This window comes from Nonomuraea sp. H19, assembly GCF_052068215.1.
Taxonomy (GTDB): Bacteria; Actinomycetota; Actinomycetes; order Streptosporangiales; family Streptosporangiaceae; genus Nonomuraea.
Genome location: NZ_JBQHCV010000017.1, coordinates 1 through 114797, shown reverse-complemented (window position 1 = coordinate 114797; position 114797 = coordinate 1). Strand labels below are relative to the sequence as shown.

Genomic DNA, 114797 nt, shown 5'->3' with positions numbered 1-114797 from the left:
GACGAAGGCCGTGGCCGTCACCCGGGCGCTCGTCTGCCGGCGATCCAGAGTCAACGTGGCCTCGTGGCGGGAGTCGTCGTCCTCCAGCCCGGTGTAGGCCAGCAGGCCCATCACCTCGAAGCGGCCCTCCCTGAACCAGATCGCGCGCACCTCGGCCACCGGCTCGGCGTCGGAGATCTTCAGCGCCAGGAAGCCGTTGCGCGTGCGGTAGGAGCGGTAGGCGAGGGTGCGCTTGCACAGGGCGTACGCGTCGAGGTGGTCGAGGGAGAAGCCCGGATCGACGCTGCGCAGCCTGCTGCGCTTGCCGTCTCGGCGCAGGTATGCGTCCCAGCGCCCGGCGGTGAGATCCAGCGGCGCCAGCGAGACCGCCAGCGTCGCCTCGCGCGCCCGCGCGCCCGGCGTGCCGAGCCGTACACCACGCTCGACCCCCGTGGTGCGATGCCTGAGCAGGAGCTCGGTGCCGGCTTCCAGTGGTTCGTCGATGGCCAGTCGAAGGGAGAGCACGTCCGCGAGGGTGACCTCGGCGTCCGTGACAACGACGCCCATCCCTAGCCCCCTCCCCGTCGAATAGAGCCATGCGACGTTGAGGTTACCGTGATTTTCCCGTTATGTGGATGGCAGATTTCCTGCAGCCACCCCTCTTTACGTGCGGAACTCCTCCACATGACCTGTGGAGGAGTCCGACTTTCAGCGGTCAGGAAGCGCCCTTCACCGATTTGATCAAGAGCTGGGCCACGTCCACCACTTCGAGCGACTCCTTGGCCTCGCCGTTGTTCTTCTTCTCGTTGATCGCGTCGCCGAGCATCACCATGCAGAACGGGCAGGCCGTGGAAACGGTGTCCGGGTTGGTGGTCAGCGCCTCGTCCACGCGCTCGGTGTTGATCCGCTTGCCGATGCGCTCTTCCATCCACATGCGCGCACCACCGGCGCCGCAGCAGAAGCCCCGGTCCTTGTGCCGGTGCATCTCCTGGGTCTGCACGCCCGGCACCTTCGACATGATGTCGCGGGGCTGGGAGTAGACCTTGTTGTGGCGGCCGAGGAAGCACGGGTCGTGGTAGGTGATCTTCTCCTCGATCGGCGTGATCGGGGTGAGCAGGCCCTCGTCGACCAGCTTCGACAGCAGCTGCGTGTGGTGCACGACCTCATACGTGCCGCCGAGCTGCGGATATTCGTTGGCGAGGGTGTTGAAGCAGTGCGGGCAGGTGGCGACGATCTTCTTGACGCCCGCCTCGTCGAGGGTCTCGATGTTCTGCTTGGCCAGCATGTTGAACAGGTATTCCATGCCCAGGCGGCGGGCCGGGTCACCGGTGCACGCCTCCATCGGGCCGAGCACCGCGAACTTCACGCCCGCGATGTGCAGCAGCTCCGCGACGGCCTTGGTGGTCTTCTTGGCCCGGTCTTCGAGCGCGCCGGCGCAGCCCACCCAGAACAGGTATTCGGCGTCCTCGGGCATCTTCTCGTCGACGACCTCGACCTCGAAGTCGAGCTCGGCGATCCAGTCGGCCCGCTTCATCTCGGACATGCCCCACGGGTTGCCCTTGTTCTCCAGGTTCTTGACCATCACCCCCGCCTCGGACGGGAACGCCGACTCCACCATCACCTGGTAGCGGCGCATGTCGAGGATGTGGTCGATGTGCTCGATGTCCACCGGGCACTGCTCGACGCAGGCGCCGCAGTTGGTGCACGACCAGAGCACGTCGGGGTGGATCACGCCGTCCTCGCCGACCAGCGGCTTGTCCAGCAGCGCCAGCACGTCCGTGTCCTTGTGCTCGACGCCCTGCTGGGCCGCCATCAGGTACGGGGCCGCCTTGAAGGCGTGGTCACGCTGGTCGAGGATGAGCATCTTCGGCGACAGCGGCTTGTCGGTGTTCCACGCCGGGCACTGCGACTGGCAGCGGCCGCACTCCGTACACGAGTAGAAGTCCAGGAAGCCCTTCCACGTGGTGTCGGCGATCTTGCCGCGCCCGAGCCGCTCCGGGTCGAGATCCTCGTCCTCGAAGTCGACCGGCTTGCCGTCCACGCGCATCTCCGGCGCGCCGCCCATGCCGTCGGGGCGGCGCGAGAAGAGCACGTTGAGCGGGGCGGTGAAGATGTGCAGGTGCTTGGAGTTCACCACGATGACCAGGAACACCAGCATGAAGCCGATGTGCAGGAGCAGCGCGATCTCCTCCAGCAGCGTGCTCTGAGGCAGCGCGTCGCCGAGCGCGAGCGAGACGAACGCGCCCGAGGAGTAGGGGAAGTTGCCGTTGGCGGCCGCCGCGCCGCGGGCCAGGAAGAGCGTCCAGATGATGTTGAAGATCATGAACAGGACGAGCCACGCGCCGCCGAGGTGGGAGCCGGAGAAGCGGGAGCCGCGGCCGAGCGACTTGGGCGAGTTCTTGATCCGGATGCCCGCGAAGACCGCGAGGCCGGCCAGACACGCGACCGCGATGAAGTCCTGCAGGAAGCCCAGCACGGCCCAGGTCCCGATGAGCGGGATGTGGAAGTCGGGCGTACCGGTGATCGCGCCCTGGATGATCGCGCCGTACGCCTCGATGTAGACGGTCAGCAGGATGAAGAACGCCCACATGACGAAGAAGTGCGCCAGGCCCGACGGCGTCCACTTGAGCAGCTTCTTCTGCCCGAACACCTCGACGAGCTGGGCCTTGAGCTCATCGGCCGCATGCGACTTGGCGTACTCGATCCGCTCGGGCGCGGGCGGTCCCACGGTCGCGAGGCGGTATAGGAACAGCGCCCGGCGGCCGGCCACGGCCACCGCCGCGACGGTCATGACGAGCCCGATGATGGCTACCCAGAGCACGGGGTCCTCCCACAGACGACGTTGGCTGTCAGCGTACGGTCACCCGATTCGCCGGCCTCACCCCGAATCCTACCCATGGGTAACTTTTCCGGGGTAACGGGACATACCCTATGGTCACCGGTCTGCGCAGAACAATGCTCTAGCCTGTGAAGTACCTCTGGATGGTGGGCGCCAGCAGCTCCACCAGCTCGTCTATGCCGGCGCTCGCCAGTGGCTCCAGCTTGATCACGTAACGCGCCATGACCACGCCGTACATCTGCCCGAAGGCCGCCTCGATACGCAGATGCGGCACCCCGAGCCGGTCGGCCACCTGGAACAGCAGCGCGTTGGAGATGAACTCCCGGAACATCGCGGCCGCCTGGTCGTTGGTCAGCGCCGAGCGGATCAGCGCCACCAGCGGCTCACGGGTCTCCGGCTCCGCGGTGACGGTCAGGATCATGCGGACGAGCCGCTCCCCGATCTCTTCGCGCGGACCTTCGATCAGCAGCGGGATGATCTCGTCGGGGGTGATCGGCAGTCGCATGGCCGCCGCGAACATGCCTTCCTTCGTCGCGAAATAGTGGTGCACCAGGGCGGGGTCGACCTCGGCCTCCCTGGCGATGCCGCGCACGGTGGCCTTGTCGAAGCCCTTCTCCGCGAACACCTTCCTGGCCGCCGCCAGGATCTCCCCGCGGGTGTCGGCGGAGCCAGGCCGGCGCCCGGGGCGTCGCTTCGAGCTCGTGGCCTCTCCCGTCACCTGCCCACCGCCAGGTAGACCCGCATCGGCACGGACAGGACGCCCTCGGGGAACTCCTGGCGCAGCTCCTGCCGCCGCCGCTCGACCAACTCGTCGGCCTCCTCCGGCGACAGCGCCGCCATGTAAGAGCGCGAGCGCAGGTTGAGCAGGAAGTCCTCGATGCCGACCAGCCTGGTCCACGGGATCCAGCGCTCCTCGATCATCTCGAAGGCCGAGGCGATCGGCGGCACCGACCACTGCTCGACCGCCGGACCCCAGTAAGCGGGCACCTCCGCCGCCAGACGGGCTTCGTAGGCGGCCAGCCAGTCGGCCTGCGCGGCGTGGTTGAGGTTCCAGCAGCCCACGATCGCTCCCTCGGGCCGCAGCACCCGTCTGGCCTCGGCGATCGAGGCCACCGGGTCCAGCCAGTGCCACGACTGCGCGTACGTCACCAGGTCGGCCACCCCGTCGGCCAGCGGCAAGGCGTTGCCGTCCCCCAGCACCGCCGCGACGGCGGGCGTGCCCTCCTGGGATCGGGATCTGAGCCGGGCCAGCATCTCCGCGCCCGGGTCGACCGCGATGACCTGGGAGCCGCGCGCCCTGAGCGCGCGCGTCAGAATGCCCGTGCCCGCCCCGACGTCCACCGTGGTGGCGCCGTCGAGGTCGATGCCGGACAGGTCGCTCACGGCGCGATACATCTCGTCCGGGTAGGCGGGCCGGCCCGCGTCATAGGCGTCGGCGACGCGGTCGAACACCCTGCCCAGGTCCCTGATCGGCCCTTTGCTCATCTGGATGCCGCCAGGTGCAGCCTGGCGAACGCGAGCGCCTCCGCCAGATCGTCGATCCGTTCGGTACGGCTGGCCGCCTTGCGCGTGTTGATCTCGAGGACGACCAGGCCGGAGTAGCCGCTGCCGGCCAGGCGCTCCAGTATCTGGGCGCACGGCTGGTTGCCCCTGCCGGGGACCAGGTGCTCGTCCTTGTTGGTCACGCCGATGCCGTCGGCCAGGTGCAGGTGGGCGAGCCGGTCGCCGAGCTTGCCCGCCATCTCCATGGCGTCGGAGCCGGACACGGCCGTGTGCGACAGGTCGAGGGTGACCTGTGGGAAGTCGTAGTCGATCGGGTTCCAGCCGGGCGAGTAGGGCACCACGTCATTGCCCCTGGCCCGCAGCGGGAACATGTTCTCGACCGCGAACGTGACATCCGTCTCATCGCGCATTCTGGCCAGCCCGGCCTCGAAATCGCGCGCGTAGTCGCGCTGCCAGCGGAACGGCGGGTGGACCACGACGGTCGAGGCGCCCAGGCGCTCCGCCGCCTTCTGCGCCTTGACCAGCTTGGCCCAGGGATCGCGGCCCCAGACCCGCTGCGTCACCAGCAGGCAGGGCGCGTGAATGGCGAGGACGGGCACCTCGTAGTGCTCGGAGAGCCGCTCGATGACGTCGATGTCCTGGCTCACCGGGTCGGCGCCGACCATGATCTCGACGCCGTCATAGCCCAGGCGGGCAGCCAGCTCGAACGCGTCAGGAGTGCGTTCCGGATATACCGAAGCAGTGGACAATGCGATCTTCGCATTGGGCACGCGGATGACATCAGCCACGCTGCCAGCCTAAGCCGGGGAAGCGGATCTGGCGCGCTGGCCCTCTGGTGAGCCGCGCCCAGCGGCTCACCGAGGCAGCGATGCGCCTATGGCGGGCTACGTCCAGCGGCTCGCCACAGGTAGCAGAAACTGCACCTAACGTTGGGGCATGCCACGGATCGCGAGAGGCGCCATCCCCAGCCCGAACATCTGGAACACGCCACAGGTCTACGAGCTGGAGAACCGCGCCGTCGACCCCGAGGGCGCGGCCGACGCGGCGATGCGCGCGCTGCGCCCCTGGACCGGCGCCACCGTGCTCGACATCGGCTGCGGCACGGGCTACCACTTGCCCGTCCTCGCTGCCGGGGCCGCGCAGGTGATCGGCGTCGAGCCGCACAGCGACCTGGCCACGCTGGCCCGCCGCCGCTGCGCCGACCTGGCCAACGTGAGCGTGCACGCGGCCGCGGCCCAGGACCTGCCGCTGCCGGACGCGAGCGTGGACGTGGCGATCGCGCGGTGGGCGTACTTCTTCGGCCCGGGTTGCGAGCCGGGGCTGCGCGAGCTGTCCAGGGTCGTACGCCGCGGCGGCGCGGCCTTCGTCATCGACCTGGACGCCACACGGGGCTCGTTCGGGCGGTGGTTCTCGCATACCGTGCCGTCCTACTCCGTACGGGACGTCGAGGCGTTCTGGGACCGCCACGGCTGGCAGCGGCGCCCGCTCGACCTGCGGATGGCCTTCGAGCGGCGAGCGGACCTGGAAGCGGTGCTGCGCATCGAGTTCGCGCCCGAGGTGGCCGAGCAGGCCATCGCCGAGACGCCGGGTCTGGAACTGGCCTACCCCAACGTGCTGCGCTGGCGCTACTTCTGAGTTCATGGCCGCACTCCGTTCGGCAGCAGGCGACGGCACTCCCTCGCGGGCTTGACCTTGACGTCGGTGTCAACGTTTACGGTGGTGGTATGCGCATCGGAGAGCTGGCGGAACGCACCGGAGTGAGCACCCGCTCGCTCCGCTACTACGAGCAACACGGCCTCCTCAGTGCCCGTCGCGGATCCAACGGCTACCGGCATTACACCGAGGCGGACGTCAAGCTGGTCTCCGAGATCCGCGCGCTGCTGGCGGTGGGGTTCACGCTCGAGGACACCCGGCCGTTCGTGGACTGCCTGCGCCGCGGGCACAGCACGGGCGGCTCGTGCGCCGAATCCGTGGAGGTCTACGAGCGCAAGCTCAATCAGATCGACGAGGAGATCCGCGTCCTGCTCGCCCGCCGCGCCGAGGTCGCCGCCCAGCTCGCCCAGTCCTGCCCAGGTTGCTTTGTAAGGGGATGAAATGATCACGTTGACGACTGAGAACTTCGAAGAGCAGGTGCTCAAGAGCGACAAGCCGGTGCTGGTGGACTTCTGGGCCGAGTGGTGCGGTCCGTGCCGGATGGTGGCGCCCGTGCTGGAGCAGATCGAGTCCGAGCACGGCCTGACGATCGGCAAGCTCAACACCGACGAGAACCCGGAGATCATGGCCCGTTACGGCGTGATGGGCATCCCCACGCTGCTGCTGTTCGAGAACGGCGAGCCGGTCAAGCAGGTCGTCGGCGCCAAGCCCAAGCGCATGCTCGTCTCGGAATTGGGCCTGGCGTAACTCGAGGATTGTCGGTCCGTACCGCTAGCCTGCTCCGCATGGCCAAGTCAGCCCAGAAGCCCGGATACCGCTGTGCCGAATGCGGCTGGCGCACCACCAAATGGGTGGGCCGGTGCGGTGAGTGCCAGGCGTGGGGCACGGTCGACGAGGAGGGCGCGCGCGCCGGCGTCAGCGTCGTCCAGGCAGGCGCCACCACCGCACCCGCCCTGCCGATCGGCCAGGTCAAGGCCGAGGTGGCGGCCGCGCGCACGACCGGCGTCGGCGAGCTCGACCGGGTGCTGGGCGGCGGCATGGTGCCCGGCGCGGTCGTGCTGCTGGCGGGCGAGCCCGGCATCGGCAAGTCCACCCTCCTGCTGGAGGCCGCCGCCCGCATGGCCGAGCGGGAGACGGTCCTCTATGTGACGGGTGAGGAGTCGGCCGCCCAGGTGCGCATGCGCGCCGACCGCATCGGCGCGATCCAGGACAACCTCTACCTCGCCGCGGAGACCGAGCTGTCGGCCCTGGTCACCCATGTGGAGAAGGTCCAGCCCAAGCTGCTCGTGGTCGACTCGGTGCAGACGGTCGGCTCGGCCCAGACCACGGGCGTGCCCGGCGGGGTGACGCAGGTCCGCGAGGTGGCCGCCAACCTCGTGCGCCTGGCCAAGGAGCGCAACATGGCCACCGTGCTCGTCGGCCACGTCACCAAGGAGGGCTCGATCGCCGGCCCCCGCACACTGGAGCACCTGGTCGACGTCGTGCTCAACTTCGAGGGCGACCGCCACTCCAGGCTCCGCATGGTGCGCGCGATCAAAAACCGGTTCGGCCCCACCGACGAGGTCGGCTGTTTCGACCTGCACGAGCGCGGCATCGAGGGCATCACCGACCCGAGCGGCCTGTTCGTCTCCCGGCGCAGCGAGCCGGTGCCGGGCACCTGCGTGACCGTCACGGTCGAGGGCACCCGCCCGCTCCCCGCCGAGGTCCAGGCCCTGGTCGCGCGCACCGAGGCGCAACAGCCCAGGCGCACCTCCTCCGGGCTCGACACCTACCGCGTGCAGATGATCCTCGCGGTCCTGGAGCGCCGGCTCAACGCCCGCCTCGGCGGCTGCGACGTGTTCACCGCGACCGTGGGCGGCATCAAGCTGTCCGACCCGGCCGTGGACCTGTCGGTCATGCTGGCGGTGGCCAGCGCCGCCGGTGACAAGCCGCTGCCCGCCGGGTTGGTGGCGCTCGGCGAAGTGGGTCTGGCCGGCGAGTTGCGGCCGGTCAAGGACGTACGCAGGCGCCTGACGGAGGCGGCCAGACTGGGCTTCAAACGTGCACTCGTGCCTGCTGGATCCCTCGAGGACGGCACTCGCCGGCGCAACGGACAGCGGGCTCTGGTGCCTGTGGGGCCAGTGGCGTTCGCGCCCGGGTTTGAGGTGGTTCAGGCCGAGAACGTCTGGGACGCACTCACACACGTCACATAGCACGGCTAAGCTGAGCTTGACCGATCGACACGGGGGTCAGGTGGATAGGAGTCTGGACGACCGCCGTCGCGAAGCCCTGGCGGCTGTGGCCCCGGGCACACCTCTACGCGACGGCCTCGAGCGGATCCTGCGCGGGCAGACCGGCGGATTGATCGTGCTCGGCTACAACGAGGACGTCGAAGCGGTCTGCAGCGGCGGTTTCGAGCTCGACGTCGACTTCTCCGCCACCAGGCTGCGCGAGCTGGCCAAGATGGACGGCGCCATCGTGCTGAGCGGCGACCACAAGATCGTGCGGGCGGCCGTGCACCTCGTGCCCGATCCGTCCATCCCCACCGACGAGTCCGGCACCCGCCACCGCACCGCCCAGCGCGTGGCCAGGCAGACCGGCCTGCCGATCATCGCCATCAGCAAGTCGATGCGGATCATCGCCCTCTACCTCGACGGCATCCGCTACGTCCTGGAGGAGTCCGCCGCCATCCTGTCCAAGGCCAACCAGGCCCTGGCCACCCTAGAGCGCTACAAGCACCGCCTCGACGAGGTCTCCGGCACGCTGTCGGCCCTGGAGATCGAGGACCTGGTCACCGTACGCGACGTGGCCGCCGTCGCCCAGCGCCTGGAGATGGTCCGCCGCATCTCCGAGGAGATCAAGGGCTACGTGGTGGAGCTGGGCACGGACGGCCGCCTGCTGTCCCTGCAGCTCGACGAGCTGGTGGCGGGCGTGGACTCCGAGCGCGAGCTGGTCATCCGCGACTACCTCCCCGCCCCGTCGAGCCGCCGCCAGAAGCGCCTGGCCGAGGCCATTCACGACCTCGACCAGCTGTCGGGCAGCGATCTCCTCGACCTGTCCGCCGTCGCCCACGTCCTGGGCCACAGCGGCGCCGACAAGCTCGACAGCCCGGTCAGCCCCCGGGGCTTCCGCCTCCTGGCCAAGGTTCCCCGCCTGCCCGCCACGGTCGTGGACCGCCTGGTCAACCACTTCGGCGGCCTGCAGAAACTGCTGGCGGCCAGCATCGACGACCTGCAGGCGGTCGGGGGCGTCGGAGAGTCCCGCGCCCGCAGCGTCCGCGAGGGCCTCTCCCGCCTCGCCGAATCCTCCATCCTCGAACGCTACGTGTAGGTCCCGTTTCGCGAACGGAGGCGCCTTCGCGATAGCGCGGAGACGGATCCGGACATGCCAAAGACGACCCGCGCCTCCGCCCGGGTCTCGCAGCCGCGACGCGCGTCGTGAGGATGCGCCATGGCCGCGCCGGATGCCGTCAGCGGAGGTGGAAGACGCCCTTGCCGCTGCGGAGCTTGCCCATGCGCACCGCGGCCACGTATGTACCCGGCAGGGCCATCGGCGGGGTGGCGCGGCAGTCGGCGCTGGAGCGGCGCCGGTCCCAGTTCAGTGTCCGCACGTACGGGACGCCGCGCTGGAGCTCCTTGACCTCCGTGCCCGCACCGCTGACGCAGTCGGCGGTGGACCAGATACGGTCGGCTCCCGAGGTGATGCGGACCTCCATGGCCCGCGGTCCCACGTCGGCCGTGCACATGACGGGGCCGGTGTTCACCAGCGTGACGATGAAGCTGGGCTGGGCGGCGCCCGCGTAGATCTCGTCCTTGCCGCCCTGGAGGCTGAGCACCAGGTCCTCCTCCGCGCAGGGCTGACCGGGCCGCTTGGAGTGGGCGACGGGGGACGGAGTGGTGGGGCTGGGGGTGGGAGAAGGGCTGGCCGTGCCCATGGCCAGCGTGCGCAGACCCGCCAGCAGCGGATCAGTGCTGGGCGTGACGCTCGGCGATGACTCGGCCGACGAACGTTTCGGTCCGCTGCCCCCGCTGGAACACGCCCACGCCACAACGGCCACCACGACGAGCACCGCCACCAGCACGCTCATCCGCCGCCGCCAATAGACGTCACCGCCGTCGCCACGCATCGTATCCGGATCCATACGCTCAGCATGGTAATTGGATCAAGTACCGCCAGCGCCGACACGCCGAGGCCATCCAGCTAGACGTACCCTTGACCGCGTGGTTGAGCCTAATCTCCTGCACGTTTCCGTTCTGGAGTGGTACGAGGACAACGCGCGCGACCTGCCATGGCGGGCCGGCGACGCGACACCGTGGGGCGTGCTGGTCAGCGAGATCATGCTGCAGCAGACCCCGGTCGTACGCGTCCTGCCCGTGTGGCACGACTGGATGGCCCGCTGGCCCACCCCCAAAGCGCTGGCCGCCGAGCAGCCGGGCGAGGCCGTCCGCCACTGGGGCCGGCTCGGCTACCCGCGCCGGGCGCTGCGCCTGCACGCCTGCGCCAGGGCGATCACCGACGAGCACGGCGGCGAGGTGCCCGCCGACCACGCGACCCTGCTGGCCCTTCCCGGCATCGGCGAATACACCGCCGCCGCGGTCGCCAGCTTCGCGTACGGCGGCCGGCACGCCGTGCTGGACACGAACGTCCGCCGGGTGTTCGCCAGGGCCGTACGCGCCGAGGAATACCCTCCGACGGCCACTTCGGCGGCCGAGCGGCGGCTGGCGGAGAGCCTCCTGCCCGAGCTGGGCGCCGCCCGCTGGGGCGTGGCCGTGATGGAGCTGGGTGCCCTCGTCTGTACGGCCCGCGCCCCGCGCTGCGCCGACTGCCCGATCGCGCACCTGTGCGCCTGGCGGCTGGCCGGCAAGCCGCCGCACGCCGGCCCCGCGCGCAAGGGCCAGACGTACGCAGGCACGGACCGCCAGTGCCGCGGCCGGCTGCTGGAGGTGCTGCGGTCGGCCCACGGGCCGGTCCCGAAGGCGGCGCTCGACGTCGTGTGGGACGACGCGGCGCAGCGCGAGCGCGCCCTGGACGGTCTGATCGCCGACGGCCTGGCCGAGGCCCTGGACGACGGCACGTACCGGCTCCCCCACGGCTGAGCAGCCACCGGACACTCGGTCGTGTCCCCCGCGGCGGCCTCGTGCGGATCCCCGCCCGGCTCGACGACGGTGCTCCCGTCGCGCCACGTCCGCGCGGGGAGGCGAGCGTGGTCATGACGCCGTTGGGGGTCTCGGTCCGTGGGCCTCGGCGGATACCGCTACAGCGGACATCTCACGCGATCCACGGCGGGACCCCGTAGTCGGCCCCATCCGCGGACCGGGCTCTGGCGCCGGCCGGAGCCGTGACGACGGCGGTGTATCCGGTGTCCGGGTCGGCCAGCACCTGTCGCAGCGTGCGCGCCGGCATGACGACGGTGTCGCCGGCGGCCACGGCGAACGTGTCACCGCCCAGTTCGACGGTCGCCGCCCCGGCGAGCCAGCTCCACACCTGCTCGACGTCGAAGTCGTGCACCGGCCCGACCGCACCGGGATGGGCCTCGACCCGCCAGAGGGACCGCGAGGCCCCGCCCTGCGTCGGCGAGGCGTACGTCGTCATGACCCCGTTCGGCGTCTCTGATCGCCGCGCGTCGGCGGCGCGAATGACAGTCATGCCTGGAACCCCCTAAAGTAGGCAACCACGTTGTCCATATAGTTAACCAGGTTGTCTATCGTGTCAAGCGACGCCCCCGGCTTCGAACTACCGCTCCGCCTGCTGCTCGCGTTCAGGGTGCTCATCGACGAGCTGCACGCCGAACTGGCCCAGCAGGGCCATCCGGACATAAGACCCATGCATGGATTCGTCATGCAGGCGATCGGCCCGCAGGGCACCACGGCCGTCGAGCTGGGGCGTACGCTGGGCGTCTCCAAACAGGCCGCCGGCAAGACCATCGACACGCTGGAGCGCGTCGGCTACGTGGAACGCACCGCCGATCCCCACGACACGCGGCGCAAGCTCGTCCGCCTCACTCCGTACGGACTGGACGCGCTCAACCGCTCGGCCCGCATCTTCGACACCCTGCGTGCCCGCTGGGCGAGCGAGCTGGGCGAGGACCGCCTGCGGGCGCTGGAGTCGGACCTGCGCAAGATGACCCCGGCCAACCTCTGGCGTCTGGACACGCCGGGCTGGTTCGGCTCCCTCTGAGAGGGCTCAGGCGAGGGTGGACGCCGATGAGCGCCCGGACGGGCCGGGCGGCTCAGGCGGCCAGCTGGAGGCCCAGCCCGGTCAGGCTGGTACGGGCCCAGGCCAGCTCCTCGGCCAGCATCGACACGAGCGCCCCCGGCCCCTTCGCGCGTCCGGGGACAGTGAGGTTGTGCGTCTCGACCTCGATGTGCGCAGTGCCGCTCACCGCACCCGACAGCATGGCCGTCAGCGTGTCGTGCAGCACCGCCCCGGTGTTCGTGGTCCCGCCCGTGTGGCTGTGCACGTGGCCCAGCTTGACGACGGGCGCCCCGGCCTTGGCCAGCCCCTTCAGCGCCGCCCCTGCCTCCTCGGCCCCGCAGGCGAGGTGGCAGGCGTCCAGGCACACGCCCAGGTGCTCGGAGTCGATCCCGCACACCCGCTCCAGGGCCTGCTCCGTCGTCTCAAGCACACAGCCGGGCCACGGCTCGAACCCGACCCTGATCGTCTTGCCCGTGACGCTGTAGATGCCGCGCAGCTCGCGGGCGAGGCGCTCGAGCCGGCGGGTGGCGATGGTGTGCAGGTCGGCGGGCCAGTCGCGGCGCCAGCCGATCGGGATCGTCGAGATGCTGCCGAACCGCACGTCTTCGGGCAGCAGGAACGCCAGGATCCTGGCCAGCGCCATGGTGTAGCGGTAGCGCTCCGGCTTGGCCCAGTCGGGGCCCGGAACCTCCTGGTTGCGGCCGCCGGTGCCGTTGAGGCTCACGACCTCCAAGCCGCGCTCCTCCAGGGAGCGGCGCAGCCGTACGAGCTCGATGCGGTCGGCCGTGAGATGGTCGGCGACGGTCGGCGAGAGCCACAGCCCGATGCCCATCCGCTCCACGCCCAGCCGCTTGCGCACCGGGACCGCGTACCGCGTCAGATGAGCGATCAGGTTCTCCAGGTCCTCAGCGGGGTGGACACCTGCGTTGTAGGCGAGGTGAACGAGCGTTCCGTCATCGTGACGCAGGCGCATCGGTTTCCTCCAGGGCTTGCTCGTGTGTTCCCGTCGCCCGCCTCGGCGCACGAACCTGTCGAGCATGCCTGCTCGCTGGTGACGTACGCGTCCGCCCTGAGTTGATTTCTCACTACTCCCCAGGGAGCAGCACTCAGCCTAGGAACACGCTCTTGTGGCTGACTTGGATGAGACTTGGCGAAGCTCTACGCAGTGTAGTACTACTCGCGGTGGCGGGATACCCGTCCAATGAACAATTAGGCAACGACCGCATTCCCCCATTTCGCCCCGTATTGCGACCGCGAGTGGTCCCATGCTCGAAACGCGGCCGGTGACCACGGAGCACGTCCACGAACCCCGCCCCATCACGCACCGGCCTCCGATGCCCGGACCTGTCACACCGGCAGGCGAGGACTCCGCGCTGGGCCTAGGGGGAATACCTGCAGGTCAGCGATGGATGTACACCACATCATCCCAGACCCGTCACACCTCCGGAGACCTGCGCCAAGATCGCAACGTAAGCATTCCCTACGCGCCAAGGCCCCGGACGCGCGAAAGCCCCTGTGTGAGATTCCTCACACAGGGGCTTTCGCCGCGAAGATGGGCCGTCAGTGCTGGATCGGGGCCGCGATCGCCGCCGCCGAGTCCGGGACCTTCGAGGCCGTCTCGCCCTTGAAGATGAACTTGGCGTTGTCGCCCTCACCCTCGATCGTCACCTTCACGACCTGCCCCGGCCGGAGCTCGCCGTAAAGGATCTTCTCCGACAGGGAGTCCTCCAGCTCGCGCTGGATCGTCCGCCGCAGCGGCCGCGCGCCCATGACGGGGTCGTAGCCCCGGTCGGCGAGCAGCTGCTTCGCGTCGGGCGAGACGTCGAGCCCCATGTCGCGGTCCTTCAGCCTGGCCTCGACCTGGGCGAGCATCAGATCCACGATCTTGATGATCTCGTTCGGCGTGAGCTGGTGGAAGACCACGATGTCGTCGACGCGGTTGAGGAACTCGGGCCGGAAGTGCTGCTTGAGCTCCTCCTGGACCTTGGCCTTCATCCGCTCGTAGTTGGACTCGGTGTCGTTGGACTTCGCGAACCCGACCCCGATGCCCTTGGAGATGTCCCGGGTGCCGAGGTTGGTCGTCATGATGATGACGGTGTTCTTGAAGTCCACCACGCGACCCTGGGCGTCGGTCAGGCGACCGTCCTCCAGGATCTGCAGCAGCGAGTTGAAGATGTCCGGGTGGGCCTTCTCGATCTCGTCGAACAGGACCACGGAGAACGGCTTGCGCCGCACCTTCTCGGTGAGCTGGCCGCCCTCCTCGTAGCCGACGTAGCCGGGAGGCGAGCCGAACAGCCTGGAGACGGTGTGCTTCTCCATGAACTCCGACATGTCCAGGCTGATCAGAGCGTCTTCGTCACCGAAGAGGAACTCCGCCAGAGCCTTGGACAGCTCGGTCTTACCGACGCCGGAGGGACCCGCGAAGATGAACGAGCCACCGGGACGGCGCGGGTCCTTCAGACCGGCGCGGGTGCGCCGGATGGACCGCGACAGGCCCTTGATGGCGTCGTCCTGGCCGATGATCCGCTTGTGGAGCTCGTCCTCCATGCGGAGCAGGCGCTGCGACTCCTCCTCGGTCAGCTTGAAGACCGGGATGCCGGTGGCGGTCGCCAGGACCTCGGCGATGAGCTCCTGAGTGACCTCGGCCACGACGTCCATGTCGCCGGCCTTCCACTCCTTCTCCCGCCGCTCGCGCTTGAGCTGGAGCTGCTTCTCCTGGTCACGGAGGGCAGCCGCCTTCTCGAAGTCCTGCGCGTCGATCGCGGACTCCTTGTCGCGACGGACGTTGGCGATCTTCTCGTCGTATTCGCGCAGGTCCGGCGGAGCGGTCATCCTGCGGATGCGCATCCGGGAACCGGCCTCGTCGATGAGGTCGATCGCCTTGTCGGGCAGGTAGCGGTCGCTGATGTAGCGGTCGGCCAGCTGCGCGGCGGCGACCAGCGCGTCGTCGGTGATGGACACGCGGTGGTGAGCCTCGTAGCGGTCGCGCAGACCCTTGAGGATTTCGATCGTGTGGCTGAGCGAGGGCTCGGCCACCTGGATCGGCTGGAAGCGGCGCTCAAGCGCGGCGTCCTTCTCAAGGTATTTGCGGTATTCATCGAGCGTCGTCGCGCCGATCGTCTGCAGCTCGCCGCGGGCCAGCATCGGCTTGAGGATGCTGGCGGCGTCGATCGCGCCCTCGGCGGCGCCCGCACCCACGAGGGTGTGCAGCTCGTCGATGAACAGGATGATGTCGCCGCGCGTGCGGATCTCCTTGAGCACCTTCTTCAGGCGCTCTTCGAAGTCGCCGCGGTAGCGGGAGCCGGCCACCAGGGCGCCGAGGTCAAGCGTGTAGAGCTGCTTGTCCTTCAGCGTCTCGGGCACCTCGCCCCTGACGATCTTCTGCGACAGGCCCTCGACGACGGCGGTCTTGCCGACGCCGGGCTCGCCGATGAGAACGGGGTTGTTCTTGGTCCTCCGGGAGAGGACCTGCATGACCCGCTCGATCTCCTTCTCACGGCCGATGACCGGATCCAGCTTGCCCTCGCGGGCGGCCTGGGTCAGGTTGCGGCCGAACTGGTCGAGCACCAGGGAGGTCGACGGCGCCGACTCCTGGGGGCCGCCCGCCGCGGCCGGCTCCTTGCCCTGGTAACCGTGGAGCAACTGGATGACTTGCTGCCTGACACGGTTGAGATCAGCTCCAAGCTTGACCAGCACCTGGGCCGCCACACCTTCACCCTCGCGGATGAGCCCGAGCAGGATGTGCTCGGTGCCGATGTAGTTGTGACCCAGCTGCAAAGCCTCACGGAGCGACAGCTCGAGGACCTTCTTGGCCCGCGGGGTGAACGGAATGTGCCCCGACGGAGCCGACTGGCCCTGGCCGATGATCTCCTCGACCTGCTGGCGCACACCCTCAAGGCTGATGCCCAGGCTCTCCAGAGCCTTGGCGGCAACGCCCTCACCTTCGTGGATCAAACCAAGAAGAATGTGCTCAGTGCCGATGTAGTTGTGGTTGAGCATCCTGGCCTCTTCTTGGGCCAAGACGACAACACGCCTCGCTCGGTCGGTGAACCTCTCGAACATCTCGTCGCTCCTCACAGAGCGGTCAGTCAGGCCGGTAAATCCGGTCCCGTCATCCCGCATGCTAGCCCTGGCTCGGCGAACCGTGCCCACTGCCGCTGACACGCTCTATAGCAGAGACGTTCCCCGAGAGCAGGGCGTTCACCCTCCATCCAACTACTGTTCGGGGGTGACGTGTTCCCGATACGCCGCAAGCGAACGATGTTTAGGCCTCTTCTGGAAGGCGGCGCTAAATTGACGCCCGCGGCGTACGCAGATCACACGGATCGGCCATCGGACGCTCCCGGGCAGAGGCGCTGTTGGGGCAGACCTTCGCCCACGCATCTTCGATGCCGCGTCCGTATCTGTTACGCAATCATCCTATGTCCCCACGCAATGCTTGGCCAAGTGAGCGCACTCCGCCGTGAGCACAACGCGGTACGCGCCGCACTCCAAGCTTATCCGGCATCTGGTCAGCCGGGTTACCGACCTCATCCGGTTCTCATCCAGTTCTCACCGGTCGCGACTGTCCGGGGAGTCACGGGAATCGCGCCCGTACGCACATCCGGTGAGCGGCATTGTGCGTAGGTGCTCGAAGAGCTCTAGTTTTGCCCACTGCCGCACGGGTCGGAGACGAGATCGCGGATTTTCGCCACTCTCAGTGGCGATCCGGGCTTTAGGCGGCACTCCAGACGGCCCGCATGCCTCATTCAACGTATGGTGCCCCGCGTTCAGCGGCCTGCAGAAGTAGCGGGTCTTGCACTTACGTTCCGGCGCGCCGATCCGGACATTGCCTGCCATGCCTCCGGCATCGGCCCTCCGCCATCCGAAGCATCGTGCCCTTGGAACGGGCCAGCGCGGTAAAACGCCATTCGGGCAGGCCGAGCTCGGTACTCTCGCATATGCGGGCGCCCGCCGGTGAAACGGCACCGGGTGCGGACCGGAACCACGCGGCCAAAACGCCCGCATATGGACGCTCAGAGATCATGCTCCGAGCCTTCCGGCATTCGGAAAGGCCTGGAGACGATCATGCGCTTATGGCGGCCGCCGGGGTCCAAGGCGAACGGCATAAGCGCATGGTCGCGGACGACTCTCTAGTGAGCCGCCTCGTACTTCTCGACGACGGTGGAGGCGATACGGCCGCGCTCGCTGACCGGCAGCCCGTGGGCCTTGGCCCACTGCCGGATCTCGGAGCTCTTCTCCCGGCTCATCGCACGGCTGCCGCCACGGCCACGACGACGCGTGGTCACGGCGCCCGCCCGACGCGCGTTCTGCACGAAAGGCGTGAGTGCGTCCCTCAGCTTCTTGGCGTTAAGGTCGCTGAGGTCAATCTCATAGGACGAGCCGTCAATAGCGAAGCTGACCGTCTCATTGGCCTCGCCCCCATCGAGGTCATCGATGAGAATCTCCTGGATCTGCTTGGCCATGTACGCAATCCTTTCGCGGGCATTGTTTCATTCGCCGTGCCAAACATATACCCGGAAAGGCGCTGAGACAATTCAGCGCTGCGAGGATTCGGCTGACTTGCCGATCAGGTTCGGCTTCTCGACCGGCGCCTGCCGGTTAGGACGGCGCCCGGCGGCCTCGGATCGCACCAACTTCACTACGCCAAAGATGAAGGCGCCGCCGACCACGGCCGGGGGGATGAGCGCTGACAATACGTCCGTAAGGGCTTCCATTCGTCCTCGCCTCCACGGCTAGCGGGGTTTCGGGGGCGCTATAAGCGCATGGGAGCGCGACCATGAGGGGCGCGGCGCCCTCATCGCGCGCGTGGCGGCAACCGCCCGCACCTGACCATCGCGGCACGCAGATGCCCTGTACGTCCCAGGGGCACCAACATCCGGCAACCCGGACGCCCATAGCCTAATGCCAGTCTCTCCAGGCTCCTTACCGGATCAAGCAGAAAATTTTGCGAAAAGGTATCCGCCCAGGTACGGATGGTTCAGCGAAGATCTTTAACCACGCGCGTTCCGGCAACCCTGTCGTGCGGCCCGCGCTCCAGCGGCTTGTCGATCAGGATGAGCAAGCCGACGCCGAACAGCAACATTCCAGCCAGCAGATTGACGACCGGAATGCCCATCAGCATGACCGGCGCCGGATAGACCAGGGCCCGTTTCAGCGCCGCTCCCGGCGGAAGGTCTCGCGGCGCCAGGCGAATCTTCATGATCGCCTTGCCGAACGTCCTGCCATGCCTGGAATGGGCCCGCCAGTCGTAGGCCGCATAACCCAGCCCGGCCACCAGCCAGGCGCACACGCCGGGCAGCCGCCCATCGAGCACGTCCAACATCCCGACAGTTCGGAAGATGCCCCAGAGCGCGATGAACAGGATGTAATAGAAGACCCCGAAGACGAGCGCTTCAATCAGCCGGGCGGCGAGCCGTTCCCACCATTCCGCCGGCAGCGCGTCCGCCCACGGCGGCGTCGCGGCCATAACCTCCACCTCGCGTCTCGGCGGCCAATCGGGGAGTGCGGGCGTCTCCATTTTGGTACGGCCGGGGGGACAAAACATAGGGGCCGGCGGGAAGCCGGCCCCTAGTTTTACGCGCAGGGAAGACTACTTGATCTTCACTACCACGGTGCCCGCGAACTTGTCCGCGAACGTCTGCTGCAGCGGCTTGTCCCACAACTGGGAGGCGCCGTTGACGGCGCACGCAAGGCCGGCGAGCACGGGCCCGAAGGGCAGCCAGTAGAGGATGTAGCCGCCCCACGTCCCGCCCGCACGCTTGAGTGCCACGTCGGTGGGGATGCCGCCCGGTGTCACCGAGCCGCCGACCTGGACGACCTTGATCCCCATGATCATCTTGCCGACGGTCTGACCCTTCGCCTTGTGCAGGAAGAAGTCATAGCCGACGTAGGCAAGGGTCAGGATGACCGCTACCACGATGCCGAGGAGGAACGAACCGAACAGGCCCGTGGTCACCCCGGTGGTCGAGTCGTAGCTCGATGCCAGGAGAAGCGTGAAAACGATGGTCACCACGGTCATCACGATGCCGAAGATCACACCGTCGACGATCCTCGCCACCAGCCGCTGCCACCACTCCGCGAGCGGGGCCGGCGCGCCCGGGGGCTGGACGCCGACCGGCTGTCCGTACTGCTGCCCGTAGCCGGGCTGGCCGTAGGCGGCCTGCTGCGGCTGCCCGTAGGCCTGGCCGTACTGCTGGTCGCCGTACTGCTGCTGGCCATATTGCGGCTGGGCGTAACCGGGCTGCGACTGGGGCTGCTGGCCATACTGCTGCTGGCCGTAGCCCGGCTGGGACTGGGGCTGCTGCCCGTAGCCCGGCTGGGACTGCGGCTGCTGGCCGTACTGCTGGCCGTAGTCAGGCTGGGACTGCGCTTGCTGTCCGTAGCCCTGCTGCCCGTAATCCGGCTGGGACTGCTGTCCGTAGCCCTGCTGCTGCCCATAGTCGGGCTGGGACTGCTGCTGCTGTCCGTAGCCCTGCTGGCCATAGTCCGGCTGGGACTGCTGCTGCTGTCCGTACTGCTGACCGGACGGCTGCTGCTGCCCGTAGCCCTGCTGCTGGCCGTACTGGCCGGAGGAAGGCTGCTGGCCGTAGCCGGGCTGCGACTGCTGGCCGTAACCCGGCTGGGACTGGGGCTGCTGCCCGTAGCCCTGCTGCTGGCCCTGACCATATTGCTGGCCGTAGCCCTGCTGACCATAGTCGGGCTGCGACTGGGGTTGCTGTCCTTGCTGGGGGTAGCCCTGCTGGCCGTACTGCTGTTGCTGACCATATTGGGGCTGCTGTCCGTACTGCGGCTGCTGGGCATAGCCCTGCTGGCCGTATTGGGGCTGCTGCCCGTAGGCATCGTCCGCCCGGTAGCCGACCACAGTTGCGTCCGGGTCGGGCTCGCCGTGGCGGCGGCCCGTGTTCTGCTGCCCGTAGTCCGGGGTGCCAGGCGCAGAAGTCTCGCCGGATTCGTCCTGTGGATACGGCGGCTGTCCGGTGCTCACCGTGTCACCTCGCTTCGCGTGCGCATGTGGCACGTGTCAGGACACATGCCTGTACCGCCCAACGTATCGACATAGGTATCAACAATCACCTTTCCATCTAGTCAAGGTCCGCGTCACCCGATGTCAGATGGAGCAGCATGCGGGTGTTGCCCAGGGTGTTCGGCTTCACGTGTTCCAGGTCGAGGAACTCCGCCACACCCTCGTCGTACGAGGCCAGCAGCTCGGCGTAGACCTCTGGCGAGACCGGCGTGCCCTGGATCGGGCGGAAGCCGTGCCGCGCGAAGAAGTCGACCTCAAAAGTCAGACAGAATACACGCCGCAGCCCCAGATCCGTCGCCTGCCGTATGAGCGCGGAGACGATCCGATGGCCGATGCCCATGCCCCGGCACTGCGGATCGACGGCGACCGTGCGGACCTCGGCGAGATCCTCCCACAGCACGTGCAGCGCGCCGCAGCCGACGACCTGCCCGTCCAGCTCGGCCACCCAGAACTCCTGTACGTCCTCGTACAGCGTCACCGTGGTCTTCTCCAGGAGCCGCGGTCCCGCGCCCGCGTAGGTGTCGACCAGGCGCCTGATCGTCCGCACGTCGGGCGTGCGGGCACGGCGGACCACCGCCGCGGTCTCGGGCGTCGTCGGTTGTTCGGCCACCTGCTCCATGGCTCTCCAGAGTACAGATGTCATTACGGCTCAGCCCTAAATCCCACGTCTGGCCCAAGACTGTGACATGTCGCGGCCAGACGACTACAGGCGCGACCTCCCACAAAACCAGGGATGAAGAGGACATAAGGTCTGTTCTGCACGAGCGTCCACGAGATCACCTTGTGACCCTTCGGTTGTGAAACCTCTACAGATCCAGCAGTTCTGGTTGAGCACGAACCCGGAGTGCATTAGTGTCCAGCGACGACGTTTCCCCGCGTGTCGCGGGGTGACACGCCCAATTCCCGCGAGGGAAGCCGGGGACCCGCCGGTGGCGACCTCCGCACGCCACCACTGGGGTGAATCCGAGTCTCTCGGTAGGGCTGCTCCGGCCCGAACCCGTCAGCTAACCCGGTCGGCGTCGATGAGAGGAGCTGGTTGGTGAAGCGCACGCTCAGCCGTGAGGGGAAGTCGGCGGGCAAGAACGCCCGCCCTCCGGAACGGGCTCGGCGCCGGCGCCTTCTCGGTGTGGCAGGCGTCATAGTCGCCGCACTCCTATTCGCCGTCCCCACCGGTCCGGCCTCCGCTGATCCGAAGCCCTCGCTCAAGGAGCTCTCCGACCAGGTCGAGAAGCTGCACGTGGAGATCGAGACACTGAGCGAGCAGTACAACGGCCAGCGGGAGAAGTACAAAGTCGCCAAGAAGGCCGCCGACGCCGCGCAGAAGACGCTGACGGGCAGCGAGGCCGACTTCGCAGCCAAGCGCGCCAAGGCCGTCCTGCTCGCCCAGAACGCCTACATAACGGGCGGCCTGAACAGGGCGATGGCGTTCACCTCGTCCCAGGACCCGGAGAAGTTCCTCGACATCGTGGCGACGACCTACGCGATGGAGCAGGAGCAGGGCGAGGAGGTCAACCAACTGGCCAAGGCCATGGACGCCGCCGACCGCGCCCGAGCCGACGCCAAGACGCGCATGGACGAGCTCCAGAAGATCGTCTCAGACCTCGAATCGAAGCGCGACAAGATCACCAAGCTGGTGAAGAACGTGGAGAGCGACCTGTTCAGGCGGGCTCTGGGCGAGGCCGGCCGCCCCGGCACCCGCGCCGTCCGGGTCAACCTGCCGATCCCGGGCAACGGCAAAGCGGCCCAGGCCGCGAGGTGGGCGCTCACGCAGCAGCTCAAGCCGTACGTCTGGGGCGCCGAGGGCCCCAACTCCTACGACTGCTCCGGCCTGGTGATGGCGGCCTTCCAGCGGGTGGGCATCTCGCTGCCGCACTACACCGGGAACCAGTGGACCGCGGGCCGGCACATCTCGAAATCCGAGCTGCGCCCAGGCGACCTGGTGTTCTTCTACAACGACCTGCACCACGTCGGCATCTATCTGGGCGGCGGCATGATGGTGCACGCCCCCCAGACGGGTGATGTCGTACGTGTCGCCTCGATCGAGCGCCGGCCCTTCGCCGGCGCGGTGCGCATCGCGGACTGAACGCCCCTAGATCAACTGTCGGCGGGCTGCCCAGGCCACGGCTTCGATCGCCGTGGCCACGCCGATGCGGTCACATATGCCCCGTAACCGTCGGCGTACGGTGCGTCCACTGATGTCCAAACGTCTGCCCACCCGATCGACCGTGACCCCCTTGGCCAGCTCCGCCAGCAACGCCAAATCCGCATGGCTAAGCTCAACCCCTTCGGTGAGCACACCCATCGGGAGCCCTCCCCCCCAACAGCAACTCGGACGGGCTAAAAGCCGCTCGTCTCGCAGACGGTAAACGCATCCTGGAAAGGTCGTCAAGCACGACAATCGCCACTCTTGACGGGCGCTATTGACATGATCGGATATATGTGACGCACTCGCGTTATGAAGGTCGGGCGATGTGTCGTCTCATTGACCCATCCGGCAGCGCCGGACCCGACGCCGATACGCCTCGCCGGTGTCTTGGATTTCGCTCCGTACGATGCCGATTTTCTCGCTGACCATATGCCTGCTATCGCGAAATGAGCACGTGTCGCGCGATCGTCCGTAACGCGTGGGGCGCTGCTCGCCCCCCACCGCCCATGAGCCCTGCGCGGCGACTCCGCTTCGGCCACGGAGCCCACCCGCCGCCAGGTCAGCGGGTCGATCCGGTCTTGCGGGCGGGGCCCGCCCGGCCACGCAGGGCCGCGGGCTCCGGCCGGCAAGGCGTTCACGCCGTGCATGCTCGAACACCTCCCCCGCGCCTCGATACGCTCACCGGCGCGCTGCCGGAGGAAACGAACCCGATTTCCGGCTTCGCTCATCCGTCAGCGGTCAGGGTCATTACCGAATGCCGAGAGCGTCGCCGGAGAGTCATCAATACTTCCGCGGCCGGAGCGAAATAGTCGACCGCGGCCTTGACCTGATGCTTACAGACGAGCACATATCGGAAACCGGGCAGGCCAGAAGGAGCCTCGCGACTCCGTCCGGTACGGCTCAAACGGTGGCGTCGTAACGCTCCCTGGCCGCCTCGACGTCCTCGATGTGCACCTCGGCCCAACTCTTGATCGCGGCCACCAGCGGCATCAGGCTCTCGCCCAGCGGGGTGAGCTCATAGTCCACCCGCACCGGCACCGCAGGCGTGAGCGTACGCGAGACCAGGCCGTCGCGTTCCAGCCCGCGCAGGGTCTGGGTGAGCATCTTCTGGCTGACGCCCGCGATGCGCCTGGCCAGGTCGCTGTAGCGGCACGGCCCCGCCTCCAGCGCGGTGAGCACCAGCGTGACCCATTTGTCGCTGAGGCGGTCGAGCAGCTTCCGGGAGGGGCACTCGGCGAAGTACGCGTCGAACGCCTCCTTGGCCTGCTCGCGCCGCTCCGCCGCCGTCTTGGTGGCCATGCGTCTCCTCCCGGTTGGTTACGCACTTCTGGGTGCCTACTTACCAGAAGAGAGTAACTCTTCCTAGGGTCGTCGGCATGACGAACATGCGTGCACTCATTGGCGGTTCCGGCGCTCCTCGACTGGTGGAGCTGCCGGTGCCGGAGGCAGGACCACAGCAGGTACGGATCAAGGTCGCGGCGGCTGCGGTGAACCCGTTCGACCTCGCCGTGGCGGCGGGGACGCTCGCCGACTACGGCGTGGCCCGGCCGCTGGACTCCTACGGGATCGGGTTCGACGTCGCGGGAACCGTGGACCAGGTGGGCGACGGAGCGGCCTTCCAAGTGGGAGAGGAGGTCGTCGGGCTCATGGCCCGCCTGGAGCTGCCGGTCAAGGCGCAGGCCGAGTACGCGGTGCTCGACGCCTCGGCAGTGGCGCGGGCGCCGCGTGGGTTCACGGCCGTCGAGGCGGCGACGATCCCGCTCAATTCGCTGACCGCCTGGCAGGCACTGGACCGGGCAGGAGTGGGGCCGGGCCGGACCCTGCTCGTGACGGGAGCGGCGGGTGCCGTCGGCGGCTACCTGGTCGAGCTGGCGACGCTGCGCGGGGCACGAGTGGTGGCGGCAGCGGGCGCCGAGGACGAGGAACTGGTGCGAGGTCTGGGGGCGGAGTGGTTCGTGCCCCGGGGCGACGACCTCGCTTCCGCCGTACGAGCCCGGGTGCCCGGCGGTGTGGACGCCGTCGTGGACGCGGCGGTGCTGGGGCTGGCTGCGCTCGACGCGGTCCGGGACGGCGGGGCGTTCGTGGCGCTCTCGGCCGGGGTGGCGCCTGTCGGGCTGCGGGGCATCGACGTCGCCACGGTCTTCTTCCGCGCCGACGCCGCCCAGCTCGGTGAGGTGGTGCGGCTGGTGGAGGCCGGCCGGGTGACGTTGCGGGTGGCGGGCACGTACCCGTTGGAGAAGGTGGCCGACGCGCATGCCCGGCTGGTGGCGGGGGGCGTCCGCGGCCGCCTCGTCCTGGTCCCCTGAGCCCGCGGCCGACCCGGCCCGCTCGCCCGGCGCGGGCGGCGGGCCGGCCGGTGGCCTCAATGGGTGGGCTTGACCAGGGGGAACAGGATCGTTTCGCGGATGTTCTTGCCGGTGAAGGCCATGATCATCCGGTCGATGCCGGCCCCCATGCCACCCGTCGGCGGCATCGCGTACTCCAGGGACTGCAGGAAGTCCTCGTCGAGCTGCATGGCCTCCGGGTCGCCCCCGGCCGCGAGCAGGGACTGCTCCACAAGACGCTGCCGCTGGTCGATCGGGTCATTCAGCTCTGAATAGCCCGTGCCGAGCTCGGTGCCGAAGCCGATCAGGTCCCACTTCTCCGTCAGCAGCGGGTTGTCCCGGTGCAGGCGGGCCAGCGGCGAGGTCTCCAGCGGATAGTCCATGACGAACGTGGGCTGGACCAGCGTGTGCTCCACGAGGGCCTCGAAGAGCTCCTGGACGAGCTTGCCCGCGCCCCACTTCGGGTCCCAGTGGATCTCGCGCTGGTCGGCGATCTTACGGAGCTCCTCCAGGGTGGTGGAGGTCGTGATCTCCTCGCCCACCGCCTCCGACACCAACGTGTACAGCGGGATCCGCGGCCAGGAGGCGAGGCCCAGGTCGACCTCCACACCGTCGTGCACGACCACCGAGGTGCCCAGCGCGGCCAGGACGGCCTTCTGGTACATGCGCTGCGTCAGGTCCGCGATGTCGTTGTAGTCGAGGTAGGTGCCGTACGCCTCGACCATGGTGAACTCGGGGTTGTGCGTGGAGTCCGCGCCCTCGTTGCGGAAGTTGCGGTTGATCTCGAAGACTTTCTCGATGCCGCCGACCACGAGGCGCTTGAGGTAGAGCTCGATCGCGATGCGGAGGTAGAGCTCCATGTCGTAGGCGTTGATGTGGGTCTTGAACGGCCGGGCCGTGGCGCCGCCGTGGATCGGCTGCAGCATCGGCGTCTCGACCTCGAGGTAGCCCTCCTCGTGCCAGAAGTCACGCACCGCGCGCACGGTGGCGCTGCGGATGCGGGCCATCTTCCTGGCTTCGTCGTTGACGATCAGGTCGACGTAGCGCTGGCGGACGCGGGCCTCGGGGTCGGTGAGGCCGACGTGCTTCTCCGGCAGCGGGCGCAGGCACTTGGCGGTGATCTGCCAGCTCTCGGCCAGGATCGACAGCTCACCCCGGCGCGAGGTGATGACCTCGCCGATCACGCCCACGTGGTCGCCCAGGTCGACGTCGCGCTTCCAGCGGGCGAGCGACTCCTCGCCGACCTTGTCGAGCGAGATCATGACCTGCAGGTCTGCGCTGCCGTCGCGGAGCGTGGCGAAGCAGAGCTTGCCGCCCACGCGGCTGAGCATGACGCGGCCCGTGACCGCGACCGTGTCGCCGGTGGCGGTGTCGGGCTCCAGGCCCTGGTATTTCTCCTTGACCTCGGCATTGGTCGCCGTGCGGGGGAAATTCACCGGGTAAGGGTCGACGCCTTCGCTGCGAAGGCGGTCGAGCTTCTCCCTCCGGATGCGCATCTGCTCGGGAAGTTCGTCGCTCACAGCATCAAAGAGTAGGGGATATGGCGACCTGCAAGGGCTCGTCGGTCCTCTGCAGGGGCCGTGCAAGAGGACGCCCGTATCAATATCTCACGAGCTCAGGGGGGAGCCGGCAGGGAGCCGGTCCAGGGGAGCTCAAGGAGAGAACATGTTGAAGAAGATCGCGACGGGCTTCCTCGCCGCAGCCGCCACCACCGCTCTGGCCCTGTCGCTTCCTTCCGCCGCCTCGGCCAGCTCGCCCGACTACGACGACTACTCCGACTACTGGGGCTCGGTCTACTCCAAGCACCACCAGGCCAAGGCCAACGGCTGGGTGGGCGTGAACTGGGACCACGACGGGGAGTCCAACGAGGTCCACGTCAAGGGCAAGCTGTACGACCTGGACAACCGCAGCTACGACGAAGGCGGCAAGTGCGCGTACGTGAAGTTCGAGGCCAGCGACTTCGACCACGACTGGTCGCCCGTCTACTCGAAGAAGTACTGCGGCTACCCCGGCTACAAGAAGTTCCACTTCCAGGAGCACGACGTCTTCGCCCTGCGGGCGAAGGTGTGCCAGATCGGCCTGCACAGCAACTACCCGAAGAAGTGCGGCTCCTGGGAGTACATCTACACCGCCGAGAGCGAGTAGTCCTCCTGCGGTCATATGCGCAAGCGGCCCCCTTACCCGAGGGGGCCGCTTTCCTATGTGGTGTTCCTGTTGTAGATCAGGCGCAGGCCGATGAGGGTCAGCCACGGCTCGTGTACGTCGATCGAGCGCGACTCGCCCACCACCAGCGCCGCGTGCCCGCCGGTGGCCACCACGGTCACCTCGTCGGGGTCGTCGGCCAGCTCCGCGGTCATGCGCTCGACGATTCCGTCCACCTGGCCGGCGAATCCGTAGATGATGCCGGCCTGCAGGGCCTCCACCGTGTTCTTGGCGATCACCGAGCGCGGCCTGACGAGCTCCACCTTGTGCAGCTGCGCCCCTGCCGCGGCCAGTGCGTCGACCGAGATCTCGATGCCGGGGGCGGTGACCGCGCCGACGTATTCGCCCTTGGCGGAGACCGCGTCGAACGACGTCGCGGTGCCGAAGTCGACGATGACGCAGGGGCCGCCGTACTGGTCGATGGCGGCCAGCGCGTTCACGATCCGGTCGCTGCCGACCTCTTTGGGGTTGTCCATGCGGACGGGCACGCCGGTGCGGATGCCCGGCTCCACGATCACCGCGGTCACGTCGCCGTAGTAGCGGCGGGTCATCTCACGCATCTCGTTGAGCACGCTCGGGACCGTGGAGCAAATGGCGATGCCGTCGATGTCGGTCCCCTTGAGCAGCGGCGACTGCGCCAGCAAGCCTTGGAGCACGACCGCGATCTCGTCGGCGGTGCGGCGGGCGTCGGTGGCCAGCCGCCAATGCTCGATGACGTCCTCGCCCTCGAACAGTCCCAGCACCGTGTGCGTGTTGCCGACATCGATCGTGAGCAGCATCAATTACCCCCGCAGATCCAGTGCGATGTCCAGGGCCGGCGCCGAGTGCGTCAGCGCCCCCACCGCCAGGTAGTCAACGCCAGTTTCGGCCACAGCGCGGGCCGATTCCAAGGTCAATCCCCCGCTGGCTTCGACCGCAATCCTATTTTTCGTCCGATTTTTCACGACTTGCACGGCGCGTGCGGTGTCCTCAATCGTGAAGTTGTCCAGCAGGATTTCCCGGGCCCCTTCGTCGAGCACGGCCTCCAGTTGGTCCAGCCGGTCGATCTCCACCTCGATGGGAAGGTCCGGGTAACGATCCCTGACCGCGCGGAAGGCCTCGGCCACGCCTCCGGCCGCCACCACGTGGTTGTCCTTGATCAGGGCGGCGTCCGACAGCGACATCCGGTGGTTGACGCCGCCGCCGCAGCGCACCGCGTACTTCTCCAGAGCCCGCAACCCCGGCAGCGTCTTGCGGCTGTCGCGCACGCGCGCCGCGGTGCCGCTGATCGCCTCGACCCACCGGCCGGTCAGCGTGGCCACCCCGGACAGGTGCGTGAGCAGGTTGAGCGCGGTGCGCTCAGCGGTCAGCAGGGCCCGCGTCGGACCCTCGACGGTCATCAGCACGTCGCCCGCCCGGACGCGCTCGCCGTCCTTGGCCCTCCGCTCGGTACGCCCCGCGCCCAGCCGTACGAACACCGCCTCCGCCACGGCCAGACCGGCCACGACGCCGTCCTTGCGCGCCACCACGTCGCCCTCCGAGCGCTGGCCCGCCGGGATGGTGGCCAGGCTGGTCACGTCGCCCGCCTCCTGCAGGTCCTCGTCGAGCGCCCGGTCGATCAGCGCGTCCACCTCGGCCGGATCCAGCCCGGCGGCGGTGAGTTCCTGCGCCAGGCGCGGCGGCATCGCGTCGCCGTGCGGCGTGTACGTCATCAGCGGGCCCTCCTCGGTCAGGGTCACGTCCAGGTGGCCCAGCCATTCGTTGTCGTCGCGCGTGTCGTGGTCCTCGCGCCAGTGCGAGCCACGCGTCTCCAGCCGGGCCGCCGCCGCGCCGGCGAGCACGGTGGCGACGGTGAGCAGGTTCGTGGTCTCCCAGGACTCGGTGCAGGCCGGCACCTCTACAGGCGTCCAGCGGGCGTCGAGCAGCGCCCTGGCGGTGGCCCGCAGCGACTCGCGGCTGCGCAGCACGCTCGCCCCGGTGCTCATGTGGGCCTGGATCCTGGACCTGATCCGCGGGTCGGCCAGCCCGGGCGCGGCCTGGCTCGCGACCGGGTCGCCGGGCTCAGGGCGTACCCGGTGGATGTCCTCGGCGATACGCTCGGCGAAGACGAGCCCTTCGAGCAGGGAGTTGGAGGCCAGCCGGTTGGCGCCGTGCACACCGGTGCAGGCGACCTCGCCGCAGGCGTACAGGCCGTCGATGGAGGTACGCCCGCGCAGATCGGTACGGACGCCGCCGCTGGCGTAGTGGGCGGCGGGCGCCACGGGAATGAGCTCGGCCGCCGGATCGATGCCGTGCTCGCGGCAGATGGCGTAGATCGTGGGGAACCGGGTCTCCCACTTCTCCCTGCCGAAGTGGCGGCCGTCGAGGTAGACGTGGTCGCGGCCGGTCGCGCGCATGGTCCGCATGATCGCCTTGGCCACGACGTCGCGCGGCGCCAGGTCGGCCAGCTCGTGCACGTCCGTCATGAATCTGTTGCCGTCGTGGCCGATCAGGTACGCGCCCTCGCCCCGGACCGCCTCGGAGATCAGCGGCTGCTGGCCCGTCGAGCCCTCGCCCAGCCACAGCACGGTCGGGTGGAACTGGACGAACTCGATGTCGCGCACCACGGCCCCGGCCCGCAGTGCGAGCGCGACCCCGTCGCCGGTGGAGACCACGGGGTTGGTGGTGGCGGCGTACACCTGGCCCATGCCGCCGGTGGCCAGCACCACCGCCCTGGCCCGGACCGCGCCGACGCCGTCCCGTGCCCCCTCCCCCATGACGTGCAGCGTCACGCCCCGGGCCCGGCCCTTGCCGTCCTTGAGCAGGTCGAGCACCAGCGCGTGCTCGATCACCTCGATGGAGGCGGCGCGCACCGCCTCGACGAGCGCCCGCTGCACCTCCGCGCCCGTGGCGTCGCCGCCGGCGTGCACGATCCTGCGCCTCCGGTGCCCGCCCTCACGGGTGAGCTGGAGCTCCCCTTCGGGGGTCCGGTCGAAGCGGGCGCCGCGCGCCATCAGCCGCCGCAGCGCGCCGGGGCCCTCGGTCACCAGCGTCCGCACGGCCCGCACGTCGCACAGGCCGACCCCGGCGAGCAACGTGTCGCTCAGGTGCTCCTCGGGCGTGTCACGGGGGTCGAGCACAGCGGCGATGCCGCCCTGGGCCCACCGCGTCGAACCGGACGACAGCACGTCCTTGGTGACGACCAGGACCTTGGCGGCCGGGTCCAGCTCGGCGTAGCGCAGGGCCACGGTCAGGCCCGCGATGCCGGAGCCCACGACGACCACGTCGGCCGCGGCGGTCCAGCCGGGCGCGGGCGCGGTCAGCCGCAGGGGAATCGCCGGTGCGCTCATGGGGCTCTCCTCACTGAGGCAATTTCGTCAACATGACGATAACGCGCGGCGCCGCGTGTTCATGCCCCGGGGTGTCAGAGTCCCTCGGTCTTCCTGATGAACGCCGCGTACTCGGCGAACGGCTCCAGCCCCACGGCCGCGCGGCGCTCGTCGAGGAGGCCGGGTTCTTCGATCGGCATGGGTTCCAGGCCGTCGCCGCCGTCGTGGAACTGCGTGCCGTACAGCTGGGGGCGGCCGGAGCGCACGCGTACCCGGTCCTCCAGGTACGCCAGGTCGCGCGGCGAGGCCTCGTCGCTCTCCACGGCCTCGGCCATCAACGCGCGGAAGAGGCGCTGCGCCTCCAGCGAGGTGGCGTGCTGCGCCAGCAGCCAGGCTCCCCGCGCGGCCCGCGCCCCGACCTGCGAGACCCGCGGCCAGCCGCGGTTGGCGACCACCGAATAGAGCCAGGCGGTGTTGCCCTCGTCCAATCTCTGGAGCCGGGCCAGCCGCCGGTCGCCGGGAAAGCCTTTGGCCGGGTCACGCATGGCCTGGTCGACCTTCATCCGCCGGAGCAGTTCGTCCCGTAACTCCTCGTCGGTCATGATTCCGACGATAATCCGCCTCGGGCGCGATTCAAGGTGAGGGTGACGTTGTCGATCAGCCGCGTGTTACCGGCTTTCGCGGCCACCGCGAGAATCGCCGGACCCGCGTACGACTCGCTCACCTCGGTGAACGTGGCCGGATCCACCAGCACCAGATAGTCCACGGCGAGCTCGGGCTGGGCCGCGTCGAGCACCGCCTGGGCCGCCGCGCGGATCCTCGACGGAGCAGCCTCGGCCGCGCCGGCCCGCAGGGCGCGGGAGAGCGCCAGCGCCCCCTGGCGGTCGCTCGCGGACAGGTAGCGGTTGCGGCTGGACAGGGCCAGGCCATCGGGCTCGCGTACGGTGGGCGCGCCGACGATCTCGACCGGCACGTCGAGGTCGGCGACCATGCGGCGGATCAGCGCGAGCTGCTGGGCGTCCTTCTGCCCGAAGACCGCCACGTGCGGCTGGACCAGGTTGAACAGCTTGAGCACGACCGTCAGCACGCCGTCGAAGTGCCCCGGCCTGGAGGCACCCTCGACGATCGTGCCCATCTCGCCGGAGGACACGCTGACCTGGCGCTCTGGGCGGTAGATGTCCTCGGCGGCCGGATGGAACACCACGTCCACGCCCTCGGCCCGGCAGATCTCAAGGTCCGCGTCGAATGTACGGGGATAGCGTGAAAAATCCTCGTTTGGACCGAATTGCAAAGGGTTGACGAAGATGCTGACCACGACCTGATCAGCCCTGGCACGGGCGAGCCGCATCAGCGACCGGTGCCCCTCGTGCAGCGCGCCCATGGTCGGCACCAGGGCCACCTCACCACCGGCACGCGCCTTGACCAGATCTTCCCGGTTTCTGGCGACGATCAGATCCATAGCTGCCCTCCGCCCGCGACTGTCAGGTCCATATATTGCCCCCCAGCGCGTCGAGCAGCCGCTCCGCCTCCTCCGGTTTGAGCAACCCCGCCGCCAGCGCCCGGTCGGCCGTCAGCCGGGCCAGCGCGATGTAGGCGTCGGCGGCTTCCGGGGCCGCGAGGATCAGCGCGTCCACGTGCTTGCGCACGGTCCCCGCGTCACCGCGGACGACCGGGCCCGTCAGACCCGCGATGCCCAGCCGCAGCACGTTGTCGAGCGCGGCGCCGAGCAGCGGGCCGAGCATCCGGCCCGGGTGATCGACGCCGATGCGGCGGAGCAGGTCTGACGACTCCGCGATGAGCGTGACCATGTGGTTGGCCGCCCCGGCCAGCGCCGCGTGGTAGAGCGCGCGGTCGGCGTCGGCGATCCAGACCGGCTCGCCGCCCATCTCGATCACCAGCGCCTCGGCGATGGGCCGCAGCACGTCGGGCGCGGTCACGCCGTACGAGATGCCGGTGAGCTTGTTGAGGTCGTCGTCCCTGCCCGTGAACGTCATCACCGGGTGCAGCGCGAGCGGCAGCGCGCCGGCCTTGGCCGCCGGGTCCAGCACGGACAGCCCGTAAGCCCCGCTGGTGTGCACCAGCAGCTTGCCCCGGAGGTCGGCCCCGGTGGTGGCCAGCCCGTTGACGAGATCGGGCAACGCGTCGTCGGGCACGGTGAGCAGGATCAACTGGGCAGCCGCCACCACCTCGTCGGGTCGCGACAGCGTCACGCCGAGCCGCTCGGCGGCCCAACGCTGGGAGTTGTCCGAGACACCGCTCGCGGCCACGACGCGATGCCCTGCCTGCGCCAGCGCGGCACCGAGAGCCGAGCCGACCTTGCCCGCCCCGAGCACGCCGACAGTCAGCCGGGCCGGGCGATCACCTGCGTCCATGACGTCACACCCCTGTCGACTGGTGGCACTGCCGACCAGCGTAACGGCCTCTCAGGTGTGCATATGTGACCACGGTTTTGCCGCATGTTGAGTTAACGGCAAAACGGACAAGGGCATACAAAACGGTGCACCCCCTGTCGGAAGAGATGAGGAAAGGGGTTCATCTCAACAGGCGCGGGCGCCGAGTCCTTCACCCGGACGCGACGCCCGCACAGAGTGTGAGCCTCTTGGAGGTGCGCCGGCCGGTTCATCCGCCGACTTGATCGGCCGGGACAGAGCCCGGATCGGACCGCGCCGGTCCGGGCTCCCCCTTGCTCAGCAGTACCGACAACACCGGGTAGCCATCTGCTGACCCTCTGTGCCACCTTGGTCTCGTGACAGGGGCGGCGGAGGACTTCGGCTCGCAGGCGAGGGCGGAGCGTTTGCGTGGCGGAGGAGGTCAGGAGATAGTCCAGGACATGTGGCTCACGTGGCGCGCCGCAACAGAGCGAGCGCTGTACGGCGAGAAGGGCTTCTACCTCCGCGAACGGCCGTCGGGCCACTTCCGCACCTCCGTCAGCGCCTCGGCCGCGTTCGCCGAGGCGGTCCTGGCGCTGCTGAGGGAGGTGGACGCCGAGCTCGGCGAGCCCGACGCGCTCGACCTGGTGGACGTCGGCGCGGGCGAGGGCATGCTCGTCGCCCAGGTGCTGGCCGCGGCCGAGCCCGCGCTGCGCGCCCGGTTGCGCGTCACCGCCGTCGATCTGTCCCCCAGGCCGGAGGGCCTGCCCGAGCGGATCGACTGGAGCAGCGAGCTGCCGGCGAGCATCACCGGCCTGGCCATCGCCAACGAGTGGCTCGACAACATCCCGCTCGACGTGGCGGAGCAGACGCCGGAGGGTCCCCGGCTGGTCATGGTCAACGTCTGTACGGGCGACGAGCGCTTGGACGGACCTCCGGCCCCGGCCGACCGTGAGTGGCTGGACCGGTGGTGGCCGCTGTGCCGCGTGGGCGCGCGCGCGGAGATCGGCAGGCCCCGTGACGAGGCGTGGGCGTCGGTCGTGACCCGCCTCACCAGGGGCCGGGCCATCGCCATCGATTATGCACACCCTGTGGATAACCGACCCCTGTGCGGCACGCTCACCGGTTACCGCGACGGCGCGGTGGTAGCCCCTATCCCCGACGCGACCTGCGATATCACGGCCCATGTCGCGCTCGACGCGTGCGCGGAGGCCGGTCGGCGAGCCGGTGCGATATCCACAGCCTTGTCCACACAGCGTGCCGCGTTGCGGGCATTGGGGATAACCGGCGCACGGCCCCCCATCGACCTGGCCCGCACCGATCCGCGGGCCTACCTCCGCGCCCTGGCGAGGGCCTCGGAGGAGGCGGAGCTGATCGACCCGTCGGGGCTCGGCGGCTTCGGCTGGCTCATCCAGCGACGCTGAGTTCCAGGGCGTGCAGGCCGCGGATGATGTAGCCGGGCTTCCAGACAGGCTCCTGCCGCAGCTCCAGCTTGGCCGCCCGGTCCAGCAGCGCGCCGAACGACTCCATGAGCTCGATGCGGGCCAGCGGCGCCCCGAGGCAGAAGTGGATCCCGGCCCCGAAGGAGATGTGCGGGTTGTCGGCCCGGCCCACGTCGAGCCGGTCCGCGTCCTCGAACACGGCCGGATCGCGGTTGGCCGCGCCGAACAGCAGCGCCACCTCCGAGCCGCGCGGGATCGTCACGCCGTGGACCTCGATGTCCTCCAGCACCCACCGCTCGAACATCTGCAGCGGCGTGTCCCAGCGCATCAGCTCCTCGACGGCCGTGGGCAGCAGCGAGCGGTCCGCGCGCAGCCGTACCAGCTCGTCCGGGTTTCTGAACAGGGACCACCAGCCGTTGCCGGTCACGTTCACGGTGGCCTCGTGACCGGCGTTGAGCAGCAGGACGCAGGTGCCGACCAGCTCGTCCTCGGTCAGCTCGGGAATCTGGGTGAGCGCGCTGATCAGGTCGTCGCCGGGCTTCTCGCGGCGCTCGCCGGCCAGAGACTTGAGGTAGCCGGCGAACTCCGCCGCCGCGCGTACCGCGGTGTGCTGAGCCTCGATGCCGGGGTTGAGCTCGTACATGCCGCAGATGCCGGCCGACCAGGGGCGCAGCAGCTCGCGGTCGCTCTCGGGGATGCCGAGCATCTCCGCGATCACCGTCACCGGCAACGGCTCGGCGACCTCGGCGATCACATCCCCGCCGCCCTTTTCCACGTACGCGTCCACCAGGTCCTCGGCCATGGCCCGCACGCGGGGCCGCAGGGACTCGACCATGCGCGGCGTGAACGCCTTGGAGACCAGCCGGCGCAGCCTGGTGTGCACCGGCGGCTCCACGTCGAGCATGCCTGCCCTGATCACCCGCCAGAACGGCTCCTGGAACTCCGGCTCGGGCTGCTTGCCGAACTCTTCGTGGGAGGCGACGTGAAGGTAGGACCGGCCCAGGCGGCGGTCCCTGAGCAGGGTGTTCACGTCGGCGTGGCGCGAGATCAGCCACTGGTTCGTCGGCTCGAAGTAGCAGACGGGCGCCTCGCGCCTCAGCTCGTCATAGACCCGGTACGGGTAGGCCACGAAATCCGGATTCCAGGGGTCAAAGCGCACTACTTCATCTTAGGCTTGATCACGAGTCTCCTCCGGCTCCAGCTCCTTGGCGTGCCTGCTGCGCATCCGGATGTTCAGCAGCTCCACGATGACCGAGAAGGCCATCGCGAAGTAGATGTAGCCCTTGGGAATGTGCTGGCCCATGCCCTCGGCGACGAGCACCACGCCGATCAGCACCAGGAACGCCAGCGCCAGCATCTTGATGCTCGGGTGCTTGTCCACGAAGCGGCTGATCGGCCCGGAGGCGAACAGCATCACCAGCACCGCGACCACGACCGCCGCGATCATCACGCCGAGCTCGTCCACCATGCCGACCGCGGTGATGACCGAGTCGAGCGAGAACACGATGTCGAGGACCATGATCTGCATGATCACCGAGGCGAAGGACGCGGCGGCGGCCTTCTTGCCGTCCTTGTCGCCGGGGGCGTCCATGCTGTGGCTGATCTCCGTGACGCTCTTGGCCAGCAAGAACAGGCCGCCGAGCAGCAGGATCAGATCGCGCCCCGAGATGTCATGGCCGAAGACGGCGAACAACGGCTCGGTGAGCTGCACGACCCACGACAGCCCGAGCAGCAGGAGCAGGCGGCTGATCAGGGCCGCGGCCAGACCCAGCACACGGGCTCTGTCCCGCTGCTCCGGCGGTAGCTTCCCGGCCAGGATGGAGATGAAGATGATGTTGTCGATCCCTAGCACGATCTCCAGGGCCACCAGAGTGAAGAAGCCGATCCATATCTGTGGGTCCGTCACCCAGGCCAACATCTGTGCACCTCCATGCCACGCGATTGACGACTTCCGGTACCAACGAGTCAGGACCCGCAGAAGTTCGCGGCTTGCAAAACAAGGCGGTGGTTGGGTTATAGTGCGGCACATAGGTCATGAGTGCCAGCGACAAGCCCCGGCTAGCTGGCCGGCAACCCTCGCGTCCGCGGCGGGGTGCCCCGGGTGAAGACCTGGTCCGCCACGAGGGGTGGCGGGCAAGCGCGGGCTCCGTGGCTGCTTCCAGGGGTCCGATGACCCTTGAGGAGATGTGCCGTGTCCACGCTGACGATCTTCAACTCCGTCCCCGCCCAGGCTCCCACGGGCGTTGCCGGCACCGGCCACCGGCCGATTCCGGCGGTGCTGGGGGCCGACCTCGAGGTGCCGGTCAAGGGCGGCAGGCTGGTCGGGTACGCCAATCTCGACTACGCGGCCAGCGCCCCCTGTCTGGAGCCCGTCAGCGCCGCCGTCACTGCCGCGCTCCCGGCCTACTCCAGCGTCCACCGCGGCGCCGGCTACGCCTCCCAGCTCACCACCGCCAGGTACGAGCAGGCCCGCCAGACGGTCAGGGCGTTCGTCGGCGCCCGCCCCGACGACGCCGTGATCTTCACCCGCAACACCACCGACGCCACGAATCTCCTGGCCGGTTGCCTGCCCGCCGGGACCACCACCGTGGTCTTCGACACCGAGCACCACGCCTCACTCCTGCCGTGGAAGCAGTCCGTACGGCTGGCGCCGCCCGCCTTCCCCGGCGATGCCGTACGCGCCGCCGACGAGGCTCTGGCCGCGATCGACGGGCCGAAGCTGCTCGTCGTCACCGCCGCGTCCAACGTCACCGGCGAACTGTGGCCCGTCGCCGCCCTGGCCCACATCGCGCATCGGCACGGCGCCCGCATCCTGGTGGACGCGGCGCAGCTCGTACCGCACCGGCAGGTCAACCTGACCGCGCTCGACCTGGACTACGTGGCGTTCTCGGGCCACAAGCTGTACGCGCCGTTCGGCACCGGAGTGCTGGTCGGGCGGCGGGACTGGCTGGCCGAGGGGGAGCCGTACCTCAAGGGCGGGGGCGCGGTGCGCTCGGTGGGAGAGACCGTCGAGTGGCACGACGACCCCGAGGCGCGCCACGAGGCGGGCACCCCGAACGTGCTGGGCGCCATCGCGCTGGCCGCCGCGTGCGACGCGCTCAGCGCCACCGGCTGGACGGCGCTGGTACGGGAGGAGGAGCGGCTGATCGCGCGGCTGCGGTCCGGGCTGGCCTCGATCGAGGGCGTACGAGAGCTGTCGCTGTGGGGGAACGACCACCCGCGGGTGGGCATCGTGTCGTTCACCGTCGACGGCTACTCGGCTCGTGAGGTGGCCGAGGTGCTGTCCAGCGAGTACGGCATCGGCGTGCGCGACGGCAAGTTCTGCGCGCACCCGTTCCTGCAGCACCTGCTCGGTACGCCCGAGCGCGACGACCAGGAGCGCGTCGAAGGCTGCGAGGACGGAACGGTCGCCGCGGTACGGGCCTCGATCGGCATCGGCTCCACACAGGAGCACGTGGACCGGCTGATCGCGGCGCTGAGGGACCTCGTCGCCCGCTGACGCTCAGCGGTTCGGCGGCTTCGGCGGCTTCGGGTGCTGCTGCTGGTCGTCGGTGACCAGGGAGTCGATGTCCCTCATGCCGTCGTCGTGGGTCGGCTGCCGGGGCACCCTCGGCGGCTCGGCCGGCGTCGCGGACTCCGCGGGCGTCCTCGGGCCTCCCGTCCGCTGGGAGGCCGCTCCAGGCCCTCCCATGGCGGTGTCGCCGCGACCGTGCGCCGCCAGTTCATCCTTCGCCGCGCGGCGTTCGGAGCGCTTGCGGGTGATCGAGCCGATCAGGCCGTCGATCCCGATCCGGCCGCCGCCGAGCGCCAGGAACAGCAGGCTGAGCGCGCCCAGCGCGCCGGCCAGTTCCCAGCCGCCGGTGGTCACCATGACCCCCTTCGTCCCGTGCACGAAGAGGATGGCGCCGAGCATGTTGATCAGCAGGAGCAGCGCCACAGGCCGCACCAGCAGGCCGAGGATCAGGAAGATGCCGCCGACGGCCTCGACGACGGTGGCGTAACCGGCGGCGAGCCCGGGCATGGGGATCCCCATCTGCCTGAACCCCTGCGTCGTTGCGCCCATTCCGCTCTGCCACTTCTCCCAGCCGTGGGCCACGAAGATCACGCCGGTCGCCACCCGTGCGATCAGAGCCGCGACATCGAACACAACTCTCTTCATGGTGATTTCTCCCCCCATTCCATCCCCTCCTCCCCAAGCAGGGACTAGCGATGCATTTCCATACAATTCCTTGACCATCCCCCGCACTGGATCACCACCAGGGACGGTGGCAGCATGGGCCGTATGACGGAACGTGTGGTCGGAATCGGCGCGGGCGCGAAAGAGCTGGCCACCGAGGACATGATCCTCAACATCGGCCCGCAGCACCCGTCCACGCACGGCGTGCTCAGGCTCCGGCTGACGCTCGACGGCGAGCGCATCGCCACCGCCGAGCCGATCATCGGCTATATGCACCGGGGCGCGGAGAAGCTGTTCGAGGTCCGCGACTACCGTCAGATCATCATGCTCGCCAACCGGCACGACTGGCTGTCCGGCTTCGCGAACGAGCTGGGCGTGGTGCTGGCCGCCGAGCGCCTGCTCGGCATGGAGCCGCCGGTCAGGGCCGTGTGGGCGCGGACCTTGCTGGCCGAGCTCAACCGGGTGCTCAACCACCTGATGTTCCTCGGCTCCTACCCGCTGGAGCTGGGCGCGATCACGCCGCTGTTCTACTCCTTCAACGAGCGCGAGCGCATCCAGGCCGTCATGGAGGAGATCTCCGGCGGGCGCATGCACTATATGTTCAACCGGGTCGGCGGGCTGAAGGAGGATCTGCCGCTCGGCTGGCTGGACCGGGTGTCGGAGGCGGTCGCGGAGACCCGCCGCCGGGTGCCGGACATCGAGAACCTCATCCTGCACAACGACATCTTCATCGCCCGCACCAAGGGCGTCGGGGTGCTCACACGCGAGCAGATCATGCAGTACGGCGTCAGCGGCCCCATCGCCCGTGCCTCCGGTGTGGACTTCGACCTGCGGCGCGACGACCCGTACCTGGCCTATTCCGAGTTGCCGGTGAAGGTCGTCACCCGGAGCGCGGGCGACTGCCGAGCCCGCTTCGAGGTGCTGTTCGAGCAGCTCAAGATCTCGCTCGACCTCGCCGAGGCGTGCGTCGACCGGCTGCGCTCGCTGCCTCCGGGGCCGATCAACCAGCGGCTGCCGAAGGTGCTCAAGGTGCCGGAGGGGCACACGTACGCGTGGACGGAGAACCCGCTCGGCATCAACGGCTACTACCTGGTCTCCAAGGGCGACAAGGTCCCGTGGCGGCTCAAGCTGCGCTCGGCCTCCTACAGCAACATCCAGGTGCTGCGCGAGATGCTGCCCGGGCACCTGGTGGCCGACATGGTGGCCATTCTCGGGTCGATGTTCTTCGTCGTGGGTGACATCGACAAGTGAAGACCCACGAGCGCGACCGATATGTGGACTGGCTCCGCGCTCTGAGCCTGGTCGTGGTGGTGGTCTGGCACTGGGCGTTCACGATCCTGGAGTGGAAACCGCACGGCCCCGAGCCCACCAGCCCTCTGGGCTTCACCTCGGGCCTGTGGATCCTCACCTGGCTGCTGCAGGTGCTGCCACTGTTCTTCTACGTCGGCGGCCACGTGCACCTGCTCTCCTGGAACCGGGCCCAGGCACGCGGCGTCGGCATCGGCGCGTTCGTGCTGCGGCGGCTCCGTGCGCTGGCTTTACCGGCGCTGTTCCTGTCCGGGGTGTGGATCATCGTCGGCGCGGTGGTCACGTACACGTTCGGGGTCGACTGGATGTGGCGGGTGGTGCTGCTGGTGCTCAGCCCGCTGTGGTTCCTCGGCGTCTACCTGGTGCTGATCGCGCTGCTGCCGGTGGCGCTCTGGCTGCACCGCCGCTACGACGTGCTGACCCTGATCTGGCTCGGCGGGGCGGCGCTCGTGGTGGACGTGGTGCGCTTCCGGTACGGGATCGACGCGGTGGGCTGGCTCAACATGGTCATCGTGTGGGGCCTGGCCCACCAGGCCGGCTTCTTCTACGACCGGATCGTGACCCTGCCCAGGCGCTACGACATCGCCCTGCTCTGGACCGGCATGTTCGCGCTCTTCGGGCTGGTCTACTCGGGCATCTACCCGGGCTCGATGGTGGGCGTGCCCGGCGACAAGTGGTCCAACATGGCGCCGCCGACCTTCGTGATCGTGGCCCTGCTGCTGTTCCAGATCGGGCTGGTCGAGGTGTTGCGGCCGTCAATGGAGAGCGTGCTGCGGCGGCCGCGCTGGAGCCGGGCCAACGCCTTCATCAACCGGTACGCGCTGCCGCTGTTCCTGTTCCACACCACCGGGATGGCGATCGCGCTGGGGCTGTCGTGGTGGCTGTTCGGCACTCTCGGCACCGAGATCCCGCCGGACCTGAAATGGTGGCTGGAGCGCCCGATCGCCGTCATCGGGCCGCTGATCTGCACCGCTCCCGTCATCTACCTCTTTGGCCGCCGTCGCCCGCCGGTCAAGCAAACGCAGGACGAGGAGGTCGGCGGCTCCGTAGGCTCGGACCATGGCTGAGATCGGCTTCCGAGCCAATGCCGAGGACGAGCGGATCATCCGCGCCGCCATGCGAGAAGGCGAGCGGCCGAGCGACGTGATCCGGCGCGCGCTGCGCGTGCTGCACTGCGAGATGTGGCAGGAGGGGCTGCGTCGCGAGGCCCGGCGGCAGAACGGCGAGGACCTGTCCGGCGAGCAGGACGGATGGCGCTATTTCGGCTTCTGATCCTCCGGGCCCTTCGGAATGCGACAGGCGTACTCCAGATAGAGAGCCGCGCAGATCAGCGCCACGCAGGACACGAACGAGCCCATCGCGATGAAGAACTCCTCGCGCGGTGTCTCCCGGTCCAGGATCTGCACCGTGTAGAGCGCGAACCCGGCGAACAACCCCCCGAACGCCGCCCCCGCGTACGCCGACGCCTTCGCCAGCGCGGCCAGCCGGGCCACCGCCAGCGGCTCCACGGGCTTGGTCCCCGGCTTCCTGGCGATCCTGGCCTTGGTGGCCCACGCGCTGTATCCCTCGCCGATGGCCACCAGCAGCACCGTCGGGATCGCAGTCCACGGCATGAGCGGCAGCTCGGAGTAGAACTGCCGGACCAACGCCCACGACAGCAGGGCGACGATGACGAGGATGCCGACCAGCCGGCCGGGGTGTGTGGGCTTCAATCCGGCCTCTGCAGGTTCAGATCGGCGCGCAGGCGTACACCCTGCGTGTCGAGCCCCTCCAGCAGGTCCGCCACCCGGCCGCGGCCGGGCACCGCGCCTTCGGGATCGGCTTGCGACCACGGGACGAGCACGAACGCGCGCTCGTGTGCGAGCGGATGCGGCAGCGTCAGCTCGACGTCGTCGCAGACGGTGTCACCCACGACGATCAGATCGACGTCGAGCGTGCGCGGCCCCCAGCGCTCCGAGCGGACCCGCCCGAAGGCGTTTTCCACGCTCTGCGCCCGTTCCAAGAGCGTGCGCGGCGGCAGCGTGGTCTCGGCGATCACGATGGCGTTGAGGTAGGCGTCCTGACCGGGAGGCCCGCCGACCGGGTCGGTCTCGTAGACCGGCGACGCCTTGACGAACTCCAGCCCCGGGGCGTCGAACAGGGCGTCCACGGCGCCCTGCAGGATCTGGAACCTGTTGCCCAGATTGCTGCCGAGGGCGAGAACGGCCTTCATGCGCGGCTCCGCTCGATCGTCACGACCACATCGTCGAACGGCAGCGGGATCGGCGCCGCCGGCTTGTGCACGCTCACCTCGACCTTGTGCACCAGCTCGCGGGCCAGGCACACGTCCGCCAGGCGCTGCGCGAGCGTCTCGATCAGCTCCACCGGCTCGCCCTGCACCACCTCGACCAGGTCCTCGGCCAGCTCACCGTAGTGCACGGTCTTGGTCAGATCGTCGTCGGCCGCAGCCGGCGCGGTGTCGAGGAACAGCGTCGCGTCGACCACGAACTCCTGCCCGAGCTCCCGCTCGGCAGCGAGCACGCCGTGCCGCCCCCGCGCGCGCAGGCCCTTGAGAGCGATGCGATCAGCGCTCAAGCTCGCCTTCCTCCTCCTCGTCGTCGTCGCCCTGGAGCACCGGCGAGCCATGATGCATCCACAGCCGCCAGCCCTGCGGGGTGCGGATGTAGACGTTGCTGGCCACCACCTTGCCCGCGGCGAAGCTCGACTCACCCTCCTCGCCTGCGGTGAGGATGTTCTCCACGCAGGTGAGCACGGCCACGTCGCCCAGCACGGTGGTGTTGACGTCGGTCAGCACGAACTGGATGTAGGTGGTGTTGGCCATGATCAGCGCCCATGACCGGAGCACCTCCGACCGGCCCGCAAGCAGGGTCCAGCCGGGATGCACACAGCTCACCTGGTCGTCGGCCGTGTCCTCCGCCCAGATGTCCGTCATCTTGTCGAGATCGCCGCTCTCGATGGCGGTGTAGAACTCCTGATTGACCGTCTCGATGGCGGCCGTGTCGACGCTCATGTGTTGGCTCCGGCTCTCTTCCATGCGGCGGCCACGCGTACGGCATCGGCGTTGGGGCCCACGCTGTGCACACGTACGCACCAGGCGCCCGCACGCGCGGCCAGCGCGGTCACCGCCAGCGTGGCATCGTCGCTGCGGCTGAACGTCCTGGGCGTGCCGTCGGGCCCGGCCAGCAGCCGCCCCAGGAACCGCTTGCGCGATGCCCCGATGAGCAGCGGATAGCCCAGCTCGGCCAATTGGGGGATCCCGGCGAGCAGCGCCCAGTTGTGCTCGGCGTTCTTGGCGAAACCGAGGCCGGGGTCGAGCACGATCTGCTCCTCCGACACGCCCTCGGCCAGCACCAGATCGACCCGCTTGCTCAGCTCCTCGCGCACCTCCGTGACCACGTCCGCGTAAACGGCGCGGCTGTCCATGTCATGACTGTGGCCGCGCCAGTGCATCACCACGTAGGGGACGCCGGTCGCGGCCACCACGCGCGGCATCTCGGGATCGGCCAGCCCGCCGCTCACGTCGTTGACCAGCCGCGCACCTGCCTCGACCGCGGCCTTGGCGACCTCCGCGCGCATCGTGTCGACGCTGACGGTCACCCCCTCGGCGGTCAGCGCCCTGATCACCGGGACGACCCTGGCCAGCTCTTCCTCCAGCGACACCCTCGCCGCGCCGGGACGGGTGGACTCGCCGCCCACGTCGACCAGGTCGGCGCCCTCCTCGACCAGCTCGAGGCCGTGCCGGATGGCGGCCTCCTCGTCGAACCACAAGCCCCCGTCCGAGAACGAGTCAGGCGTCACATTGACCACACCCATGACGAGGCACCGCTGCGTACCTCCCGGCACGTTGATGGGCACGCTAGTCATGGGCCAAGCCTAGGCGTTCCCTCACACATGCCGACATCGTGGGTACCCAGTCAGCGGCCGAGAATGAGCGCCATGGCCTCTGAGCGGGTCTTGTCGCTGGTGCGGAAGTCGCCGCGGACGGCCGAGGTGACGGTCCTGGCACCCGGCTTGCGTACGCCGCGCATCGTCATGCACAGATGCTCGGCCTCGACCACCACGATCACCCCGCGCGGCTCCAGCACCCGCATGAGCGCGTCGGCGATCTGGGACGTCATGCGCTCCTGGACCTGGGGGCGGCGGGCGAACACGTCCACCAGGCGGGCCAGCTTGGAAAGACCCGTGACCTGCCCGTTCTCGTTGGGGATGTAGCCGACGTGGGCCAGGCCGTGGAACGGGACCAGATGGTGCTCACACGTCGAATAGACCTCGATGTCCTTGACGAGGATCATCTCGTCGTGATCGACGTCGAAGACCTTGGTCAGCACGTCTTCCGGCGTCTGGCCGAGCCCTGAATACTGCTCGGCCATGGCCCTGGCGACCCTGGCGGGCGTCTCGAGAAGGCCGTTACGGTCGGGATCCTCGCCGATGGCGTAGAGGATCTCGCGGACGGCCTTCTCGATCCGCCCCAGGTCTACGTCGTGCTGTGTCACGCAATATCTCCGTGCTGGGTCACACAATGTCTCCGCGCAGAGTTACGCGGAGTCCCCGGACGGGAGGGCGCCCTGGTGGCCCGAGGTGAGCGAGCCGTTGGCCGACTGCTCCTTCGGGGTCAGGATCGGCGGGCGGTCCGAGGGAAGCCGCTTGCCGTAGCCCGCGTAGGACGGACGGTGCTCCTTGACGACCACCGGAGCGAAGATCTGCAGCACCTGCTCGCGGGAGAGGGTCTCCTTCTCCATGAGCTCGAGCACCAGGTTGTCGAGCACGTCGCGGTATTCGACCAGGATGTCCCACGCCTGGTCGTGCGCCGTCTCGATCATCCGGCGGACCTCCTCGTCGATCGTGGATGCGATCTTCTCGGAGTAGTCGCGCTCGTGGCCCATCTCCCGGCCGAGGAAGACCTCGGCCTGGCCGGAGCCGAACTTACGGGCGCCGAGCTGCTCGCTCATGCCGTATTCGGTCACCATGCGGCGGGCGACCGCCGTGGCCTTCTCGATGTCGTTGGAGGCGCCGGTGGTGGGCTCGTGGAAGACGAGCTCCTCCGCCGCGCGGCCGCCGAGCAGCATCGCGAGCTGGTCCATCATCTCCGACCTGGTGGCCAGGAACTTGTCCTCCATCGGCAGCGTCATCGTGTAACCGAGTGCGCGGCCGCGGGACAGGATCGTGATCTTGTGGACCGGGTCGGAGTTGGGTAGCGCGTGCGCCACCAGCGCGTGACCGCCCTCGTGATAGGCGATCATCTTCTTTTCCTTGTCGGACATGACCCGCGACTTGCGCTCGGGCCCTGCCATGACACGGTCGATCGACTCCTCGAGGAGGTCCATCGTGATCAGCTTCTCGTCGGCCCGCGCGGTGAGCAGGGCGGCCTCGTTGATCACGTTGGCCAGGTCGGCGCCGGTGAACCCGGGGGTGCGGCGCGCGATGACGTCGAGGTCGACGTTGGGCGCGAACGGCTTGCCGCGGCCGTGGACCTTGAGGATGCCCTTGCGGCCCTCCAGGTCGGGACGGTCGACGGTGACCTGCCGGTCGAAACGGCCCGGGCGCAGCAGCGCCGGGTCGAGGATGTCGGGCCGGTTGGTCGCGGCGATGAGGATCACGCCGCCCTTGACGTCGAAGCCGTCCATCTCGACGAGCAGCTGGTTGAGGGTCTGCTCGCGCTCGTCGTGACCGCCGCCCAGGCCGGCGCCGCGGTGGCGGCCGACGGCGTCGATCTCGTCGATGAAGATGATCGCCGGGGCGTTGGCCTTCGCCTGCTCGAACAGGTCACGGACACGCGAGGCGCCGACACCGACGAACATCTCGACGAAGTCGGAACCGGAGATCGAGTAGAACGGCACGCCGGCCTCACCCGCGACGGCGCGGGCCAGCAGCGTCTTACCGGTGCCGGGCGGGCCGTAGAGCAGCACGCCCTTGGGAATCTTGGCGCCGATCGCCTGGAACTTCGCCGGGGCCTGCAGGAACTCCTTGATCTCCTGGAGCTCCTCGATGGCCTCGTCGGCACCCGCGACGTCGGCGAACGTGGTCTTGGGGGTGTCTTTGGTGATGAGCTTGGCCTTGGACTTGCCGAAGTTCATCACCCGCGAGCCGCCGCCCTGCATCTGGTTCATGATGAACAGGAAGAGCAGCACGATGATGACGATCGGCAGGAAGCTCACCAGGAGGCTGACCAGGAAGTTCTCCTGCGGCACCTCGGTGGTGAAGCTCTTGGTCTTGCCCGCCTGGACCTGAGCCTGGAGCTCATCGGTCAGCTTGCTGCCGTAACCGGTGACCCAGTCGGACTGGATCAGCTTCGTCGGCTGGTCACCGGGCCTGACGACGACCGGGTTGGTCAGCGTCACCTCGATGCGGTTGTCCTTGTCAACGATCTTGGCGTTGCTGACGTTTCCGGAGCGAATCTGCTGGAGAACCAAGGACGTGTCGGCCTGCTTGTAATTACCGCCGCCACTCCACAGCTGGGTGACGAGCAGGAGCAGCACGACGATGCCCAGGATCCACAGCAGTGGCCCACGTGTAAATCGCTTGAGATCCATCCGATGCGGAACCCCTTGCGGGCCCGTCCCTTCCTGACCATGGCCTGGAACCCCGGGCTGGCCCGGGGCCGCGGCATCCGACACCGCGACTTCTGACTACCCGAAGGGGACAAGCCCCCCCGGAGTCTGAAGGTACACCGGCAGAGCGCACGGAGGGACCGCACGCTGAACCGGTCTTGCCCTATCAACGTACGTCACGTTGCGCGATGTTCCCGGCCATGGCAAGAGTTGCTACTTATAAACGTGCGGCGCGAGCGTCCCGATGAACGGCAGGTTCCGGTATCGCTCGGCGTAGTCCAGCCCATAACCGATGACGAACTCGTTGGGAATGTCAAACCCGACGTATTTCACCCCGATGGGCACCTTCACCGCATCCGGCTTGCGCAGCGCGGCACAGATCTCCAGCGAGGCCGGATTGCGCGATTTCAGGTTTTCCAGCAGCCAGTGCAGCGTCAGGCCGGAGTCGATGATGTCCTCGACGATCAGCACGTGGCGGTTCATGATGTCGGTGTCGAGGTCTTTCAGCACCCGTACGACGCCGGACGACTTGGTGCCCGCGCCGTACGACGACACCGCCATCCAGTCCATCTGCACGGGCACGTGCAACGCCCTGGCCAGGTCGGCCATCACCATGACGGCGCCCTTCAGCACGCCGACGAGCAGCAAGTCCTTACCCGCGTAGTCCGCGTCGATCCGCCCGGCAAGCTCTTTGATCTTGCCCTGGAGCTCGTCCTCGGGAATGAGGACCTTTTCCAGGTCATTGCCCATGTCGGCAGCGTCCACCTGTGGTTCCTTACGCGATGGGACTGATGGCGAATATCAGGGTGCCATACCGCCGGACGGCGGACAGACTCCCGGGGAGGTCCACCGCCTTCTGCCCGTGCCAGCGCGTGACAAGCCGGTCCACGGCCAGCACGTGAGTGGCCGACAAAGCGCCGGACGGAGCGCCCGCGGCGATGGCCGCCCGCCGCAGCACCCGCCGCCTGACGGCGTCGGGAAGCTTTTCCAGCTCTGGTACGGCCAGTGTCACCGAACCAGGGATATCGCTAAGAGCGCAAACCTGGTACGCCGATTCGGCCCACTGGTCTAGGGCGTCGGCGTCCTCGCGCGCCATCCTCGCGGTCCTGGCGAGCGCCTCGGCCACTCCTGGGCCGAGCTCGTCCTCCAGGACGGGGAGGATCTTCCTGCGTACGCGGACCCTCGTGTAGCGGGGGTCCGCGTTGTGCGGGTCGTCCCAGGGGGTGAGGTTCATGGCACGGCAGGCGGCCACGGTGGAGGCTCTGGGGAGGTGGAGGAAGGGTCTGCGGTAGCGGCCGGCTTGCGGGGCCATGCCGGAGAGCGAGCGTACGCCGCTGCCCCTGGCCAGGCCCAGGAGGACCGTTTCCGCCTGGTCGTCGCGCGTGTGGCCGAGGAGCACCGCGGCGGCCCGCAGCCTGTCGGCCGCTTGGGCCAGGGCGGCGTAGCGCGCCTCCCTGGCCGCAGCCTCGGGGCCGCCCTCCTTGCCCACGGTGACGGTGAGGATCTCCGCGGGGGTCAGGCCGAGGACCTCTCCCTGAGCGGCGACCTGCCGGGCTCGTTCGGCCGATCCCGGCTGGAGCTGATGATCGACGGTGAGCAGGCCGCCCCGCAGGCCCCTCCGCGGTGCCACGAAGGCCAGGGCGGCGGCCAGGGCCAGTGAGTCGGCGCCGCCGCTGCACGCCGCCAGGACCAGCGCGCCGGGGGGCAGGTCGGCCAGTGCTTCACGCACCGCCCTGCGGACGTCGGCTACGGCTGGATGTGGGCCCACGCGTGCCATTGTCCCGGGTCCCCCGCCCTGGAACGGCCACCCCGACCGCGGGTGCGGCGGCACCTGCCGAGTCGGCCGCGCACCCTCACCGCATCACCTGGCGCCGGAGCCAAGCCGAGAGCAACCGACCCAGGATGACGACGGCGGCCCGTGTGCTGGATGGCGACGGGGTTCGAGCCGACAGGGTCCGGACCGGTGGTGGCGGTCCGGACCGGAAGGAGGAGTCAGGCGGGGAGGGCTGACGTGCCGATGACGCGGTTGATCCAGAGGTCCGGGTCGGCGATCTCCGCGGTCGTGGGCAGGGTCTCCGGCGACGTCCAGACCTTGTTGAATCCGTCCATCCCCACCCGGCCCACCACCGTGCGCACGAACGCGGACCCCTCCGCGTACTGCTTCATCTTGACCTCGATCCCCAGCAGCCGCCGCACCGTGCGGTCGAGCCGGGAGCCGCCCTCTCTGCGCTGGGCGAACTTGGCGCGGATCTCGGCCACCGACGGCACCACGGACGGCCCCACCGCGTCCATGACGTAGTCCCCGTGGCCCTCCACCAGCGTCATCACGGCGGTCAGCCGGGCCAGGATCTCCTTCTGGCCGGGCGACTGGATGGCGTCGATCAGGTTGCCCTCGCCGCCGCGCACCACGTCGGCCACCGTGTCGGCGGCGTTGCGCAGGCGTTCGAGCAGCGTGGGCAGGTCGAGGTCGGAGGCGAGCAGGAACTCGGTCATCTGCGAGCGGACGTATTCGCGCAGCCACGTGACGCCCGTGAACTGGACGCGGTGGGTCTCCTCGTGGAGGCAGACCCACAGACGGAAGTCGTGGGGGTCGACGCCCAGCTCGCGTTCGGCGTGCACGATGTTGGGGGCGACCAGCGTGAGGCGGCCCGCCGGCTCCTGGCCCGTGGGGTCGGGCGGGAGGAACAGCTCATATTGGCCCAGCACCCGCGAGGCGAGGAAGGCCAGGACGGCGCCGACCTCCACGCCCGTGATGCGCGAGCCCACGGCGGTGACGATGGCCGGGGGCGGGCTGGCGCTGTTGCCCATGCGCTGCGTCAGCGGTTCGAGCACGACGCGGAAGCCCTCGACGTTCGCCTTGATCCAGCCGGGCCGGTCGACGATGGTCGCGGGCTGCGGCGCGGTCTCTGTATGTATCTTCGTGAACTCGCGCACGTGGCCCTCGGCCTCACGTGACAGGGTGCGGAGCTCGGTGACGGCCTGCCTGGCCTCCTCCCGGCTCACTTGAGGACCGGGGCGCACCAGGCGCGTACCGGTCGTGACGGCCAGATCCCAGTCGATCACCTGCATAATGTCCACCGTACGTGGTCAGCGGTCATGCCGCGAAGGGACGTCGTCAAGACCTCGCGACGATGGCGGCCAGCCGGTCGAGCACAGGCTCGGCATTGACGGGTACGCGGTCGGCCATGAACGCGAACGTCACCAGCCGCCCGTCCTTCGTCGTGGCCATCCCGGCCAGCGTGTTGATGTGGTTGAGCGTGCCGGTCTTGGCGCGTACGAGACCCACCTCCCCCTTGCTGTCACTGTTGACGAACCGCCTGCCGTTGCCCAGCGTGCCGGAGAATCCGGCGATCGGCATGCCGGAGGCGATGGCGTGCAGGTCGGGGTGGCTCGCGGAGCCCGCCATGGCGATGAGCTTGGCCAGGGCGCTGGGGCTGATGCGGTTGCGGGTGGACAGCCCGCTGCCGTCGGAGACCGCGACCCCCTGCCCGGCCCCGATCCGCTGCAGCACCGCGATCACCGCCTTGGTGCCCCCCTCGAACGACGCGGGCTGCCCTTCCTTGAGGGCGACGTGCCTGATCAGGGCCTCGGCGAGGTCGTTGTCGCTCCTGGTCAGCGTGTGCTCGACCAGGGCGTAGATGGGCGCGGAGTCGACCTTGCCGAGCTCGGGGGCGCCCGCAGCGGCCTTGCCGGGGCGTACGGACTTCGACACGTCGATGCCCTGCTTGGTGAGCAGCCTGGCGAAGGCCGCGGCGGCGTAGGCCGGGGGGTTGGTGACGCGGGGGTTGTTGTAGCGCGGGTTCTGGCGGCCCTCGTCCATGGTCAGGGCGTAGACGGGGGCCACCTCGCCGTCGGGGATGTAGTTGGGCTTCCAGCCGGGCGCGCTGGGGGAGCCGACGAACAGCGAGGTGTCGTACGAGAGGGTGACCTTCTTGATGTTCTGTGACTTGAGGGTGGCCGCGGTGCGGGCGGCCAGGGTGGCGAGGGTGGCCTGCTTCGGGTACGCCGGCTTCGCCGAGGGGCCCGCGAGCAGCGGGTCACCGCCCCCGACCAGGACCGCCGTGCCGGGTTTGGCTCCCTGGACGACCCTGGTGGACAGCCGGGTGTCCGGGCCCAGGGAGGCCAGCGCGGCGGCAGAGGTGACGATCTTCGTGGTGGAGGCGGGCACGATGGGGGTGTCGGCGTTGGCGGCGAAGATCCGCTCGCCGGTGGTCGCGTCGAGCACCACGGCGCCGACCCGGTCGCCCACCGCTTTGTCACCCAGGGCGTCGGTGAGCTGCCGCGTCAAAGTACCCTTAGTCGGGAGAGGTCCGTCTCCTGACTTCGCCGAAAGCTGGGCCAGCACCGGCCCCGCGGTGACCACGGGGACGGAGGAAGGCCCTTCCGGCGGTGACGCCGTCGGCTTGGTCGGTGGGGACTGCCTCGCCAACGCGCCCAGGCTGAAGTCGGTGGTCATCGCGTAAACGCCGATGACGATCGTCAGGGCTTGGAGCACGGCGAGGGTGGTCAGCATCACCCACCGGTCGTGCCGCGCCACGTCGCCTGCCCTCTCTCCTGTGTTCGCCTACGAGACATTAACGCCCGACCGGGGGTGCCCGGGGGCTTGAGCGCTGGAGAGGAAGCCGAGCCGGACGTCTGGAGGACGTGAAACGCACTCCGGAGCGCCGGGCGAGGCGGACTCCAGCCATGAGGAAAGGACCACGGTGGAGTTCGACGTCGTCGTTGAGATTCCCAAGGGGCAACGCAACAAGTACGAAGTGGACCACGAGACCGGCAAGATCAGGCTTGACCGGCTGCTGTTCACCTCCACTCAGTACCCCGCAGACTACGGCTTCATCGAGAACACCCTTGGTGAGGACGGCGACCCGCTCGACGCGCTGGTGCTGTTGCAGGAGCCGACGTTCCCGGGCTGCTACATCACGTGCCGGGCGGTGGGGATGTTCCGGATGACGGACGAGAAGGGCGGCGACGACAAGGTCCTGTGCGTCCCCTCGACCGACCCGCGGATGCACCACATCCAGGACATCCACCACGTGTCGGAGTTCGACCGGCTGGAGATCCAGCACTTCTTCGAGGTCTACAAGGACCTGGAGCCCGGCAAGTCCGTCGAGGGCGCCAACTGGGTCGGCCGCACCGAGGCCGAGGCCGAGATCGAGCGCTCGTTCCAGCGGGCCAAGGACGCGGGGCATCACCAGCACTGATCCTTCAGCGGGGCCTGGTGGCGCCCACCAGGTCCCCGCGGTAGATCGAGGCCACCCGCACCACGTCGCCGGTCTGCGGCGCGTGCACCATCTGGCCGCGGCCCACGTAGATCCCGACGTGGTGGATCGTCGCGGGGTCGGCGGTGTTGTAGGCGAAGAACAGCAGGTCACCGCGGCGCAGCTGGTCCAGCGGCACGTGGGGGCCCGCCGTCCACTGGGTGCCCGTCCAGTGGTCGAGCCGGACGCCGCCCCGCTCCCAGGCCCGCATCGTCAGCCCTGAGCAGTCGTAGGTCTCTGGGCCGTCAGCGGCCCACACGTACGGCTTGCCGAGCTGGGTGAGCGCCCAGTTGGCGGCCACGTCGCCCGTCGTGGCGCCGCCGGCGACCAGCCTGGCCCGTGACCTGGCCGCGGCCCGCCTCCTGGCCAGCAGCTCGGCACGGCTGCGGGCGGCTTCCACCCGCCGCTGCATGGTCTGCGCGCGGACTCGCAACGCCTTCGTCGTCCGCCGCTGCCCGGCCACGGCCGCCTCAGCGGCGATCTTGGCCTGCTGGGCGCGTCCGGCGGCGGCCTGCCGGGCGGCGTAGGCGTTCGCGGCCTGGATCCGCAGGATGGTGGCCACCTCTTGGGCATCGCGCATCCTGGCGAGCGTGGCGGACCGCTCGCCGCTCAGCTGCCCGAGTATGCCTGCCCGGTGCAGCCGGCCCTCGGTGCCGCCCTGGTCCACGATCAGGCCGACGACCGGCTCCAGCGTCCCCATCCCGCCGTACATCTGCGCTGCCAGCAGCGCGACGCCCTGCCGGGTCCGCTCGACCTCGGCGTCGGCCGCCGCGAGACGCAGTCTGGCCTGCTCATGGGCCTGCTCGGCCTGCCGCAGCACCACCATTGCGCCGTTGTACGCCTCCACCAGGCGCTCTACCTGGGCCGCGAGCCGGTCCAGCCGCGACTGCGCAGTGGCCAGCCTCGCTCGCGTCACCGCCAGCTCCTTGGACCGGTCGCGGACGGTCTCCCGCGCCTTTTTCACCTCGCGCGGCGAGGGGCCGCGGTCGGACTGGACCGGCGGGCACAGGGCGACGAGCAGGCAGCTCACCAGCACTCCTGCCGGGAACGCGAGCATAGGTCTCCCAGAGAACACATGGTCACTCTATGCACAGGGTTCCCGACAGTTCGGTTACGTACCGCGACTAGCTGGGCGTGTCCTTCGTCGGCGTCGCCGTGGGCTCCCCGGTGGCAGTGGGAGTGGTCGTCGCCGGCGGCGAGCCGGTCGGCGTGGCAGTCTGCGTCTGCGTTGGGGTCTGGGTCCGCGTCGGGGTCGCGGTCGGAGTGGGCGTCGGCGTGGGGCATGGGGTCGGGGTGCCGGGGCGCGGCTTCCCTGGCGGCCGGCCGGGCGGCCGCCAGGGTCGCGGATCCGGCGGGGCGACGAGCGAGGGCTGCTCCGGTGGGGCGCCGGACGAGGGCTGCCGCGGTGGCCGGGTCGGAACCGGAATCCCGGACGGCGGGCCGCTCTGGAGCGTGGGCCGCACGGACATGCCGGCCGGTACGGCGGAGGGCGCGGTCGCCACGCCCATGGGGTGCGTCCCCGTGCTGTCCAGGCTGGGCTCCGCGGTCCGCGGCGTAGCGCGGGGATCGTCCTGCCAGGGCAGCTCGATGTGCGGCTCTCCTGTCGCGGGGAACGCGGCCGTCGCCCCGCCCGGCACGCCGCCGACCTCGCCGCCCAACTGGTCGAAGATCACCGCTATCGCCACCACGGCCGCGACCGCCGCCAGCGCGCTCGCCAGAGCCTGAGGCCACTTCCGAGGGTTCTTTTCCGCGGGAACGGGAAACCCCCCGGCCCCCAGCAGGCCCGTACGCCTGGCGACGTAGCGCCGATAGGGCAGCAGCTCGGGGTCGCTGAAGCAGCTCAGCACCCTGACCCGGAGCGTGCCCTGCGGCGGCGGGCTCGGCAGCAGCGCGAAGACCTTGGTGGCGGAGACCTGGCGGGTGCGATGCGGCGCGCAGATCTCGCACTCCGGGAGGTGCAGGACCAGGTCCTCGCGCATGATCCGGGTCAGCTCGCCGGAGAAGCCGGTCAGGATGGCGGCCCGGCGCGGGCAGTCGTACGGGCCCTTCCTGGCGAGGATCTCGGCGGTGATCGCGTCGCGCAGGTGGTCGCGGGCCGCTTCCTGGGCCAGTTCGACCTCGCGTACCGGGATGGCGAGCACCTGGGCCAGCTCGGCGTCGGGCAACCCGTGCCGGACCGAGAGCTCCAGGATCTCGCGGTCGGCCGCGGGCAGACTGTGGACCGCGTTCCAGGCCATGACCCGCAGGTCGGCGTCGGCGGGGTCGTCCAGCGGTGGTGCCTCCGCGAGCGCCTCGGCGGCGCCCGGCGGCGCGGCGGCCCTGCGGCGCAGGCATTCGGCGCGGGCCAGCGCGTACAGCCAGGTGCGGAGCCTGTCGGGTGCGGTCAGCGCGTCCGCGTGCGCCTCGGCGGCGAGCAGCGTGTCGCGCAGCGCCACCTGGGCGCTGTCGGCGCTGAGGAGGAGGGACCAGCAGTAGCGGTAGACGCCCTCCGCGTACGCGTCGTAGAGCGCGGCGGGGGCGCCGGGATCGCGGGCGCGGAGTGCTTCGACCAGGACGCGGTCATTCATGTGCCGAATGTAATCGATTGGTAACTAAAAGTTCTACCGATTCGGCGCCGATGGCATCGCTTGCCGGGAGACCCCTTATTGATTTCGTACGAGTAATGCCCTACGGGCAGATTTTTCGGCTTTAGTGATGAATTACGGCTTCAGTTCTGACACGATCTGCGTGCTGCGGTCCTCCGCGAACGGCTCGGTCGTCGGCTTGACCGTGTGTACGGGGACGGCGCCGGCGAGCGCCAGATCCTCGTAAGGACGACCGGTGGAACCCCAGGTCCTGGCCGTGATATCGGTCTTGGCGACCTTCGCGCCGTCCGGCAGTCCCGACACGGTGAGAATGAACCTGGGCGGACTGCCCGCCTTCACATCGTCCACGAACGTGCTGCCGCCGCCGAGTAGTTTGCCCGCCTTGTCGCGCAGCATCGCGTTGACGACGAGGCTGCCGGCCGCCAACTTATAGGGATTTCCTACATATCCCGTAATAAGGTACGAGCCATCTTTCTGAGGCAACGTCTGGGTGCGTGAGATGGGAAACCGCTGGTAAGCGGACGGGATTCGGGAGGCGCGCCGCCATTGTGCGGGACGGTACTGGATCGTCACCTTGGCGGGTTTCTCCACGGCGCTGGCCTGACCGGTGAAGGCCAGCGACCCGCCCGGCGGTACGGCGTCGAGCGGCTGGTCCAGCCGGACCACCTCGGTGCCCTTGGCGTCGTGGCCCACGATCGTGGCCACCACGTGCTCGCCGAAGTGCCACGGATTGGCGTTTCTGAGCACGCCGGCCCAGGTGACGGCGTACCCGTCCGCGGACTTGACGGTGTTCGAGACCTGTTCTTGCAGAGCGAGGGGCTTGGGCTCTTGCTGTCCTGGCTTGTCCTCGCTCGCACACCCTGCGAGGCAGATCGCCCAGAGTGCGAGCAGGCTGACGGTTCGGCTGCGCGGGATCACTTTGCCGTGATAACCCGTGCATGCGCACGGCTGGCAGGTGACACGCGCCAGCCGTACCAACTCTTTAACGATCAAGCCCCTTAACGGGCCCGGACCACCCGCGCCTCGTCCCAAACCGGCTCGGGCGACTCGTAGACCGCGCCGTCGGAACCGAAGATCAGGAAACGGTCGAAGTCGGCGGCGAACCAGCGGTCGTGGGTGACCGCCATGACGGTCCCGTCGAACGCGTCCAGGCCCGCCTGGAGCGCTTCGGCGCTGGCCAGGTCCAGGTTGTCGGTCGGCTCGTCGAGCAGCAGCAGCGTGGCTCCGGACAGCTCGAGCAGCAGGATCTGCAGCCGCGCCTGCTGTCCGCCGGACAGCGTCTCGAACCGCTGCTCGGCCACCCGGCCCGCCAGCTCGTAGCGGGCCAGCGTCTTCATGGCCTCGTTCTTGAGCCTGGCGTGCTCGGTCATGACGATCTCGACCGGCGTGCGGCCGATCAGCTCAGGCCTGGCGTGGGTCTGGGCGAAGTGACCCGGCACCACGCGGGCGCCCAGCCTGGCCACGCCCTGGTGGTTGACCGGCTCCCCCGCCAGCAGGCGCAGGAAGTGGGACTTGCCCGAGCCGTTGGAGCCGAGCACCGCGACCCGCTCGGCGTACCAGATCTCCAGGTCGAACGGCTGCATGAGGCCGGTGAGCTCCAGCCGCTCGCAGATCACCGCGCGCTTGCCGGTGCGCCCGCCTTTGAGGCGCATCTTGATGTTCTGCTCGCTCGGGGCCACCTCCGGCGGGCCCGCCTCCTCGAACTTGCGCAGCCGCGTCTGGGCGGCGTGGTAGGCGGCGGCCATGCCGTCGTTGTATCTGGCTTTGTTCTTGAGCATGTTGACCAGGGCCTTGAGCTTGGCGTGCTCCTCGTCCCAGCGCCTGCGCAGCTCGTCCAGCCGCTCGTTGCGGGCCTTGCGCGCCTCGGCGTAGGTGGCGAACCCGCCGCCGTGGATCCAGATGTTGCCGGACTCGACGGTGACGATCCGGTCGGCGGCGTTGGCCAGCAGCTGGCGGTCGTGGCTGACCAGCAGCACGGTCTTGGGCGTCTCCCTGAGCTGCTGCTCCAGCCACTCCTTGCCGGGCACGTCGAGGTAGTTGTCCGGCTCGTCGAGCAGCAGGGTCTGGTCGGGGCCACGGAGCAGCGCCTCGAGGACGAGCCGTTTCTGCTCGCCGCCCGACAGCGTGGACACGTCCCGATATTTCACTCTTTCGTACGGCACGCCGAGCGCGGCCACCGTACACGTGTCCCACAGCACCTCGATGTCGTAGCCGCCGGCGTCGGTGTAGTCGCTGATGGCCTGCGCGTAGCGCATCTGCGTCTTCTCGTCGTCGCGCTCCATCATCACCAGCTCGGCCGCGTCGAGCCGCTCGGCCGCCTGCCGCACGGCCGGCGGCGCGACGCCCAGCAGCAGGTCGCGGACGTTGCTGCCGTCCCGCACGCTGCCGATGAACTGCCGCATGACGCCCAGCCCGCCCGAGCTCGCCACGCTGCCGTCGACCGGCTGGAGGTCGCCGGCGATCAGCCGCATGAGCGTGGTCTTGCCCGCGCCGTTGGGCCCGACGAGCGCCGCCTTGACGCCTTCACCGATCCGGAAGGAAACGTCGTTGAGCAGGGGCCGCCCGTCGGGCAGCACGTATGTCAAATGTCCTACTTCGACGTGGCCCATCCCGGCAGGCTATCCAGGCCGGGGCAACAGCGCATCCGGATATTCAGCCCCTGCCGCCCGGCCGCGTTCCGGTGCCGTGGGTCGTACAGCGCCCACCGATTGATCGAGAAGACTGTGAGGCTATGGTTCGGAGGCCCTAGACAGTAAGTGATCTGATGACTAGAACTGTAGGGAATCACGCCCCTCCCCCTTAGGAAGCCAGTGATGACGCGATTCCGCTCTGCCCTCGCCCCCCTGGCCATCGCGTTGATCGGTCTCACGGCCGTGCCGCAGCACGCCTGGGCCGCCCCGCCCAAACCGGTGCCGAGCGCCGCACAGCAACAGCAACAGCAACCCGCCGCGACCGTCTCCGCCTGTGCCCCGACCGTCCGGGGCACGACCACGAACGCCCGCCTGACCAGCCTGTTCACGAACTACGGAAACGACAACAGCCGCTTAGACGACTGGACGGGCGCCGACGGCACCTACTCGCTCAAGCTGCCGAGCGGGAAGGAACTGTGGGTGTTCTCCGACACCTTCCTCGGCCGGGTCAACTCCGACGGCTCGCGCCCGCCCGTGGTCGAGGAGGGCGGCACGACCACCTTCCTGAACAACACCTTCGCCGTCGAGCGCGACGGCAAGCTGTCCACGATCTACGGCGGCACCGCCGCGAAGCCCGCCGCCGTGATGCCGCCGCGCGACAAGAACCACTGGTACTGGGCCGGCGACGCGACGCTGGCCGGCGGGATCGTGGAGGTCACCTACCAGGAGTACGAGCGGTACGGCTCCGGTATGTGGGACTGGCGCTGGCACCGGAACGTGGTGGCCAGGTTCGCGCCGGGCCGGCTCAACCAGCCGATCAGCGTGCACGACCTGCCGTCCGCGCACGGCGTGGCCTGGGCCTCCGCGACCCTCAAGGACGGCGGCTACACCTACATCTACGGCGTCGAGGACCACGGCTCGCCCAAGTACATGCACATCGCCCGGGTCAAGGGCCAGAGCCTGCTGGGCAGTTGGGAGTTCCTCAAGAGCGACGGCACGTGGTCGCCGAACGAGGCCGACTCGGCGCAGATCATGAGCGGCGTCGCGAACGAGTACAGCGTCAGCCGGGTCGGGTCCGGATATGTCCTGATCACGCATGACACGACCGAGGTGCTGAGCCCGAACATCGTGGCCTACTCCTCGTGCTCCCCGTTCGGCCCGTTCACCGGCAAGCAGCATGTCTACACGACCCCCGAGACCAAGGGGAACATCTTCACCTACAACGCCCACGCGCATCCCGAGGTCGCCGGAAACGGGCTCGTGGTGTCGTACAACGTCAACAGCTTCGTCAACACCGACCACTACCGCGACGTGTCCATCTACCGGCCGAGATTCCTGGACGTGACCTTCAAGTGAGGCGTAACTGGGCGGCCCGCCTGCGGCACGTCACGATCGACGGGCTGCGGGCGGTCGTGCTGGAGAACGAGCGGCTGCGCGTGACCGTCGTGCCGGACAAAGGCGGCGACGTGGTGGAATTTCTGCACAAGCCCACCGACACGGACTTCGTCTGGCTCTCCCCGCAGGGCCTGCGCAACCCGCACGACCATCTCCAGGGTGCGGCCGACGACGTCGCCCAGTTCATCGACCACTACGAGGGCGGCTGGCAGGAGATCTTCCCCAACGGCGGCGCGCCCAGCGAGTATCAGGGCGCGCGGCTGGCGCAGCACGGCGAGGTGTCCGGGTTGCCGTGGGAGTGCGAGGTGCTGGCCGACGAAGAGCACGAAGTCGCGGTACGGCTCCGCGTGCGCACCCGGCGGCTGCCGTACCGGATGGAGAAGGTCTTCAGGCTCAGGTCGGGTACGGCGGCGCTGGAGATCGAGGGGCGGGCGACCAACGACTCCCCCGTCCGGTTGCCCGCCATGTGGGGCCAGCACATCGTGTACGGGCGGCCGTTCCTGCGCCCGGGAGCCGGCATCAGGCTGCCGCAGGGCGTCACCGTGATCCCGCACGAGAGCGCGATCAATCCGGCCGGGCGCAGGGTCCAGGCCGGCGGGCCGTGGGAGTGGCCGAACGTGCCCGCCGATCAGGGCGGCACGACCGATCTGAGCGTGGTTCAGGAGCCGGGGTCGCCGAGCGACATCGTCTATCTGACCGGCTTCACCGAGGGTTGGTATGAGATTTCGGGGGATATCGGTATGCGGGTGGAGTGGGATGCGGCTCTCCTGCCGTACCTGTGGATGTGGCAGGAGCTGGGCGGGTCCACCGGTTACCCCTGGTGGGGACGGGCGTACACGCTCGGGCTCGAGCCGTTCTCCAGCATGCCGACCGACGGCCTGGCCGCCGCCGTGGCCAACGGGACGGCCCTCATCCTGGACCCGTACGAGACGAAGGTGCTGAGGATGCGCGCGGAGGTGTTGGCGTGAGTGAGTTCGGCGGCAAGGTGGCGCTGGTCACGGGCGGGTCGATGGGCATCGGGCGGGCGGTGGTCGACCGCTTGGCCGACGGCGGCGCGTCCGTGGTGTTCTGCGGGGTGGACAAGGCCGCCGAACTCGATACCGAGCACGTCGTCGGCAGGATCGCCGACGTGCGCCGGGCCGGCGAGATGCGCGACCTGGTGGACCTGGCCGTGGCCCGGTTCGGCGGCCTCGACATCGTCGTGACCTGCGCCGGCGTGCAGCGCTACGGCACCGTCGAGGACACGCCGGAGGAGGTCTGGGACGAGGTGCTGGACATCAACCTCAAAGGCGTCTACCTCGCCTGCAAGGCGGCCGTCCCCAGGCTCAGGGCCCGCGGCGGCGGCTCGATCGTGATCATGTCATCGGTGCAGGCGTTCTCCTCGCAGGCCCAGGTGGCCGCCTACACGGCGAGCAAGGCCGCGCTCAACGGCCTGACCAGGGCCATGGCGCTGGACCACGCCTCCGACGGCATCAGGGTGAACGTGGTGTGCCCGGGGTCGGTGGACACGCCGATGCTGCGCTGGGCGGCGGACCTGTGGAAGGGCGACCTGTCACAGGAGGAGCAGATCCGGCAGTGGGGCCGCTCCCACCCGCTGGGCCGGGTGGGGCGGCCTGAGGAGGTGGCGGAGCTGGTGGCGTTCCTGGCGGGGCCGCGCTCGTCGTTCATCACCGGGGCCGAGCACCGCGTGGACGGCGGCCTGCTGGCGCAGAACCCGGCCGCACTTCCCGAATAAGTCGACAAGCACTTCTTGAATAGGTAGAGCCAGCCCACAAATTCTCCCGGTGGCTCGCCAAAGCCGGCAACAGTTGCGTCAATGCGACGAATTCACAGGTCACGTCCCTGATACGAGTGAGGGCGGCGTGCTGGGCCCGCGACCGCACTCCGGCGCGCAGCCGCGCAGTCGAGTCATCACGATTCGCATGTGATCGAGCACGCCACGTTACGAGGTCGAAATGACTCACCGATCGAGGAGAGACCTGTGAGGCTATCCAAAAAGGCCGTCGGCTTCGTCGCCGCGGCCGCGATGTTCACCGCGGTCGTCCCCGCCGCCGCCGCGGTGGCCAGCCCCCGCTCGACCTGCTACGGCGGTCGCGTCTGCCTGTACGCCGGCTTCGACTACAACCGCGGACAGGCCGACCACTGGCGCGACTTCATCGCCGACGACTCCAACCTGGCCGACAACAACTGGCTGAACTGGGACTTCAGCAATTCCTGGCAGACCATGAACAACGGGATCAGCTCGGTCAGGAACCGGATCGGCTGCAGCGCCACCCTCTGGCAGCACCCGGGCTACACGGGCGCCCACAGCACGTTCGCGAACAACTCGAACGACGGTTACCTGTCGAACAACGCCATCGGCAACGACCGCGCCAGCGCGCTCGACATCTGGTGCCGCTGAGTAAGAACGGGAGTGCCGGTTTCCGGGCTTGGCCGCCGGAAACCGGCTGTCGCGGGCTTCTCGCAGGCGCGCTGCTGCTGTCCCTGGCAGCCTGCGCCACCGACGAGCCCAGGCCGGTGGAGCAGCCGGACATCACCTCGGTGTCCCACCTGGTGCTGCCCTTCGACGCCTACAAGACCACTCCCAAGCAGCGGGCCATCGTGGGCAACGCCCACAACCACCTGGTCAAGCAGTGCATGCGCAAGCATGGCATCCCGGTCGAGCCGCCCGCGGAGGACCCGGCCGCGATCGCCGCGGTGGACCCCGGCAACTCCCGCCGCTACGGCGTCGTGGACATCGAGGCGGCCCGGCGCTACGGCTACCACCTCGCCCGCCCGCCCTCTCCCGACACGACCGGCTCCTGGGCGGCCGAGCTCCCCGAGCCCGCCCGCCACCACCTGTACGCCACCGACAAGGGCTGCCTGGACCAGGCGACGCGCACCCTGGAGAAGGGCGCGCGGAAGGCGGACTGGCAGTGGCTGGCCGAGCAGGACTCGCTCACGCTGGAGCAGGCCGCCAAGCATCCGTCCGTGACGGCGGCGGTCAAGCGCTGGCAGGCCTGCATGAGCCAGGCGGGGCACTCCTACCCCGCTCCAGAGGCGGCCATCGCCGACAGCCGCTGGGACCTGGACAAGCCGGCCGTGAGCGAGGAGGAGAAGCGGATCGCGACCGCGGACACGCAGTGCAAGTGGTCGTCGGGCCTGGTGCTCGCCTGGTACGGGGCCGACGTGGACCTGCAGCAGGCGGTCATCCGCGACAACCCCGACCGCTTCGCCGCACTCCGCGCCAACCGGGAGCAGCGAGTCAAGCACGCGTCAGGCCTGCTCGCCGCGCACGAAGGCGGCCAGGCCCGCTGACTGGCGCACCCGGCCGGGGCTCTATGGGCTGACATCCAACGACACGGAGGGGTCGGCGAATCGCTCGTTCGGGACGGTGGCGTACCAGCCGGGCCGGCCGGGGTCGCGGTCATACGGATAGCCGCCTATTTCCCGATAAAGCTCGGCATAGCGGGCGACCCGCTCCTTGTCCAGCCGTACCCCCAGCCCCGGCCCGGACGGCACGGCGATGGCGCCGCCGCTGTAGGGGAGCTTGCCGCCCTCGATCACGTCGTCACGTAGCTGGTGGTAGTGCGCGTCGGCGGAGTAGGTGAGGTTCGGCAGCACGGCGCCCAGATGCAGCATGGTCGCGAGCTGGATCCCCAACTCCCCCGACGAGTGCACGGCCACCCCGAGCTGGAAGGTCTCGCACACCCCCGCCGCCTTCACGCACGGCCTGATGCCGCCCCAGAACGTCGTGTCGAGCAGCACCACGTCCGCGGCCCTGCGCAGCACGTTCGAGGCGAGCTGCTCGAAGTTGACGACCACGGTGTTCGTGGCGAGGGGCACACTGACCTGCTCGCGCACGGCCCTGAGCCCTTCGAGTCCCCAGACCGGGTCCTCCAGGTAGTCGTTGTTCAGCCCCTCGATGGCCCGGCCGAAGCGCAGCCCCTCGGCCACCGACAGCACGGCGTTCGGGTCGTACCTGAGCCGGTCCTCGGGGAACGCCTCCGCCAGCGCGCGGTAACACGCCAACTCGTAGTCGGGCGGGAACACGCCGCCCTTGAGCTTGTGCACGGTGAACCCGTGCGCCGCCTTGAGCTGCGCGGTCTGCTCGACGAGCTGCTCGGGCGTGCGGATCTCGCCGTAACCGTCGGCGGCGTACCGGAAGAACAGGTACGAAGCGAACGGCACGGCGTCCCTGACCCGCCCGCCGAGCAGGTCGCAGGCGGGCACCCCGAGATGCTGGCCGATGAGGTCGATGCAGGCGAACTCGATGGCCGCGAGGAGCTGGGTCCTGTTGTTGTAGAGCGAGGCCGTGGGATTGGCGATCTTGAAGCGTAGCGCCTCGAGCTGGAAGGGATCGTGGTCCTTCAGGTACGGCACCAGCGCGCGGAACGCCGCCTCGGCGCTCTCGCCCCCGCCTCCCATCTCTCCCAGGCCGACCAGCCCGTTGTCGGCCTCGACCTCGACGATCGTGCGCACGAACCGGCCCCAGTGGGCGCCGTTGCTGTGTCGCAGCGGCGCCTCCAGGGGCACGGCGACCGTCGTGGCCCTGATATCAACGATCTTCACGAGCACGTCCCCCAAACGGCGGCCACCCCGCAGGCGGGCAGCCGTACCTTGACCGTCTCATCCACAACGTCGAGCCCGCGCGCGGCGCGCAGCCCCGGCATGCCCACCGTCACCTCGACCGGTTCGGCGGCCAGGGACTGCAGCCGCACCACCCGCTCGGCGCCCTCCTGCCCGATCGAGGTGATCAGCACGTCGGGGTGGTCGACGGTGGCGTACGTCTCGGTGGCGGCGGGGCTGTCAGTGATCAGCGCGCCGACGAACGGCTCGGTCAGGCCGGAGGCGGCCGCCGCGCCGAGCCGCCTGCCACCGACGCCGGCCGCGGTCGAGGTGACCGCGTACCGGAAGGTGGTCTCGCCCTGCTGCTGGGCCGGGAAGTTGGTGTCCCAGATGTTGTTGAGGGCCCACGAGTAGACCGTGCCGTCCTCGTGGTCGAGCGTCGGCGGGAACGGCGCGTACGGCATGTGGATGGTGCCGAGCTGCACCAGCGGGGCCTCCAGCGTGGCCCAGGCGATGGTCAGCTCGGGATCCTCGAAGGCGATCCAGTGCCTGATCGGCAGCATGTATTCAGCCGAGCCCGGCACCCGGGGCACGTCGGGGCCGCCGACGCCGCCGGTCAGCTCCCAGGCCGTGGCCTGGCCCGCGGCGAACGGGAAGGCCAGGAACACCGCCTCCTTGGCCGGGGTGCCCTGCTTGGCGAGCTGGTAGGTCAGGTCCAGCCGGGGCACGCCGTAGTGCAGCTCGATCGTGGTGCGGATCCAGTCCACGCCCTTGCCGTGCAGCTCGACGACCAGCTTCTCGCCCACTGCGGTGCGCCGGCTCTGGGTGATGGTGGCGTGCCGGCCGATGGCCCGGTCGCCGAGGAGGGTACGGTCATGCGCCCCGACGTGCCCCGACAAATGGTTGAAATGTGGGGCGGTGGCGTACTGGTCGTACACGTACTGGCCGAAGCCCGCGGCGGCGTCGGCGTTGACCAGCTCGCGGCCCGCCTTCTTGTCGAAGATCGAGCTGATGTAGCCCTCGCGCACGTCGTAGGCGACGCGGTAGAACTCGTTCTCGATCACTGCGCCGTGGTCCAGCTCGACCGGCTCGGGGGCCTGGCTCACGCCGGGTACGACGTCCAGGCGCGCGTAGCCGAACCCGGGGACGTCCGGCACGACCACGTGGACGTGCCGGCCGATCGGCCGCGTCGGCCAGTCCACCGGGTCCACGAACTCCTCGTGGTGCGCGAGCGTCTCCCCGGTCCGCGCGTCCACCAGGGCGATCGGCACGTCCACGCCCACCACGTCGCGCGGCAGGAACGCACGCACGATGTCGGTCCGCGCCCGGGTCGCGGGGTTGAACACGGCGAACGAGGCCAGCGCGCCGCCCTCGCTGCCCGTCTCGGAAAGGGCCGCGGCGAACCTGCGCACGGCCGCGTGCAACAGGTCGGCCGCGTCGTCCTGGGCTTGGTAGGCCCCGGAGGACTTACGGGTCCACTGCAGGCCGCCGGAGTCACCGGCCTCCTCGGAGTCCTCCCACGGGTTGGCCGCACCCCAGGTGTGCTCGTTGAACAGCGCGACCTTGTCGTAGGCTTCGTCGATCTGCTCGGTGGCGTCCGCGCCGGCGATCGCGTGCAGGGTCTCGGCGACCCGCAGCGCCGACTGCGCCCGGCGTACGTAGCCGAGCGGGCGCGCGCCCGAGCCGAGCCCGTCGGCCCACCAGTCGGTCCAGTCGCCCTCGTGCACCGCCAGCCGGTCGAGATAGCGCTCCTCGACGTGCTCGAAGAAGTCGCTGTTGACCGCCGAGCGCAGGCGCGGGTAGGCCCAGTTCTCGTTCCACGTGCGCGCGATCGACGCGGGCACGATCGACGGCCCCGCGTTGTCGGCGTGCGCGCCCTGCACCCGCAGATGCAGCACGTCCAGCTCGTACGGCTCCCGCGGCGCGTCCGGCCCCTGCCACCCGAAGGTCCCGGGCCCGTACGGGTAACCGCGCGTGGCCAGCGCCGACAGGTAGCGCGGCAGCAGGTCGTCGGCCAGCTCGTAGGAGTCGGTCAGCCCGACCGTGTTGCCCTCCATGTACGCCATCCCGTGCGGCGTGTCGGTGAACCACACGATGATCTCGTTCCCGCTCGGCGCCCGCCACCGGAACGGCCTGGTCAGCTTGTCGCCGCCATGCAGATAGGGCACGGACCGCCCGGCCCAGTTGTGCGCCGCCGCCAGGTAGCGCACGCCTGCCTGGGTGAGCGCGTCCACCAGCCCGACGACCGCGCCCGGCACGTCGGTGTGCATGGCGGACTTGGTGGCGAAGCCGTACCTGTCCTGGAGCTGGGCGGTGAAGCGGAGCTGCCGGTGCAGCTCCTCGGTCGAGCACGCCTCCGTGTGCAGCTGGAACGGCAGCGCGGTCACCTCGATGACGCCCTCACGGGCCCTTTGCGCGAAGGACTCGACCAGCTCCGCCGGCCGTGCGTCCAGCCACTTCAACGCGGGCATCGACGACTCGACCGTCCACCGGAACTTGGCGTCGTCCGGCCACGACGCGGTCTCCTCGGCCAGCCGCACCGCCGCGTCGAGATAGTCCAGGTGGTGGCGGAGCACGGTGCCCTGCGGGTCGGTGTAGCCGATGTCCAGGTGCGAGTGGTGCACGACGAACACGCTCCACTTGCGCTGCGGGGTCACCGTGATCCGCGCGGTGCCCACCACCCCCGCGTCGTCGCGGCACTCCAGCGTCAGCACGCGCGGCGCGTCCACCTCCGGCACGAGCAGCGTCACGTCGCGGCCTGACGCACTGTCCACGTCAACCAGCACGTGCGTCAACGGCTCGGTGCTCGACACCCTGATCGCCTGGCGGCCGTCGTGGGTGAACAACGGGAGCACCGCGGCCCGCACCTCCAGCCCGCGCACGCTTATGACGGGCGTCGAGGTGTCGTCGCGCAGCGCCTGCCTGATCCCGTCGTAGTCGGGGCTCCCCAGGCTCCGCTGGAGCAACCGGCTCGTCATCACACACTCCCTAGAGACAGGCCTCGGGCGAAGAGGCGCTGGGTGGCGAGGAACAGCACGATCGTCGGCAGCGACACCACGAGGGCCGCCGCCAGTCCGACGGGCACCGGGGTGCCGGCGTACACGTCGGTCATGAGCCCGGCGATGGCGGTCATCACCGGCCGCACGTCCTCGGTCTGCGACAGGGTCAGGCCGAAGACGAGGTCGTTCCAGATGAAGGTGAACTCCAGGATGAACACGGCCGTCAGCGCGCTGAGCGACATCGGCAGGTAGATGCGCCAGAAGATGCGCCACGTGGACGCGCCGTCCATGCGGGCGGCCTCGAAGATCGAGAACGCCACGCCGGAGTAGAAGTTGCGCAGCACGAACCCGGCCAGCGGCACGTTGATCGCCGTGTAGATGAGGATCAGGCCGAGGCGGGTGTCGTACAGGCCGGCGTCGCTGTAGCTGACGAACAGTGGCACGAGCATCATCTGCGAGGGGAAGACGGTGCCACCGAAGATCAGCAGGAACCACCAGAAGCCGTGCCGCAGCCGCAGCACCACGATCGTGTACCCGGCCAGCGCCCCGATGATCACGCCGAGCAGCGGGGAGACGATGCTGTAGAGGGCTGAGCTGGCCAGGCTTCCCGACAGGTTGGCGCCGTCGACGGCGCGGACGAAGTTCTCGAACAGCGCGAAGTCGCCGGACGGCACCCACGCGCGGGCCGGGTCGTACGATGCCGCCGGCCGCGCGGCGTTGACGAGCAGCAGGTAGGTGGGCCCGAGCCAGATCAGCCCGAGCACGATCAGCACGGTCCGGCGGATCACGCCGCAGTCACCTGCCTCCTGAGATAGAGGTACGACGCCAGGCCCGTGACCACGGTCAGCATCACCGCCACTGCCGAGCCGTACCCGTACTCGCTGGCCACGAACGTCTCCTTGTACATGGTGGCCGCCAGCGTCTCGGAGTTGCGTCCAGGCCCGCCCTGCGTCAGCACCCACACGATGTCGAACGTCTTGAGGCTCGCCACCAGCGCGAGCCCGACCACCACGGCCGTCAGCGGCCTCATCAGCGGCCAGATCACGTGCCTGAACAGCCGCCAGCCCGTCGCCCCGTCCAGCCGCGCCGCCTCGATCGGCTCCTTGGGGATGGACTGCAGCCCGACCACGAACAGCAGCGTGTTCACCCCGAGCTGCTGCCACGTCCACACCAGCAGCATGGCCAGCGTGTTCTGCGGCGCCTCCTGCAGGAACGCGGTGTCCACGCCGAGCAGCAGGTTGGCGATCCCGTCGTGCGACAGGATCGGGCTCCACACCATGGCCAGTCCCGCGCCGCTGAGCGCGTACGGCAGCATGAACGGCAGGCGATACCACACGCCGCCCTTGATGTCGTAGGACAGGACGGCGACCAGCAGGCCGAGGCCGACCGGCAGCACCATGGTGCCGGCCACCCAGATCAGCGTGTTGCGGGTCGAGGTGAGCAGCGCGGGATCGTCGAAGAGCTTGACGAAGTTGGCGAAGCCGATCCAGGCCGGCGGCTCCAGGCCGTCGTAGCGCGTGAAGCTCAGATAGACGGTCCACAGGAACGGCGCGTAGAGCAGCACCGCGACCAGGATGGCCGCGGGCGCCACGTACCCGTGCCGGAACCGGCCGAGCATAGGGGCACTCCTGCTCATGGCCTCACTCCGTTCGGCGGCTCGGTCGCCAGACGGCGGCACTCCCTCGCGGTCATGGCCTCACTCCGTGGGGCGGGCTCGGTCGCCATGTGCCGCTCACTGATGCGTGCTCCAGTACTCGTCGGCGGCCTGCTGGATGGTGTCCAGGACCTCCTTGTACGACCCCGGCTCGGTGACGAACTTGCTGAAGCCGTCCAGCGCGGCGGTCAGGATCGGCGGCGGCGTGGCCTCGAAGTAGCGGTTGACCAGCCGGTATTTACCGCCGCCCGCGTCCTTGGTGACCGTGCCGAGCACCTCGTCCTTGATCGTCACCTTGGGGTTGGCGCTGACGTCCCCCCTGGTCGTGGCCCATTTTTCCTGGGCCTCCGCGGTGGTCCACCACTTGAGGTATTTCATGCTGGCGTCGGGGTCGGCGGCCTTGGCGAGCGAGCACAGCGGGCCGCTCTCGAAGATCATCGACGTCTTGGGGAGCGAGGCGTTGACGTTGGGGATGACGAAGAAGTCGTAGTCCGTGCCCGCCTTCAAACTGCGCTGAGTCATGCTGGTGCTGAACCAGGTGCCGAAGGAGACCATCGCGGCCTTGCCGTTCTTCAGCACGTCACCGGGGTCGGTTTTGTCACCTGGGTTGATGAAATATCCGGCGTCGATGAGCTGCTTCCACTTCTCCATCACCTGGACCACGCCGGGGTCGGTGTACTTCGCCTTGCCGGTGGACAGGCGGTCGTACAGGTCGGGGTCGGTGCCGGCCATGAGCTGCTCGAACCAGACGAAGGAGAACAGCACGCTGGTGTGGTAGAAGGCCTTCACCCCGTTCTTCTTCAGCGTCTCGGCCGCGGCTATGAGCTCGTCCCAGGTCGCGGGGGGTTTCAGGGCGTACTTGTCGAAGATCTTCTTGTTGTAGAACATCCCCCAGTACGCGACGTTCATCGGCACGCAGTACTGCTTGCCGCCGATCGTGTAGTAGGGCGCCAGATCCTGCGACAGGTCGCCGGCCTTGATCGCCTCCTGCCAGACGGCCGTGGTGTCGGCCACCTGCTTCTGCTTGACGATCTCCGCTAACATCCCCCCGGTCTGCCAGGTGAACAGGTCGGGCTTGACGTTCGTGCGGAACGACGCCTTGATGAACGCCTGGTACTGCGCCGAGTCCGTGTATCCCGTCGGCTTCATGCCCAGGCCGATCCGCTGCTTCGACAGCGCGCCCATCTCGTCGAAATACTTCGTCCAGGCGCCCTTGTCGTTGTACAGCGTCAGTTCGGTCTTCTTCTGCGGTGTCTCGGCGCTGTTGCCGCCGCAGGCGGTCAGGACGAGCGCCGCCACGCCGAGCATGGCAACACGTGACCGGTACATGGGCCGGCCTCCTTGGTTCTTATCGGGGGGATGGCAACCTGTGCTCTATAACCGTCTTCACGTCCACCAGGTGGACTCGCATGCGCTCCTCGGCCTGCGCCGCGTCACGTGCTTCGATGGCCTGCAGGATCGCCAGGTGCTCCTCGTAGTCGCGGCGCCGGTCGTCGAAGATCTGCAGGATCTCCCGCTGCTCGGGTCCGTGGACGGTGAGCAGCGAGTCGACGACCTCGTCCAGCACGCTGTTGCCGGCCATCCGCGCGGTCGCCCGGTGGAAGGTCATGTTCGCGTCGTGCAGCTCGGCGTCCTCGCCGCGCAGGTGCTTGCCGGCCTCGTCGAGCACCTGCTGGAGCGCGGCGAGTTCCGCGCGGCCCGCGCGCTCGGCGGCCATCGCGGCCAGCGGCGGCTCGATCACGATCCGGGCATCGAGAAGCTCCAGGAGCTGAGCGGCGTGGATCTCGCGCATGTTGGGGTTGGGCAGGACGAGCCGCTCGATGTCGGCGCCGACGTAGATGCCTGAGCCGTGCCGCATCTCGATGGCGCCGGTGGCTTCCAGCCTGCGCAGCGCCTCGCGCAGCGTCGGGGTGGTGACGGCGAAGCGCTGGGAGAGCTCCCTGGTCGAGGGCAGCCTGTCGCCGGGCCGGTGCCCGCCCGTACGGATGAGCTCCAGCATGCGCTCGGTCAGAGCGTCGGACAGCGTGGGCCGCGTTACCTCGGACATATCAAGTGATCTAATCACTTAACGCCCGCGGCGTCTATGAGGAGTGTATTTTTCGCCACATGAAGCGGGTGATGGCGTGGATCGCGGCAGTCGTCCTGGTTTTAGCCGTGGCCGGGGTGGGCGGCGCCGGCTGGTACTACTCCGGCCTGGTCATCGACCCCTCGCACGAGGGCTCGTACCCGCTGGAGGTGGTGGCCTATGACGGCGCCCGGGTCACGCTGAAGGGCGGGAGCGACACGGCCGCCCCGGGTCTCTACGGGCTGACCTGGCGCGACGGCAACGCCACGCTCGGACCCGTGGTCTCGGCCTCGGGCGACACGGTGGTGCGGGAGGTGACGCGGGTGCGTCGGGGCACGCTCGCACCCGGCGTCCGCGCGTACTTCGACCGGTGGATCTGGGGCCACGAGGACCCGCGCGCGGCGCTCGGCCTGCCGTACTCGACGGTGTCGATCCGGAGCGAATTGGGCGATTTCCCCGCCTGGCTGATCCCGGGCTCCTCCAAGACCTGGGTGATCGCCGTACACGGCCGCAACGCGAACGCGTCCGAGGTCCTGCGCTTCCTGCCGGTCCTGGCCGAAGCGGGGATGCCGGTGCTGGCGATCAGCTACCGCAACGACAAGGGCGCGCCGCCCGGCGCGGACGGCAAGTTCCACCTCGGCGCCACGGAATGGCGGGAGGTCGCCGCGGCGATCTCCTACGCCCGTGGCCAGGGGGCGACCGGAGTGGTGCTGTACGGCTTCTCGATGGGCGGCGGCATCGCCGCGATGGCGGCCCGCGAGTTACCCGGCGAGCCGATCAAGGGCCTGATCCTGGACAGCCCGGTCATGGACTGGAACGCCCCGATCGACCTGGGCGCGCAGCAGCGGGGCGTGCCGCTGTGGCTGGCCTCGGTCGGCAAGTTCGTGGTCGAGCGCCGCACGGGGATCTCGCTCGAGGACGTGGATCACGTGCGGCACGCCGCGGAGTTCAAGCAGCCGATCCTGCTGTTCGCCGACGATGACGACGCCAGCGTGCCGACCGGCCCCTCACTGCGCTTCGCGCAGCTCAGACCCGACCTGGTGACGCTCGTACGCACGTCCGGCGGCGGCCACGTGGGCTCATGGAACGTGGACAGGAGCGGGTACGAGCGGGCGTTGGCTGACTTCATCAAGCGGAAAACTCATCGATAGTCTCGGAGAAAGCCGAGGGCTTCTTCCGTGTGTCCCTTCGCGATCGCCAGCATCGTCTCCCGATGGGGAAAGTCCCCGTCCAGCAGCCGCAACGGCCCGGCGACGAGCGACAGGTGCTGAGCGAGCCGATAAAGCCTCATCCGCCGCTCGTCGAGCCCCTCGACGCGGAGCCTCCCGTAGCGCTCGCGGAATCTGATCCACAGGAAGACATGCTCCCACTCGACATCGAAGAACATCGTCCCTTCGATATCGATGAGCACCGGCTCATCCTCTTCGTCGACGAGCACGTGATCGGGGCCCAGCTCGCCATGAATGAGCCCGTGATCGTCGCGGGGCTCCACGACGGCGGCCATCTCCTTCAGTGCTCGCTCGAAACCGTCACGAACCTCGCCGATGCTCGCGACCCGCTCCGCCGCCTCGGCGAGATCCTTCAGCGCCCGCCCGAGCACGACCTCGACCGCCGACCGCCCTTGGACACCCTCGGACGCCACCTTCCCGAGATGCCGCCTGCGACGCCGGCTCATCGCCTCCAGAGCGACCGCCAGCCGATCCATCACCCGCTCACCCCGTGCCGGATCGTCGCGGAGCAGCGCCTCGAGGGTCCCCCCGCGCACATCCTGAACCATCGCGATATCGGCCGGATAGTGGGTCCCGCTCCGATCGGCGAAATGGACGCGCGGCACGCGCACGCCGAGAGAGCTCAGGTGAGCATGGGCGGCCTCGAACAGATCGAGCCCAGAGGCATGCCCGAACGGATCCTCTGCCTCTCCATGCGATCCGGCAGGCCAGAAGTCCTCATCCTGGCCCCACACGTAGAGAACAGCGCCGAGCCCATCGTCAAGGGAGAGCCGATACACGCCCTTCTTGGTGCCGCCCCTCAGCCGCTCCACCCCGACGAGGCCCCGTTCCGTGCCGAAGACCTCGCGCACCAGGTCGTTCAGCTCCTCGGGCGCGACGAACCGTCGCTCTGCGTCCAGCGTCATGCCGCGTCCTTCCGTGGGGAGGAGACACAGTAGCGTGATCGTCCGTCACGAAAAGAACCCGCGCTCACGGTTCCTGACCGCCCACGACGGCGAGCAGCACGTCGGCGTGGCACTCCTGATCGGGCCGGCACCAGCACGCGAGGTCCTGGCCGGCGAGCTCGCGGCGGGCCTGCTCGACCAGCTCGGGATGCTCGCGCAGATGGGCGCGGTAGAGCTCCATGACCTCGTGCCGGTCATGGAGCCGGCCGCCGCAAGCCCGGCATCCCTTCCGCCCTATGCTGTGCGGGCTGTTGTACGGACTCGCCTTCAGCCCCGGCGCCGCCCTGCCGACGTAGGTCGCGCCCTCGGGCACGCGTCCGTGGTACATGTCGCCCTCGACCTTGACTCGGCGTGGCATGCGGCATCCTCCCCCGTGGCCGTGCGGCGCGCCTCGGCGTCGGGCTCAGCGATGCGCCGCGTACATCACCTGGGGCGCGTCGAACCGAACGAACTCGTCGACCTTCACCATGCCCAATGCCCGAAGGAGCCGAACAGAACGGAATGGCGACGATCCGCTCGGTGCCCGGAACGTCGGCAAACCCCCATTCCAGAACGGCGGCACACGCCTCACGCGCGTAGCCGTGGGTCCACCCGCTTCCAGATCTGACGAGGCGCGTGCCCGGTCCGCCGCAGCCAGTGCTCGGTGTAGACGATCCGGTCGGCCTCGACCACGACCAGCGGCCCCGACGGCGGCTCGTCGAGAGAGCGGGCACGCTCCACATGGTCGGACTGCCACCTGAACGCGGGCCAGTAGTGCCCGAACTCCGGGTCCTCGGCCTGCAGCACCCGAGCCCGCCCGAAGACCTGGGCACCTCGGCTGCTCGCCTGGCCGACCAGCGGAGCGAACACGCCGGCCGAAACCCGGGGATCCGCCGCGATGTTCCGCATCTTGGGGGACGTGGCGACCGCCGTGAACATCAGCGCGAAGTCGAGATGGAAGTAGCGCACCGGGGTGGCCAGTGGACCGTCAGCACCAGATGTCGCCAGAACGCACATGTTCTGCGACGACAGGAGATTGAGGATGCGCTCTTCCAGGGTCGCTCTGTCCAGTCGCTTGGTGGGAGTGGGACCGGCCAGCCATTCATTGGTAAGGGGCATGGCACAGATTCTCACGGCGGCTATGGGCGCCTACGGGAGCTTCCCTGAAGAGGCGGTCCGACCGAGCCGCGGATGACGAGGTGGGTGCCGAGCGTCACGTGCTGGAGCCGGCTCCGGTCGAGCGCCAGCCGTACCGCGGTCCGGCCCAGCTCCTCGGTGGGAACGTGCACGGTGGTCAGCCCCGGGATCAGGTCGGCGGCAAGCGGGATGTCGTCGTAGCCCGCGACCGAGACGTCCTCCGGCACCCGGACCCCGGCCTCGCGCAGCGCCGCGAACACGCCGACCGCGACCATGTCCGTCCCGGCGAAGATCGCGGTGAACTCGGCCCCCGTGGCCAGCAGTCGCTTGGCGGCCTCGTACCCGTAGCTCCGGGAGAAGTCGCTGGGCAGGATGAGGCCGGGGTCGCATTCGACGCCGTAGTCGGCGTGCGCGCGGCGGAAGCCGCGTACCCGGTCGATCTTGGTGGTGCTCTGGTCCTCGGCCGTGGCGGCACCGAGGTAGGCGATCCTGCGGTGCCCCCGGGTGAGCAGGTGGTTCGTCATGGCGTAGGCGCCGGCTTCGTTGTCGTAATCGACCACCGTGGTCGGCACGTCGTCGCCCAGCGGCGGCCGCCCGCACAGCACCAGCCGGGAGCCGGCCTTGTCCAGGGCGTGCGCGAAGTGCGTCATGCGCTCGCGGTAGGCGTCGTCGGCCGAGCCGCCGCCGACCAGGATCACCGCGTCGGCGCGCTGCTCCCGCATGGCCTCCACGACCGCCAGCTCACGCGAGGGGTCACCGTGGGTGGTGCACACCATGCACAGCCGCCCCTCCGCCGTGGCCTGCTGCTCCACGCCCTTGGCGACGTACGCGAAGGAGGGTCCGGTGACGTCGTCGAGAATGAAGGCCACCATCTTGGTGCTCGCTCCCGAGAGGGCGCGGGCGTGCACGTTGAGCACGTAGTCGAGCTCGCGCATGGCGCGCAGCACGCGGGTGCGGGTGGCCTGTGCCACCGGGTAGTCGCCCTTGATCACTCGGGAGACCGTGGAGGCCGACACCCCGGCTCTGGCGGCGACGTCGCGGATGGTGACACGGTCGCCCTCCTCGATGGTCACTTTGGGCGACAAGGCGTACCTTTCATCAGGCCACCCGTTCCAGGTCGTCGTATGTCACCTGGTGCGCCAGCGGCGACCCGGCGGCCAGCAGTTCGAGCTCGTCCACAACGGCAGCACCCATCCGGGACAACTCGTTGCCCTGCGAACCGGCGATGTGCGGGGTGAGGAAGACGTTGGGCAGATCGAACAGGGGCGAGTGCGGCGGCAGCGGCTCGGGCTCGGTGACGTCGAGGATCGCCGACAGCCGCCCCGACTTCAACTCGGCCACCAGCGCGTCGGTATCCACCAGGCTGCCCCTGGCCGTGTTGATCAGCACCGCGCCGTCCGGCATCAGCGCCAGCCGCTCGCGGTTCAGCATGTGCGTGGTCTCCGGCGTGGCCGGGGCGTGCAGGCTCACGATGTCGCTGCTGCTCAGCAGCTCTTCAAGGGACGTCTGCCGTATCCCCTCGACGCTGGTGTAGGGGTCGGACAGGCACAGATCCAGATCATAGGGCGCGAGCAGGTCGATCACCTTGCGGCCGATCCGCGAGGCGCCGACGATGCCCACCCGCCTGCCGTTGTTGCCGACCAAGGGGTGGACTTCGGCGAGGGTGAAGGCGCGCTCGCGCCGGTAGCGCTCGCCCAGGGTGAAGATGCCCTTGCCGGCCAGCAGGATCGCGCCGACGGTGTATTCGGCCACGGGCACCGCGTTGGCGTCGGCCGCCGAGGAGACCAGCAGGCCGCGCTCCCAGCAAGCAGGGGACACCAGGCTCTTCACCGAGCCCGCCGCGTGCAGCACCGCCCGCAGTCTCGGGGCGGCGGCCAGCAGCGCCTCGTCCAGCGGCGGGCACCCCCAGCCGGTGATCAGGACCTCGACCTCGGCGAGAGCCAGGCGAGGATCGTCGAACCGCTCGGCGACCAGCGTCACGTCGATGTCCGCGAGCGAGTCCAGACGCCGTAGCAGGGGCTCGGGGAAGAGCAACGCGAGATGTTCCTCGAGCATGGCGAACAGCGCCTTCGGGCGGGTGGACACAGGAGAAGCCTTCCATTCGTAGAGACCGGTTTCTACCGTAGAAGCGGATGCCTCGATGGGTCAACGGTGACTTTCGACGGCTGCATGACCGGCGTTCAAGCAGGCAGATAGATCAAACGACGCCTGAATGTAACGTCTCCGTAACGCAACCTTGTGGACTGCGCCATGCGGTCGTAGCGTTCCCAGCGACCGGTTTCTATCTCGGGCGGCTCCGCCAGTCATCGCGGCGGAAGCTAACGCACACAACTACAGGTGTGTCCCTATCTGGAGGAATGTCATGGACGGCACACGATCCCGCCGACCCAGCCTGGTGAGAGAGCGGCCCGGGCGATGAGCACGGTACAGACCAAACAGGAAGCTCAAGGAAGACCGCTGCCGGAGCCACGCGGAAACAGGCGCCGTCCCCGGGGCAGGGCGTCACGCGTGAGCCTGGCGGCCATGCTGCTCGCGCTCCCTGCCGTCATCTATTTTGTGATCTTCAACTACCTGCCGATGGCCGGCCTGGTCGTCGCGTTCAAGGCCTTCGACGTCTCCCAGGGCATCTTCGCCAGCCCCTGGAACGGACTGGAGAACTTCAGGTACTTCCTGGAGTCCGGAGACGCGGCGCGGATCCTGTTCAACACGCTTTTCCTCAATGTGTTGTTCCTGGCCTCGACCCTCGCCGCCGGCATCGCCTTGGCCATCATGCTGAACGAGATCCGCGGCAAGTTCTTCAAGCGGATCTCCCAGTCCGTGGTCTTCTTCCCGTATTTCGTGTCGCCCGTGGTGATCAGCATCATGTTGCAGGTCTTCCTCGCGGGCGCGTCGGGCGGCGGCGGGGCCGTCAACGACATGCTGAACGTGTTCTCCCTGCCCACGGTGGACTGGTACACCGAGCCGGGACCGTGGCCGTGGATCCTCACCCTGGTGAAGATCTGGCAGCTCGGCGGGTACATGAGCGTCATCTTCCTCGCCGCGATCACCGGCATCCCCGAGGAGGTCTACGAGGCGGGGATGATCGACGGCGCGTCGCGGGCGCAGATGGCCTGGCGGATCACCCTTCCGCTGCTGCGGCCCACCGCGGGAGTCCTGGCGGTGCTGGGCGTCGGCCGCATCTTCTACGGCGACTTCGGCACCATCTACGCGATCGTCGGAGACAACGGCACGCTCTTCGACACGACGGACGTCATCGACACGTACGTGTTCCGGGCCCTGCGCCAGCTCGGCGACTTCGGCACCACCGCGGCGGTGGGCCTCTTCCAGTCGGTGGTCGGGTTCATCCTCGTGGTGATCGCCGTCATGATCCAGCGCAAGTACGCGAAGGAGACCAGCGTCCTATGAACCGCACAAAGCTGGAGCCCTTCACGATCGTCAGCATCGTCGGCGTCGCGTTCGCCGTGCTGGCCTGCGCCATCCCGTTCTGGCTGATCATCTCCGGGTCCTTGACCGCGGAGTCGGAGCTGGCGATGACCGGTTACAGCTTCTTCCCCTCGGCTTTCGACCTCACCGCGTACGCGATGGTCTTCACGGGCCCCGCGGTGCTCGACGCCTACATCGCCAGCGTCTTCATCACCGTGGTCGGCACCGTCCTGTCCTTGGCGGTGACCTCGGGGGTGAGCTGGGTCATCGCCAGGCGCCTGCCGTACATCAGCAAGCCCCTGACCATCTTCGCGTACCTGCCGATGCTGTTCACCGGAGGGCTCGTACCGCTGTATCTGCTGGTCACGCAGTACCTCAACCTGCAGAACAGCTACTTCGCGGTGATCCTGCCGCTGCTGGTCGCCCCCTTCCTGGTCTTCATCCAGGTGAGCTCGTTCCGGCAGCTCCCCGAGTCGATCTTCGAGTCGGCCAAGATGGACGGTGCGGGTGAGCTGCGGATCTTCTTCCAGATCGCGCTGCCGCTGTCCAAGCCGATCCTCGCGGTCGTGGGCCTGTTCTACGCCGTGCACTACTGGAACGAGTGGTTCACGGCGTTGCTCTTCATCGACGACGTCCACAAGTTCCCGCTCCCCCTCGTCCTGCAGAACCTGATTTCCAACATCTCGTTCACGCAGATGCTGCCGCAGCTCGCCGAGCAGGCGACTCCGGTCTACCAGCTCCGGCTGGCCCTCACGGTCGTCACCATCGGCCCGATCCTGCTGGCCTACCCCTTCGCCCAGCGCTACTTCGTCAAAGGCATCACCCTTGGCGCCACCAAGGGCTGACTCCAGCTCCTCCCCCCACCAAGGAGACACCGTGTCTGATCTGAACCTGTCTCGGCGCGGCCTGCTTAGCGCCGGCGGCGGCCTCTCTCTCGCAGCGCTCTTCGCCAGTGCCGGCTGCTCCAGCACCTCCTCCCAGCAGCCGTCCGGCGGCCAGAGCAGCGCGCCCGGCAAGGCGCTCACGCTCAGCCTGCTGCTCCCCGGCGACGTGCCGGTCGGCTGGGACGGCGTCCTGGCCGAGGTCAACAAGAAGCTCCAGGCGGAGCTGGGCTTCACCATCAAGCCGCAGTTCATCCCGTGGGCGAACTACGGTCAGCAGGCGCTGCTGAAGTTCACCGCAGGGGAGAACTTCGACACCGCGCTGCAGGCCCGCTGGCTCAACATGACCCAGCTGGCCGCCAGCGGCTCGATCGTCGAACTGAGCAGCCTGCTGGCCAGCGGCAAGTACCCCAACCTGACCGCCGCCATCGACCCCAAGATCCTCGAACTGAACAAGTGGAGCGGCAAGCTGTACGGCCTGCCGCAGATCAACTCGGTCGCCCGCTTCCACCACTTCTCCATCCGCCAGGACTTGGCCGAAAAGTACGGCATGAGCGACATCACCGACTTCGCCGGACTGGAGAAGTTCTGGTACGACGTCAAGCAGAAGGACAAGGGCATCACCCCGATCGGGGTCAGCTCCCGCATGCCCAAGCTCCTGGTCGCCTGGAACCCGGTCGGCTGGCTCAACCCCTACATGTGGGAGAACCCCCACATGAGCATCGTCTCCTTCACCGGCGATTCGTTCCCCTTTGTCCTCGCCGCCGACGGCAAGCAGACCGGCTCCTCCAACCCCGTGCCGTTCTGGGAGGCACCGGGCATGATCGACGCCCTCCGCCTGGTCCGCAAGTACTACCAGGATGGGCTGATCAACAAGAACGCGCTCACCCTGGACTCCAAGGCACTCGATTCCCAGTTCAAGTCGGGCCGCTTCGCCACGGGCTGGGCCATGACCGACGGCCTTACCTCGCAGGGTCTGCCCGAACTGACCAAGAACGTCCCCGGCGCGATGATCGCCAGCGTGATGCCGCTCAAGGGCGGCAAGGACGCCAAGCCGTACCAGACCTTCCAGTCCGACAACTTCGTCGTGCTCAACGCCAAGGGGCAGAGCAACGAGAAGGCCATGCAGTTGGAGGACTGGCTGTCGATCAAGGACAACCACGACCTCATCACCTACGGCATCCAGGGCAAGGACTGGAACCCCATCGGGGACGACAAGTACGAGATGCTGTCCACGTACACCTTCCCGGGCTTCGCACTCTCCTGGCGGGCCAAGCTGGAGCGCCGGATCAAGGACATGACCGAGTCCGAGACGACCTGGTTCGACTGGGCACAGAGCGCCGACAACTTCACCATCGACCCGTACGCCAGCTTCGTCCCCGACCCGGAGCCGGTGAAGCGGGAGAACACCCAGGTCACCGCGGCCATGACGCAGTTCGCCAACCCGCTGTTCATCGGCGCGGTCGACACCGACCAGGGGCTGGACAAGCTGAAGAAGGCGCTCGACCGCGCCGGGCTCGCCAAGGTGCAGGCCGAGCTGGCCAAGCAAGCCGACGCCTACCTCAAGGGGCAGTGACCCCGGCACACAGGGCCGGCCGGAGGACCGTACCGGGCTCCTCCGGCACCCTGGCGGCCCAGGCTGCGGCATCCTGGAGTACGCCGCAGCGGCCACCCCTCTGCATGACCGCCGAGAACAATCCGCTCCTGTCCGTCAACGCGCACGCGGCCCGCGATCCCGGTGCTCGGCGGCGAGATCTCCGCGCAGCTCAGCAGCCGTTCGGCGGCGGCCCGGTGATTACAGGTAGGTGTAGGGAGCGCCGGGAGAGCTGGAGCCGCCGGCTGACGCGATCGTGACCATGACCGTCCCAGACCCCGCGGGCGGGGTGGCCACGATCTGGGTGTCGGAAACGATGGAGAACGGAGCGCGCGAAGCGCCGAAGAACACGTCTGTGACGTGGGTGAAGCCGGTCCCCACGATGGTGACGGAGTTGCCGCCGAAAGACGGTCCCTCACCCGGGTTCAGGCTCACGATCGCCGGGGCGGCGACGTAGCTGTAGAAAACGTCGCCCGCACTCGAGCCGCCCGGCGTGATCACGGTGATCGGGACAGTGCCGGAACCGGCCGGCACCGTGGCGGTCACCTCGCCTCCGGAGATCACGTTGAAGGCGGCCGTCAGCGCCCCGAACTGTACCTGAGTCGCGCCGGTGAATCCGGATCCGATGATTGTGGCGATGTTGCCTCCAGAGAGAGGGCCTGCGCTGGGATTGATGTCCGTGACGACAGGCATGGTTGCGGCGAGATAGCAGAAGGGCGCCGGATTGCTGGTGCCTGCCGGGGTGGTGACCGTGACGAGAACGGGGCCAGCGCCGGCGGCCGGGACCGTGGCGGTGAGCTGACTGCCGGAGATCACGTTGAAGGCGGCCGTCAGCGCCCCGAACCGTACCTGAGTCGCGCCGGTGAATCCGCTGCCCGTGATCGTGACGTTGGTTCCGCCTGCTTGCTGACTCGTGTTCGGCGCCAGAGCGGCAATGATCGGGGCCGGTGCGTTCACGTAGGTGAAGGGCACGATCTGGGTGCTGCTGCCGGACGAGCCGGTCACCGTCACATTGACCGTGCCCGTACCTGGCGGGGAGATAGCGGTGATCTTGGTGTTGGAGACCAGTACGAAGCCGGCGGCCAGCACTCCGCCGAATCTTGCGGCGGAGGACCCGGCGAACCCGCTTCCGGCGATGGTGACGCTGGTGCCACCCGCGGAAGAGCCCTGATTGGGAGTCACGCTGTTGACGACAGGGGCCATGGTGGTCAGGTCCTCTCTGCTGGCCGCGCGTCCAGAGCGTGGCGGTCGGCCGGTCCGAACCTCTCCCGCTCGTGCCGCCGTATCGGCGTACTGGTGCTGACGACTCGGGATCGGCATGCGACCGCGGCGGGCGGTTGAGCGTTGATGACCGCCGGGGGCAGCGCCTGATCGCGTTGCCCCGACGGTTGGATGTCCTTGCCGAGGCTCAGACGTAGGTGAAGGTGGCGGCGACGCTGTCCCCGCCTGGTGTACTGACGATGACATCCTGGGCACCGGCGACGGGACCCGTGGGGGCGATGGCCAGGATTTGCGTGTCGGAGATGAGGGTGATGTCGGCGTCGACGCCGCCGAAGGTGACGCCGACGTCCGAGCCGACGAATCCGGTGCCCGTAATGACGACCTCGGTGCCGGCCGGGCCGGTGTCCGGTTCAAGATCTGTGATCACGGGAGTGTCGTAGAGTGCCACGGCATTGGGGACGGTGTACGTGCCGCCTGCCGTACGCACCGAGACGCTCCTGAGCTGGAACCATGGCGGGGCATCGAGTTCGGCTATCGCCGCGGGGGTCGCCGTGACTTGGGTGTCGCCGGTGGGGGGTGTGAGGGTCGCTGTTACGCCCGCGAACTGGACCTGGTTCGTCGTCAGCAGGCCCTCGCCGGAGATCGTGACAGCGGAGGGCGCGGTGGCCGAAGCTTCGAACGGCGTGACGTCCGCGACGAACGGGGACCCGATGTAGTACAGCGGCAGCGAGTTGCTCGTGCCGCCGCCGGAACCGCTGACGAAGACGCTGATGCCGACCGGCCCGCACCCGGAGGGAAGCGGGCACGTGGCGACCGTGCCGGTGTTCGTGGTAGGGGTGACGCCCTTGGCTCCGACCCTGATGGTGGCGGTCACCGTGGTGCCGAGACCGGTGCCGTTGACGGTGAGAGTCTGGCCGTAGCTGCCCTGGTTGGTGTTCTGCGGTGCGACGCTGATCGACGTGATGACTGGTGCCATGTCACTGCTCTTTCTCTCTAACGCATGGACGGTTCTATGAAAGGTGGGATATGAGAGGTCCTCCTTCAGGTGGGCATGGCGAACTCGAGTCGCCGGGACGGGGAGGGGACCTGCACGCCGTCGCGCGTGAATTTCGTCGAGTCACGCAGCAGGCAACGCCGATACGCGCAGTGAATTTCTGGGGCGCCCTGATTTAGCGCGCTTAATTGCGCCCCGAGCGGGAGTCGATGAAGACCCGCCAGGGCCGACTGCCAAGCTCCGCCATGACGGAGGTTTATCAGCGCGCCCCATGGTCACGGGATGGACACCCGATAACCTTTCCTGGTCGCGGAGCCTAGGTTCGAGGTGGATAGGAAATCGCGCGATGATGTGAAGATTTTCTGGCTCACCCCCGGCAGTGATGTGGGGCCCGCCGACCATCAATGCGGCCTGATCAGGACCGCAGAGCGCATTCGCCGCCTCATGGGCCGACACTGTCGCCGTAACGCCCAGGCGGTTCTCGGCCGATCGATGCCCGCACCTTTGAATGACCCGGAGTCGGTTCAATTATTTGGATCGGAACGTTGCGGACAACTTAATTAAAACACCCTCCGTGGATACATGTAAAGATCCACGCAAAGAACTTTACCAAATGTATTGCGCAATGCTCGCCGACGGCGCAGATAGTTGTTACATCTGCGCCGATTTGCGATGCAAATATCCCAAAGAAGGGCATCTCAGACAAAAACCGTGAACCACTCCGGTCGGGCCGTCAATTCAGAGCGGCACCAATTCATCATCCTGAAGAGGCAAGCCCGCGCGCCGCACCTCGCGGCGAAATGTCATGCATATGTAGAACGGGACCATCTGATCTCGATATGGAGGTTCCAATGCTGCGGCTTCGACCGAGAAGCGTGACCGGGAGTCGTCCTTCGAGACTGCCGGGTCGACGCTATGGCCGCGGACGGCTATCCCATATCCGGGCATCAGTGACACGGGTGGCCATAGCCATCTGGTTGGCGGCGCTGATGGCGAGCCCCGCCCCTGCAGCCGCCCTCGCACCGCCCCAGGAGTTCGCCTATGTGACCAACTCGTTGTCGAACACCGTGTCGGTGATCCGTACCACCACGAACACCGTCGTCGCCACCATCACCGTGGGAAGGAACCCCCAGGAGGTCGCGGTCTCCCCCGACGGCACCCGCGCCTACGTGACCAACGGTGATTCGGATGACGTGTCGGTGATCGACACCGCCACCAACACCGTCATCGACACCATTCCCGTGGAGGACCTCCCCTTCGGGGTGGCGGTCTCGCCCAGCGGCGAACGCGTCTACGTGACCAACGCGTCGTCGAATACAGTGTCCGTGATCGAAACTGCCACCAACACCGTCATCGCCACCATCCCGGTCGGCACCTTCCCTGTCGGGGTGACGGTCAGTCCGGATGGCACCCGTGCCTACGTGGCCAATGCCTGGCAATTCTCCACCGATGTATCGGTGATCAACACCACCACCAACATGGTCATCGGCATCATCACGGTGGGCTTGAATCCCGTCGGGGTGGACACCTCTCCCGATGGCACCCGTCTCTACGTGGTGAATTTCCTGTCTGGGACCATGTCGGTGGTCAACATCGTCCCCAACACCCCCACCACCAACACCGTCATCGCCACCATGCCGGCGGGCGTTGATCCCGTGCGAGTGGTGATCAGCACCGACGGCACCCGCGCCTACGTGACCAATGCCTCCGACAGCAACGTGTCGGTGATCAGCACCGCCGTCCCGCCCAGCGGCAACCCCCTCATCGCCACCATCCCGGTGGGCCTGAGTCCCGTCGGAGTGGCGATCTCACGGGATGGCGCCCGCGTCTACGTGGCCAACGGGGGATCGGACAACGTGTCGGTGATCGGCACCGCCGCCAATAGTGTCATCAACACCGTCGCCGTCGGCGACAGTCCCCTCGGCGTGGCCATCGGCGTGACCCCCGGCGTGGCCGGCAGGCAGCAAGGAAGCCTCGTTCCCGGACGGGACACCGGAAAAGGCAGGTCCGACCAGCACCAACACAATGCGTCCACCACGAAGCAGTCGCAGCACAACAGTGGACAGGTCAACGTCGAAATCAAGCAGAAAAAGGCGGCCAAGGGCGGGCGCTCCCGCAAACCGGATCGCAGAGGCAGGCGGACCTTTACCAACCAGCGGTGATCGCATTTGCAGCCTGAGCTGGTCTTCCACGTTGCGAACATGTCAGCGACGGACAGCCAGGTGTACAGCCAGATCAACGGCGGTGAAGTGGACTTCCTTGGGGATGCGGCGCGGTGAAGCCCGCGGCCAGGCGCCGGTGCAGGTCGTCGCACAGGCGGCCAGGCGGGCGGGTCGGCCGTCGGCGATGTCGCGAGCGGCGAGCCGGGCAGCGGTCGTACATCCTGGACCGCCCTATCGGCCACACTGAAAGTTTCATAATGTATAGGGACATATATCCGTGCATGACCGACTGGGCGGTGCTCTCAGTTGTTGCAGGGGCGGGGCAGTGAATGTGAGCAGCTTGACCGGCTGCTGGAGGCCGTCCGAGCCGGTCTGAGCCGGGCACTGGTGGTGCGCGGTGAGGCGGGTGTGGGTAAGACCGCGCTTCTGGAACACCTGGCCGAGAAGGCGCGAGGGTTTCACGTATCGCGTATCACGGGCGTCCAGTCTGAGATGGAGCTAGCCTTCGCTGGGCTGCATCAGTTGTGCGCGCCGATGTCGGACCGCCTGCCCTATCTCCCGGATCTTCAGCGTGATGCGTTGCAGGCGGCTCTCGGACTGGGCTCCGGGCCTGCGCCTGACGGCTTCCTGGTCGCGCTGGCCGCCCTCGGCCTGCTGGGCGAGGCTGCCCGGGAGCGCCCGTTGCTCTGCCTGGTGGATGACGTGCAATGGCTCGATCGGGCCTCCATGCAGGCTTTGGCGTTCGCCGCACGCCGCCTGCAAGCAGAATCGGTGGCGATCATCTTCGCGGCCCGAACGCCGGACGAGTGGTCGGACGGTTCTTTGGAGCCGACCGGTCTGCCGGAATTGCTGGTCGAGGGCCTGCCCGATGCCGACGCGCGGGCGCTGCTGCACTCCGTGCTGCCAGGTTCGTGGGACGAACAAGTGCTCGACCGGATCATCGCCGAGGCGCGGGGCAACCCGCTGGCGCTGCTCGAACTGCCAAAGGGATCGACACCAGTGGCGTTCGCGGGCGGTTTCGGCATGCCGGACGCACGAGCGATCACTGGCCGGCTCTGGCAGATCTACGCGGAGCGGATCGCGCTGCTGCCGCTGGAGACCCGGCGGCTTCTGCTGGCCGCGGCGGCAGAGCCGAGTGGCGATCCGATCTTGCTGTGGAGGGCGGCCGAGCAACTGGGGATCGGCGTCGACGCGGCGGCGCCCGCCATCGCGGCCGGGCTGGTTCAGATCAGCGACAGGGTACGGTTCCACCACCCGCTGGTCCGCTCGGGCGTCTACTGGACGGCGTCGTCTGCCGATCGCCGGGGCGCCCACCACGCGCTTGCCGAAGTCACCGATCCGGAGGTCGACCCCGACCGTCACGCGTGGCACGCGGCGCACGGCGCTTCCGGCGCTGACGAGCGGGTCGCGGTGATGCTGGAGCGTTCGGCCGACCGAGCCCGGGGTCGCGGAGGCCTGGCGGCGGCAGCGGCGTTCATGGCACGGTCGGTAGAGCTGACACTCGATCCCGCCCGCCGCAGACAGCGCGCACTGGCCGCGGCGCAGGCGAGCCACCAGGTCGGATCCCCTGATGCCGCCCTGCGGTTGTTGTCCATCGCTGAGGCGGGCCCGCTCGATCAGTTCCAGCGAGGTGAGGCAGACCTGTTGCGCGCCCAGATCGCATACACCATCGAACGGGGCAGCGATGCCCCCGGGCTACTGCTCAAGGCCGCCCGCCAGTTCGAGTCGTATGACATGGCCCGCGCGCGTGAAACGTATTTGGAGGCGATCAGCGCGGCCATGTTCACCGGCTCGCTGGCCGGCGGCGTCGGCCAGCTCGAAGCGGCTGAGGCCGCACGATTGGCGCCGTCAGCGGCGCTCCATGCCCGTCCGGTCGATCTCCTCCTCGACGGGACGGTGGCGCGGCTCCTCGACGGCCCTGCTGCCGGTGTGCCGATGCTGAAGCCGGCGGTGAATGCGTTTTGCGGCTCGGACATCTCCGAGGAGGAGGGGTTGCGCTGGCTGTGGATGGCCGGTGTGACCGCCGTCTACCTATGGGACCACAGGAGCTGGGATGTGCTATCCGCCCGATACCTCAAGCTGGCCAGGGAGTCCGGTCAGGTCACCACGCTCCCACTCGCCTTGACAATGCGTATCGCCGCCCAGGTGCTCGCCGGCGAATTGAGCGCAGCGGCCTCGCTGGCGGAGGAGGTGAGGACGGTCTCCGAAGCGGTCGGGATCCCGACTCCGTCCTACGGCGCCTTGCTGGTCACCGCCTGGCAGGGGCACGAATCCGCATGCACCGACCTGGCCAGGGCCACCGTCGCGGAGGCGACCCGCCGGGGTGAGGGCAACGTGGCAGTCGGCCGTAGATGGGCGATGACGCTGCTCTGGAACAGCCTCGGCCGGTACAAGGACGCGCTGGCGGCGGCGGATCAGGCCCTCGATCCCCATCACCCGACGGAGATCGGTCTGCACACCTGGACGCTTGTGGAGGGCATCGAGGCGGCTGCCCGTAGCGGAGCGCTCGGGCACGCCGCTGAGATCCTCCAGAGGATGATCGAGCTGACCAGCCCGAGCGGCACCGACTGGGCGATGGGCATCGAGGCGCGTTCACGAGCTCTCGTGAGTGTGGCCGCGGCAGCCGAAGGCCATTACCGCGAGGCGATCGATCGGCTCTCCTGTACCCCCGTCCGCGGGGAGCTGGCCCGTGCCCACCTCCTCTATGGAGAGTGGCTGCGTCGCGGTCGGCGTCGTCAGGCCGCCCGTGAACAGTTGCGCACTGCCCATGAACTCTTCACCGCGATGGGGATGGAGGCCTTCGCCGAGCGGGCCGCTCGCGAACTGGTGGCCATCGGGGTGAACGTCAGCAGGCGCACCGCCAAGATCGCCAGTGAACTCACCGCGCAGGAGGCCCAGATCGTCCGGCTCGTCCGTGAGGGCCGCACGAACCCTGAAATTGCAACCCAGCTCTTCATCAGCCCCCGCACCGTCGAGTGGCATCTGGGGAAAATCTTCGGCAAGCTCGGCGTCACCTCACGCAGGCAACTCCAACGCTCCTCCCATGGCGGCAGCAGCTAGAACAGGCCTGAGGCGGATCTTCAAGGGCAGTTGATGCAGACCACTGTGTTCATCGCCCGAATCGCGCCCACCCGTGGACCGTCGCAGAGTTGGCCTGGCGGCACCAGCCCAGGGTCAGTTGACAGCGATCCGCCCCCCGTCGAACGCCTATGCGCCGGGCAAGGGGGGACGACCCCGCACGGTGGGCCTGAGGCGCCTCGGAGGTGCACCGGCGGCCGGGGTTCGATCGAGTCGGGGCGTAGTCGTCCTGCCAAGCGGCCAGACCGGGGATCGCGCCGACGAGTCTTTGCCTTCAACCGCGTGTGCCCTGCTCAGGGGCTGGGCAGATGGCACGCCAGGGACTCCACCCGTGCCGCATCCGGGTTACAACCGGCGTCTGAGCTGGTCATAGTTGTCGAGGCAGACTGGACGCCAGGCTTTCTGGCTTCCAGGAAGGAGCCGACGCCCGGAGGACCTCGAATCGAGGCGCATATGAACAATGCTGAAAGCCTGGCGCACCCGAACGCCGAAGCATCGACCGATGTACCACACGTGGATATCACCCTCAACGTCAATGGTGTCGCGCACCGCATGGAATGCGACGCCCGTGTCACCCTGCTGGACGCCTTGCGCGACCACCTCGGCCTGACCGGGGCGAAGAAGGGGTGCGACCAAGGCGCCTGCGGCGCCTGCACGGTGCTGGTCGACGGCAAACGCGTGGTGTCGTGCCTGATGCTCGCCGCCCAGTGCGAGGATCGCGAGGTCACCACCATCGAATCCCTGTCCGAGGGAGGGAAGCCGCACCCTGTGCAGACGGCCTTCGCCCGGCACGACGCCTTCCAGTGCGGCTACTGCACCCCGGGGCAGATCATGTCGGCGGTGTCGCTGCTGGCAGAGGGCCGAGCGGATTCGGAAGAGGACATCTGCGAATTCATGAGCGGCAACATCTGCCGCTGCGGCGCCTACCCGAACATCCGCGCGGCGATCCGCGAAGTGGCAGCGGGGGGCTGAAGAATGCGTCCATTCGAATATGTCCGCGCCGCCGACGCCGGCCAGGCCGTGGCCTTGGTCAGTATCGACCCGAACACCTCCTATCTCGCCGGTGGCACCACACAACTGGACCTCATGAAGGACGGTGTGCTCGGTCCTGACCGGCTGGTCGACATCACCCGGCTGCCGCTGGGCGGCATCACGCACACCGAGTCGGCGATCCGCGTCGGCGCGCTGACGACCATGGAGGAGCTGGCCGCCGATCCCGTCGTGATCGAGCGCCTGCCCTTCATCCGGGAAGCGCTCCTGCTCGGAGCGTCCACCCAGTTGCGGAACATGGCCACCATCGGGGGCAATCTGCTGCAGCGGGCCCGGTGCCGGTACTTCCGCGACCCCACCGTCGCGGCGTGCAACAAACGCGATCCCGGGTCCGGATGCGCCGCCATCACCGGCTTCGCGCGCATGCACGCCATCCTGGGCACCAGCGAGCACTGCATCGCCTTGCACGCCTCGGACGTGGCGGTCCCGCTGGCCGCTCTGGACGCCGTCATCCACGTGCAGGGCGTGGACGGTCCTCGAAGCATCCCGCTGACCGAGTTCCACCTCCCGCCAGGCGACACCCCGCACATCGAGAACGTGCTGCAGCATGGTGAGCTGATCACCGCGGTCGAGGTTCCCCTGCTCCCTGAAGGGGCGCGGTCGCACTACCTGAAGGTCCGCGACCGCGTCTCGTACGAGTTCGCGCTGACCTCGGCCGGCGCGGCTCTGGTGGTGGAGGACGGGATCATCCGAGAAGCCAGGGTGGCTCTGGGCGGCGTCGGCACGGTCCCGTGGCGGGCGTGGGACGCCGAGGACGTCCTGCGCGGAGCGACCGCGGGCCGTGACGCCTTCCGCGCCGCCGCGGATGCCGCCCTGGCGGGGGCCAGGACGTTGCCCGGTACGGCGTTCAAGGTGGACCTGGCCAAACGGACCCTGGTGCGCACGCTGGAGATCATCGCAGGAGCCGAATCATGACCATATCCGAAGCACGCCCGATCATCGGTGCGGGGCTGGACCGGGTGGACGCCCCGCTGAAGGTGAAAGGCGGCGCGCACTACCCCAATGACTACGGCTATCCCGGCATGGTGCACGCCGCCCTGGTGCGCAGCACCATCGCCGCCGGGCGGATCCGGGCCATCGACACCGCGGCGGCACAGACCGCCCCGGGGGTGCTGACCGTCATCACCCACCTGACCGCGCCGAGGCTGGAACGCGGGCCGATGACGCTGCTGGGCCCGTCCCCGCCTGCTCCGCTCCAGGACGACCGCATCCTGCACTACGGGCAGCACGTGGCCATCGTGGTGGCCACCACCGCGGAGCAGGCCAGGCACGCCGCCTCCCTCGTACGGGTCGAGTACGAAGCCGCCAAGGCCCTGCTCGCCATCGACGATCCGAGGGCGGAGGTCCTCACCAACCCCTGGAGCCTGGACACCGAGCGCGGTGACGTGGCCGCCGGGTTCGCCGCCGCCGACGTCGTCGTGGAAGGCGCCTACACCACGCCCGACAACACCAACAACCCGCTCGGCCTGATGGCCACGATCGCCCTGTGGAACGGCGACTCGCTCACCGTCCACGACTCCACTCAGTGGCCCCACAACGTTCGCACCTCCCTCGCGGTGATCTTCAAGATCCCCGAGAGTGGCATCCGGGTCCTCGCCCCCTACGTCGGCGGCGGCTTCGGCGCCGGGCTGCGCATGTGGCCCCACGTCATCTTGACCGTGCTGGCCGCACGCGAGGTCGGGCGGCCGGTGAAGCTCGTGCTCACCCGGCCCGAGATGTTCACCTCCGTGGGCCATCGCCCGAACAGCGTCCAGCACATCAAGATCGGGGCCACCAGGGCCGGTGACCTGATCGCCATCGACCACGACGGCACCTCGACGGTGGCGATGGAGGACGACGACTATGAACCGGTCTCCCTGTGCTCGGCCGTCTCCTACGCCTGTCCCAACGTGCGCACCCGGGACCGGCAGGTACGGCTCAACATCCCCTGCCCCGGCTCCATGCGGGCCCCCGCCGAAGGGCAGGGCAACTTCGCCCTGGAGTCGGCCATCGATGAGCTCGCCCACGCTCTGGGCATGGACCCGCTGGAGTTGCGGCTGCGGAATTACGCGGAGGTCGACCCGCTGTCCGGCCTGCCCTGGTCGAGCAAAGCGCTGCGGGAGTGCTACCTGCAGGGCGCCGAGCGGTTCGGTTGGTCGTACCGCACCCCGGAGGTGGGCTCGATGCGCGAGGGGCGCTGGCTGGTCGGCTACGGCTTGGCCGGTGTCTCCTATCCCGCCTATCAGGTTCCGTGCCAGGCCCGCGCCTCGCTGCACCGCGACGGATCGGCGTTCGTGCGCAGCGCGGCCACCGACATCGGGACCGGGACCTATACGGTCATGACGCAGCTGGCGGCCGAGCTCCTGGGCCTGGACACCTCGCGGGTGCGCTTCGATCTGGGTGACTCCGACATGCCGTACTCGCCTCAGGCCGGCGGGTCCGGTCTCACCGGCGCCCTCGGCAACGCCGTGCACGCCGCCTGCCGGCGTCTTGTGCGGGAGTTCCTCGACCTGGTCCGCGACGACATGGACTCGCCGCTGCGCGGGGCCGAGCTCGACGAGGTCACGGTGAGCGAGGGCCGTATCCACCGCCCCGGCGCGCCCGAGCTGGGCGAGTCCTACACCGGCATCCTGGCCCGCCACGGCCTGGAGGAACTGAGCGCCGACGGCAGGAGCACCCCGCCCCAGTCGGAGCAGCTCGGGATGGCGATCGCGGGCGCGTTCGGGGCCAAGTTCGTCGAGGTCCGCATCGACCCCGATCTGGGGCTGCTGCGCGTGGCACGGGTGGTCTCGGCGATCGACGGCGGGCGCATCCTCAACGAGAAGACGGCCGCCAGCCAGATCGTCGGCGGCGCGGTCGGCGGCATCGGTCAGGCCATGTTCGAGGACACGGCCACCGACCGGGAGACCGGCCGCATCGCCAACGCCACCTTCGGCGACTACCTGGTAGCCGTCAACGCCGACGTCCCGGATATGGACGTCATCTTCGTGGGCGAACCCGACCGGGCGACCCCGGTCGGCACCAAGGGAGTCGGGGAGGTCGGCCTGGTCGGTGTGGCGGCGGCCATCGCCAACGCCGTCTTCCACGCGACAGGGCGGCGTATCCGCTCGCTGCCGATCACCATCGACCAGCTGCTGCTCTGACACCTGATCGAACCAAGCGCGAAAGGAAGATCACCGGAGCCGGGGGGCGACAGGATCAGTCGGGGACCGCGGACCCGTCTGTCCTGTTGCACCGGTAGCTCCAGTCCGCCAGGGATTGCAGGACGGACATCACTTCCTCACCGTCTAAGGGGAGCCCGTAGCGGCGGCTCTGCACCGGAGTGCCGGAAATGACCGTCCGTGCGACCAAGTCCTGGACTCGAGCTTCTCAGGCGCTCAGTAAGCAGCCGATCGAAGATCCCGGGAACCCGCAGACGATCTCCCGGGCACCGGCAAGTACTGCATCACCCCGCACGCCTCGCATGTCACGGTCCCGTCGACCCTCTGGAGGCTGTCGTCCACGTTCAAGACTTGGACGGCCCGCGGAGTCCTTGTCCGCTTCCAGTCAAGGAGATACGCCATGACCATCATCAGCCCTTTGGACGATGACGCCCGCCAGGCCGCGTCGGAGGCACTGCAACGCGCGCTCGCCGACCTGGTCCTGCTCGGGCTGCTGGCCAAGCAGGCCCACTGGAACCTCGTCGGCGCGTCCTTCCTTACCTTGCACCGGCAGCTTGACGAGCTCGCCGACGCGGCCCGGGAGCAGTCCGACGTGATCGCGGAACGGGCGGTCACCATCGGCGGCGTCCCCGACGGACGCGCGGCCACCGTGGCCTCGAGAGACCGGCTGCCTGCCGTGTCGCCCGGCCCGTTCAACGATCGGGATGTCGTCAAGATCTTCTGTGACATCCTGGCCGCCGTCGTCGCCACGCTGCGCGGCGCAATCTCCGCCACGGCCGACGCCGACCCGGTGTCGCAGGACGCGCTGATCGGGGCGGCCGCGGTCTTCGAAAAGCACTACTGGATGTTCCAAGCGGAACTCGCCTAACTGACCCGACTTATCGGATATGACGGTGGCGACGGAACATCGATGTCAAGTCCGCCCTGGACACGGGCGCACTGTCGGCCGCCGCGACCGGGCCCCGTGTTCGTCTGCCGCCGCGGGCGGGCCGGGCTCCGTCGAACCGATCCGCCAACCCTTGTTCGTCAGGCGGCGATCCATGACCCTCCACCAGACTCACCAGCACCACGACTCACCGCCCACTCTGCGCTGGACGGTCCGCGCTGCCTGCAAGGACGCCGATCCCGGCCTGTTCTTCCCGCCCACCTGGAACAGTACGCCGAGTCAGGCTGACGATCAGGCGCGGCGCATCTGCCAAGCCTGCCCCGTACAGGCAGCCTGCCTCGACTGGGCCCTGCGCACCGGCGAACCCGACGGCATGTGGGGCGGCACCACTCCCGAAGAACGCCGCCAGCTACGCGCCCGGTACCAGCAGGCCACAGCGTGACCATCCAGCACCGCATCATCCCCCTTGTGCCGGTGACTCGGCATCGGCATCAGCGAGGACGTCGCTCCCATCCCCATTACCAAGCAGATCTTTGGAGGACCCGCGCTATGACGAGCAGGCCTATCACCACCGACGACTCGGGCATCCCGGCCCCGAGCGATGAGCATTCGCTGTCCGTCGGCCCGGACGGCCCCTTGCTGCTGCAGGATCACTACCTGATCCAGAAGATGGCCCACTTCAACAGGGAGCGCGTCCCTGAGCGGGTGGTGCATGCCAAGGGCGGCGGCGCCCACGGCTTCCTGCAGATCACCGAGGACGTCAGCCAGTTTACGAAGGCGGGCCTGTTCCAGAAGGGCAAGGAGACGCCGCTCTTCCTGCGCTTCTCGACCGTCGCCGGCGAGCTGGGCAGCGCCGACACCGCCCGCGACCCGCGCGGTTACGCGATCAAGTTCTATACAGAAGAGGGCAATTACGACATCGTCGGCAACAACACGCCGATCTTCTTCATCCGCGACCCGCAGAAGTTCTCCGACTTCATCCACAGCCAGAAGCGCCGCGCCGACAACCACCTGCGGGACAACAACATGCAGTGGGACTTCTGGACACTGTCGCCGGAGTCCGCGCACCAGGTCACGTTCCTGATGACCGACCGCGGCACCCCGGCCTCCTGGCGGAACATGCATGGCTTCGGCTCGCACACGTTCCTCTGGTACAACGCCGCCGGCGAGAAGTTCTGGGTCAAGTACCACTTCAAGACCGACCAGGGCATCAAGAACCTCACCGCCGCCGAGGCAGCCGCCCTGCAGTCGACCGACCCCGACCACCACATCCGCGACCTGCACCAGGCGATCAAACGCGGCGACCACCCGTCGTGGACGGTCAACGTGCAGATCATGCCGTTCGAGGCCGCTGCCGACTACCGGTTCAACCCGTTCGACGTGACCAAAGTGTGGCCGCACGCCGACTACCCCGAGATCACCATCGGCACGTTCACGCTCAACAGGAACCCTGAGAACTACTTCGCCGAGGTGGAGCAGTCGAGCTTCGAGCCGTCCAACATGGTGGCCGGAATCGGGGCCTCGCCCGACAAGATGCTTCAGGGACGCCTGTTCTCCTACCCGGACACGCATCGGTACCGGATCGGGCCCAACTACCTGCAGCTGCCGATCAACGTGCCGCGCAACGCCGTCAACTCCTACAACGTCGACGGCCCGATGGCCTACAGGAACCCGCAGGACCCGGTCTACGCCCCGAACACGGCGGGCGGCCCGGCCGCCGATCCGTCGCTGTACGAGGGCGAGAACTACCACGTCACGGGTGAGATCATCCGCTCGGCGTACATCGAGCACGCCGAGGACGACGACTACGTCCAGCCGCGCGCCCTGTGGGAGAACGTGCTGTCCGACACGGACCGCGCCCACCTGGTGAGCAACATCGTCGGCCACGCCTCGGCCCCGGAGGTCACGGCGGACATGAGGAAGCGGGTCGTGCACTACTGGAGCAACATCCACAAGGACCTCGGCCAGGGCGTCGCCCAGGGCCTGAGCTTGGCCTGACCGGACCGTCTGGCGGCTTTCGAGGACCTGGCGGAAAGGCTGACACATGCGCGACGTCCTGACCCAGATCATGCCGTGGTGGACGGCCGGTGAGGAGTTCGGGCTGGCCACCGTGGTGAACACCTTCCGCAGCGCACCCTGCCCGCCGGGCGCGGCGATGGCCGTGCTCGGCGAGGAGGCCGTCGGCAGCGTCTCCGGCGGCTGCGTGGAAGGCGCGGTCTACGAGCTGGCCCGGGAGGTGACCGGCATCGGGCGCACTGTGGTCCAGCGTTACGGCGTGAGCGATGGCGACGCCTTCAGCGTTGGCCTGACGTGCGGCGGAATCATCGACATCATGGTGGAGCGGGTGTCCCGCGACGCCTATCCCGAGCTGGGGAAGATCGCCGCCTCCGTCACCGTGCGGGCGCCGGTGGCGGTGGCCACCGTCATGGCGGGGCCCGGGGAACTGGGCGCGCGGCGGGTCATCTGGCCGGACCGGGCCTCCGGCTCCCTCGGCTCGCAGCGGCTCGAGGACGCCGTGGACGACGATGTGCGCGGCATGCTAGCTCAAGGGCTGACCAGGGTACGCAGGTACGGGGCTGACGGACAGCGCAGGCTGGATGAGCTGTCGGTGTTCGTGCAGTCGTTCGCTCCTCCGCCGCGCATGCTGGTCTTCGGAGCCATCGACTTCGCCGCCGCGGTCGTGAGGCTGGGCAAGTTCCTCGGCTACCACGTGGTGGTCTGCGACGCCAGGCCCATCTTCGCGACGGCCAAACGGTTCCCCGAGGCGGACGAAGTCGTCACGAAGTGGCCGCACGACTATCTGGCGTCGGTCGAGGTCGACGAGCGCACGGTGATCGCCGTGCTCACCCACGATCCCAAGTTCGACGTGCCACTGCTGAAAGTGGCGCTGCGCACCCCCGCCGGGTACGTCGGCGCGATGGGCTCGCGGCGCACCCACGAGGACCGGCTCACCCGGCTGCGCGAGGCGGGTGTCGCCGACGCCGAGCTGGCTCGGCTCCGCTCGCCGATCGGCCTCGACCTTGGCGCGCGTACCCCCGAGGAGACCGCCGTGGCCATCGGCGCCGAGCTGATCCAGCTCCGATGGGGCGGCTCGGGACGCCCGCTGACCGACACCGAGGGCCGCATCCACGGCGAAGGCTGATCACCGGTACGGCAGCTCACCTCGCAGAGCGGAGTCAAGCGAGTGGATCAGAAAGACGCAGGACGTTCGCGCCACCGAACCGGCGGGCGCCACGCCGGCCCACAAGCAGGACAGCCAGGGTCGGCCGAACGCCGGCCGTTTTCTGCTGACGAGGGGAGTGATCCCATGACGTCGCCCGGACCCCCGCCGCGGCTGTGGACCTCCGAGAGCACCCGCGGCCGGGTTACCCCGATGGAGCTCTTCTTCGATCTGGTGTTCGTCTTCGCCGTCACGCAGGTGACGCACGCGGTGGAGACGCATCCGGGCTGGGAAGGGCTCCTCAAGGGCCTGCTGCCCATGGTCGTCGTGTGGTGGATGTTCAGCGCGTTCGGCTGGCTCACCAACGCGGTGCGACCCGACGTGGTCCCGGTACGGCTGTTGCTGTTTCTCGCGATGACGGCCTTCTTCATCATCGGTTTGTCCGTGCCCTATGCCTTCGAGCCCGAGGGGTGGGCCTTTCCCGTGGCATACCTGGCCGTGGTCGCCATCCACTGCGTGGTGTACCTCACCGCCAGAGCCCCGACGGCCCGGCGGGCCATCCTGCGCAACATGCCGTTCAACGCCGCGGCGGGCGTGCTCGTGCTCCTCGCCCCGCACCTACCGCCGGTGTGGAGCTGGATCTGCTGGGCCGCCGCCGTGCCGGTCCTCTACCTCTCGCCGTTCCTGGGACACATCCGCGGGTTCGTCATCGAGCCCCACCACTTCGTGGAACGTCACGCGCTGTTGCTGATCGTGGTCCTGGGGGAATCGATGGTCGCCATCGGGATCGGCGCCGAGAACACACAGCGCCACGCGGTGGACTTGCCTCTGGTGCTCGGAGTGGTCCTGGGCATCGCAGCGGCATCGGGACTGTGGTGGGTGTACTTCGACGGAGACGAGGTCAGGGCCGAGACGGAGTTCGGGAAAGCCGGCGAACATCGGCGGCAGATGCTGGCCTACTACGCCTTCACCAGTGCTCACCTGGCGATGATCACTGGTGTCATCCTCGTCGCGGCGGGCATCACCGACGCCATCCACCACTTCCACGGCCAGGCGAACCCATGGTGGCTGGGATCCGGGACCGCGATCTTCCTGGTCGGGCACGCGATCTACCGCGCCATGCTGGGAACCGGACGGATCACCGATCGCGTTTTCGGAGCGGTGTGCGCGGTGCCTTTAGGCGTGGCCGCGTCGTTCGCGGGCTGGGCCGCCATGACCGCCGTCGTGGTCGTGCTGACCGCCATCGCCACGAACGACCATCGCCTGATCTCGTGAAGGCGCGCCGGGCGACACGGCCCATGAGCCAGTACTGCGGTTGCTGCCAGGGGCACTCGTTCCTGGTTCGATCCCTTGCGGAGGTGCCCCGACCATGACATCCCGGAATGCCGATGAAACAGCGGTCGTGCTGACCGGCGCGACCAGCGGCATCGGCCACGCCACCGCCCGACTGCTGGCGCCGCGAACCTCTCGCCTGTTCGTGCACGGACCCCAGAGGCTGAGCCAGATCGCCGGGCTCCTGGCGGACCTGCGGGCCGCGAGCAGGGGTGAGGTGCACTACGTACAGGCCGACTTCGACCATCTGGCCGCCGTGGAGAAACTGGCCGCCGAGATCACGAACCGAACAGACCGCGTCGATGTGCTGGTCAACAACGCTGGCCGGCCGGGACCACCGCGGCGAACGGTCAGCCGCGACGGCAACGAGGCCACCCTGCAGGCCAACTACCTTGCGGCAGTCCTGCTGACCGAGCGGCTCACACCCTTGGTCCTCGCCGCAGACGGGCGCGTGGTCCACGTCGCTTCAGCGACGCATCTGTCTGCGTCGCTCGACCCGGAAGATCTCAACCTGGAACGCTCGGCCTACAGCCCCGTCGTCGCCTACGCCCGCTCCAAGTTGGCACTGGTGGCACACGCCCGTTGGCTTGCCGAGCAGGCACCCCGTCCGCAACCAGACATCGTGAGCCTTCACCCGGGAATCATCAGCACGTCCCTGCTGCACGCGATGTTCAACATCGGCGGCGCGTCCGTCCAGCAGGGGGCACGCAATGTGATCCACGCCGCGCTCTGCGCCAACTGCTGGCAGGGACAGTACCTGGACGAGACACAGCCGACCCCGCCCAACCCTGCCGCTCTCGACGGCGACTTCCGACGCCGGCTGGCCGAGCGCACTCGCCATCTGCTGGCTGGCCTTGGTCCTGGCTGAACACGACATGGTGGACGAACTGTGAGCCAGACCGAGATAGGGAACCCGTACGCCACCTATCGGTTGGCCGATGTGCTAGACCGAGCGGAACGTCGGGACCAAACCGGACAGGTACGCACACGGGGCCTCCCGCCGCCGAACATCGCTCCATCCCGCTGACAGGCATCGCCCGTGATCCATCAACACGCCCCCGCCTTTGCAGTCCCATGGCTGGACGCTTTCTATTCGGCAGGGCCGGTCAGGTGGCCGGATTGGTCGAGTAACTGGGCTTCGAGCTGGGCGATCCGGCGGTCGGCGAAGCGGGCGTTGGACCGGGCCGCCTGCAGCCGCTCCTCCAGCCTGCGGTTGTCCTAGGTGAGCTGGCGGACCCGCTGCTTGAGCACGGTGTTCACCGCGCCGATGCGCTGGATGGCCTCGGGCGACATCTCCTGCTGCAGGTCGCGGATCTGCCCCATGAGGAGCGCGATGCGCTCGCGCTGTGTCTGGGGTCGGCGAGATGGAGGCCGCACAGCTCACCGATCCGAAAGCCTCCATCGGCCAGCCAGGTCACCACCAGCCGGTCGCGGGCGGACAACACCGCCTGAGCGAGCCGGCCGCGGGCTCCCTCGGGCAGCATCTTGGGGTGACGTCGGCGGCCTCGTCGCGGCGCTAACGGGTTGCTGGAAAGCTCGCGCGTCACGTGTCCGAGCAGCGCCCGGTCGCGGTCGGCACGCGTCGGGAGCCGGGAGACGCTGAGCTGCTGCCCGAGTTCGCGGTTGATGCCGAGCGCCGCCTGGTGCAGGTAGAACCCCTTCAAGCACGCGGCCATCGTGGTCAGCGTGTCAGAGCCTAAGGAACGTCGACCGGCTCGCCAGGGCTCGCCGTAGGGGCCGCGCCACTCCGCGCCCAGCGCGGCCATGTAGTGGCCCAGGTCACGCAGCGACACCACCTCCAAAGCCAGGGCCTCAGGTTCCAACCATCGAAGATGATCCACGAGCAGGTACGCGTAAGTCCGCTGCGTGCCCGACCCCTCATGTCGCCGCAGGAACCGATCCGCCGGTTCATGCACCGCGCCCTCAGGCCAGACGATGGTGAAGGATCGATGACCGTCGTGGTGGCTGATCGGCTGCACCCGCAGGTCGTTGATGACGAGTCTGCGTCCCATCCGTCCCTCCAATCACTGCGTCGCGAACGTACCGACGCCAGGTGGTAAAGGAGGGCAGAACGCGTACGAAGAGCAGCTTGGCGTACTTCACGTACACCTGAAACGGCGGTAGGAAAACCCACCAAGTGAGAACGAGACCGTTCACAGCCGTCCACGGCCTTCCGTTCACCTCCGAGGGAAGACCCTTCGAGGTCGCACGCGCCCGCCCCAACCACAAAGCCCTCACTTCGACGTCGCTCGCGCCTGGCCGGCACCGCGTCCATGAGTGCGCAGGCGCGGGCACGGCGGTGTACTACTGGTCGCTCACGATGCGTCGCCCTCCTTCGGGTTGGGCTGACCCGAGCCGCCGTTGATGAGGCTGCGGAGGCTGGTCGCGATGTAGAAGCGCCACGCGCTCGAGCAGTTCTCGAAGCACTCGTCGTGGGGGGCGAGGCCCACGTGGGTGAAGCGGACCTCCGTCCCGTCGCCCGTCGGTGCGATGTCGAACGTGATGTCGGTGCCCGTCCACTCCGTCGCGTCAGCGACGAAGCTCAGGTAGCCGTCCACGACGTGCCAGGCGACGCGCCTGCCCGGGATCAACTCCGTGATTCGCTGCGTACTGCGGTGGACGTCCTGGTAGCGGTACGTGAACTCGGCCCCGAGTTCGTCGGTCGGCCCGTCGATCTCACCCGACCACCAGCCACGGACGTCGGTGATGGCGGCGAAGGCTTGATCCGGGGTGCGGTCCACGGTGAAGGCGATGGTGAGGCTGTTGTCGTTCATGAGGTCTCCAGTCCTGTGTGCCGTCGTGGTCAGCGCGCAGCCCCGAGCAGCGCGGCGTTCTCGCGTTCGAGTGCTTTGACAGCGCCGGCCGGCCAGCTCGGCGCCAGGGACGCCGACAGGGGGTCAGGGAAGATGTCCTCCTCACCGTCGGCCACGCCGTCGAAGATCGCCCGTGCGACCGACGCCGGAGCAGCCTTCGGCACGTCGAGGTCGCGGGACATCTCGGTGTCCACGGGGCCGGCCAGGACGGCGTGCACCCGGACACCCCGCGAAGCGAGCAGCGCGCGCAGGGATTGGGTGAGCGAGAACGCCGCGGCCTTGGAGATCGAGTACGCGGGGATCATGGGCAGGGATGCGAGGGCCGCGATCGACAGCACGTTGACGACGGCGCCGCGCGACCGGGTCAACTGAGGCAGGAACGCCTGGGTGATGGCGTACGGGCCGAAGAGGTTGACCGCCAGGTGCCGCTCGAGCACCGTGCGATCATCGAGGTCGTCGGAGACCGCCAGGCCGGCGTTGTTGACCAGGACGTCGAGCGTGTCGACGCTCTCCGCGGCTGCCTGGATCTGCGCGCCGTCGGTCACGTCCAGAATCAGCGTCGTGACGCGCCCGTCGGGGTGGGCCAGGGGCTGCCGCGTCCCGGCATAGACCCGCTTGGCGCCTCTGCGCAAGGCCTCGTCGACCAGCGCGCGTCCGATGCCTCGATTGGCGCCGGTCACCAGGACAGTCCTGTTCGCGATGGTGTTCTCTGTCGTCGGCATGGTGTCTTTCTCCGTTCGGCTCTGACGGTGCGAGCTTGCACAGAGACAGAAACGGCGGCCCCCGGAAATTGGGCGGCCCCATGGCGCCCAGTTCCGGCGGTCGTCGGTGTCAGTATCGAGCGGACGATGACGACGGAGGTGGCCCATGTCGGCCGAACTGCTCCAGCGGGCGCAGGCTGGCGACCGTGACGCGTTCGCGGCGCTGGTCGAGCCGCACCGCGGCGAGCTGCAGGTGCACTGCTATCGCATGCTCGGATCGCTGCAGGACGCCGAGGACGCACTGCAGGATGCGTTGCTCTCGGCCTGGGTCGGTCTGGGCGGGTTCGAGGGGCGATCGTCCATCCGTACGTGGCTGTACCGCATCGTCACGAACCGGTGCCTCAACGTGCTCCGGATGTCCGCGCGCCGATCGGTGGCCGGAGCACCGCTCCCGGTTCCGCCGCCGGAACCCTCCCGGCTGGGTGAGGCGCTGTGGCTGCAGCCGTATCCCGATCTCCTGCTCGACGGCCTGCCCGACCAGGCGCCGGGGCCCGAGGCCCGGTACGAGTCCCGCGAGGCGATCTCGCTCGCGTTCGTGACCGCCGTTCAACTGCTGCCGCCGAATCAGCGCGCGGTGTTGTTGCTGCGTGACGTCCTCGGGTACCGGGCGAGTGAGGCCGCCGGACTGCTCGGGCTGACCGAGGACGCCGTCACCAGTGCCCTCAAGCGCGCCCGCGCGACGATGGACGCGGCCCGCTCGCCCGACCGGCCGCCGCCCCCTGCCGGCGGGCCGGAGGAGCGAGCGCTGGCCGACCGCTTCGTCGCCGCCTTCACCGAGCACGACGTGGATGCGCTCGTCGCGTTGATGACCGATGACGCGTGGGTGCGGATGCCGCCCCTGCCGTTCGAGTACCGCGGTACCGAGGCCGTGCGCCGGTTCTTCACCGCGATCGACGCGCACCGGCGGGGGATCGCCCGGATGGTGCCGGTCCGGGCGAATGGCCAGCCCGCGTGGGGCGAGTACGTCCGCGACCCCGTGACCGGCGGCCTGCACGTCATGGGGGTCCTCGTGGCCGGCTTCGCCGGCGACCGGATCTGCGAGATCACGCATTTCGAGACGACGCTCGCGCCGTACTTCGGCCTGCCCCGAATACTCGGCTAGCTCACACCAGCACCGCTCATCGGCATGTGAGTGCGTTCGGCCGCTCGGAGCGCTCGCCCCTCAGCCCGATCGCCCCGCAGCTCGACGTATGACAACGAGCCGTCGCTCGCGTAGCTCTTCAGCGCGCGACGGACTTGAGCGGACTACGTGGGCGTGGAGCGGCCGAAATCTTAGCTCAGGCCATCAGCCATCCCGGCGGTACGCGATTCAGCCACACTGATCATCGGAGGCGGGATTCGTCAGGGCAAGCACCGTGTGCCGGTTGCGGGGCCCGTTCCAGAACAAGAGCGTTCGGGATGTATTGGCCCCCTATTAGCAAGCCTGTAGCAAAAGGCCCCCACCGGTGACCGGTGGGGGCCTCTGACCTGGAGCCGCCTTCGGGATTCGAACCCGAGACCCCTTCATTACGAGTGAAGTGCTCTGGCCGACTGAGCTAAGGCGGCGCGCCGTACGGCTTGAAAGAGTCTACAGGAGTCCGAGGGGTTCTCGCTCCCATCGATCAGCCGCCGCCCGCCCTTAATCCGGCTCCCCGCCCGAGTCGCCGTACGTCGACTCGTACGCCTTCCGTGGCGCGCACACGCTCGCCTTGGAGCAGGCACACCGCCGCCCGCCGTCATTGAGCCGCACCACCACCGAGTCGGACGGGACGTTGTGCCCCACTACGGTGCCGGCTCCCTGAGGGGTCTCCACGCTGGCCCCCACGCGGGGCGTCGAGGCACGGAACTCCTGGTAGAGCGGATGCTCGTACTTCAGGCAGCACATGAGCCGCCCGCATGCCCCCGCGATCCGCAGCGGATTGACCGGAAGGTCCTGATCCTTGGCCATCCGCACCGAGACCGGCTCGAAGTCCTTCAGGAACGTGGCGCAGCACAGGTCGCGGCCGCAGGGCCCGATGCCGCCCTGCAGCCGCGCCTCGTCCCGCGGGCCGATCTGCCGCAGCTCGACCCGGGCCCGGAGGTTGCGGGCCAGATCGCGTACGAGGGCGCGGAAGTCCACCCGGTGCGGCGCCGAGAAATAGACCGTGTAGACGTTGTCCTGGTCCAGAAAGTCGACGCCGACGATCTTCATGGGCAGCGCGTGCCGTTTGATCAGGCGCTTGCACACGCTGCGGGCCTCGGCCCTGCGGCGCTTGTTGGTCTCGTCGCGGGCGATGTGCTCCTCCCCCGCCGGCCCCGCGCACACCGGCAACCCATCGATGTCCTCGCTCGTATATTGCGGCGCCCACACGCACTCCGCCACCTCAGGACCCGAGTCGGTCGGGACGAGCACCTTGTCGCCCACTTTCGGACTGTGCCCGCCGGGATCGAGGTAGTAGAGCCTTCCGTAGCGGGTAAAGCTCACGGCCATGATCATTCCCATGGGCTCGAGCTCGCCTCCTGACGGCCTAGGGGGTAATTGCGGCCTTCCCTGCCACACTACGTGCGTCCATAGGCCGATGGTCAGGGGCTGTCTGACGAATCACCTGCTCGCCGTGCACTTCTTGCTCTGCCCCAGAGACAGTCCGTAGTCAGCGGCCAGTTTGACCATGTCAGCCATGCACAGGTGGTCGGTGACCCCCGAGACCCCTGGCTGGCGCGCCAACGCACTGATCAGCTTGTCCGCTTCCGCCCCCGGCCTCAGCTCAATCCGAAACGATTCCGGCAGGTCCTCCACTTTGGTCGCCTGGACGAGCGCCTTATTGTCCTTGTGCTCGCGCTGGAAGTTCTCGTATGCCTCCACCTGGGTCTCGAAGAAGAACGACTGGACTTCGGGCCTGTTCCGGATCAACTCCTGGATGGCCTCCCTCTGGGCGTTGGTCACCCCCTTCCCCTTCTTGGTGACTTTGACATCAGTCTTTCCCCGGGACGTGAGCGCGCCGCCGCACGCGCGCCAAACCGACTCCTTCTGACAGAGGAAGACGCTGATATCCGCTTTCGGCGCCCACCTGCTCAGCTCCGCGGCGGTGGAAGCCTGGTCCACGACGCTCTGCACCCCGGCCATCGTTCGGAACGCCTGCTGCACCTGCTCCCGATCGGCCCCCTCCTTGAGCTTCAGCCTGAAAGACCTGGGCAGATCCGTGACCTTGACCGCGTCCAGCAGTGGCTTGTTGTCGGCGAAGTCGACCCGGAAGTCCTCGTAGGCAGCAGCTTGGTCCACGGAGAACACCTCTTCGACCTGTGGCAGTGACTTCACCTTCTGCTCGATCGCCTGCACCTCCTCAGCGCTGACATTGCGCCCCTGGCACAGCGACTCCTTCGGCGCCGACTTCGCGCACAGGAAGATGACTATCTCCGCCTTGTCGTTTTGGGCGGGCTCCGGCTGCGTCGCCACCATGTGGTCCGCGCCGCCCGCGCCACCCAGTCCGACGGCGGTCGCCGCCCCCGCGAACACCACGGCCGTCGCCACGACCACCAGCCGGAAATCCACCCGGAACCGCCCCCGTTCGGGTGCCCGCAGCGGCTTCAGCGTGCTGGTGTCGATCGTCGCCCCCGCCTCGGTGAGCGCCTGCCGCAGTCTGTCTTCCACCGGGCTGTTCATGATTCCTCCCCAAGTGCTCGGCCGAGGGCGGACAGCCCCCGCGCGATCGTGGATCTCACCGTGCTGGCGCTGATCCCCATCGTTTCGGAGATCTCCTGGTCCGCGAGATCGAAGTAGTAACGCAGCGTCAGCGCCTCGCGCTGCCTGCGCGGCAGGTCGCGGAGAGCGAGCAGAACCTCGCGCCGCTCCTCGCCCACCAGCGCGGCGCTCTCCGCCGACCAGACAGGCGGTTCGTACGGCACCGCCCGCCGGAACACCGTCGCCCGCCTGCGCAACACCGACCGGCACCCGTTGAGCACCGCGGAACGCACGTAGGCCAGTGCCTTGTCGGCATCACGCAGCCTGGTCCGGCCGGCATGAGTGCGGGCGAACGCCTCCTGAACGACGTCCTCGGCGGTCGCCTGATCACCGACCATGATCAGGGCCAGTCGCACCAGGCCCACATGGTGCTCGGCGAAGATCGACGCCACGTCGACCCGCCGCCGCGCCAGGGCCTCTTGTTGGGTGAGTACTTCGACTTCCACGTAACAGAGACGCCTGGTTGCCTCGTCTGCTGCTTCGGTCACACGGCAATCTTCCGGCCGGGCAAGTTCCGGACCGCGACGCCGGCGTCATCGCCTCGACCGCGATCCGCGGGGTCGTGTGCTGTTGAGCCCGCTGCCGGCCCTGCGGCGCGGAGGCTCTTGCTCGCCTCCTAACGCTAGGTTCGCCAATGGCCTACCGGCTTGGCGCGCACGCCTTGCCCTGGGGCACGTCCATCAGCCTGTATTCGCAGGCCGACGCCCTCAGGGACGCAACGCCAGCATCATCGCCTCGACCGCGATCTGCGGATTGACGTTCGCCGCGAGCCGTTCCCTGCACTCCATGATCGCATCGATCCGTCGCAGCGTTTCCTCCGGCGTCGACCGCTTGGCCAGCTGATCCAGATCGAACCGGATGTCGTCGTTGGCCAGCTCGATCCCCGCCTCGAACTGCATGGCGATAACGTCCCGATAGAACGACACCAGCTCCAGCAACGCCGAATCCAGCGAATCCCGCTTGATCCGCGTGGCCCGTGACTTCTGCCGGTCCTCCAGCTCCTTCAGCGCCCCGGCCCCGCCGCGGACCAGCCCCCGGTTGAGCCCTTTGCCGGTGGACCCCTCGCCGTAGATCTTGCGCAGCTCGGAGGTCTCGTTCTCGTTGAGCGCGGCCGTGGCCGCGGCGGCCTCCTCTTCGGCCGTCTTCACCAGGCGCTCGGCGGCGAAGATGCACTCCCCCACCCCGGTCAGCGAGCGTGGAATGCTCAGCACGGCCTCGCGGCGCTGCCTGGCCGCCTCGTCCAGCGCCAGCGCCCGCGCCCTGCTGATGTGTCCCTGAGCGGCGCGGGCGGCGAACGTGGCCGTCTCCCAGGGCACGCTGTCCCGCGTGGCCAGCACGTGGGCCACCGCCTCCGTGCTGGGGGTGGTCAGGGTGACCAGTCGGCAGCGCGATCTGATGGTGATCATCAAGTCGTCGGGGGCGGGCGCGCACAGCAGCCAGACCGTGCGGGGCGGCGGCTCTTCGATGGCCTTGAGCAGGGCGTTCGCGGCCGACTCCGTGGCCCGGTCGGCGTCCTCGAACAGGATGACCCGCCACCGGCCCTGGGTGGGCGCCCCGGCGGCCCGCAGGATGAGCTCACGGGTCTGCTTGACGCTGTAGGACAGGCCCTCGGGGCGTACGGACTCCAGGTCGGGATGCGAGCCGATCAGCACCTGATGGCACTGGTCGCAGTGGCCGCAGCCGCCGTCGGGACACAGCAGCGCCGCGGCGAAGGCGCGGGCGGCGTCCTCCCGCCCGGAGCCTGGTGGGCCGGTGAACAGCCAGGCATGCGTCATGCCCGCGCCACGCCCGCCGCCGACGACCTCACCGGCCGCCGTCGCGGCCCGCGACAGCACGGCTATCGCCTGGTCCTGCCCGACGAGGTCATCGAAAACCGTCACAGGGCAAGGCTAGTCGCGGATGGCGGGCATCGTGCCCGTGATGTCCTCTGACTCGTGCGGCACCGGGTCAGGCAGGATGTCGCGGATCCGGTCCTGGATCAGGCGGGTGAGCACTTCGGCCGGCTGCGTGCCGTCGACCACGAGGTAGCGCTCGGGCGCGGCGGCGGCCAGCGCGCGGAACTCCTTGCGCACCCGCTGGTGGAACTCCAGCGGCTCGGACTCGATCCGGTCGGCCGCCCCACCGAGCCTGGTCAGCCCCACCTCGGGCGGCGTGTCGATGAGCACGGTCAGGTGCGGCACCAGCCCGCCCGTCGCCCAAGCGTTGATCTTGGACACGTCCTTGGGATCGAGCGCCCGCCCCGCGCCCTGGTAGGCCAGCGACGAGTCCACGTAGCGGTCAGTGATCACCAGCGAGCCCCGGTAGAGAGCCGGCCGGATCACCTTTTCCACATGCTCGGCCCGGTCGGCGGCGTACAGCAGCGCCTCCGAGCGCGCCGACAGTCCTCGCTCGGCCGCGTCGAGCAGGATGGCCCGCAGCCGCATGCCGACCTTGGTCGAGCCCGGCTCACGCGTCTGCACGACGTCGTATCCCTGGTCGCGCAGCCAGATCGCGATCAGCCGGGACTGGGTCGTCTTGCCCGACCCCTCGCCGCCCTCGAACGCCACGAACAGGCCGGGCACATGCTCGGCGGCCTCGCTCGGGAACCGCTCGCCACGCACCGCGGCGATCAGGTCCGCCGACAGGGAGACGCCCTTCCTGTCGTCCATGTGGCGCAGCGCCAGAATGCCGACGGTCATCGCGAGCGCCCCGCCGATCACCAGCACCAGGTTGGTCCCGCTGAACTCGTAGCCGAACTCGCCCAGCTCCAGCACGTGCTTGCCGAACAGCGCCGCCAGCGGGCTGGCCACGGCCACCACGAGCAGCAGCGTCACGCGCGCGGTCGACTGCAGGAACGAGAACGTACGGCCCCGCAGCCCGTCCTCGACCTCGAGCCCGATCAGCGTGTAGCCGATGATCCAGGCGATGCCCGCGCACGCCCCGAGCAGCACGGTCAGCATGACCACGATCACCAGGTTGTGCACCAGCGCGATCGCGACGAGGACCAGCCCGGCGACCGTGATGGCCACGCCGAACAGCCGCCGCCGCGACAGCTCGCGCAGCAGCCTGAGCCCGAAGAACATGCCGAGCGCCATGCCGACGAAGACCGCGCCGAACACGACGCCGTAGGCCGCGTCGCCGCCCCCGAGCGTCCCCACGTAGATCTTCGCCACGCCCACCACGGCCCCGCCCGCGGCGAACGCCCCGAGCATGCCGATGATCAGGCCCCGCACCAGCCGGTTGCCGCCGACGAACCGCCAGCCCTCGACGATCTGCTTGAGCACCGAGGGAGTGGAGATGGCGCCGTCGCGCTTGGGGATGTCACGCAGCGTGAAGATCAGGAAGGCCGACACGAGGTAGGCGCAGGCGTTGACGACGAGCGCCAGCGCGGTGGCGTCCCGCCCGTCCAGGCCCGGCACGAGACCGGCGGCCAGGTCGCCCAGCACGGACAGGGCCGCGAACAGCATGGCCGCGACCGGCGCGCTGCCGTAGGTGACCATGAGGTTGAGCCGGTTGGCCGACTCCAGCTGCTCCTTCGGCACCAGGTTGGGCACCGTGGCGTCCTTGGCCGGGACCCAGAACAGGTTGACGCACTCGACCAGGATCGTCGCGATGATGACCCACTGGTAGGTGTTGATCACGGGGATCGACAGCACCACGGCGAATCTGGCCAGGTCCGCCGTGAACATCGTCAGCCGGCGGTCGAACCGGTCGGCGAACACCCCGGCGAGCGGCCCGAGCAGAATGGCCGGCAGCATCTTGGCGATGAACACGCCGCCGACCGCCAGTGACTGGACGCGGTAGTCGTCGCCCTGCGTGAGATTCGCGGCGAGAGCGGTCAGCGCCAGGATGTTGAGCCAGTCACCCAGACTGCACACCGACATGGCCGTCCAAAGCCGTCGAAACGACGCATTGGCCAGCACGTGAGTGGGGCGACGTCGGCCAGGGGCAGTCATGATTTCAGCGTATCCAGGTGTTGGCCAGGAGCGGGCGGATGAGAGATGAGCCGGATATTCCCGGCTGCTCGTGGCTGAGGGTATTACGTTCCCCGCCCCGCGCGCAGGATACACACCTCGAATAGGACACCGAAAATATCATCAATTGATAACTCCTGCCCCATGTCGAGCCTCTTCCACCAATGGGCCCCACTCGGCGCGGATGTCCGGTGGCAGTGCCAGCTCATCCCAGAGCTCGGTCAGCAGCACGCCGTCCACATGATCGAGCAGTTCCTGCGAGTCCCCCTCGCACAGCAGCAGCGTGTACGCAGCGCGCCGCTCGTCCCGGTCGGCCAGGTCGTAGACCCGGCCACGCAGCCGCGCCACGCCCAGCGCCGCGGCGACCGGCAACCGCGGCAGGCGGCTCGGCACATGGAACGGCCGTCCGTCGTCGCCGGCCCGGGCGGTGAACTCCACCTTCGGCTCGAGCGCCAGCCGGAACCCGGCCGCGTCCAGGATGCGCCCCGCGGTCTCGAGCGTCGGCGACTTCCTGCCGTGCTCGTAAGCCGACAGCGTGGTCCGGGACGTGCCGCTCACGCTGGCCAGCGCCTTCTGATTCATGCTCGCGGCGTTCCTGGCCTGCTTGAACAGCAACCCGCCACGCTTGGCCCAGAAGGCGGCGTGCGCCGCCTCCATCGGGGAAGAGACCATGCCCACCTCCGAGAAGTACCCGAGCGGATACTACGGCATGATCGCCATGCGTGACCTCAGGAGAGCGGAAAGTCAGCGGGACAACTGAAGCATAGTGATCTCCGGCGGCGCCCCGACGCGCACCGGCGGTCCCCAGAACCCGGCGCCGCGGGTGACGTACACCTGCACTCCGTCCACCGTGGCGAGCCCCGACACGACCGGCTGCTGCAGCCCCACCACCAGGTTGAACGGCGCCAGCTGGCCACCGTGCGTGTGCCCGGACAGCTGCAGGTCGACGCCGTGGCGCGCGGCCTCGGTCACCTGGATCGGCTGGTGCGCGAGCAGCACGGTGGACCGGCTGGTGTCGCGGTTGCCGAGCGCCTTGCCGAAGTCGGGGCCGTCGCCTCCGGACGTGCCGTTGAGGTCGTTCACCCCGGCCAGGTCGAGCACGGCGCCCTGGTGCCTGATCTCCACGCGCTCGTTTCGCAGCGAGCGGACACCGAGCTCCCCGAGTTCCTCGATCCACTCGGTGAAACCGTTGGGAGCGAAGTATTCATGGTTACCGGTCACGAAATACGCCCCATAACGGGACTCTAGATTCTTCAGCGGCTGCGCCAGCGGCCCCAGTTGGGCCACCGACCCGTCCACCAAGTCGCCCACGATCGCCACGACATCGGCCTCGAGCCCGTTGATCATGCGGACGATCCGCTCGGTGTGCGCCTTGCCGGTGAGCGGCCCCAGATGGATGTCGCTGACCACGGCGAACCGCAGGCCGTTGAGCCGCGGGTCCAGCTTCGGCAGCCCGACCTTCACCGACTCGATCACGGGATCGCCCAGAGCGCTCGTCACGCCGTATCCCACCGCTCCCATCGCGCCCACCCCGGCGATGGCGGCGGTGGTCCGCCCGAGAAAGAGCCGCCTGCTCATCGAATGAGCGGCCTCCGGCGCGGCCGGTACCGCCGGCGCTTCCGGCGCGACCTCCGCGGGCGCGGGGGCACCCGCCCGCACCGCTTCCGGCGCGACCTCGGCAGGCACGGAGGCCCCCGCCCGCACCGTCTCGGCGGGCGCGGAGGCACGCGCCGGCACCGCGACGGGCGCGGGCGCCCGCCGCCGCTCGGACCTGCGCAGCAACAGCCCCGCCACGGCCCGCGGGATCTCCAGCACCACCAGGAAGATGATCAGGTAGAACATCAACGCGAACCAGATATAGCCCGGCCAGGCCAGCCAGTTCGCGAACTCCGCCCGCGTGCTGACGAACGTCGCCACGACCAGCAGCACCAGACCCACCAAGCCCCAGGTCAGCGCCTTGCGGAGCCGTCCGGGGCCGGTGGTCGAACGCACCAGCCGGTGCCAGAGATAAAAGTGCGCCAGGAAGACCAGGGCGACGAAGACCAGCACGATCACGTGAATGATGCTACTTACGATTTGGCCGCCGGCTTCTTCGCGGCCGGCTTTTTCGCCGGAGCCTTCCTGGTGGTGGTGGTCTTCTTCGGCGCGGGTGCCCGCTCACGGCGCTCGGCCAGCAGCTCGGCCGCCCGCTCGATCGTGATGTCCTCGACGGTGTCGCCCTTGCGCAGGGAGGCGTTGGTCTCGCCGTCGGTGACGTACGGGCCGAACCGCCCCTCCTTGACCACGACCGGCTTCTTGGAGTTGGGGTCGTTGCCGAGCTCGCGCAGCGGTGCCGCGGCCGCGGCCCGCCGCCCGCGCTGCTTGGGCTGCGCGAACAGCTCCTTCGCCTGGTCGATCGTGACCGTCAGCAGGTCCTCCTCCGTGGCCAGCGAACGCGAGTCCGTCCCCTTCTTCAGGTAAGGGCCGAACTTGCCGTTGTACGCCACGACCTCCTCGCCCTCCAGCTCACCCACAGCCCTGGGGATCGTCAGCAGCTTGAGCGCGTCTTCCAGCGTGATGGTGTCGAGCGACATGGTCTTGAACAGCGAGCTCGTGCGGGGCTTCGGCGCGTCAGCCTTCTTCGTCCGCCGCTTCGGAGTTTCCTCCTCCGCTGCCGGCTCGGGCAGGATCTCCGTCACGTACGGTCCGTACCGGCCGTCCTTGGCCACGATCATGTGCCCGGTCACCGGGTCGCGCCCCAGCTCCCGATCACCCGTGGGCCGCGAGAACAGCTCCTCGGCCTTCTCCGCCGTCAGCTCGTCCGGCGTCATGTCCTCGGGCACGTTGACCCGGGCGCCTTCCCTGTCGAGGTAGGGGCCGTAACGGCCGACCCGCAGCACGATGTCCGTGCCCCTGATCGGGAACGAGCTGATCTCCTTGGCGTCGATGTCGCCCAGGTCGGTGACCATCTCCTTCAGGCCCTCGTCGCCATCGGAACCGTAGTAGAAGCGGTGCAACTCGGGCACCCGCTCCGCACGGTCGTTGGCGATGTCGTCGAGCACCTTCTCCATCTCGGCCGTGAAGTCGTAGTCGACCAGGTTGCCGAAATGCTGCTCCAGCAGGTTGACCACGGCGAACGCCAGGAACGACGGCACCAGCGCCGTGCCCTTCTTGAACACGTAACCGCGGTCCAGGATGGTCCCGATGATCGAGGCGTACGTCGACGGCCGCCCGATCTCCCGATCCTCCAGCTCCTTGACCAGCGACGCCTCGGTGTAGCGCGCGGGCGGCTTGGTCGAGTGCCCGGCCACGTCCAGCCTGGTCGCGGTGAGCGCGTCGCCCTCGGCGAGGGTCGGCAGCCGCTTCTCGGAGTCGTCGCGGTCGCTCGAGGGGTCGTCAGCGCCCTCGACGTACGCCTTGAGGAACCCGTAGAACGTGATCGTCCGCCCGGACGCGCTGAACTCGACGTCCTCGCCAGACGACGACCGGCCGGCCACCTTCACCGTGATCGACTCGCCGACCGCGTCCTTCATCTGCGAGGACACGGTGCGCTGCCAGATCAGCTCGTAGAGCCGGAACATGTCGCCCGACAGCCCGGTCTCGCCCGGGGTGCGGAACTCCTCACCGGAGGGCCTGATGGCCTCGTGCGCCTCCTGGGCGCTCTTGACCTTGCTGGTGTAGACGCGCGGCTTGTCCGGGACGTACTGGGCCCCGTACAGCTTGATCGCCTGTGACCGGGCGGCCGCCACCGCCGTCGCCGACAGCGTGATGCTGTCGGTACGCATGTAGGTGATGTAGCCGTTCTCGTAGAGCCGCTGGGCGACCTGCATCGTGTATTTCGCGGAGAACCCCAGCTTCCGGCTGGCCTCCTGCTGCAATGTGGTCGTCCGGAACGGCGCGTACGGCTTGCGGGTGTACGGCTTGCGCTCGACCGACTTGACCGCGAACGACGAGCCCCGGAGCCGGCCGGCCAGCTCGCCCGCGGCGGCCTCGGACAGGTGCAGCACGTCGGCGCTCTTGAGCCGCCCGGTGCTGGCGAAGTCGCGGCCCTGCGCCACCCGCTTGCCGTCGACCACCGTCAGCGTCGCGGTGAAGTCGCGCGGCCGCTCCTTGGTCTTGCCGGTGTCGAAGAGCGCCTGCAGATCCCAGTAGTGGGCAGCCGTGAACGCCATGCGCTCCCGCTCGCGCTCCACCACCAGCCGCGTCGCCACGGACTGCACGCGGCCCGCCGACAGCCGGGGCTTGACCTTCTTCCACAGCACGGGGCTGACCTCGTAGCCGTAGAGCCGGTCGAGGATGCGCCGGGTCTCCTGGGCGTCGACGAGGCGGAGGTTGAGGTCGCGCGGGTTGGCCACGGCGTCCTGGATGGCCTGCGGGGTGATCTCGTGGAACACCATGCGGTGCACGGGAACCTTGGGCTTGAGCACCTCGCGCAGGTGCCAGGCGATGGCCTCGCCCTCCCGGTCCTCGTCAGTGGCCAGATAGAGCTCGTCAGCGTCCTTCAGCAGCTGCCGCAGCTTGTTGACCTGCGCCCTCTTGTCCGGGTTGATGACGTACAGCGGCTCGAAGTCGTGCTCGACATTCACCCCGAGACGCGCCCATGGCGCCCCCTTGTACTTCTCGGGGATGTCGTCGGCCTTCTCCGGCAGGTCGCGGATGTGGCCGATGCTCGATTCGACGATGTAGCCGCGCCCGGCAAGGTACCCAGCAATCGTCTTCGCCTTGGCGGGCGACTCGACGATCACCAGGCGTGTTCCGCCGGCGCTGCCGTTCTTGGCTGGCACGCTGCTTCCTACCTCGCTGTTCGCTTGCAAAATCCCCCTGGCCGGGAGTCGGCACAGACTGAAAGGTAACCCGACTCGCGGAAATTTCCTTCCCCCGGGCTACCCACTAGCTTCCGGGTCCATCCACAAGCACGCAGAATAAGGCCCATCGAGCGGCATGGCGCCCTGACTCACCCTGGAGACTAATCGTTGTGCTCGACTACTCCTACATGGATATCTTCATTCCGCGCGACCTCACTCGCGAAGCAGCACGTCAGCTGCTGACCGAACACGCAGAGTACGGACAGTGGGAGCTGGCGCGCGTACGTGTGCACCCCGACGGCAGCCGTCACGTACGGCTACGCCGTAAGATCATGCGGGTACGCCGCACGCTCTGAGGCGTGGACATGGCTTTGCCCGCCCCGGGCCGCGCCCCCGGAACGGGCAAAGCATCTATCGCTGGCTGCTCACGGGCTGTGAGCAGTAGCCGGGTCTGGTATTACGTACGCGCTGATTTCTCATTTACGGTTACTTGCGGCCGAACCGGAGACGGCGGGCCGAGGCGAACAGCGTCGCCGAGGCGGCGAACATCGCGCCCAGCACGAGCGCGAGCAGCGAGCTCGAGTTCATCCCGGTGACGCCGGCGGGCTGCTCGGCGCTCATCAGGCCGACGGCGCCGATGGGCAGACCCTTGGCGACCGAGTTCACCGCGCCGCCGGCCGGGGTGGAGGCGACCAGGTCGGTCGCCGGAGCGAGCGGGGAGACCGACCGGACGGAGCCGGCGCGGTCGGTGTGGCCGGCCAGCGCGGTCTTCGGCCGGGCCGGGGTCTGCGCCTGAGCGGGCAGGCCGGGCAGCTCGGGCAGGTTCGGCAGGCCGAGCGTCTTGGAGGCGTCCGCGACCAGGGGCACCTGCCGGGTGACGCCGGAGACGTCCGGCAGCTGAGCGGTCCGGGCGACGTTCTCCACCTGCTGGGTGACGCCGGTGGCCTCCTGCAGGGCGCCCAGAGCCGGGACCCCCTGCAGACCGCCGAGGGCCGGACCCGTGGGCAGTGCGGGCAGCAGCCCGCCCTTCGCGGCCGTGGCCTTGCTGCCGGCCTGAGCGAAGCGACCGTAGCCGCCGTGGCCGTGGTGTCCCGGCTTGCCGACGTGCGCCCCGCCGAGGCATCCGGCCGCCGCGTCACCCAGGACGGCGACGGCGTTGCCGCAGGCGTTGACCGGGGCGGCGATCGGCGCGACCACCTGGTTGCCGCTCAGCACCCCCGCCTTCCCCGAGGTGTGGTTGCCGCCGCCTGCGCTGCTCTTCACGGAGGCGCCGCCCTTGCACCCGGCGAACGCGTGCCCGAGCACGGCCGCCGTATTGCCGCAGATGTTGACCGGGGCGGCGATCGGCGCGACCACCTGGTTGCCGCTCAGCACCCCCGCCTTCCCCGAGGTGTGGTTGCCACCCGCGCCGGAGCCGCCGTCCACGGAGGCGCCGCCCTTGCACCCGGCCGACGAGTTGCCCACGGCGTTGCCGCAGACATCGACCGGCAGGCTGATCGGGGCGATCACCTGGTTGCCGCTGCCCGCCGCGAAGCGCCCATCGGTGTCGTTGCCCGTCGAGCCCGGGGTTATGCGACGGCTGTGGTAGCCGTGACCCTTGTTGACGCTGGAGCCGCCCTTGCACCCGGCGAACGCGCGGCCGACCACCGCCGCCGAGTTCCCGCAGATGTCGACCGGCGCGGTGATCGGCGCGACGACCTGGTTGCCGCCCAGAACGCCGGCCTCGCCGGAAGTGCTGTTGCCGCCGCCCACGCCCGCGTTGTGGACGCTGCTGCCGCCCTTGCACCCGGCCGTGGCGTCACCGAAGATCGCCACCGCGTTGCCGCAGGCGTTCAGCGGCGCAGTGATCGGCGCGGTGATCTGGTTGCCGCCGAGCACGCTGGCGTCGCCCGACGTACGGTTGCCGCCCGCGCCGCCCTTGCCCTGGTTACGGACCGTGGCGCCACCCTTGCAGCCGGCGTCGGACTTGCCGAACAGCGAGACCGCGTTGCCGCAGGCGTTGATCGGCGCGGTGATCGGCGCGTTGACCTGGTTGCCGCCGCCGATGGACGCGTCGCCCGAGGTCCTGTTGGGGATGCCGCTCCGGCCGTGGTTCACGACCTCGGCGCCGCCCTGCGAGGACGCATCCGCCGAGCCGGCCGCGGCGACGGAGTTGCCGCTGATGTCGATGGGCAGCGAGATCGGCAGGTCGACCTGGTTGCCGCCGCCGATGGACGCGTCGCCGGAGGTGTCGGCGAGCGCGGTGCCGCTGCCGCCGAACGACATGACGGCCACCGCGAGAAGGGCGGCAGGGGTCGATGCCTTGGCCCACGTACGCATGATGAATGCTCCTACTGGTTCTTTGGGGGATACCTGACACGGATCGCGGGCAGCCCGAGGCCGGGCGAGGTTCAGCGCACAGCGGAGACCTCGGACTCGCGAACCGGATGGAACTGACGTGCCACTCGCCGGCGGAGGGGCTCAGACCACGCTCCGCCACAGTTCTGGAATGCAGACCGGGGGCCCGCAATCGGCGGGCCGACCGGCGTCAGGGCGGGGATCAGTCAGGTGAGAAAGAAGGGTCGTCCGCCGCTGTGCGGACGACCGGGGGAAGCACGTACGCCGGGACGGCGCGGCGTGCCTGGAGTCGCGGGTCGAAGACGGACCTCGCGACGTCCCCCGCAGCGGGCCCGAACGGGCCACTGCCACCGCCGTTGGGCACCAAGCCATTGGTGTCCAGGATCTTTCCGGCGGTGGACGGTGATGGCAGACCAGGATCCTGCTGGCTGTTGAGCCCGTCGACCGTACGCCCGGCCATCGCCTCAGCGTTGCGCGAGCCGACAGGGACAAGAGGTGAGCCGGCATCCCGGGCAGCAGTCGCCGCCGTGGTGGTGTGAGGGCTCCCGCCTGTCGCCGCAGTCGCGACTGCCGGCGCAGCTACGTCCGTCGCTGTAGCCGCGCCTGTTGCCGCAGTGGCGTCCGCGGCCGCCGGAGCAGCGGTGAGCGTGCCGAACAGAACAGCGAGCAGCCACCCGGCGGCCACAAGGGCGCCCATCGCGGCTGCCCGCACCACGACCCGACGGGCACCGGCCGCGAACCGCGCCATCCGGTCGACCCGATCGGTGGTCGTGTCCTGCCCCGGGACGGTCACAGGCAGACGGCACGCAGCGAGGGCCATCACCCTCATTTGCTGCACCGCCGTGCGTGCCACGTGACCTCCCGAATTCCAGAACCGGCCTCACGTCGTGAGGCCGGTCCATGGACTCACCCCTCAACGGTCCGTAACCGTAGCAGCACCCACGGTTGTCGCAAGGCCTTTTCACTGGAGACCCAGGAATTGGCCAAGCCCCCACCACCCAAACCAGCCCCAATGGACCGATACCCCTCTGACCTGCGTCATGAGACCGCCACTGAGAGAGCGCCATCCTGTTTCCGCAGGTAGATGAGGCTGGTGTGGTGGCGGTCGGATGTGAACGTCGTGGTAGCGGG

103 protein-coding genes, 1 tRNA gene, 1 pseudogene and 2 riboswitches (1 of these 107 running past the window's edge) are annotated in these 114797 nt (G+C 68.8%); of the genes and pseudogenes, 39 read left to right on the top strand and 66 right to left on the bottom strand.

What is annotated here, in order from left to right; translation table 11 throughout:
- The 5 genes from ACTMTI_RS33370 to ACTMTI_RS33350 all read right to left on the bottom strand — a co-directional run.
- On the bottom strand, positions 1 to 546 hold the 5' portion of the coding sequence (locus tag ACTMTI_RS33370; protein WP_441124633.1) for a hypothetical protein. 285 nt of this gene lie to the left of the window's left edge; 546 of the gene's 831 nt are visible here — the first part of the coding sequence; it begins with the start codon at positions 544 to 546; its stop codon lies beyond the left edge, outside the window.
- A gap of 148 nt (positions 547 to 694) precedes the next feature.
- A complete protein-coding gene (locus ACTMTI_RS33365) occupies positions 695 to 2800 on the bottom strand; it encodes a (Fe-S)-binding protein (RefSeq protein ID WP_441124632.1) in 2106 nt (701 codons plus the stop codon).
- Between the two features lie 139 nt (positions 2801 to 2939).
- Positions 2940 to 3536, bottom strand: coding sequence for a TetR/AcrR family transcriptional regulator (locus ACTMTI_RS33360; RefSeq protein WP_441124631.1), 597 nt, complete (start codon positions 3534 to 3536; stop codon positions 2940 to 2942).
- Complete coding sequence (locus tag ACTMTI_RS33355) at positions 3533 to 4303, bottom strand: class I SAM-dependent methyltransferase (protein ID WP_441124630.1); 771 nt, start codon at positions 4301 to 4303, stop codon at positions 3533 to 3535. Before ACTMTI_RS33355 ends, ACTMTI_RS33360 begins: the two co-directional genes overlap by 4 nt.
- The gene (locus ACTMTI_RS33350; RefSeq protein ID WP_441124629.1) at positions 4300 to 5109 is read right to left on the bottom strand and encodes a sugar phosphate isomerase/epimerase family protein; all 810 of its coding nucleotides are present in this window, start codon (positions 5107 to 5109) and stop codon (positions 4300 to 4302) included. The genes ACTMTI_RS33355 and ACTMTI_RS33350 overlap by 4 nt, the downstream gene beginning before the upstream one ends.
- A gap of 148 nt (positions 5110 to 5257) precedes the next feature.
- Between ACTMTI_RS33350 and ACTMTI_RS33345 the strand changes: the two genes are divergently transcribed.
- The 5 genes from ACTMTI_RS33345 to disA all read left to right on the top strand — a co-directional run bounded on the left by ACTMTI_RS33345 (position 5258) and on the right by disA (position 9283).
- Positions 5258 to 5956: a class I SAM-dependent methyltransferase gene (locus tag ACTMTI_RS33345; RefSeq protein WP_441124628.1), complete on the top strand. Its 699-nt coding sequence runs from the start codon at positions 5258 to 5260 to the stop codon at positions 5954 to 5956.
- Between the two features lie 89 nt (positions 5957 to 6045).
- Positions 6046 to 6414, top strand: a complete 369-nt coding sequence (locus ACTMTI_RS33340) for a MerR family transcriptional regulator (protein WP_441124627.1) — start codon at positions 6046 to 6048, stop codon at positions 6412 to 6414.
- Between the two features lies 1 nt (position 6415).
- Entirely contained in the window at positions 6416 to 6721 is a 306-nt protein-coding gene (gene trxA / locus ACTMTI_RS33335) for a thioredoxin (RefSeq protein WP_441124626.1), read from the top strand.
- A gap of 38 nt (positions 6722 to 6759) precedes the next feature.
- On the top strand, positions 6760 to 8166 hold the full coding sequence (gene radA, locus ACTMTI_RS33330; protein WP_441124625.1) for a DNA repair protein RadA: 1407 nt from the start codon (positions 6760 to 6762) through the stop codon (positions 8164 to 8166).
- Between the two features lie 40 nt (positions 8167 to 8206).
- On the top strand, positions 8207 to 9283 hold the full coding sequence (disA, locus tag ACTMTI_RS33325) for a DNA integrity scanning diadenylate cyclase DisA (protein ID WP_441124624.1): 1077 nt from the start codon (positions 8207 to 8209) through the stop codon (positions 9281 to 9283).
- Positions 9284 to 9422: 139 nt separating this feature from the next.
- Here the strand turns inward: disA and ACTMTI_RS33320 are convergent, their stop codons facing one another.
- Positions 9423 to 10094: a hypothetical protein gene (locus ACTMTI_RS33320; RefSeq protein ID WP_441124623.1), complete on the bottom strand. Its 672-nt coding sequence runs from the start codon at positions 10092 to 10094 to the stop codon at positions 9423 to 9425.
- A gap of 79 nt (positions 10095 to 10173) precedes the next feature.
- Between ACTMTI_RS33320 and ACTMTI_RS33315 the strand changes: the two genes are divergently transcribed.
- Complete coding sequence (locus tag ACTMTI_RS33315; protein ID WP_441124622.1) at positions 10174 to 11049, top strand: A/G-specific adenine glycosylase; 876 nt, start codon at positions 10174 to 10176, stop codon at positions 11047 to 11049.
- A 172-nt stretch (positions 11050 to 11221) separates the two neighbouring features.
- Here the strand turns inward: ACTMTI_RS33315 and ACTMTI_RS33310 are convergent, their stop codons facing one another.
- Complete coding sequence (locus ACTMTI_RS33310) at positions 11222 to 11599, bottom strand: cupin domain-containing protein (RefSeq protein WP_441124621.1); 378 nt, start codon at positions 11597 to 11599, stop codon at positions 11222 to 11224.
- A gap of 60 nt (positions 11600 to 11659) precedes the next feature.
- Between ACTMTI_RS33310 and ACTMTI_RS33305 the strand changes: the two genes are divergently transcribed.
- Positions 11660 to 12130 carry a MarR family winged helix-turn-helix transcriptional regulator gene (locus tag ACTMTI_RS33305; RefSeq protein WP_441124765.1) on the top strand — a complete coding sequence of 157 codons (471 nt, stop codon included), beginning with the start codon at positions 11660 to 11662 and terminating at the stop codon, positions 12128 to 12130.
- A gap of 52 nt (positions 12131 to 12182) precedes the next feature.
- On the opposite strand, the gene ACTMTI_RS33300 is transcribed toward ACTMTI_RS33305, so the two are convergent.
- The 6 genes and pseudogenes from ACTMTI_RS33300 to ACTMTI_RS33275 all read right to left on the bottom strand — a co-directional run.
- A complete protein-coding gene (locus ACTMTI_RS33300) occupies positions 12183 to 13121 on the bottom strand; it encodes a TIM barrel protein (RefSeq protein WP_441124620.1) in 939 nt (312 codons plus the stop codon).
- 587 nt (positions 13122 to 13708) lie between these two features.
- Positions 13709 to 16210 carry an ATP-dependent Clp protease ATP-binding subunit gene (locus ACTMTI_RS33295; protein ID WP_441124619.1) on the bottom strand — a complete coding sequence of 834 codons (2502 nt, stop codon included), beginning with the start codon at positions 16208 to 16210 and terminating at the stop codon, positions 13709 to 13711.
- Positions 16211 to 17280: 1070 nt separating this feature from the next.
- Positions 17281 to 17613, bottom strand: a complete 333-nt coding sequence (locus ACTMTI_RS33290; RefSeq protein WP_441124618.1) for a histone-like nucleoid-structuring protein Lsr2 — start codon at positions 17611 to 17613, stop codon at positions 17281 to 17283.
- Between the two features lie 72 nt (positions 17614 to 17685).
- Complete coding sequence (locus tag ACTMTI_RS33285) at positions 17686 to 17865, bottom strand: hypothetical protein (RefSeq protein WP_441124617.1); 180 nt, start codon at positions 17863 to 17865, stop codon at positions 17686 to 17688.
- Between the two features lie 263 nt (positions 17866 to 18128).
- Positions 18129 to 18617 carry an RDD family protein gene (locus ACTMTI_RS33280; protein WP_441124616.1) on the bottom strand — a complete coding sequence of 163 codons (489 nt, stop codon included), beginning with the start codon at positions 18615 to 18617 and terminating at the stop codon, positions 18129 to 18131.
- A 123-nt stretch (positions 18618 to 18740) separates the two neighbouring features.
- Positions 18741 to 19217, bottom strand: a pseudogene (locus ACTMTI_RS33275) (RDD family protein); the annotation flags it as partial.
- 153 nt (positions 19218 to 19370) lie between these two features.
- On the opposite strand from ACTMTI_RS33275, the gene ACTMTI_RS33270 reads away from it, so the two are divergent.
- Positions 19371 to 20210, top strand: coding sequence for a hypothetical protein (locus tag ACTMTI_RS33270; RefSeq protein ID WP_441124768.1), 840 nt, complete (start codon positions 19371 to 19373; stop codon positions 20208 to 20210).
- A gap of 22 nt (positions 20211 to 20232) precedes the next feature.
- Here the strand turns inward: ACTMTI_RS33270 and ACTMTI_RS33265 are convergent, their stop codons facing one another.
- Positions 20233 to 20793, bottom strand: coding sequence for an amino-acid N-acetyltransferase (locus tag ACTMTI_RS33265; RefSeq protein ID WP_441124615.1), 561 nt, complete (start codon positions 20791 to 20793; stop codon positions 20233 to 20235).
- A 264-nt stretch (positions 20794 to 21057) separates the two neighbouring features.
- Positions 21058 to 21208, top strand: a riboswitch (cyclic di-AMP (ydaO/yuaA leader).
- A gap of 5 nt (positions 21209 to 21213) precedes the next feature.
- Here ACTMTI_RS33265 and ACTMTI_RS33260 point away from each other — a divergent pair.
- A complete protein-coding gene (locus ACTMTI_RS33260) occupies positions 21214 to 22257 on the top strand; it encodes a C40 family peptidase (protein ID WP_441124614.1) in 1044 nt (347 codons plus the stop codon).
- 6 nt (positions 22258 to 22263) lie between these two features.
- Here ACTMTI_RS33260 and ACTMTI_RS33255 read toward each other — a convergent pair whose 3' ends face one another.
- Both ACTMTI_RS33255 and ACTMTI_RS33250 read right to left on the bottom strand, forming a co-directional pair.
- Complete coding sequence (locus tag ACTMTI_RS33255) at positions 22264 to 22476, bottom strand: LuxR C-terminal-related transcriptional regulator (protein WP_441124613.1); 213 nt, start codon at positions 22474 to 22476, stop codon at positions 22264 to 22266.
- A 744-nt stretch (positions 22477 to 23220) separates the two neighbouring features.
- Positions 23221 to 23619: a winged helix-turn-helix transcriptional regulator gene (locus tag ACTMTI_RS33250; protein WP_441124612.1), complete on the bottom strand. Its 399-nt coding sequence runs from the start codon at positions 23617 to 23619 to the stop codon at positions 23221 to 23223.
- Positions 23620 to 23696: 77 nt separating this feature from the next.
- On the opposite strand from ACTMTI_RS33250, the gene ACTMTI_RS33245 reads away from it, so the two are divergent.
- Complete coding sequence (locus ACTMTI_RS33245; RefSeq protein WP_441124611.1) at positions 23697 to 24626, top strand: NADP-dependent oxidoreductase; 930 nt, start codon at positions 23697 to 23699, stop codon at positions 24624 to 24626.
- 56 nt (positions 24627 to 24682) lie between these two features.
- Here ACTMTI_RS33245 and lysX read toward each other — a convergent pair whose 3' ends face one another.
- Entirely contained in the window at positions 24683 to 26164 is a 1482-nt protein-coding gene (lysX, locus tag ACTMTI_RS33240; RefSeq protein WP_441124610.1) for a bifunctional lysylphosphatidylglycerol synthetase/lysine--tRNA ligase LysX, read from the bottom strand.
- A gap of 145 nt (positions 26165 to 26309) precedes the next feature.
- Between lysX and ACTMTI_RS33235 the strand changes: the two genes are divergently transcribed.
- Positions 26310 to 26789, top strand: coding sequence for a hypothetical protein (locus ACTMTI_RS33235; RefSeq protein ID WP_441124609.1), 480 nt, complete (start codon positions 26310 to 26312; stop codon positions 26787 to 26789).
- Between the two features lie 53 nt (positions 26790 to 26842).
- Here ACTMTI_RS33235 and ACTMTI_RS33230 read toward each other — a convergent pair whose 3' ends face one another.
- The 5 genes from ACTMTI_RS33230 to ACTMTI_RS33210 all read right to left on the bottom strand — a co-directional run bounded on the left by ACTMTI_RS33230 (position 26843) and on the right by ACTMTI_RS33210 (position 32505).
- The gene (locus tag ACTMTI_RS33230; protein WP_441124608.1) at positions 26843 to 27625 is read right to left on the bottom strand and encodes a type III pantothenate kinase; all 783 of its coding nucleotides are present in this window, start codon (positions 27623 to 27625) and stop codon (positions 26843 to 26845) included.
- A 3-nt stretch (positions 27626 to 27628) separates the two neighbouring features.
- Complete coding sequence (locus ACTMTI_RS33225; RefSeq protein WP_441124607.1) at positions 27629 to 30154, bottom strand: L-aspartate oxidase; 2526 nt, start codon at positions 30152 to 30154, stop codon at positions 27629 to 27631.
- A 74-nt stretch (positions 30155 to 30228) separates the two neighbouring features.
- A complete protein-coding gene (locus ACTMTI_RS33220; protein WP_441124606.1) occupies positions 30229 to 30735 on the bottom strand; it encodes a DUF6624 domain-containing protein in 507 nt (168 codons plus the stop codon).
- Positions 30732 to 31592, bottom strand: a complete 861-nt coding sequence (panC, locus tag ACTMTI_RS33215) for a pantoate--beta-alanine ligase (protein WP_441124605.1) — start codon at positions 31590 to 31592, stop codon at positions 30732 to 30734. Before panC ends, ACTMTI_RS33220 begins: the two co-directional genes overlap by 4 nt.
- Positions 31593 to 31614: 22 nt before the next feature.
- On the bottom strand, positions 31615 to 32505 hold the full coding sequence (locus ACTMTI_RS33210) for a Rossmann-like and DUF2520 domain-containing protein (protein WP_441124604.1): 891 nt from the start codon (positions 32503 to 32505) through the stop codon (positions 31615 to 31617).
- Between the two features lie 458 nt (positions 32506 to 32963).
- On the opposite strand from ACTMTI_RS33210, the gene ACTMTI_RS33205 reads away from it, so the two are divergent.
- On the top strand, positions 32964 to 33926 hold the full coding sequence (locus ACTMTI_RS33205; protein ID WP_441124603.1) for an SAM-dependent methyltransferase: 963 nt from the start codon (positions 32964 to 32966) through the stop codon (positions 33924 to 33926).
- Here ACTMTI_RS33205 and ACTMTI_RS33200 read toward each other — a convergent pair.
- Positions 33910 to 35103: a cytochrome P450 gene (locus tag ACTMTI_RS33200; protein ID WP_441124602.1), complete on the bottom strand. Its 1194-nt coding sequence runs from the start codon at positions 35101 to 35103 to the stop codon at positions 33910 to 33912. The genes ACTMTI_RS33205 and ACTMTI_RS33200 overlap by 17 nt on opposite strands.
- Before the next feature lie 9 nt (positions 35104 to 35112).
- Positions 35113 to 35850, bottom strand: coding sequence for a TerC family protein (locus tag ACTMTI_RS33195; protein ID WP_441124601.1), 738 nt, complete (start codon positions 35848 to 35850; stop codon positions 35113 to 35115).
- Between the two features lie 124 nt (positions 35851 to 35974).
- Positions 35975 to 36090, top strand: a riboswitch (SAM riboswitch).
- Positions 36091 to 36135: 45 nt separating this feature from the next.
- Here ACTMTI_RS33195 and ACTMTI_RS33190 point away from each other — a divergent pair.
- Positions 36136 to 37443 carry an aminotransferase class V-fold PLP-dependent enzyme gene (locus ACTMTI_RS33190; RefSeq protein WP_441124600.1) on the top strand — a complete coding sequence of 436 codons (1308 nt, stop codon included), beginning with the start codon at positions 36136 to 36138 and terminating at the stop codon, positions 37441 to 37443.
- Positions 37444 to 37446: 3 nt separating this feature from the next.
- On the opposite strand, the gene ACTMTI_RS33185 is transcribed toward ACTMTI_RS33190, so the two are convergent.
- A complete protein-coding gene (locus ACTMTI_RS33185) occupies positions 37447 to 38103 on the bottom strand; it encodes a DoxX family protein (protein WP_441124599.1) in 657 nt (218 codons plus the stop codon).
- A gap of 123 nt (positions 38104 to 38226) precedes the next feature.
- Here ACTMTI_RS33185 and ACTMTI_RS33180 point away from each other — a divergent pair, with 123 nt between their 5' ends.
- The 3 genes from ACTMTI_RS33180 to ACTMTI_RS33170 are packed head-to-tail and all read left to right on the top strand — an operon-like array spanning position 38227 to position 40701.
- A complete protein-coding gene (locus tag ACTMTI_RS33180) occupies positions 38227 to 39372 on the top strand; it encodes an NADH-quinone oxidoreductase subunit D (protein WP_441124598.1) in 1146 nt (381 codons plus the stop codon).
- Positions 39369 to 40496 (top strand): acyltransferase family protein, encoded by a 1128-nt coding sequence (locus ACTMTI_RS33175; RefSeq protein ID WP_441124597.1) that lies wholly within the window; start codon positions 39369 to 39371, stop codon positions 40494 to 40496. Before ACTMTI_RS33180 ends, ACTMTI_RS33175 begins: the two co-directional genes overlap by 4 nt.
- Complete coding sequence (locus tag ACTMTI_RS33170) at positions 40489 to 40701, top strand: hypothetical protein (RefSeq protein ID WP_441124596.1); 213 nt, start codon at positions 40489 to 40491, stop codon at positions 40699 to 40701. Before ACTMTI_RS33175 ends, ACTMTI_RS33170 begins: the two co-directional genes overlap by 8 nt.
- Here ACTMTI_RS33170 and ACTMTI_RS33165 read toward each other — a convergent pair.
- The 11 genes from ACTMTI_RS33165 to dacB all read right to left on the bottom strand — a co-directional run bounded on the left by ACTMTI_RS33165 (position 40686) and on the right by dacB (position 50514).
- Entirely contained in the window at positions 40686 to 41141 is a 456-nt protein-coding gene (locus ACTMTI_RS33165; protein ID WP_441124595.1) for a DUF3180 domain-containing protein, read from the bottom strand. The genes ACTMTI_RS33170 and ACTMTI_RS33165 overlap by 16 nt on opposite strands.
- Entirely contained in the window at positions 41138 to 41641 is a 504-nt protein-coding gene (gene folK, locus ACTMTI_RS33160; protein WP_441124594.1) for a 2-amino-4-hydroxy-6-hydroxymethyldihydropteridine diphosphokinase, read from the bottom strand. The genes ACTMTI_RS33165 and folK overlap by 4 nt, the downstream gene beginning before the upstream one ends.
- Positions 41638 to 42003 carry a dihydroneopterin aldolase gene (gene folB, locus ACTMTI_RS33155; protein WP_441124593.1) on the bottom strand — a complete coding sequence of 122 codons (366 nt, stop codon included), beginning with the start codon at positions 42001 to 42003 and terminating at the stop codon, positions 41638 to 41640. Before folB ends, folK begins: the two co-directional genes overlap by 4 nt.
- Positions 41993 to 42439: a nuclear transport factor 2 family protein gene (locus tag ACTMTI_RS33150; RefSeq protein WP_441124592.1), complete on the bottom strand. Its 447-nt coding sequence runs from the start codon at positions 42437 to 42439 to the stop codon at positions 41993 to 41995. Before ACTMTI_RS33150 ends, folB begins: the two co-directional genes overlap by 11 nt.
- Entirely contained in the window at positions 42436 to 43293 is an 858-nt protein-coding gene (folP, locus tag ACTMTI_RS33145) for a dihydropteroate synthase (protein WP_441124591.1), read from the bottom strand. Before folP ends, ACTMTI_RS33150 begins: the two co-directional genes overlap by 4 nt.
- A 50-nt stretch (positions 43294 to 43343) precedes the next feature.
- Entirely contained in the window at positions 43344 to 43949 is a 606-nt protein-coding gene (gene folE / locus ACTMTI_RS33140) for a GTP cyclohydrolase I FolE (RefSeq protein ID WP_441124590.1), read from the bottom strand.
- Between the two features lie 15 nt (positions 43950 to 43964).
- Positions 43965 to 45959, bottom strand: a complete 1995-nt coding sequence (gene ftsH, locus ACTMTI_RS33135) for an ATP-dependent zinc metalloprotease FtsH (protein WP_441124589.1) — start codon at positions 45957 to 45959, stop codon at positions 43965 to 43967.
- Positions 45960 to 46190: 231 nt separating this feature from the next.
- Positions 46191 to 46742, bottom strand: coding sequence for a hypoxanthine phosphoribosyltransferase (gene hpt, locus ACTMTI_RS33130; protein ID WP_441124588.1), 552 nt, complete (start codon positions 46740 to 46742; stop codon positions 46191 to 46193).
- A gap of 10 nt (positions 46743 to 46752) precedes the next feature.
- Positions 46753 to 47754, bottom strand: coding sequence for a tRNA lysidine(34) synthetase TilS (gene tilS / locus ACTMTI_RS33125; RefSeq protein ID WP_441124587.1), 1002 nt, complete (start codon positions 47752 to 47754; stop codon positions 46753 to 46755).
- Between the two features lie 215 nt (positions 47755 to 47969).
- Positions 47970 to 49046: a zinc-dependent metalloprotease gene (locus ACTMTI_RS33120; RefSeq protein WP_441124586.1), complete on the bottom strand. Its 1077-nt coding sequence runs from the start codon at positions 49044 to 49046 to the stop codon at positions 47970 to 47972.
- 46 nt (positions 49047 to 49092) lie between these two features.
- Complete coding sequence (gene dacB / locus ACTMTI_RS33115) at positions 49093 to 50514, bottom strand: D-alanyl-D-alanine carboxypeptidase/D-alanyl-D-alanine endopeptidase (RefSeq protein WP_441124585.1); 1422 nt, start codon at positions 50512 to 50514, stop codon at positions 49093 to 49095.
- Between the two features lie 166 nt (positions 50515 to 50680).
- Between dacB and ACTMTI_RS33110 the strand changes: the two genes are divergently transcribed.
- Entirely contained in the window at positions 50681 to 51178 is a 498-nt protein-coding gene (locus tag ACTMTI_RS33110; RefSeq protein WP_441124584.1) for an inorganic diphosphatase, read from the top strand.
- Between the two features lie 4 nt (positions 51179 to 51182).
- Here ACTMTI_RS33110 and ACTMTI_RS33105 read toward each other — a convergent pair whose 3' ends face one another.
- The 4 genes from ACTMTI_RS33105 to ACTMTI_RS33090 all read right to left on the bottom strand — a co-directional run bounded on the left by ACTMTI_RS33105 (position 51183) and on the right by ACTMTI_RS33090 (position 56429).
- Complete coding sequence (locus ACTMTI_RS33105; protein ID WP_441124583.1) at positions 51183 to 52292, bottom strand: NlpC/P60 family protein; 1110 nt, start codon at positions 52290 to 52292, stop codon at positions 51183 to 51185.
- Positions 52293 to 52359: 67 nt separating this feature from the next.
- Positions 52360 to 53802: an RNA polymerase sigma factor gene (locus ACTMTI_RS33100; protein WP_441124582.1), complete on the bottom strand. Its 1443-nt coding sequence runs from the start codon at positions 53800 to 53802 to the stop codon at positions 52360 to 52362.
- Positions 53803 to 53934: 132 nt separating this feature from the next.
- Complete coding sequence (locus ACTMTI_RS33095) at positions 53935 to 54738, bottom strand: hypothetical protein (protein WP_441124581.1); 804 nt, start codon at positions 54736 to 54738, stop codon at positions 53935 to 53937.
- Between the two features lie 80 nt (positions 54739 to 54818).
- On the bottom strand, positions 54819 to 56429 hold the full coding sequence (locus ACTMTI_RS33090; RefSeq protein WP_441124580.1) for an ABC-F family ATP-binding cassette domain-containing protein: 1611 nt from the start codon (positions 56427 to 56429) through the stop codon (positions 54819 to 54821).
- Positions 56430 to 56633: 204 nt separating this feature from the next.
- Between ACTMTI_RS33090 and ACTMTI_RS33085 the strand changes: the two genes are divergently transcribed.
- The 5 genes from ACTMTI_RS33085 (at position 56634) to ACTMTI_RS33065 (ending at position 61142) form a co-directional block, all read left to right on the top strand.
- Complete coding sequence (locus ACTMTI_RS33085; protein ID WP_441124579.1) at positions 56634 to 57806, top strand: DUF4185 domain-containing protein; 1173 nt, start codon at positions 56634 to 56636, stop codon at positions 57804 to 57806.
- On the top strand, positions 57803 to 58813 hold the full coding sequence (locus ACTMTI_RS33080; RefSeq protein ID WP_441124578.1) for a DUF4432 family protein: 1011 nt from the start codon (positions 57803 to 57805) through the stop codon (positions 58811 to 58813). Before ACTMTI_RS33085 ends, ACTMTI_RS33080 begins: the two co-directional genes overlap by 4 nt.
- Positions 58810 to 59580, top strand: coding sequence for an SDR family NAD(P)-dependent oxidoreductase (locus tag ACTMTI_RS33075; RefSeq protein WP_441124577.1), 771 nt, complete (start codon positions 58810 to 58812; stop codon positions 59578 to 59580). Before ACTMTI_RS33080 ends, ACTMTI_RS33075 begins: the two co-directional genes overlap by 4 nt.
- A 246-nt stretch (positions 59581 to 59826) precedes the next feature.
- Entirely contained in the window at positions 59827 to 60246 is a 420-nt protein-coding gene (locus tag ACTMTI_RS33070) for a peptidase inhibitor family I36 protein (protein WP_441124576.1), read from the top strand.
- Between the two features lie 116 nt (positions 60247 to 60362).
- Complete coding sequence (locus ACTMTI_RS33065; protein ID WP_441124575.1) at positions 60363 to 61142, top strand: hypothetical protein; 780 nt, start codon at positions 60363 to 60365, stop codon at positions 61140 to 61142.
- A gap of 21 nt (positions 61143 to 61163) precedes the next feature.
- On the opposite strand, the gene ACTMTI_RS33060 is transcribed toward ACTMTI_RS33065, so the two are convergent.
- The 6 genes from ACTMTI_RS33060 to ACTMTI_RS33035 all read right to left on the bottom strand — a co-directional run bounded on the left by ACTMTI_RS33060 (position 61164) and on the right by ACTMTI_RS33035 (position 69093).
- Complete coding sequence (locus ACTMTI_RS33060) at positions 61164 to 62396, bottom strand: enolase C-terminal domain-like protein (protein WP_441124574.1); 1233 nt, start codon at positions 62394 to 62396, stop codon at positions 61164 to 61166.
- Entirely contained in the window at positions 62393 to 65371 is a 2979-nt protein-coding gene (locus tag ACTMTI_RS33055) for a glycoside hydrolase family 38 C-terminal domain-containing protein (RefSeq protein WP_441124573.1), read from the bottom strand. The genes ACTMTI_RS33060 and ACTMTI_RS33055 overlap by 4 nt, the downstream gene beginning before the upstream one ends.
- Positions 65371 to 66180 carry a carbohydrate ABC transporter permease gene (locus ACTMTI_RS33050; RefSeq protein ID WP_441124572.1) on the bottom strand — a complete coding sequence of 270 codons (810 nt, stop codon included), beginning with the start codon at positions 66178 to 66180 and terminating at the stop codon, positions 65371 to 65373. Before ACTMTI_RS33050 ends, ACTMTI_RS33055 begins: the two co-directional genes overlap by 1 nt.
- Positions 66177 to 67010 (bottom strand): carbohydrate ABC transporter permease, encoded by an 834-nt coding sequence (locus ACTMTI_RS33045; protein WP_441124571.1) that lies wholly within the window; start codon positions 67008 to 67010, stop codon positions 66177 to 66179. Before ACTMTI_RS33045 ends, ACTMTI_RS33050 begins: the two co-directional genes overlap by 4 nt.
- Before the next feature lie 114 nt (positions 67011 to 67124).
- Positions 67125 to 68375 carry an ABC transporter substrate-binding protein gene (locus ACTMTI_RS33040; protein ID WP_441124570.1) on the bottom strand — a complete coding sequence of 417 codons (1251 nt, stop codon included), beginning with the start codon at positions 68373 to 68375 and terminating at the stop codon, positions 67125 to 67127.
- 19 nt (positions 68376 to 68394) lie between these two features.
- Positions 68395 to 69093, bottom strand: coding sequence for a FadR/GntR family transcriptional regulator (locus tag ACTMTI_RS33035; RefSeq protein WP_441124569.1), 699 nt, complete (start codon positions 69091 to 69093; stop codon positions 68395 to 68397).
- Between the two features lie 59 nt (positions 69094 to 69152).
- Between ACTMTI_RS33035 and ACTMTI_RS33030 the strand changes: the two genes are divergently transcribed.
- Positions 69153 to 70262, top strand: coding sequence for an alpha/beta hydrolase (locus ACTMTI_RS33030; protein WP_441124568.1), 1110 nt, complete (start codon positions 69153 to 69155; stop codon positions 70260 to 70262).
- On the opposite strand, the gene ACTMTI_RS33025 is transcribed toward ACTMTI_RS33030, so the two are convergent.
- From ACTMTI_RS33025 to ACTMTI_RS33005, 5 genes are all read right to left on the bottom strand, one after another.
- Positions 70253 to 71245 (bottom strand): phosphotransferase family protein, encoded by a 993-nt coding sequence (locus tag ACTMTI_RS33025; RefSeq protein ID WP_441124567.1) that lies wholly within the window; start codon positions 71243 to 71245, stop codon positions 70253 to 70255. The genes ACTMTI_RS33030 and ACTMTI_RS33025 overlap by 10 nt on opposite strands.
- 64 nt (positions 71246 to 71309) lie before the next feature.
- Entirely contained in the window at positions 71310 to 71642 is a 333-nt protein-coding gene (locus ACTMTI_RS33020) for a DUF4326 domain-containing protein (RefSeq protein WP_441124566.1), read from the bottom strand.
- Positions 71643 to 71851: 209 nt separating this feature from the next.
- The gene (locus tag ACTMTI_RS33015; protein WP_441124565.1) at positions 71852 to 72382 is read right to left on the bottom strand and encodes a pyridoxamine 5'-phosphate oxidase family protein; all 531 of its coding nucleotides are present in this window, start codon (positions 72380 to 72382) and stop codon (positions 71852 to 71854) included.
- A gap of 20 nt (positions 72383 to 72402) precedes the next feature.
- Positions 72403 to 73485, bottom strand: coding sequence for a LacI family DNA-binding transcriptional regulator (locus tag ACTMTI_RS33010; protein ID WP_441124564.1), 1083 nt, complete (start codon positions 73483 to 73485; stop codon positions 72403 to 72405).
- A gap of 13 nt (positions 73486 to 73498) precedes the next feature.
- The gene (locus ACTMTI_RS33005; RefSeq protein WP_441124563.1) at positions 73499 to 74485 is read right to left on the bottom strand and encodes a hydroxyacid dehydrogenase; all 987 of its coding nucleotides are present in this window, start codon (positions 74483 to 74485) and stop codon (positions 73499 to 73501) included.
- A 438-nt stretch (positions 74486 to 74923) separates the two neighbouring features.
- Between ACTMTI_RS33005 and ACTMTI_RS33000 the strand changes: the two genes are divergently transcribed.
- Genes ACTMTI_RS33000 through ACTMTI_RS32990 form a run of 3 tightly spaced genes read left to right on the top strand, consistent with a single transcriptional unit; the run spans position 74924 to position 78280 of the window.
- Entirely contained in the window at positions 74924 to 75805 is an 882-nt protein-coding gene (locus ACTMTI_RS33000) for an ABC transporter permease (protein ID WP_441124561.1), read from the top strand.
- On the top strand, positions 75802 to 76668 hold the full coding sequence (locus tag ACTMTI_RS32995; RefSeq protein ID WP_441124560.1) for a carbohydrate ABC transporter permease: 867 nt from the start codon (positions 75802 to 75804) through the stop codon (positions 76666 to 76668). Before ACTMTI_RS33000 ends, ACTMTI_RS32995 begins: the two co-directional genes overlap by 4 nt.
- 31 nt (positions 76669 to 76699) lie before the next feature.
- A complete protein-coding gene (locus tag ACTMTI_RS32990; protein WP_441124559.1) occupies positions 76700 to 78280 on the top strand; it encodes a DUF3502 domain-containing protein in 1581 nt (526 codons plus the stop codon).
- Positions 78281 to 78499: 219 nt separating this feature from the next.
- Here ACTMTI_RS32990 and ACTMTI_RS32985 read toward each other — a convergent pair whose 3' ends face one another.
- Together ACTMTI_RS32985 and ACTMTI_RS32980 are read right to left on the bottom strand one after the other, a co-directional pair.
- On the bottom strand, positions 78500 to 79501 hold the full coding sequence (locus tag ACTMTI_RS32985) for an IPT/TIG domain-containing protein (RefSeq protein ID WP_441124558.1): 1002 nt from the start codon (positions 79499 to 79501) through the stop codon (positions 78500 to 78502).
- Between the two features lie 205 nt (positions 79502 to 79706).
- Entirely contained in the window at positions 79707 to 80495 is a 789-nt protein-coding gene (locus ACTMTI_RS32980; protein WP_441124557.1) for an IPT/TIG domain-containing protein, read from the bottom strand.
- 995 nt (positions 80496 to 81490) lie between these two features.
- Between ACTMTI_RS32980 and ACTMTI_RS32975 the strand changes: the two genes are divergently transcribed.
- The 11 genes from ACTMTI_RS32975 to ACTMTI_RS32925 all read left to right on the top strand — a co-directional run bounded on the left by ACTMTI_RS32975 (position 81491) and on the right by ACTMTI_RS32925 (position 96189).
- Positions 81491 to 82675: a beta-propeller fold lactonase family protein gene (locus tag ACTMTI_RS32975; RefSeq protein WP_441124556.1), complete on the top strand. Its 1185-nt coding sequence runs from the start codon at positions 81491 to 81493 to the stop codon at positions 82673 to 82675.
- 306 nt (positions 82676 to 82981) lie between these two features.
- The gene (locus tag ACTMTI_RS32970; protein WP_441124555.1) at positions 82982 to 85735 is read left to right on the top strand and encodes an AAA family ATPase; all 2754 of its coding nucleotides are present in this window, start codon (positions 82982 to 82984) and stop codon (positions 85733 to 85735) included.
- A 471-nt stretch (positions 85736 to 86206) separates the two neighbouring features.
- Entirely contained in the window at positions 86207 to 86725 is a 519-nt protein-coding gene (locus tag ACTMTI_RS32965; RefSeq protein ID WP_441124554.1) for a (2Fe-2S)-binding protein, read from the top strand.
- Between the two features lie 3 nt (positions 86726 to 86728).
- Positions 86729 to 87718 (top strand): FAD binding domain-containing protein, encoded by a 990-nt coding sequence (locus tag ACTMTI_RS32960; RefSeq protein ID WP_441124553.1) that lies wholly within the window; start codon positions 86729 to 86731, stop codon positions 87716 to 87718.
- A complete protein-coding gene (locus ACTMTI_RS32955; RefSeq protein ID WP_441124552.1) occupies positions 87715 to 89925 on the top strand; it encodes a xanthine dehydrogenase family protein molybdopterin-binding subunit in 2211 nt (736 codons plus the stop codon). The genes ACTMTI_RS32960 and ACTMTI_RS32955 overlap by 4 nt, the downstream gene beginning before the upstream one ends.
- A 418-nt stretch (positions 89926 to 90343) precedes the next feature.
- On the top strand, positions 90344 to 90811 hold the full coding sequence (locus ACTMTI_RS32950) for a Dps family protein (protein WP_441124550.1): 468 nt from the start codon (positions 90344 to 90346) through the stop codon (positions 90809 to 90811).
- A gap of 172 nt (positions 90812 to 90983) precedes the next feature.
- Positions 90984 to 91271 (top strand): WhiB family transcriptional regulator, encoded by a 288-nt coding sequence (locus tag ACTMTI_RS32945; protein ID WP_441124549.1) that lies wholly within the window; start codon positions 90984 to 90986, stop codon positions 91269 to 91271.
- A gap of 107 nt (positions 91272 to 91378) precedes the next feature.
- Entirely contained in the window at positions 91379 to 92827 is a 1449-nt protein-coding gene (locus ACTMTI_RS32940) for a catalase (protein ID WP_441124548.1), read from the top strand.
- Between the two features lie 46 nt (positions 92828 to 92873).
- Positions 92874 to 93971: an XdhC family protein gene (locus tag ACTMTI_RS32935; protein ID WP_441124547.1), complete on the top strand. Its 1098-nt coding sequence runs from the start codon at positions 92874 to 92876 to the stop codon at positions 93969 to 93971.
- Between the two features lie 165 nt (positions 93972 to 94136).
- On the top strand, positions 94137 to 95264 hold the full coding sequence (locus ACTMTI_RS32930) for a low temperature requirement protein A (protein WP_441124546.1): 1128 nt from the start codon (positions 94137 to 94139) through the stop codon (positions 95262 to 95264).
- A 127-nt stretch (positions 95265 to 95391) separates the two neighbouring features.
- Complete coding sequence (locus tag ACTMTI_RS32925; RefSeq protein ID WP_441124545.1) at positions 95392 to 96189, top strand: SDR family NAD(P)-dependent oxidoreductase; 798 nt, start codon at positions 95392 to 95394, stop codon at positions 96187 to 96189.
- Positions 96190 to 96577: 388 nt separating this feature from the next.
- Here the strand turns inward: ACTMTI_RS32925 and ACTMTI_RS32920 are convergent, their stop codons facing one another.
- From ACTMTI_RS32920 to ACTMTI_RS32910, 3 genes are all read right to left on the bottom strand, one after another.
- Positions 96578 to 97333: a hypothetical protein gene (locus tag ACTMTI_RS32920; RefSeq protein WP_441124544.1), complete on the bottom strand. Its 756-nt coding sequence runs from the start codon at positions 97331 to 97333 to the stop codon at positions 96578 to 96580.
- A gap of 303 nt (positions 97334 to 97636) precedes the next feature.
- On the bottom strand, positions 97637 to 98095 hold the full coding sequence (locus ACTMTI_RS32915) for an SRPBCC family protein (protein ID WP_441124543.1): 459 nt from the start codon (positions 98093 to 98095) through the stop codon (positions 97637 to 97639).
- A gap of 29 nt (positions 98096 to 98124) precedes the next feature.
- Positions 98125 to 98856 carry an SDR family NAD(P)-dependent oxidoreductase gene (locus ACTMTI_RS32910; protein ID WP_441124542.1) on the bottom strand — a complete coding sequence of 244 codons (732 nt, stop codon included), beginning with the start codon at positions 98854 to 98856 and terminating at the stop codon, positions 98125 to 98127.
- Positions 98857 to 99001: 145 nt separating this feature from the next.
- Between ACTMTI_RS32910 and ACTMTI_RS32905 the strand changes: the two genes are divergently transcribed.
- Positions 99002 to 99997 carry a sigma-70 family RNA polymerase sigma factor gene (locus ACTMTI_RS32905; protein WP_441124541.1) on the top strand — a complete coding sequence of 332 codons (996 nt, stop codon included), beginning with the start codon at positions 99002 to 99004 and terminating at the stop codon, positions 99995 to 99997.
- A 366-nt stretch (positions 99998 to 100363) separates the two neighbouring features.
- Here ACTMTI_RS32905 and ACTMTI_RS32900 read toward each other — a convergent pair.
- The 9 genes from ACTMTI_RS32900 to topA form a co-directional block, all read right to left on the bottom strand.
- Positions 100364 to 100440: transfer RNA gene (locus ACTMTI_RS32900), tRNA-Thr, on the bottom strand.
- A gap of 73 nt (positions 100441 to 100513) precedes the next feature.
- Positions 100514 to 101350, bottom strand: a complete 837-nt coding sequence (locus ACTMTI_RS32895) for a PSP1 domain-containing protein (RefSeq protein WP_441124764.1) — start codon at positions 101348 to 101350, stop codon at positions 100514 to 100516.
- A gap of 105 nt (positions 101351 to 101455) precedes the next feature.
- Entirely contained in the window at positions 101456 to 102514 is a 1059-nt protein-coding gene (locus ACTMTI_RS32890; RefSeq protein ID WP_441124540.1) for a permease-like cell division protein FtsX, read from the bottom strand.
- Positions 102511 to 103038: a SigE family RNA polymerase sigma factor gene (locus tag ACTMTI_RS32885; RefSeq protein ID WP_441124539.1), complete on the bottom strand. Its 528-nt coding sequence runs from the start codon at positions 103036 to 103038 to the stop codon at positions 102511 to 102513. Before ACTMTI_RS32885 ends, ACTMTI_RS32890 begins: the two co-directional genes overlap by 4 nt.
- A gap of 261 nt (positions 103039 to 103299) precedes the next feature.
- The gene (locus ACTMTI_RS32880) at positions 103300 to 104472 is read right to left on the bottom strand and encodes a DNA polymerase III subunit delta' (RefSeq protein WP_441124538.1); all 1173 of its coding nucleotides are present in this window, start codon (positions 104470 to 104472) and stop codon (positions 103300 to 103302) included.
- Between the two features lie 9 nt (positions 104473 to 104481).
- Complete coding sequence (gene tmk / locus ACTMTI_RS32875; RefSeq protein ID WP_441124537.1) at positions 104482 to 106527, bottom strand: dTMP kinase; 2046 nt, start codon at positions 106525 to 106527, stop codon at positions 104482 to 104484.
- 141 nt (positions 106528 to 106668) lie between these two features.
- The gene (locus tag ACTMTI_RS32870) at positions 106669 to 107217 is read right to left on the bottom strand and encodes a helix-turn-helix transcriptional regulator (RefSeq protein WP_441124536.1); all 549 of its coding nucleotides are present in this window, start codon (positions 107215 to 107217) and stop codon (positions 106669 to 106671) included.
- A 72-nt stretch (positions 107218 to 107289) separates the two neighbouring features.
- A complete protein-coding gene (locus tag ACTMTI_RS32865; protein ID WP_441124535.1) occupies positions 107290 to 108600 on the bottom strand; it encodes a metallophosphoesterase in 1311 nt (436 codons plus the stop codon).
- Between the two features lie 14 nt (positions 108601 to 108614).
- Entirely contained in the window at positions 108615 to 111308 is a 2694-nt protein-coding gene (topA, locus tag ACTMTI_RS32860; RefSeq protein WP_441124534.1) for a type I DNA topoisomerase, read from the bottom strand.
- Between the two features lie 191 nt (positions 111309 to 111499).
- Here topA and ACTMTI_RS32855 point away from each other — a divergent pair, with 191 nt between their 5' ends.
- Positions 111500 to 111685: a DUF5703 family protein gene (locus ACTMTI_RS32855; RefSeq protein ID WP_103957247.1), complete on the top strand. Its 186-nt coding sequence runs from the start codon at positions 111500 to 111502 to the stop codon at positions 111683 to 111685.
- A gap of 130 nt (positions 111686 to 111815) precedes the next feature.
- Here the strand turns inward: ACTMTI_RS32855 and ACTMTI_RS32850 are convergent, their stop codons facing one another.
- Positions 111816 to 113648 (bottom strand): chaplin family protein, encoded by a 1833-nt coding sequence (locus ACTMTI_RS32850; RefSeq protein WP_441124533.1) that lies wholly within the window; start codon positions 113646 to 113648, stop codon positions 111816 to 111818.
- Positions 113649 to 114797 lie beyond the last annotated feature (1149 nt).

Bases quoted from the DNA above. Each gene is read 5' to 3' on its own strand.
- ACTMTI_RS33355 (WP_441124630.1), bottom strand. From the start codon at position 4,303: ATGAGCAAAGGGCCGATCAGGGACCTGGGCAGGGTGTTCGACCGCGTC.
- ACTMTI_RS33345 (WP_441124628.1), top strand. From the start codon at position 5,258: ATGCCACGGATCGCGAGAGGCGCCATCCCCAGCCCGAACATCTGGAAC.
- ACTMTI_RS33340 (WP_441124627.1), top strand. From the start codon at position 6,046: ATGCGCATCGGAGAGCTGGCGGAACGCACCGGAGTGAGCACCCGCTCG.
- trxA (WP_441124626.1), top strand. From the start codon at position 6,416: ATGATCACGTTGACGACTGAGAACTTCGAAGAGCAGGTGCTCAAGAGC.
- radA (WP_441124625.1), top strand. From the start codon at position 6,760: ATGGCCAAGTCAGCCCAGAAGCCCGGATACCGCTGTGCCGAATGCGGC.
- ACTMTI_RS33320 (WP_441124623.1), bottom strand. From the start codon at position 10,094: ATGGATCCGGATACGATGCGTGGCGACGGCGGTGACGTCTATTGGCGG.
- ACTMTI_RS33310 (WP_441124621.1), bottom strand. From the start codon at position 11,599: ATGACTGTCATTCGCGCCGCCGACGCGCGGCGATCAGAGACGCCGAAC.
- ACTMTI_RS33300 (WP_441124620.1), bottom strand. From the start codon at position 13,121: ATGCGCCTGCGTCACGATGACGGAACGCTCGTTCACCTCGCCTACAAC.
- ACTMTI_RS33295 (WP_441124619.1), bottom strand. From the start codon at position 16,210: ATGTTCGAGAGGTTCACCGACCGAGCGAGGCGTGTTGTCGTCTTGGCC.
- ACTMTI_RS33290 (WP_441124618.1), bottom strand. From the start codon at position 17,613: ATGGCCAAGCAGATCCAGGAGATTCTCATCGATGACCTCGATGGGGGC.
- ACTMTI_RS33285 (WP_441124617.1), bottom strand. From the start codon at position 17,865: ATGGAAGCCCTTACGGACGTATTGTCAGCGCTCATCCCCCCGGCCGTG.
- ACTMTI_RS33280 (WP_441124616.1), bottom strand. From the start codon at position 18,617: ATGGCCGCGACGCCGCCGTGGGCGGACGCGCTGCCGGCGGAATGGTGG.
- ACTMTI_RS33265 (WP_441124615.1), bottom strand. From the start codon at position 20,793: ATGGAGCAGGTGGCCGAACAACCGACGACGCCCGAGACCGCGGCGGTG.
- ACTMTI_RS33255 (WP_441124613.1), bottom strand. From the start codon at position 22,476: ATGGGTGTGCTCACCGAAGGGGTTGAGCTTAGCCATGCGGATTTGGCG.
- ACTMTI_RS33250 (WP_441124612.1), bottom strand. From the start codon at position 23,619: ATGGCCACCAAGACGGCGGCGGAGCGGCGCGAGCAGGCCAAGGAGGCG.
- ACTMTI_RS33245 (WP_441124611.1), top strand. From the start codon at position 23,697: ATGACGAACATGCGTGCACTCATTGGCGGTTCCGGCGCTCCTCGACTG.
- ACTMTI_RS33235 (WP_441124609.1), top strand. From the start codon at position 26,310: ATGTTGAAGAAGATCGCGACGGGCTTCCTCGCCGCAGCCGCCACCACC.
- ACTMTI_RS33230 (WP_441124608.1), bottom strand. From the start codon at position 27,625: ATGCTGCTCACGATCGATGTCGGCAACACGCACACGGTGCTGGGACTG.
- ACTMTI_RS33225 (WP_441124607.1), bottom strand. From the start codon at position 30,154: ATGAGCGCACCGGCGATTCCCCTGCGGCTGACCGCGCCCGCGCCCGGC.
- ACTMTI_RS33220 (WP_441124606.1), bottom strand. From the start codon at position 30,735: ATGACCGACGAGGAGTTACGGGACGAACTGCTCCGGCGGATGAAGGTC.
- panC (WP_441124605.1), bottom strand. From the start codon at position 31,592: ATGGATCTGATCGTCGCCAGAAACCGGGAAGATCTGGTCAAGGCGCGT.
- ACTMTI_RS33210 (WP_441124604.1), bottom strand. From the start codon at position 32,505: ATGGACGCAGGTGATCGCCCGGCCCGGCTGACTGTCGGCGTGCTCGGG.
- ACTMTI_RS33205 (WP_441124603.1), top strand. From the start codon at position 32,964: ATGTGGCTCACGTGGCGCGCCGCAACAGAGCGAGCGCTGTACGGCGAG.
- ACTMTI_RS33185 (WP_441124599.1), bottom strand. From the start codon at position 38,103: ATGAAGAGAGTTGTGTTCGATGTCGCGGCTCTGATCGCACGGGTGGCG.
- ACTMTI_RS33180 (WP_441124598.1), top strand. From the start codon at position 38,227: ATGACGGAACGTGTGGTCGGAATCGGCGCGGGCGCGAAAGAGCTGGCC.
- ACTMTI_RS33170 (WP_441124596.1), top strand. From the start codon at position 40,489: ATGGCTGAGATCGGCTTCCGAGCCAATGCCGAGGACGAGCGGATCATC.
- folK (WP_441124594.1), bottom strand. From the start codon at position 41,641: ATGAAGGCCGTTCTCGCCCTCGGCAGCAATCTGGGCAACAGGTTCCAG.
- ACTMTI_RS33150 (WP_441124592.1), bottom strand. From the start codon at position 42,439: ATGAGCGTCGACACGGCCGCCATCGAGACGGTCAATCAGGAGTTCTAC.
- folP (WP_441124591.1), bottom strand. From the start codon at position 43,293: ATGACTAGCGTGCCCATCAACGTGCCGGGAGGTACGCAGCGGTGCCTC.
- ftsH (WP_441124589.1), bottom strand. From the start codon at position 45,959: ATGGATCTCAAGCGATTTACACGTGGGCCACTGCTGTGGATCCTGGGC.
- tilS (WP_441124587.1), bottom strand. From the start codon at position 47,754: ATGGCACGCGTGGGCCCACATCCAGCCGTAGCCGACGTCCGCAGGGCG.
- ACTMTI_RS33120 (WP_441124586.1), bottom strand. From the start codon at position 49,046: ATGCAGGTGATCGACTGGGATCTGGCCGTCACGACCGGTACGCGCCTG.
- ACTMTI_RS33105 (WP_441124583.1), bottom strand. From the start codon at position 52,292: ATGCTCGCGTTCCCGGCAGGAGTGCTGGTGAGCTGCCTGCTCGTCGCC.
- ACTMTI_RS33100 (WP_441124582.1), bottom strand. From the start codon at position 53,802: ATGAATGACCGCGTCCTGGTCGAAGCACTCCGCGCCCGCGATCCCGGC.
- ACTMTI_RS33090 (WP_441124580.1), bottom strand. From the start codon at position 56,429: ATGGGCCACGTCGAAGTAGGACATTTGACATACGTGCTGCCCGACGGG.
- ACTMTI_RS33085 (WP_441124579.1), top strand. From the start codon at position 56,634: ATGACGCGATTCCGCTCTGCCCTCGCCCCCCTGGCCATCGCGTTGATC.
- ACTMTI_RS33055 (WP_441124573.1), bottom strand. From the start codon at position 65,371: ATGACGAGCCGGTTGCTCCAGCGGAGCCTGGGGAGCCCCGACTACGAC.
- ACTMTI_RS33045 (WP_441124571.1), bottom strand. From the start codon at position 67,010: ATGCTCGGCCGGTTCCGGCACGGGTACGTGGCGCCCGCGGCCATCCTG.
- ACTMTI_RS33040 (WP_441124570.1), bottom strand. From the start codon at position 68,375: ATGTACCGGTCACGTGTTGCCATGCTCGGCGTGGCGGCGCTCGTCCTG.
- ACTMTI_RS33035 (WP_441124569.1), bottom strand. From the start codon at position 69,093: ATGTCCGAGGTAACGCGGCCCACGCTGTCCGACGCTCTGACCGAGCGC.
- ACTMTI_RS33030 (WP_441124568.1), top strand. From the start codon at position 69,153: ATGAAGCGGGTGATGGCGTGGATCGCGGCAGTCGTCCTGGTTTTAGCC.
- ACTMTI_RS33025 (WP_441124567.1), bottom strand. From the start codon at position 71,245: ATGACGCTGGACGCAGAGCGACGGTTCGTCGCGCCCGAGGAGCTGAAC.
- ACTMTI_RS33020 (WP_441124566.1), bottom strand. From the start codon at position 71,642: ATGCCACGCCGAGTCAAGGTCGAGGGCGACATGTACCACGGACGCGTG.
- ACTMTI_RS33015 (WP_441124565.1), bottom strand. From the start codon at position 72,382: ATGCCCCTTACCAATGAATGGCTGGCCGGTCCCACTCCCACCAAGCGA.
- ACTMTI_RS33000 (WP_441124561.1), top strand. From the start codon at position 74,924: ATGCTGCTCGCGCTCCCTGCCGTCATCTATTTTGTGATCTTCAACTAC.
- ACTMTI_RS32995 (WP_441124560.1), top strand. From the start codon at position 75,802: ATGAACCGCACAAAGCTGGAGCCCTTCACGATCGTCAGCATCGTCGGC.
- ACTMTI_RS32985 (WP_441124558.1), bottom strand. From the start codon at position 79,501: ATGGCCCCTGTCGTCAACAGCGTGACTCCCAATCAGGGCTCTTCCGCG.
- ACTMTI_RS32980 (WP_441124557.1), bottom strand. From the start codon at position 80,495: ATGGCACCAGTCATCACGTCGATCAGCGTCGCACCGCAGAACACCAAC.
- ACTMTI_RS32965 (WP_441124554.1), top strand. From the start codon at position 86,207: ATGAACAATGCTGAAAGCCTGGCGCACCCGAACGCCGAAGCATCGACC.
- ACTMTI_RS32960 (WP_441124553.1), top strand. From the start codon at position 86,729: ATGCGTCCATTCGAATATGTCCGCGCCGCCGACGCCGGCCAGGCCGTG.
- ACTMTI_RS32955 (WP_441124552.1), top strand. From the start codon at position 87,715: ATGACCATATCCGAAGCACGCCCGATCATCGGTGCGGGGCTGGACCGG.
- ACTMTI_RS32950 (WP_441124550.1), top strand. From the start codon at position 90,344: ATGACCATCATCAGCCCTTTGGACGATGACGCCCGCCAGGCCGCGTCG.
- ACTMTI_RS32945 (WP_441124549.1), top strand. From the start codon at position 90,984: ATGACCCTCCACCAGACTCACCAGCACCACGACTCACCGCCCACTCTG.
- ACTMTI_RS32940 (WP_441124548.1), top strand. From the start codon at position 91,379: ATGACGAGCAGGCCTATCACCACCGACGACTCGGGCATCCCGGCCCCG.
- ACTMTI_RS32935 (WP_441124547.1), top strand. From the start codon at position 92,874: ATGCGCGACGTCCTGACCCAGATCATGCCGTGGTGGACGGCCGGTGAG.
- ACTMTI_RS32930 (WP_441124546.1), top strand. From the start codon at position 94,137: ATGACGTCGCCCGGACCCCCGCCGCGGCTGTGGACCTCCGAGAGCACC.
- ACTMTI_RS32920 (WP_441124544.1), bottom strand. From the start codon at position 97,333: ATGGGACGCAGACTCGTCATCAACGACCTGCGGGTGCAGCCGATCAGC.
- ACTMTI_RS32915 (WP_441124543.1), bottom strand. From the start codon at position 98,095: ATGAACGACAACAGCCTCACCATCGCCTTCACCGTGGACCGCACCCCG.
- ACTMTI_RS32910 (WP_441124542.1), bottom strand. From the start codon at position 98,856: ATGCCGACGACAGAGAACACCATCGCGAACAGGACTGTCCTGGTGACC.
- ACTMTI_RS32905 (WP_441124541.1), top strand. From the start codon at position 99,002: ATGTCGGCCGAACTGCTCCAGCGGGCGCAGGCTGGCGACCGTGACGCG.
- ACTMTI_RS32895 (WP_441124764.1), bottom strand. From the start codon at position 101,350: ATGATCATGGCCGTGAGCTTTACCCGCTACGGAAGGCTCTACTACCTC.
- ACTMTI_RS32890 (WP_441124540.1), bottom strand. From the start codon at position 102,514: ATGAACAGCCCGGTGGAAGACAGACTGCGGCAGGCGCTCACCGAGGCG.
- tmk (WP_441124537.1), bottom strand. From the start codon at position 106,527: ATGACTGCCCCTGGCCGACGTCGCCCCACTCACGTGCTGGCCAATGCG.
- ACTMTI_RS32870 (WP_441124536.1), bottom strand. From the start codon at position 107,217: ATGGTCTCTTCCCCGATGGAGGCGGCGCACGCCGCCTTCTGGGCCAAG.
- ACTMTI_RS32850 (WP_441124533.1), bottom strand. From the start codon at position 113,648: ATGCGTACGTGGGCCAAGGCATCGACCCCTGCCGCCCTTCTCGCGGTG.